We start from the raw sequence: 113,782 nt of genomic DNA on the forward strand, positions 1-113,782 counted from the left end.
CGCGATCCTGCCCTTGACCTTGTCCCAGGCCCCGAGCTTTTCCAGCGCGGCCTTGCCGTATTTGCCGGCCGGGACCGATTGGACATTGCCCATCGCCAGGCGGCCCGCGCCGAGCGCGGCCGCCAGATCGACGCCCGGCTTGAGCTCGATGGTCTTGGGCGGATCCTTCGGCGCGATCAGGACGATGCGGTTGGCGAGCAGGCTGACGCGCGTCGCGGGCCGGATCAGGTCCTTGCTGGCCGCATAGTCCATCCAGTCGAGATCGGCGGAGATGAACAGATCCGCCGGAGCCCCGCTTTCGATCTGCCTGGCGAGGGCGTTGCTGGCCGCGTAGGAGATTTTCGGTGCAGGCTTGCCGGTGTCCCTGGCCCAGGCCGCCGCGATCTCGTCGAGCGCGGTCTTCATGCTCGCGGCCGCGAAAATGACCATATCCTTGCCGGCGGCCTGAGCGGATCCGGCCGCCCGGCCGAAGCTCAGAGCTCCGGCGACACCCCCCGCAAGCAGCATACGACGATCCATGCCAGCCTCCGGCGCTCGTTGTATCCGATTGGATACAACGAGCGTGGCAGCGCGGAGGCGAGGGAGTCAATATCGATGCGTTGCCCTCGCCCTCGCGCCCGCCGATCGCATTTCCCAGGCAGACCCTTGCCAATCCCGTTCAGGCTGGGCATTGAACGCGAGCCGGAAGGGTGGCCGAGTGGTTTAAGGCAGCGGTCTTGAAAACCGCCGTGGGTGCAAGCCCACCGTGGGTTCGAATCCCACCCCTTCCGCCACTAACGCCTCTAAAACCCCTACAGACATTCGTTGATCGGCCTGCCGATCATTCTGGCGCCTCGACTCTCACCCCAGAGCTGAGCCCTATAGGGGGCTTAGCGTTGCGGCGCAGCATCGGTTCCTCGATCCAGGTCCGCATCGCGGAAGCAGACATTACGGTCGTGTCCCGTAACGCGGTGTAGCTGAGGGTGGGCATCGCGATTGCCGGTTGGGTTCGGGTTGCGAACGCCACCCCCTGAACCGAGCCAACCCCGATGACCGACGAGCTGATGAACTGCGCGGTCTGCTGGAGAAGAGCCCCGATGCCGATCTTCTGCGCGAGATGATCGGCTTTGCCGCGCAGCGCCTGATGAAGCTGGAGATCGGCGGCCTGACCGGCACCGGTTTTGGCGAGTGGAGCACGGAGCGCCTGGCGCAGCGCAACGGTTGTCGCAAGCGCGACAGGGAGGCGCGCGCGGGCACCGTCGAACTGCGCATCCCCAAGCCGAGGAAGGGCAGCTGCTTTCCGGGCTTCCTCGCGCCCCGCCGCATGGCCGAGAAGGTGCTGGCGGCGGTGATTCAGGAAGCCTACATCCAAGGCGCCTTAACCCGCTCGGTCGACGATCTGGTCAAGGCGATGGGGATGAGCGGCATCTCGAAGAGCCAGGTCAGCCGGCTCTGCGAGGAGATCGACGAGCGGGTCCGGGCCTTCCTCGACCTGCGGAGAGAGACCTACATTGCGTGAGAGGGTGCATAGTGGGCGGACAAGTAAGAACCATACCTCGTGTCGAGTCGGGGAATACGTCGCTCCGCGCTCACATGGGGTATGAAACGGGCGCCCGCCGGGCTGGACGACGCTTCCTGTAATGCCGAGGATTTGATGGACCAGACCGTCATCAAGAACCGGACCTTCGACGAGTTGGCGATCGGCGAGAGCGCTTCGCTCGTGCGCATCGTCGGGCGCGACGACATCAACCTGTTTGCGGCAGTCTCCGGCGACGAGAACCCGGCCCATCTCGACGCCGTCTTCGCCGCGACGGATCTCTTCGGCCATATCGTCGCCCATGGCATGTGGACCGCGGCGCTCGTCTCGGCTGTGCTGGGCACCCGGCTGCCCGGGCCTGGCACGATCTATCTCGGCCAGGATCTGCGCTTCCGCAAGCCGGTCGCGCCCGGCGACACCATCACAGCCACCGTGAGCGTGCAGGAGAAGCGGCCGGAGAAGCGCATCGTCCTGCTCGACACACGCTGCACCAACCAGCGCGGCGAGGAGGTCCTGACCGGCACGGCGACGGTGATCGCGCCCGCTCACGCGATCGAATGGCCCCGCATGAAGCTGCCCGAAGTCTCGCTGCGGCGGCACGACCGTTATGAGAGCTTCGTCCAGGATGCGCGCGCCCTGCCGATGATCCAGGCCGCCATCGTCCATCCCTGTTCGCCGGAATCGATCCTGGCGGCCGTCGAAATCCGAGACGAGGGCTTGCTGGAGCCCTTGCTGATCGGGCCCGAGGCGAGGATTCGTGCCGCCGCCGAGGCAGCGCAGGTCTCGCTGGACGGCATCACCATCGAGTCGGTCGAGCACAGCCATGCAGCCGCGGCGCGGGCCGTCGAGCTTGCGGCGTCCGGCAGGGTCACGGTTCTGATGAAGGGCAGCCTGCACAGCGATGAACTGCTTGCCGCCGTGGTTGCATCGGGCTCGGGCCTGCGCACCGAACGGCGCATCAGCCATGTCTACGCTATGAGCGTGCCTGCCTATCCCAAGCCGCTGATCGTGACCGACGCGGCGATCAACATTCAGCCGACGCTGGAGCAGAAGCGCGACATCTGCCAGAACGCGATCGACCTCCTGCACCTGCTTGGCATGGCGCAGCCGCTGGTCGCCGTGCTTGCCGCGGTGGAGACGGTCAACCCGCAGATGCCCTCCACGCTCGACGCCGCCGCGCTGACCGTGATGGCGGCGCGCGGCCAGATCACAGGCGCGCGCGTCGATGGCCCGCTCGCCTTCGACAACGCGATCAGCCCCGACGCCGCAAGGACCAAGGGCATCGTGTCGCCTGTCGCCGGACAGGCCGACATCCTGCTCGTGCCGGATCTCGAAGCGGGCAATATGCTGGCCAAGCAGCTGATTTATTTCGCCGGGGCGGATGCGGCAGGCCTGGTGCTCGGCGCGCGGGTGCCGATCATCCTGACCAGCCGCTCGGACTCGCTGAAGACCCGCATTGCCTCGGCGGCGCTGGCCAAGCTCGTCGCCGCAAGGCGCGGACCGAGAAAGGCTTCCACATGACCGGCAAGCTGCTGATCACCTTCAACGCCGGCTCCTCCACGGTGAAGATCGGTCTCTTCGCGCTGAGTCCCAAGGGCGCGCAGCGAGTCGGCAAGGGCATGATCGATTTTCGCCGCGCGCCGCTGCGCTTCACGCTCAGCGAGGGGCCCGACACCTTCGACATCGCGCTGGAGGCGGAAGCCGGCAACGAACTCCACGAGGTGGTGAGCGAGGCTTTCTCCCGCCTCTCCTGGCACTTCGATATTGGCAGCGTCGCCGCCATCGGCCACCGCGTCGTGCATGGTGGCGACGGCTTCGCCGGGCCTGTCCGGCTGGACGACGATGCGATCGCCGCCATTGATGCCCTGACCCCGCTGGCGCCGCTGCACCAGCCGCAGGGCCTGCGCCTGATCCGGGCGCTTCGGCATCTGCGTCCGCAACTGCCGCAGACAGTCTCCTTCGACACGGCCTTCCATCGCGGCCATGCCGATGTCGTGCGCCGCTTCGCGATCCCGCGCGCGCTGCACGACGAGGGCATCAAGCGCTACGGCTTTCACGGCCTGTCCTACAAATTCATCGCGGCCGAACTCGCGCGGCGCGAGCCGACGCTTGCAGGGTCAAAAGTCGTCGTGGCCCATCTCGGCAGCGGCGCCAGCCTGTGCGGGCTCGACGGCGGCATCAGCCGCGACACCAGCATGGGGTTTTCCGCCCTCGATGGCGTGCCGATGGCGACACGCTGCGGCGCGATCGATCCCGGCGTGCTGCTGCATCTGATCGGGACGCAAGGACGCCGCGTCAAGGATGTCGAGGATATGCTCTACCGCCAGTCGGGCCTGCTCGGCGTCTCCGGCATCAGCGCCGACAGCCGCGAATTGCTGGAGAGCGAGCGCCCGGAGGCAAGTCAGGCTCTCGACCTCTTCACCTTCCGCATCGCCGGCGAGATCGCCAGGCTGGCGACGACCTTGGGTGGACTCGATGCGATTGTCTTCACCGCCGGCGTCGGCGAGAACCAGCCGCGGATTCGGGCCGATGTGAGCGCGCGCCTGGCCTGGCTCGGCCTGACGCTGGACGAGACCGCCAATGCGGCCAATGCCGGCACAATCAGCGGCGCATCCAGCCGGATCCGCGCTTTGACCATCCCGACCGACGAAGAGCAGGTGATCGCGGACGAAGCCCTGTCTGTTCTCGGCCGCGAAGGATCAAGCTCATGAGCCCCATCGTCGATCTTTCCGGCAAGCGCGGCCTCGTCGTCGGCATCGCCAACGAGCACAGCATCGCGGCCGGCTGCGCCACGGCCTTCCGGCAGGCAGGGGCCGAACTCGCCATCACCTATCTCAACGAGAAGGCTCTTCCCTTCGTGCAACCCGTGGCCGAGGCCCTGGAGGCTGCGATCGTCGTACCCTGCGACGTGCGCATTCAAGGCCAAGTCGAGGCGGTGTTCGCGCGCCTGCAACAGGATTGGGGCCGGCTCGACTTCCTGCTGCACTCGATCGCCTTCGCCCCGCGCGAGGATCTGCAGACCAGCCTCGTCAACTGTTCGGCGGAGGGTTTTGCCCTGGCGATGGACGTCTCCTGCCATTCCTTCATCCGCATGGCGAAGCTCGCCGCGCCGCTGATGGGCGAGGGCGGCGCTCTGCTGACGGTCAGCTTCTACGGCGCCGACCGCGTCGTCGAGAACTACAACCTGATGGGGCCGGTGAAGGCCGCGCTGGAATCGAGCGTGCGCTATCTCGCTGCCGATCTGGCCGGCCAGAGGATCCGCGCCAACACGATCTCGGCCGGCGCCATCAAGACCCGCGCCGCCTCGGGCATCGGCCGCTTCGACGAACTGCTCGACAAGGTGCGTGAGCGCACGCCGGCCCGGCGCCTGGTCGGCATCGAGGATGTCGGCCGCGTTGCGGCCTTCCTCGCCAGCGAAGCGGGCAGCTCGCTCACCGGCTCGGTCGTCTATGCCGATGGCGGGTTCCATACGATCGCCTGATGGAACCATCCGGCGCGACGCCGCTTCCGCCTTGACCGACCCCGGTTTGTTTGATCGACCAACACGCGGAGCAGCCTGATGTCCGGAGACCATGCCGAAGCCCTGGCGACACGATCGCCGGCTCTGACGCCGGCCACGCTTGACCTGATGGATGGGTGGTGGCGCGCCGCCAACTACCTCTCCGTCGCGCAGATCTATCTGCTCGACAACCCGCTGCTGCGCGAACCGCTCAGGATCGAGCACGTCAAGCCGCGCCTGCTCGGCCATTGGGGCACGACTCCGGGGTTGAACTTCATCTATCTCCACCTCAACCGCGTCATCAGGGCGCGGGATGTCGACGTCCTCTACATTGCCGGCCCCGGCCATGGCGCGCCGGGCGTGGTCGCGAGCACCTATCTCGAAGGCACCTATAGCGAGATCTATCCCGACATCTCGCAGGATGATGAGGGGCTGCGGCGCTTCGTGCGGCAGTTCTCGTTTCCCGGCGGCATTCCCAGCCATGCCGCGCCCGAGACCCCCGGCTCGATCCATGAGGGGGGCGAACTCGGCTACGCGCTGGCGCATGCCTTTGGGGCGGTGCTCGACAATCCCGATCTGATCGCGGCTTGCGTCATCGGCGACGGCGAGGCCGAAACCGGGCCGCTCGCGGCGTCCTGGCATTCCAACAAGTTCCTCAACCCGGCCACGGACGGCGCCGTCCTGCCGATCCTCCACCTCAACGGCTACAAGATCGCCAACCCGACCGTGCTGTCGCGCATTCCCGCCGACGAACTCGCGGCGCTGCTGCGCGGCTATGGCTACGCCCCGCTCTTCGTCGAGGGCGACGAGCCCGAGGCGATGCATCAGGCGATGGCGGCCGCCCTCGACGAGGCCTTCGCCGGGATCGCGGCGATTCAGAAGGCGGCGCGCGAGGACGGCGCCACCCTGCGGCCGCGCTGGCCGATGATCGTGCTGCGCAGCCCGAAGGGCTGGACCGGGCCCAAGACCGTCGACGGGCTGAAGAGCGAGGGCTTCTGGCGCTCGCATCAGGTGCCGTTCAGCGACATGTCCAAGCCGGAACACCTGCAACTGCTCGAAGACTGGCTGCGGAGCTATCGCCCCGAGGAGCTTTTCGACGAGACCGGCCGCCTGCAGCCCGAAATCGCGAGCCTGGCTCCTTCCGGCGACAAGCGCATGAGCGCCAACCGGCACGCCAATGGCGGGGCTTTGCGCAAGCCGCTGCGGATGCCGGACTTCACGGCCCATGCCGTGCCCGTCTCGCAGCCCGGCGAGAACACGGCCGCGGCGACGCTGGTGATGGGCGGGTTCCTGCGCGACGTCATGAAAGCCAACGAGGCCAGCGCCAACTTCCGGGTCTTCGGCCCCGACGAGACGGCCTCGAACCGCCTGCAGGCGCTGTTCGAGGTGACGGGCAGGGCCTGGAACGCCGAAACGCTTCCAGAAGATACGAATCTGGCCCTGGACGGCCGCGTCATGGAGGTCCTGAGCGAGCATCTCTGCCAGGGCTGGCTCGAAGGCTATCTCCTGACCGGGCGGCACGGCCTGTTCTCCTGCTACGAGGCCTTCATCCACATCGTCGATTCGATGTTCAACCAGCATGCGAAATGGCTGAAGACGGCCAAGGAGGTGCCGTGGCGCCGGCCGATCGCCTCGCTGAACTACCTTCTGACCTCCCATGTCTGGCAGCAGGACCATAACGGCTTCAGCCATCAGGACCCCGGCTTCATCGACCATGTCGTCAACAAGAAGGCGGATATCGTGCGGGTCTATCTCCCGCCCGACGCCAACACCCTGCTCCACGTCACCGACCATTGCCTGAGGAGCTGGGACCGGATCAACGTCATCGTCGCCGGCAAGGCGCCGGCGCCGCAATGGCTCGACATGGATGCGGCGATCAAGCACTGCAGCCAGGGCATCGGCATTTGGGAATGGGCGAGCAATGACCGTGGCGGCGAGCCGGACGTCGTCATGGCCTGCGCCGGCGATGTGCCGACCCTGGAAACCCTCGCGGCCGTCACCTTGCTGCGCGAGCATCTTCCCGATCTGAAAGTGCGCGTCGTCAACGTCGTCGACCTGATGACGCTACAGCCGCGATCGCAGCATCCGCACGGCCTCGCCGACGCCGATTTCGACGCGCTCTTCACCACCGACAAGCCAGTGATCTTCGCCTATCACGGCTATCCCTGGCTGATCCACCGCCTCGCCTACAAGCGAGCCAACCATGCCAACATGCATGTGCGCGGCTACGAAGAGGAGGGCTCGACGACGACGACCTTCGACATGGTCGTGCGCAACCGGCTGGATCGCTTCCACCTCGTCGCCGACGTCATCGACCGCGTGCCGACGCTCGGCGCGGCCGCCGTCTACGTCAAGCAGGAGATCCGCGACAAGCTGATCGAGCATGGGCGCTATATCCGCGAGCACGGCGTCGACATGCCCGAGGTGCGGGAATGGCGCTGGGCGGAGCGTGCCTAAGCGCTCGTCCGGGTCACTCCCCGCAAGCGAAACCGAGGAACGTCGTTGCGTTGAACGAAGCGGCCGGGTTAAGGGGTCTGCATCGATCGGACCCGGTGAGAATCCGGGTGGCTCTTCCGGCCGCCGATCCGCCGGACAACGCAATGCACGGTAGCTTTTCACGGTCCGTATAAGGGCCTGCGCCGTTCTGCGAGCTCTGCCGACTGAGCAGGGCGAATGGAAGCCTGAACACACATGGACCTGGTACATTTGCGGAGCGAATGGGCTCCGAACGTCACGCGCGAACTTCTTGCCGGCACCGTCGTCGCGCTGGCACTCATTCCCGAAGCCATCGCCTTTTCCATCATCGCCGGCGTCGATCCAAAAGTCGGCCTCTACGCATCTTTCTGCATCGCGGTTGTCAGCGCCTTCGCCGGCGGGCGCCCAGCCATGATCTCCGCCGCGACCGGCGCGATGGCCCTGGTGATGACCACCCTGGTCAAAGAGCATGGCGTCGGATATCTCTTCGCCGCGACCATCCTGACCGGCATCTTCCAGATCGTGGCCAGCCTCCTGAAGCTTGGCGACCTAATGCGCTTCGTTTCGCGTTCGGTGGTGACCGGGTTCGTCAACGCATTGGCCATCCTCATCTTCATGGCCCAGATGCCGGAACTGATCGGGATGGGAACCACGGTCTATGTCATGACCGCCATCGGCCTCGGAATCATCTACGGTCTGCCGTATCTGACCAAGGCGGTGCCTTCGCCGCTGATCACGATCATCCTGCTGACCGCAGCGTCGATGTATTTCGGTTTCGGCGTTCGCACGGTCGGCGACATGGGCGCGCTGCCAAGCGAGTTGCCCTGGTTCGCCCTGCCGCAGGTCCCGTTCACGCTGGCGACGCTGAAGATCATCCTGCCCTACGCTCTGACGCTGACCATGGTCGGCCTGCTGGAGAGCCTGATGACGGCGGCCATCGTGGACGAGATGACGGACACGACGTCCGACAAGAATCGGGAATGCGCCGGCCAGGGCCTCTCGAACATCACCGCTGGCTTCTTTGGCGGCATGGCCGGCTGTGCCATGATCGGCCAATCCGTTATTAACGTGTCCTCGGGAGCGCGCGGCAGGCTCTCGACGCTCTGGGCTGGGGCGTTCCTGCTCTTCCTGATCGTCGTGCTCGGTCCCTACGTGGCGCAGATCCCCATGGCCGCCTTGGTCGCGGTGATGATCATGGTCTCGATCAACACGTTCCAATGGCGGTCGATCAAGACGCTTGTCACCCACCCGCGCAGTTCCAGCATCGTGATGCTGGGCACCGTCATCGTCGTCGTGTGGACGCATGACCTCGCCAAGGGCGTCCTTTTGGGCGTGATCCTCAGCGGGCTTTTCTTCGCTCACAAGGTCACTCAGTTCTTCGGGATGACATCGACCCGCGACGAGCAGACCGCGGTCCGTACCTATCGCGTATCGGGCCAGATTTTCTTCGCGACCGCCGAGGCATTTCACTCGGCCTTCGATTTCCGCGAGGAGGATCTGAAGGGCGTGCTGATCGATCTGACCGCTTCGCACTTCTGGGACATCACCAGCATCAACGCGCTGGATCGCGTCGTGCTCAAGTTCAGGCATCACGAAATCCCGGTCGAGATCATCGGCATCAACGAGGCCACCGCGACGATGATCGAAAAGCTTGCGATGCACGACAAGCCGGGCGCAGTGCTTTCGTCGGGTCACTGATAGTCTGGTGTCACCCGCTCCCGAAATCATGGTCCCCGCCGCATACGCCGCTGCGGGTGTCGTAGATCGTCTCCAGGGTTGCCGCCAGGTCGTGCGAAAAGCGAGATGAACAGGTCGATGTCGGTTCCGCTCTTTACCGCGGTGCCTTTCGCAACTGATCCGCCGGGAGAAACATCAGCAAGGCTGTTGCCGCCTCCACGCTGCCGGAAAGCGGAAGGCGCCAAGCTCGGGAAAGGGCCAAATTTCTGGTATTGTCAGTCAGGTCAGCAACGCAGGCTCTCCCAGCCTCGCAGATCAACATACGGTTTCGGGTAGCCGCGACAATTCCGGTGTGCCGAGGAACCCCATTGTGGTCCGCAGTTCCGATGACAGAAGCTCGATCACCCGGGAGGCTCCCTGACTGCCACCCATCGCAAGGCCGAACAGAGGTGCGCGGCCGATCATGACGCCGTTCGCGCCCAAGGCCAGAAACCGAGCGATGTCGGCCCCCCGCCGCACACCGCTGTCGGCCAGGATCTCGATGCGCTCTCCCACCGCCTCCGCGATCGCCGACAGAACCTTTGCGGGACCTATCGCGCAGTCCAGATTGCGGGCACCGTGATTGGATACGACGATGGCATCGCAGCCATGCTCGACTGCAGCTCGCGCATCATCGACGCGCAAAATGCCCTTGAGCACGAGCTTGCCGCGCCAATATCTCCGCAACACCGCAATATCCTGCCAGGTCACGTCGCGGGCGAGCGCGACCTCGTCCGACAATGCTTCGCGGCCGAGCCTTGAGCGGAAGGCTTCCGGATAATGCGCATAGCTCGGCACGCCGCCTGTCATCAGGGCCTTGAGCATCACGCCTGTCGCCCAGCCGGGATGCAGAGCGACGTCGAGCCCCGCCCGCCAGGACGCCTTCAGCGGAATCCCGAAGCCATTGCGGAGATTGTATTCGCGGTTGGGAGTGACGGCCGTATCGACTGTCAGCACGAGGGTCTCCGCGCCTGCCGCCCAGGCCCGGTCGAGCAGGCCGAGCATACGCTGCCGGTTCTTCCACACGTAGAGCTGGAACCAGAGCCGCGCGCCCGATTCCGCGATTCGCTCGATCGGCGTGATCGACTGCGTCGAGACGCAGAAGGGAATGCCGGCCTTGGCCGCCGCCTTAGCCAGCCCGATCTCGCCATCATGCCAGACCAGGCCCGCGACCGCCGTCGGCGCGATGACGAGCGGCAGCGTCTGCTCATGGCCCAGGATGGTGGAGCGGGTCGAGATATCCGATACGTCGACGAGGACCTTCGGCGCGAGCCTGACGGCATCGAGTTCTTCCCGGTTCAGCCTGATCCCAGTCTCGTCCTCGCTGCCGCGGTCGACATAGGCAAAGAGGCCCTTCGGCAGCCGGCGAGCCGCGGCTCGACGGGCATCGGCGACATTGAGGATGTGAGAAAAGGAGGCGGACGAGGTGCTCATCGCGGCAGAGAGATCCCGATTCCGCGCTCGGTCGCGCGGGTGACGACCAGATGGGCCAGGGCCAGATCCGCCAAGGCAAAGCCCCGGAAGCAGAAGAAGGAGCGACCTGCCGGGGCTGTCGAATGAGGGGTACCTGCCAGAGCAACGAGATCATGCCCGAAGGCGACCGAATCGACCGGATTGCCGTCGACATCGTAAGGGGCCTTCGACTGTTCGAGACTGTCCGTCGCCAGCACATCGAAGGCGGGCAGGCTCTCGGGTATCCAGCTGCGCCCGATATCGACCGCGCTGGCGAACGCCGTCGCCTTCATTCTGCGGGCGTCGAGAAAGGGCTTCAGCCCCGGCGCACCCGGCACCATCGAGATGACGATGTCGCTGCGCGCCAGCAGGTCGTCGACATCGCTCGCGATCTCAGCCGAAAGCCCGCTTGTCCGCGCCACCTGGGCAAGCTTCTCGGCCGAGGAGCGGCTGCGGCTGAACGCCAGCGCGGTCTTGAGACCGGGATACAGCGCGTTGAAGGCTGCGAGATGCGCTTGGGCCTGCAGGCCGCATCCCACAAAGCCGATGGTCCGTGGCGCGGCCGGCGCCAGCCTCGCGGCCGCGGCGGCAGAGAGCGCGGCGGTGCGGATCAGCGTGATCTCGTCGCCGTCGAGCACCGCGAGCGGGGCGCCGCTTTCGTAATCGCTGACGCAGATCAGCGCATTGATCCCAGGCACCGGGCTGTTCGGCCCGACCGGCGCCATTGAGACCCATTTCAGCGTAGCAATGCCGCTTGGCTGGGAGGCCGCTGTCATCGCTTGGAAGCCATGGCCGGGGCCGAGCCCGAGCGCGCTCTTGGGCAGGCTGCGGTTCAGGCCTGCCGCATGATCCCGGAACGCTGCGAGGACCGCTTCGCGCGCCTCGCCTGGATCGATGCCGAGGCCCTTCACATCATTGCGGGAGAGGTAGAGCAACCGCTCGCTCATCAGGCGAATCTCCGTGCTGAATAGGGGGCGGGGTCGAAGAGCGGTGCGCCTCCGTCGATCATCGCCGCAACGAGCCTAGCGGTTGCTGGCGCCTGCGTCAGGCCCGTATGGGCATGTCCAAATGCGTGGACGATGTCAGCGCATCCTGAGGCAGGCCCGACGCAGGGCAGACCGTCCGGCGTCGAGGGACGATTACCCATCCAGCGGTCGTGTGCGGCGGCATCGAAACGCGATGCATGAGCGGGAAACATCTTCCGGGCATAGCTCAGCAGGATGGCGGCGCGTCGCCAATCCGGCGGCGCGTCCGGGGCTGCGAGCTCGACCTGCCCGGCGAGCCGCAAGCCTTGCGGCGTCGAGACCACGCCCATTTGGCCATCAGACGGCATCAGTCCGGCCGACAGCGTCAATCCCGGCTCGGGAATGACGATATGGTAGCCGCGCTCGGAGATCAGCGGCACCCGGTCTCCCGCCTGGCGGGCCAGTGCGGTCGAGCCGATGCCGGCAGCCAAAACGGCTCGCTCGCAGTTCAACGGACCGTTGCTGGTCACGACAGAGCGAAGCCTGCCGTTCTCGATCGCGAAGCCCGTCGCTTTCGCAGCGATCAGCTGACCACCGCGCGCGACCAGCAATCGCGCGAGCGCGGCGCAATAAGCCCCCGGGTCGGCGATCTGCCCGGCTTCGTTGAGCCTCGCGCCGAAGCGATAGGCTGGGGACAGCTCCGGCAGCAGGCCGCGCAGCTCCGTTTCCCCGATTTCGGTGAAACGCACGCCGAGCTCGCGCCGAATCGTCCAGATCCGGTGCTCGGCGGCAAAGCCGCTGCGGTCCGGATAGACATAGATCAGTCCGCGCTGCTGGATCAGATGGCCAACGCCAGCCTCCTCGGCATAACGCTGGTGCGCGGTGACGGTGTCCCTGCAGAGCGGGTAGCGCTGCTTGGCGCAACGCTCGATAAGTCCCCAGCTCTTGCCGGCCGCCACGAAGCGGGCGAGCCAGCCCGCATGGCTGGCCAGATCGCGCCAGCGGACCGTAAACGGACCAGCCGGATCCAGCAGGAAGCCCGGCACCTTGCGCCACAGCCCCGGCAGCGAAATCGGGGCGATGGCGCCGGGGTTGAGCCAGCTGGCATTGCCATATGAGGCCGCCTGCCGGCCGCCGGGCTCGTTCGGCTCCACCAACAGCACCTGATGACCGGCGCGCTGAATCTCCAGTGCCGCGCATAGGCCAACGATGCCGGCGCCGATCACGGCGACGGTCAGAGGCGGGTTCTGCGCCATCGGCCTGCTTATCCGCGGTTGTGGAAGTGGCTGAGGAAGGCGCGGGTCGCCTCCTGCTGCGGCGCCCCGATCACATCGCGCGCCGGCCCCTCCTCGACGATCACGCCGTCGCGCATGAAGACGACGCGGTCGGCGACCTCGCGAGCGAACCCGATCTCGTGGGTGACGATGATCATCGTCATACCCTCGGCCGCGAGATCGCGCATCACACCGAGCACCTCGCCGACCAATTCGGGGTCAAGCGCCGAGGTCGCCTCGTCGAAGAGCATCACCTCCGGCTCCATCGCCAACGCACGCGCAATCGCGACGCGCTGCTTCTGTCCGCCCGAAAGCTTGTTCGGGAAGACGTCGACCTTGTCGCTCAGGCCGACCTTGGCGAGCAGCTTGCGGGCGAGCGCGTCGGCCTCCCGCTTCGGCATGCCCTTCACCGAAACCGGACCTTCCATGACGTTCTGGACGACCGTCATATGCGGGAACAGGTTGAAGTGCTGGAAGACCATGCCGGTGTTGGAGCGGAAGCGCGCCTGCTCCCTCGTCCCCGGCATCTTCGAGCCGTCGCCGAAGGTGAAGGCATCCTCGCCGATGCGCACCTTCCCGCCTTCCGGCATGACCAACAGGTTGAGGCAGCGCAGCAGGGTCGATTTGCCGGAGCCGGAGGGGCCGATCAGTGCCACGACCTGGCCGGACTCGACCTGGAGGTTGATGTCGCGCAGCACGGTCAGCGCGCCGAAGCTCTTGCGCAGGCCGGAGACCTCGATCTTGTAGCTCATCGCGGCCTCCTCAGTTGCTCTGCGCCAGGCGCTTTTCGGCGCGCTTGACGATGGCGGTGAGCGGCAGCAGCACGACCACATAGATCGCCGCAACGACCGTATAGACCTCGAGCGCGCGATAGGTGTCCATAGCCGCGACCTGGCCCTGGTAGAGCAGGTCCGGCACTGCCAGCACCGAGACGAGCGAGGTGTTCTTGAACTGGATGATGGACTGGTTCATCAGCGGCGGGATCATCCGCTTGATCGCCTGCGGCAGCACGATGCGGCGCATCACCCTGGCCGGCGTCATTCCCAGCGCCATGCCGGCCTCCGTCTGGCCGGGATCGATCGAGACGATGCCGCCGCGGATGATCTCGGCATAAAACGAGCCGCCATAGAGCGTCAGCGTCACAATAGAGGCCGTCAGCGCATCGAGTTTGATGCCGGTGACGATCGGCAGCGCGTAGTAGAACCACAGCAGCAGCACGAGCAGCGGCGTCAGCCGGAACATCTCGATATATGCCCAGGACACCCAGCGCAGCACGGGGGAGCGCGAGAGCTGGGCGATGCCCGCGACCAGCCCGACCGCAAGCCCGAGCACGATGACCGCGATGGTGAGCCCGATGGTCACCGCCGTCCCGTTCAGCAGGATCCAGCGATAGCCCCAGACGATGTCGAAATTCCAAGTGTAGGACATGCTGAATCCTGCCGCCGGACGTGCGGCGCTGCGGAGGAGGCGTGAAAGTCGATAGGGCCCCCGCGCGAGACGCGGGGGCCCTGCCTTCGCATCGTCAGAGCGTGATGCCGGCCGGAATATCTTCCGGCTTCACGCCGACCTGCTCCAGGCTCTCGACCACGGCGCTGCGCACCAAGCCGAGACCGCGGGCATAGCCGATCCAGGTGTTGACGAAGAACAGCCAGGTCTTGTCGGCCTCGCGGCGCACGGCGGCATTGGAGGTCGAGCCGAAGAAGGGCTGCGGCACGATGACCTTGCCCAGGCTGGGATCGGCCTTCACGGCGCGTACGCCGCCCATCCAGAAGATGCACTGCGCATCGACGCGGCCGGTCTTCAGCGCCAGCATCGCCTCGTTGATCGTCTTGAAGCGCGTGATCTGTGCCTTGGGGCAGAGCAGCGTTGCAATCTGATCGTGGGCAGAGCCGAGATCGACCGAGATCTTCACCTCGGGCTTGTTCATGTCGGCCCAGCTCTTGGGCTCGAATCCGGGCTTGCCGATGACGACGAGCGCGCTGTCATAGGCCGGGTTCGAGAAATCCACCGCCATGGCGCGCTTCGGCGTCGGGTTCAGGCCGAACATGATGTCGATCTTGTCGGACTGCAGATCGAGGACGGCATTGCCCCAGGTCGTCTCGACGAGTTCGAGCTCGACATCCATGTCCTTCGCCAGCGCGGAGCCGATCGTGTAGAAATGGCCGCCCCACTTGCCGGTCGCAGCGTCCTTGACGAACCACGGCGCGCTCGACGTCACAGCGCCGAGGCGCATCTTCTTGTTGGCGATGATGCGGTCGAAGGTGTTCTGCCCCGCGGCTTGTGCTTTCACACCGCCCGAGGCGAGAGTGAGCGCACCGGCCGCTGCCGCGCCGACGCCGATGAGGCCTGCCAGATCTCTGCGTGTCGTCATTGGTCTTCTCCCGTGATGCGGGGCGCACCCCGTCTTGATTGGTGAGGCAGGCATCCGCTTCCCCCGCGGATGTCCGTCACCGACCCCTCCTCACCGAAGGCGCCGGCTGGTTTCTTGGGGCGCTATCCCGCTTTGGCGAGAAGGACACCCGGGTTCATCAGATTCTGCGGGTCGAACAGCGCCTTGACCTTGGTCATCAGCTCGTAGCGCAGGGGATCGGCGAGGCGTTCCAGCTCCTCGGTGAGCTTGCGGCCCACGCCGTGCTCGGCGCTGAAGGTGCCACCGAAACGCGCCGCCACATCGTGGATCGCTCGCTCGACTTCGAGCGCGAAAGCCTCGGGCTCAGGCAGCGTCGCCCAATAGTCATGGCTGAACATGAGGATGTAATGGACGTTGCCGTCGCCGAGATGGCAGACCACCTCGCTATAGGCCTGCGGAAAGAGCTTCGCGGCGGCCTCGTCGGCGGCCTCGATGAAAGGCGCGACGTCGGAGGAGCGCACCGCGACGTCGTGTGTGATGCTCATCCCTTCCTTCTTGTTCGCTTCCGAAACCGAATGCCGGATATGCCAGAAATCGGCAGCCTGCTGCTCCGAGGACGCAATAACGGCATCGAGCAGTTCCCCTCGCTCCAGAGCCGCGCCGAGCACCTCCTCGAGGATGTCGCCGAGGGCCGTCGTTGCATCCTCACTGCCGAGCTCGATCAGCACTGACCAGGCGGGGATCTCGGCAAAGGGGAAGCGCGCGCGTTCCGCATGTTTCCGCACGAGCTCGAACTGCGAGCGGGAGACGAGTTCGAAGGCCTGGATGGCGGAGCCGGCGCGGTCCTGCATCGCGGCAAGAAGCGCGACAGCGTCGGCAGGCTTGGCCGCTGCGACCCAGGCATGGGCCGTGTTCGGCACCTGCGGATGGAGGCGAAGCGCAGCGCCGGTGACGATACCGAGCGAGCCCTCCGCACCGATGAAGAGATGGCGCAGCATGTAGCCGGTGTTGTCCTTGCGCAGCGCTGCGAGGTCGTTCAGCACGCGGCCATCGGCCAGCACGACTTCCAGCCCGGCGACGAGATCGCGCATCGGCCCGTAGCGCACCACGCCCGTGCCGCCGGCATTGGTCGCGATCAGCCCGCCGATCTGCGCGCTGCCTTCGCTGCCGAGATGCAGCGGGAACTGACGGCCCGCTTCCGCGGCGGCGGTGTGGAGATCGCCGAGCACGACGCCGGCATCCACCGTGGCGACGCCCGAGGCGCGGTCGATGCCGCGGATGCGGTTCATCCGCCGCAGCGAGAGCATGATGCCGGGTCTGCCGGGCCGATCGCTGAGCGGCACCGCACCGAAGCACAGGCCGGTATTGCCGCCGACCGGGAAGACCGGCTGGCCCTCGGCCGCGCAGAGCGCGACGACGGCGGATACCTCAGCGGTCGAGGCCGGCTGGACAACGGCGAGCGCCGTGCCGCGCAGCCTCTGGCGCCAATCGACCAGATACGGCTCCATCTCGGCCGGATCGGTGATCAGCCCCTTGTCGCCGACGATGCCGCGGAGTGCGTTGAGCACGGCAGGTTCCTCAGGCGAGGCTGATGGCTTTGGCCTGCGCTGCGGCAGCTTTGAGGCCGGCGAGCGTCTTCTCGCTCGGGCCCATCAGCGGCAGCCGCACGCCGCCGACCGGCATACCGGCCAGCGCCATGTATTCCTTCAGCGGGCCGGGATTGGTCTCGACATAGATCGAGTCGATCACCGGATCGACCTTGTCCTGCAGCTTCAGCGCTTCCTTGAGCTTGCCCTGGCGTGCGAGCCCGAAGATCTCGAGCCAGATCTTCGGATAGATCGTGGCCGAGGCCAGCACGCCACCGCGCGCGCCGAGTGCGATGTGGGTGGCAAAGAGCGGCTCCTCGCCCGACAGGATCGCGATCTTGTCGCCGGCATATTTCACGGTGCGGATGAAATCGGGCATGTCGTATGAGGAATACTTCATGCCGATGATCGAGCCGTCCTCGGCCATCGCCTGCACCGTATCGGCGAAGGCCGCGACCGTGGTGCGGCGCGGGATCTGGTAGAGCATTACCGGCAGGTCGAGCGCGTCCCGATAGCGCCGGAAATAGGCGCGCATGCCGTCCTGCGTCCCAGGGGCGTAATAGGGCGTGACCGTCATGACGGCGGCAGCACCGGCTGCCGCGAAATCCCGGCCCGCCTCGAGGGCATCTTCGAAGCCGGTCGAGAGCACACCCGGGATGACCGGCTTGCCGGCCGCAGCCTCGACGCAGGCCGCCACGATCGTCTTGCGCTCCTCGCGGGAGAACGCCGGATATTCGCCCGTGCCACCGATCGGCACGATGCCGGCCGCGCCCGCATCGAGCTGGAAGCGCACGAGCTTCTGAAGGCTGGCGACGTCGACCGCGCCATCGCCGGTCAGTGGCGTGACGATGGCCGTGTAGAGGCCGGCAAGCTGGTCGTGCGTGAGTGTCATGTCAACAATCCCCGGCGCCGCTGAGCCGCAACGCCCGGCCCCGTGCCGTGCGTGCACGGTCGATTGCCGGCGCATCGTTGGATATGAAACTTCTTTCACATCATCAGGGGTGTCAACATCAAACTACAGAAATGTCGTATCCGACAATTTTTCGCCTAAACTGGCCCCTGTCCTTTTCAATGCGCTCTGGCGGCGGTAGAAACGCGATCGCGAACGAGCGCGGCGGAGAAGCGGCATGCCGGAACTTTCATGGGCTGAGCACGGCGACACCGCCGAGCCACCCGAGCCGCAGCGGCTGGATGAGCCGCGCGGCGTCGATATCGGTGCCCGTCTGCTCAAGCTTCGAAAGAGCCGTCGCCTGACATTGCAGGACATCAGCGCTCTTACGGGGGTCTCCGCTTCCGCTTTCTCCAAGATCGAGCGCAACGAGCTGTCGCCGACGATCTCGACGATGCAACGCATTGCCCACGGCCTCGAGGTCGAGCTGGCGACACTGCTTTCGGCCGATGAGGAAGGCACCGGCTACGCGTTTTCCGGCCGTCGCAGCATCAGTCGGGCCGGCAGCGGCAGCAAGCACGCTACCGGGACCTGCAACAACGTCCTGCTCTGCGCCGACCTCAAGAACAAGCGCGCCACGCCGATCTTGACCACGGTTACGGCCCGCTCGCCGGAGGAATATCCAGCCTGGGCGAAATCTGAGGCCGAGATCTTCGTAATGGTGATGGAAGGCACACTCGTCGTCCATAGCCGGCTCTACGAGCCTCTCGAACTCAACAAGGGTGACTCGGTCTATTACGACGCCACCACCGAGCACACCTGGACCTCAAAGGGCCCGACAAACGCCGTCGTACTCTGGGTGCTCGTCGACCTTTAATTTGCATTATTCAAGCCGCTTTGCCGTTGTCCGAGTTCACGGACAACGACCACGCGGCTCCCGGCTTTCGCAACTGCTCTCAGGCAGACCTCTGCGACGGCAGGTCAGGGCGATCGACCCGTGGATTTCGCCGACGCCCTCACCGCCACATCCCGCGCATCCTGGCCCGGACATCGACCTTGGGCCCGCCGGATGGCGCGCGTGTGTCGCCCGGGGCCGCCATGGGCCAGGCGACGCGCTCGAACTGCCCGAGTAGGCCATTGGGGATGAAGCGAGTGCGGCTGGCGTAGACATGCCGATCGCCGGTCGCGGACTGACCATGGGTGAAGAAGCGCTGCGGCACGACCAGGTGGAGGTCATCCTTGGCCCGTGTCATCGCGACATAAAGCAGCCGCCGTTCCTCTTCGATCTCGTCCTTGGCGCCGGCGCCGAGGTCGCTCGGGATGCAGCCATCGACGGCGTTCATCACGAAGACGGAGGTCCATTCCTGGCCTTTGGCGGAATGGATCGTCGAGAGGATGAGATAGTCCTCGTCGAGCAGCGGGACGCCGGCCTGGTCGCTCGTGGCATCGGGCGGATCGAGCGTAAGCTCGGTCAGGAAGCGCTCGCGGGAGGGGTAGCCGCCGGCGATCTGTTCGAGCTGGACGAGATCGGCCTGGCGAGTCACTGCATCCTCATGGATGCGTTCCAGATGCGGCTCGTACCAGCGCCGCGCCCGCTCGATCTCGCCCGGCCAACCGGCCTTGCCGGACCGCACCTCGGCGATGGCGGCGACGAAGTCGGACCAATCCTCGCCGCATCGCGGCGGAGCAGGTGCGTCAGCCAGCGCCTCAAGCGGGGAGGCGTCCTGCGCGATATGGTCGAGCACGCGCTGCGCCGAGGTCGGGCCGACGCCGGGCATGAGCTGGAGGACGCGGAAGCCCGCGACCTTGTCGCGCGGGTTCTCGACGAAGCGCAGGAGCGCCAGCAGATCCTTGATATGCGCGCTGTCGAGGAACTTCAGCCCGCCGAACTTCACGAAAGGGATGTTGCGACGGGTCAGCTCGATTTCGAACGGGCCGCTGTGGTGCGACGCCCTGAACAGCACTGCCTGCTGCTTCAGCGTCGAGCCGCCCTCGCGGTTCCGCAGGACCGTCTCGGCGATGAAGCGGGCCTGGTCGGCCTCGTCGCGGACATGGACGAGCTGGGGCAGGGCGCCCGTGGCGCGCTCCGTCCAGAGGTTCTTGGTGAAACGCTCGGAGGCCAGATCGATGACCGCATTGGCCGCCGACAGGATCGCGCTGGTCGAGCGGTAGTTCTGGTCCAGCGTGATGATCTCGGCCGGAGGGGTGAAGGCGGCCGGGAAGTCGAGGATGTTGCGCACCGTCGCGGCGCGGAAGGAATAGATCGATTGGGCGTCGTCGCCGACCACCGTCAGGCCGCGCCCGTCCGGCTTCAGCGCCAGCAGGATCGAGGATTGAAGGCGATTGGTGTCCTGGTACTCGTCGACCATGACATGGTCGAAACGTGCGCCGATCTCCGCGGCGATGTCCGGATCGGTCATGGCCTGCGCCCAATAGAGCAGCAGGTCGTCGTAATCGAGCACGTTCTGGCTCTGCTTGGCCTCGACATAGGCCGCGAAGAGTTCCTTGAGCTCGGCCGCCCAGGCGACGCACCAGGGGTAGGACCGGCCCAGAACCTCCTCGATCGGCTGCTCGGCGTTCACGCAGCGGGAATAGATCGCCAGGCATGTGCCCTTGGTCGGGAAGCGGGCTTCCGTCTTCGAGAAGCCGAGCTGGTGCCGCACCAGGTTCATCTGGTCGGCCGAGTCCTCCCGGTCATGGATGGTGAAGGCCGGGTCGAGCCCGAGCTGGTCGGCGAAGTCGCGCAGGAGCCGCGCCCCGATGCCGTGGAAGGTGCCGGCCCAAGTCAGCGCGTCGGCGAGGACCCCGGCCCCGTCACCGAGCACCTTGCGTGCGATCCGCTCGACTCGCCTGGCCATCTCGGAAGCCGCCCGGCGCGAAAAGGTCATCAGGAGGATACGGCGTGGATCGGCCCCGCTGACCATCAGATGCGCGACGCGGTGCGCCAGCGTATTGGTCTTGCCCGAGCCGGCCCCCGCGATCACCAGCAGAGGCAAGGCTGCGACCGAGCCGACGCCATGGATCACGGCGCGGCGCTGCGCCGGGTTGAGCATGTCCAGATAGCTGATCGGGGCGATGGCATTCATGACGGGGTTCTGTTCGGCACGATTCGTCCTCGTTTGCCATGTCGGATGACAGGCCCGCATCAGCAGCCCAGCATGCCGATGGCTTGGCGGCGAGCTCCGCTTGACTCTGGTTCGGCATCGTTCTCATTCTGTTCTCATAACCGAGATCGAGCCCGATGTCAGCACAGCCAGCGAACCAACCTGCCGAGGATACCACGATCGACGCCGAGGTGACCGGCATGGTGGCGGACTTGCTGGAGGAGCATGGCTCGGAAACGGCGGCACTCCGTGCCCTCGCGCATGACTTCATCATCCTGCTGGCGGATGCCGATCGATCGGTCTCGCGGGGCTTTTTGCGGGGCTTGTTTTCGCAGGGCGCGCGGCCTGTCGCGGAGAAGGACCCATGAGCGCGGGCCCGCTCCAAATCTCGCCAGCGCTGCTGGGTTCGCCGATCGGCCTACCGGTCTATCTCAAAGCGGTCAGTGCCGGTCTCCGTCACCTGCCGACGACCATCCCGGCGCACCGACAGACCTGTCGCGGATGCTGATCCAGAACGCGCCGGCTACCTTCATCATGACGGTGGCGGGGCATAGCGCCGCCGATGTCCAAAGGCTCTGGGATGCAATGGGCGGGCGACGCGGTGGTTCCTGAGGAGCGATGACGTGCCGCAACCTGAAGAAGGGGCCCAAGACAGTGCCCAAGACAGTGAGCCGGCAGTGAATGCGTTCCGGTCGCTGAGACGCGCGGCCTCCGCTCCACGGTCGTCCTGCCGACGAGGAACGGAACGGCCGGCGTCGCGTTCCTCTCGATCCTGCTGGAGGATCGCATGGCGCCACGCTCGTTCTGGAAGGGCTATCTCAAGCTCTCGCTCGTGACCTGCCCGGTCGCGATGATGCCGGCGACCAGCGAGAACGAGAAGGTCCGCTTCCACACGCTGAACGCCAAGACCGGCAACCGCATCGTCAGCCGCTATATCGACTCCGTCACCGGCAAGCCGGTTGACGAGGACGACGAGGTCAAGGGTTACCCCCGCGGCGAGGACGACCACGTCCTGCTGGAAGACGAGGAACTGGAGGCGGTCGCGCTCGAAAGCACGCGCACGATCGACATCGAGACTTTCGTGCCGTCCGAGTCGATCGAATGGATCTGGTACGACAAGCCGCATTATCTCATCCCGAACGACCGGGTCGGTGAAGAAGCGTTTTCGGTCATTCGCGGCGCGATGGCGGCGACCGGCACCGTCGGCATCTCGCGGCTGGTGCTTTATCGCCGCGAGCGTGCCGTCATGCTCAAGCCCCGCGACAAGGGGATCGTGCTCTGGACCCTTCGCTATGGCGACGAGGTGCGGGACGAAGACGATTATTTCGCCAGCGCCGGAAAGGAGACGGTCGATGCCGGCTTGATGAAGCTGATCACCAAACTGGTCGAGGATCGCACCACCGCATGGACGCCGGACATGGTGGACGACCCGGTGCAGGCGAAGCTTCTCGACATCATCGCGGCCAAGAAGAAGGGCCGCAAACGCCGGCCGAAGCCCGCCGCCAAGGCCGAGGCGCCGGCGGGCAATGTCATCAGCATCATGGATGCGCTGAAAAAGAGCATCGCCTCGGAAGGGAAGGGCAAGCGAAGCTGAGCTCGGCGCGGCGGGCAGACCTGTCGGATAGCCGCATGGCGGCAAGCATCTGCCTCCGGCTCGTTTGGCGGTCGAGCGACCCTAGCCTGCCTTCTTCCTGCGCGGCCGGGGCCGTTCGAGCGAAGCCGCGGCGGCGCGGAAGCCGTCCCAGGGATCGGACGAGAAGGCTGCGATCCGCGTCGGCATCGTCGCCACCGTGAAATAGGCCGGGCCGATGCCGGGGCCAAGTTCGTCCCAGGTCAGGGGCGCGGAGACGGGCGCGCCGGCGCGCGCTCTTGTCGAATAGGCTGCGACCGCCGTGGAGCCGCGCTGGTTGCGCAGATAATCGACCAGGATCTTTCCGCGACGCTTCGACTTGGTGATCGTCGAGACGAAGCGCTCGGGAGTGTCGGCCGCCATCGCATCAGCAAGACCCTTGGTGAAGGCCTTCACCGCCGCCCAGTCCGCGCTCGGCTTCAGGGGCGAGACGATGTGGAGCCCCTTGCCGCCGGAGGTCTTCACGAAGGCGGCGAGGCCGGCATCGGTCAGGCGCTGGCGCACCTCCCGTGCCGCCTCGATCACGTCCTGCCAGGCAACGCCTTCGCCCGGGTCGAGATCCATGACGATCGTGTCGGGTTTCTCCCATTCGGCGACCGTCGTGCCCCAGGGGTGGATTTCGAGCACGGCCGCCTGGACCAGGCCGAGAAGCCCGTCGAGATCGTTGATGCTGATCAGCGGGGCATCCGATGGATCCTGCGGATCCTTCACCAGGACGATGTTCGGGTTGAGGCCCTTCCAGGCATGCTTCTGGAAGAAGGACTCGCCGTCGATCCCGTTCGGGCACCGCAGCAGCGCGAGCGGTCGTCCGACGATATGAGGCGCAATCTGGCGCCAGATTTCGGCGTAGTAATCCGCCAGCCCTTCCTTGGTGACCCCAGCATCCGGCCAATAGACGCGATCGGGATGCGTCAGCTTGACGGTGCGCCGCTGCGGGGCAGGCTGCTTCTTGGCCGACATGGGAACCTCGCGCACGATCTCGCGGGCGGATTTGTCCTCGCGCACCCCCCTGAAGGAAGCATGGCGCAGATGGCCGTCAGCGGTCCAGGCCCGGAACTCGATCTCGGCGACCAGTTCGGGCCGGACGAATTTGACCTTCCGGGCTTCGTCGGCGGTGAGCGGCCCGCCGAACGGGCTCGATGTCGCGCGAAGACGTTCGAGCTTGCGGAACAGCTCTTCGGCGACAGCGCCGCTGAAGCCGGTGCCGACACGCCCGACATGGCGAAGTTCGTCGCCTTCGTAAATGCCGAGCACCAGCGAGCCGATGGCCTTGCGCGAGACGCTGGAGGGCACATAACCCGCGATCACGAATTCCTGGCGGGCCGAGCACTTGGATTTCACCCAGCTCTTGCCGCGCCCCGACCGGTATGGGGCGTCACTGAGCTTCGAGACGATGCCTTCGAGGCTGAGGCGGCAGGCGTGCCTCAACACCATCGCGCCGCTCTCGTCGAAATGGCTGCTGTAGCGGATGATCCCGTCCGCGTTGGCGACGAGCGGCTCCAGAAGGCTCTTGCGCTTCGCCAAGGGCAGGGCGGTGAGATCGTAGCCGTCGAGATAGAGCAGATCGAAGACGTAGAAGGCGAACCGGTCCGACCGGCCCTCGCTCAGATCGGCCTGCAGGGCCGAGAAGTCGGACGCTCCGGCGTCAGTCTCGACCACGAGTTCGCCGTCGATGATCGCCGTCCCTGGCGGCAGCTGCTGTAGCGCGGTGACGACGGCCTTGCCGAACTTCTTCGTCCAGTCGAGTCCGCTGCGGGTCAGCAGCTTCACCCGCCCGGCCTCGATGCGGGCCTGCAGCCGGTAGCCGTCGAACTTGATCTCGTGCAGCCAGCGGTCGCCGGTCGGCGCCGCCGCGACCAGCGACGCGAGCATCGGCTCGACGAAGTCCGGCATCGCGGCTTTCCTCGCGCCCTTGATGGCCGCAGGATCGAGGGCGGCGGGACCGTCTTGTGCCGGCTCCGCCGCTGGCGCGGTCTTTTTCACCTTGCCGCTGCGGCGCGTAATCTTGCCGGTCCTGGAGGACCAGCCGGGCGCCTCGCCGGCGATGGCGGGAATATCTCGGCCCGTCTTCACCGATTGCGGCTGCTCATCCAGGATGTCGGGAGCGCCTTCGGGACGGGCGACCTCGTCCTCGCCCTTGATCAGCAGCCAGTTCTCGCGCCTCTCGCCCGGCTTTCCGTGCATGCGCACCAGATGCCAGCGGCCGGAGAGCTTTTCGCCCTGAAGTTCGAACTCGAGATGGCCCTTGGCGTAGCCCTTGTGGGCGTCGCCGATCGGCGTCCATGTCCCGCGGTCCCAGAGCAGGACAGTGCCGCCGCCATATTCGCCCTTGGGGATGGTGCCTTCGAAGCCGCCGTATTCGAGCGGGTGGTCCTCGACATGGACGGCCAGGCGCTTCTCGCCGGCGACCAGGCTCGGCCCCTTGGTGACGGCCCAGCTCTTGAGGACTCCGTCCAGCTCCAGCCGGAAATCGTAATGCAGGCGGGTCGCGTCGTGCTTCTGGATGACGAAGCTGTTGCCGGTCTTGCGCGCCCGGCCGCCCTTGGGCTCACTCGTCGCGGAGAAGTTCCGTTTCTTGCGATAGGCCTCGAGCGCCATTTCAGCTGGCCTTCTTGCGGGCGGCCGCCGGAGCCTTGGCTTTGGCCGCCTTCTTCGGCTTCTTGCCGGACATGCCGGCGCTTTCGCGCAGCGCGGCCATCAGGTCGACGACCTTGCTGCGATCGGGCTCCTTGGGCCGTTCGATCTTGCGGCCCTCGGCCTTCGCCTTCACCAGCTCGGCGAGCGCGCTTTCGTAGCGGTCGTCGAATGCGGCGGGATCGAAGCGTCCCTTCTTGGTCTTGATGATGTGTTCGGCGAGTTCGAGCATCTCGCCTTCGATCTTCATCTCGGGGATGTCGTGGAAGGCGTCCTTCGCCGAGCGGACCTCGTAGTCGTAGTTCAGCGTCGTGGCGATCAGCCCGGGACCGTGCGCGCGGATGAGAACGGTGCGAACCCGCCGGAACAGGACGGTCTGGGCGATGGCGGCGACCTTTTTCTTCCGCATGCCCTCGCGGATCAGCGCGAAGGCTTCCTTGGCCGCGCCATCGGCCGGTGCCAAATAGTAGGGCTTGTCGAAATAGACGTCGTCGATCTCCGAGCAGCTGATAAAGGCCGAGACCGCCAGCGTCTTGTCGCTTTCGGGAACGGCGGCCGTGACCTCCTCGGGGTCGAGCACGATATAGTCGCCCTGGCTGACCTCGTAGCCTTTGACCTGGTCGTCCCTCTCGACAGGCTTGCCGGTGTCGCTGTCCACGAACTGACGGCTGACGCGGTTTCCGGTCGCCCGGTTGATCGTATGGAAGGCGATGCGATCGGAGGTGGAGGCGGCGGTGAAGAGCGCGACGGGGCAACTCACCTCCGCGATCTTGAGAAAGCCTTTCCAGTTCGCCCTTGGTGCCAAGCGAGTGCCCCCCGTTCCATGGCCTTCGCAGGCCTGACAACCAGGGAGAACCGCCGGCGCGACAGATCGTTCCGGGCCGGTGCACCCGCGTCTTCGCCAGCGATCTGCCGATCGCCGAAGCGGGGGCGCTACGAGGACGAAGCTGACGTGGCCGGCTGCCGGACCCAGTGGCCGGGCCGGACCTCGACAAGCGCTGTCGGGACAGCCTGCCAGCCGAGCTTGCGGATCGGGCTCGGCAATTCGTCGACGGCGAGCTCGCGCCTCAGAGTGCGGCGGGCCGGATCGGGGACCGGCACGGCCGCCAGCAGCTTGCGGGTATAGGGATGCTGCGGATCCGCGAAGACCGCCTCGCGCGGGCCGATCTCGACGATCTCGCCGAGATACATCACGGCAACGCGGTGGCTGACGCGCTCGACCACGGCCATATCGTGCGAGATGAAGAGATAGGCGAGGCCGAGCTCGGCCTGCAGGTCGAGCATCAGGTTCAGCACCTGCGCCTTCACCGAGACGTCGAGCGCCGAGACCGCCTCGTCCGCGACGACGAGCTTGGGGGACAGCGCCAGCGCGCGGGCGATGGCGATGCGCTGACGCTGGCCGCCCGAAAATTCGTGCGGGAAGCGGACATGCATCTCCGGCGCGAGGCCGACCTTGCGCAGAAGCTCGGCAACGCGGTCCTGCGCGTCCGCGCCCCGGGCGAGACCGTGAACCAGGATCGGCTCGGCCAGCGCGCTGCCGATGCTCTTGCGCGGGTTCAGGCTTGCGAAGGGATCCTGGAAGATCATCTGCATGTCTCGGCGGACATCGCGGAGCTCGGCCTTGCCGAGGCTCGTCACCTCACGGCCATCGAAGCGCACCGTGCCGAAGGAGGGCTCGACCAGCCGCAGGATCGAGCGCCCGGTGGTCGATTTACCGCAGCCGGATTCGCCGACCAGCGCCAGCGTCTCGCCGCGCCGCAGGGTGAAGGAGATATCCTCGACCGCGTGGACTTGGCCGCGCAACCGGCCGAGCAGGCCGCCGCGAATGCCGAAGCGCGTCGTCAGGCCCGATACCTCCAGCAGGGGCGCCTCGCCGGCGGCGACCGTGTCGGGTTGTTCGACCGGTTCGCCCTCGACCTTGCCATTGTCCGGATCGATGCGCGGGAAGCGCAGCGGCCGGGCATGGCCCTCCATGTCGCCAAGCTTGGGCACCGCCGCGAGCAGGGCCTTGGTGTAGCCATGGACGGGGGCGCCGAAGACCTGGGTCGCCGGCGCGTCCTCCAGCTTGCGGCCCTTCCACATCACCACGACGCGATCGGCAATCTCGGCGACGACACCCATGTCGTGGGTGATGAAGAGGACGGACATGTCCTCTTCATCCTGCAACGTCTTGATCAGCTCGAGGATCTGCGCCTGGATCGTGACGTCAAGCGCGGTTGTGGGCTCATCGGCGATCAGGAGCTTCGGCTTGCAGGCCAGCGCCGTCGCGATCATGACACGCTGGCGCATGCCGCCCGAGAGCTGGTGCGGATGGTTGTCGAACCGGCTCTTCGCCGAGGGGATGCGCACCTTGTCGAGCATCCGCAGCGCCTCGGCCTTCGCGGCCGCTCCATCGAGGCCGCGATGGTAGCGCAACGCCTCCGCGATCTGGAAGCCGACCGTGAGCACCGGATTCAGGCTCGTCATCGGCTCCTGGAAGATCATCGCGATCTCGTTGCCGCGGACCTTGCGCATCTCCTCTTCTGTGAGCGTGAGCAGCTCGCGCCCTTCCAGCGCGATCCTGCCCTCGATGCGGCCATTGGCGGCCGAGATCAGCCGCATGACCGACAGCGCGGTGACGCTCTTGCCGGAGCCGGACTCGCCAACGATGGCCACGGTCTCGCCGGGCGCGACCTCGAAGCTCAGATCCTCGACGGCCCAGCGCCACTGCCCGCCGACGCGGAAGGCGGTCTGGAGGTTTTCGACGGAGAGGACGGGGCCGCTCATCGCTCGCCCTTCAGCTTGGGGTCGATGGCGTCGCGCAGGCCGTCGCCGAGCACGTTGAGGGCGAAGACGACGATCAGGATGGCGATCGACGGCGCCAGCACCAGCCAGTAGCTGTCGAGGATGTTCTCGAAGCCTTCGCGGATCATGCCGCCCCAGGTCGCGATCGGCGGCTTCACGCCAAGACCGATGAAGGCGAGCGAGGCCTCGGTGCGGATGGCGTTGGCGAGCCAGAGCGAGGCCATCACGAGGATCTCTGGGAAGATGTTGGGCAGGATGTGCCCTCCGAGGATGCGGGCGTCCGAGAAGGCCAGAGCGCGACCGGCGCCGATATAGTCGCGCTCCTTGACCGAGATCGTCGGCGCCCGCGCGATGCGGGCGAAGGAGGGGATGGAGGTCAGCGCGATGGCGATGGTGATGTTCTCCATCGACGGGCCGAGCATCGCCACGAGGATCAGGCCGAGGATCAGCGACGGGAAAGCGAGCAGGATATCCATCGCCTGCATCACGACGACGTCGAAGCGCCCCCCATAATAGCCGGCGAGCATGCCGATCAGGGAGCCCGCGACCATGGCGATCACGGTCGAGGCGACGCCGATCACCAGCGAGATGCGCGCGCCGTAGAGCAGGCGCGAGAGGATGTCGCGGCCGAAATAATCCGTGCCGAGGTAATAGTTCTCATGCGGCGGCTGGAGCCGCGACAGGATGTTCTGCTCCAGCGGATCGTGCGGCGCGACGACCGGGGCGAGCACCGCTGCAAGCACGACCGCGACGATGACGGCGAGGCCGACCCAGGATGTCTTGTTGGCGTTGAAGGCGCCGATGGTCGCCTTCAGCCAGCGCAGCCGGGGCGGGGCCGCGGGGGCGGCGTCATGGACGGAGGTGCTCATGGCAGCTTCACCCTCATGACAGCTTCACTCTCGGATCGACGAGGGCGTAGGTGATGTCGGTGGCGATGTTCACCAGCACGACGATCAGCGTGTAGATCACCATCATTCCCTGCAGCATGGTGTAGTCGCGCTGGTTGAGCGCGCCGACGATGAGCTTGCCCAGGCCCGGGCGGTTGAAGACAATCTCCGTCAGGACCGAATTGCCGATCAGGATGCCGAGATACAAACCCACGATCGTGATGATCGGGATCAGCGCGTTGCGCAGAGCATGCCGCCAGACGACGACCCGCCAGGGCACGCCCTTGGCGCGGGCGCTTCGGACGTAATCCTCCTGCATCACCTCCAGCATCGCCGAACGGGCGACGCGGGTGATGTAGGCCGCCATGATCAGCCCCAGATTGAGGGCAGGCAGCGCCATCGCCTGGAACCAGGCCGAGAACGAGCCGCGCCCGGCGCTGATCACCGGGAACCAGTGCAGCATGATCGAAAACACGATCAGCAGGATGATCGCCGAGACGAAGGGTGGAAAGGACAGGCCGAGCAGCGAGGCGATGCGTGTCACATAGTCCGGCATGCGGTTGCGGTTGACGGCGGCCCAGACACCGAGCGGCACGCCGATGGCGACGCCGATGGCCAGCGAGACCAGCGTCAGCTCGATCGTCCAGGGCAGGACAGCGAGCACCTCCTGGATGACCGGCCGACCGGTGACGAGCGAGACGCCCCAGTCGCCGCGGACGGCACCGGCGAGGAAGGAGGTGTATTGCTCGAACACGGGCGCATCGAGGCCGAGCCGCGTGCGCATCGCGGCGATGGCCGCGGCGTCGGCCTGGTCGCCGAGGATCACCTGGGCGGGGTCGCCGGGCACGATGCGCACCACGACGAAGACCAGCGACAGCACGGCCCACAGCGTGACGAGGGCGAAGCCGAGGCGTTTGACGAGAAAGGCGCTCATGATGCCGCCATGTCTGAGGAGAAGCGGCCGCAGCGGGCTGCCTGGGTCGGGCCGTCATGCCCGGGCTTGACCCGGGCATCTTTTGACGAGCTTCCGAGACTCATCGGGCACGAGATTCTCGGGGCAAGCCCGAGAATGACGCGCCCAGACCGCCACCTCACTTCGTGAAGCGCGTGGTCTCCAGCACCGGCGGGCCGAGATTGAGCGAGGCCTTGAGCTCGTAGCCGAGGTCGAGGTTGTCCTTGTAGGCCCAGAGCTGCATCATCTCGTTGACCGGAATGGCGCAGACATCGGCGATGATCTTCTCCTGCGCCGTCTTCCAGAGCGCGAGCTGCTTGGCCTTGTCCGTCTCGGAGCGGGCCGCGTCGATCTCGGCATCGGCCACCTTGCAGTGGGAGAAGTTCGTCACCGCGGTCGGCGTCTTCACGGTCGCCCGCGAGTGGAAGAACTGGGAGAGATAGACATCCGCCACCGGGAATCGCGCAGCCTGGAAATGCACGACCTGCGAGAGGTCCTGCCGGATTTGCTGGTGGAAGGTCGCATGCTCGACCGGCTGGATTTCCAGGGTGATGTTCGCCTTCTTCAGCAGCGCCTGCACGGCTTCGGTAAAGCTCAGCATCGAGGGCAGGGTGGTGTTGATCGCCTTGATGGTGATGCCGTTCGGGAAGCCCGCCTCGGCCAGCAGGGCCTTGGACTTGGCGAGGTCGTAAGGCAGGAGCGGGGCCTTCTCGTCCGTGCCGAGATAGCCGGACGGCACGACCGAGACGGCCGGGCGCGAGATGTTCTTGCCGCGGAACTGCCAGATCGCATTGCGGTCGATCGCGTAGGCGATCGCCTGGCGGACCTTGAGGTTGTCGAGCGGCGGCTGGCTCTGGTTCAGATGCAGCACCGACATCTCGGCCGGGCCCATCGCCACCACCTTGACGCCGGGGATAGCGTTCATGCGGTCGACCCAGGCCTGCTCCTGCCGGCCGAGCATCATGTCGAGCTCACCGGACTGGAAGGCGAGGTCGCGCGAGGAATCCGAGGGGATGAAGCGGTAGAGGATCTCGGTCAGCTTCGGCTTGCCGCGGAAGTAGTTCGGGTTGGCGACGAGCTTTGCGTATTGCTGCGGCACGTATTCGGAGAACATGAACGGGCCGGTGCCGACGGGCTTCTTGGCGAAGCCTTCCTTGCCCAGCTCCTCGGCGGCCTTCTTACAGACCATGTTGCCGCCATGGTAGTTCATGACGATACCGAGCAGGCTGGGGATGACCTGCTTCAGCGTGATCTTGACCGTGTATTTGTCGGGCGCCTCGATCTTGTCGACCGCTGCGTAGTCCGAGGAGAAGGCCGAGCTCTCCTTGCTGGCGGCGCGCTTCAGCGAATAGACCGCGTCCTCCGAGGTGAACTCGCCATAGCCGTGATGGCACTGCACGCCCTGGCGCAGCTTGAAGGTCCATTCCTTGCCGTCTGCCGAGCTCGTCCAGCTTTCGGCGAGGTCGGGCTCGATGAATTCGGGCGAGAGTTGGCCCGGCTTGATGCGCACCAGCCCGTTGAACATCCACTGCAGCATCGCCTTGCCGGGCGTGCCGGAATTGAGATGCGGGTCGAGCACGCCTGCGTCTGAACTCTGCATGCCGACCGTCAGCACCGTCTTCTGGGCCAGCGCCGGACTGCTGAGCAGCGCGCCGGCCACCAGCGCGGCGAAGAGCGAAACACGTCTTGTCATGATGATCCCCTGCTTTTGTCGTTGATTGGTGATCGCGTTCTCAAGCCATCGCGCGCAGGCCGGCGCCCGGTGGCGGTCGGAAACCTCTAGAGCGTGTCCTCCAGCCGGCAGTTGACGAGCAATTCGGCGACGGTCGCATTGTTGGGCAAGGCCAGCAGCGTGACAACCAATTCCGCAAGGTCAGCCGGCTGCGTCATCGCCTCGGGGGCGAGCGCGGTGCTCGACGCCGTCATGTCGGTGCGCACGAAGGAGGGGCACAGCGCCGTCGCCCGCACGCCCTTGCCCCAGGCGATGCGCCGGGCCGCATGGTTGAGCGCTATCATCGCGTGCTTGGTCATGTTGTAGGCGAGATGATCGTTGCGGACGCGCTTGCCCGACAGCGAGGCGACATTGACGATCCGCCCGCTGCCGCTGGCCTCCAGATGAGGCAAGGCGCAATGGATCAGGTTGAGCGGGCCCTTGCAGTTCGCCGCCCAGATCGCGTCGAGCACGGCCTCGTCGGGCGCGCGCAGGGTCATGGAGCTGTGCATGCCGGCATTGTTGACGAGCCCGTCGATCCGCCCGAAACGCCCCACCGCTGCATCGATCCAGGCGCGGTGGCTCGACCAGTCGGCCGCATCGTAGCGGGCGATGTGGAGGCGCTCGGCGTCCCAGCCGGCCGTCATCGTCTTCAGCGAGGTGAGGTCGCGGCCTCCCAGGCTGAGGTGATAGCCCGCGCGATGAAGCGCTTCTGCCGCAGCCCGGCCGATGCCGCGATTGGCGCCGGAGATCAGGATCACGCGTCCCCGAGGACTCAGCATCTCGAAAACTCCTCAGCCATGCAGGCTCAGCGGGGCGGCCGGTGCGGAGCGACCGGCGAATCGGCCAAGCTCGAACGGGGACAGGTCGAAGCGCGGCTGACGGCCCAGCGCCAGGTCGGCCACGATCTCTCCGGTGACCGGGCCGATGCCGAAGCCATGGCCGGAGAAGCCGGCGGCGAGCACCAGTCCTTCGATTCCCGTGCGGGCATCGATCGCGGGCAGCGCATCGGGCGTGAGGTCGATCAGCCCGCCCCAGACCCGCGCCAGCCCGGCTTCCGCGATGGCCGGCAGGATCGGCGAGACACGACCGATCAAGGTGGCGATGTCGACCGTGCGCGGGGCGAGGCTGTCGGCGTTCCAGCCGGCCGGCTCGTGCGGCCAGTCGCCGATGCCGGTGGTCACGCGCAGACGGCCATCGACCTCCTGCCGCCCGGCGGCGTCGGCATTGGCGACGCCGAACACCTGCTCGAAGACCGGCGGCAGCGGCACGGTCTGCAGGACGCAGACGCGCTTCACCGCGAGCGGGAGCGACAAGCCCAGCGGGGCGAGCAGCTCCGGCGCATGGATGCCCGTCGCGAGCACGACCCTGTCCGCCTCGATGCGCTCGCCGGAGGCGGTTTCGATGCCCGTGACGCGCTCGCCCTGCCGCAGAAGAGCCCGCACTGGCGTGCCTTCGCGGATGACGGCGCCGTGACGCACCGCTGCCGCGGCGAAAGCGCGCGTGGACGGTACCGGGTCGGCATGGCCGTCGCCCGGGCAGAAGGAAGCTGCCAGGATGCTCGGGCCGATCGCTGGCGCCACGGCGTGGATAGCTTCCTGACCGGCGAGGTATTCGATCTCGAGGCCGAGAGCCCGTTGATCCGAGACGAGGTTGCGGATGATCTCCGCCTCAGCCTCGGTGCGGGCCAGACGCAGATTGCCCTTGCGGCGATAGCCGGTGGCGGCGCCGAGTTCCTCGTCGAGCCCGCTCCAGCGCTCCACGGCGGCGCGGGCCAGCGGCAGCTCTGCGGGATCGCGGCCGGACTGGCGCACCCCGCCGAGGGTCCAGCCGGAGGCCATCGCCGCGAGCTCGCGCGCCTCGAACAGCGTGACCGAATGACCGGCTCGGGCGATCTCATAGGCGGCAGCGGCGCCGCTGATGCCGCCTCCGACGATGACGACCTCCGGCATCGTCTGCCGTCTCAGGAGAGGTCGACGGTCAGGCGCGTCTCGGCTTCTTCGGGCCGGCGGCGCTTATAGGCGGTCATCTCGAACTCAACCTTGAGTTCGGGCTGGCCAAGCGGGGTGCAGGTGGTGGTGTTGGCCGGGTCGATGCCCCTGAACTTACGGCCGACGACCTCGTTGACCTCGTCCATGTCGGCGATGTCGGGGACGAAGACCTTGACCGCCACGACATCCTTCAACGAGGCGCCGACCGCCGCCAGCGCGCCCTCGACATTGCTGAAGGCCTGTTCCGCCTGGCCCTTGGCGTCGGGCGCAATGGCGCGGGTCTTGTAGTTCCGGCCGGCCGTGTTCGACACGAAGATCATGTCGCCGGCGACGACGACGCGCGAGTAGCTGTTCAGCGTCTCGTATTTGCTGCCGGATTTGACTTTGACGATCTCGTTCATGACGGCCTCGACAGACGATGAGCGATGCCCCGCACGGTGTTTCCGCCGGGCGCATCCGGTACCTGACTGGTGTATACCATTTGACGCAATCCGGGCTGTCAAGCAGCCCGTTGCCGTGCTCCGCCTCTTTTTTCGGCCGCGCTGCAGCGAAAAAACGCGCTGCAGCGCGAGATGCTTTGCGTCCTTCGGCCCGGTGCATCGTCCTGCTCCTGCGGCAACCTGCGCGACGTTGACAAGCTGGTATACACCAAATCATTCTGCCCCTGCGGTCGCCAGACCGACCATAAAAAGAGGGGTATCCGATGGTGTCGATCTCTCGTCGCGGTCTGCTCGCCGCAGGCGCCGCTCTGCCGCTTCTGGGCCTGAAGGCGCGGGCTCAAGCGCCCGGCAAGGTCCTGCGCTTCGCCCTCTCCAGCTTCCCGCCCAGCATGCAGCCCTGGATGCACACAGGCACCGCTGCATTGACGGTCAAGCTGCTGATCTTCCGGGGCCTTACGGGCTTCGACGAGAAGGGCGAGGTTCGTCCGGAACTCGCCGAGAGCTGGACGCAGGATGGGCCGACCGGCTGGGTCTTCAAGCTGCGGGAGGCGACCTTCCACAACGGCAAGCCGGTGACGGCTGAGGATGTGAAGTGGACGCTGGAGCAGGTGGCGGCGCCGAATTCCACCGCCTTCATGAAGGCCGAGTTCGGCGGCGTGGACAGGATCGAGACGCCCGATCCGCGCACGGTGCGGATCGTGATGAAGGAGCCGACGGTCACGCTCCCGATCTGGCTGGCGAGCCCGCATATGCCGATCATCGCAAAGGATTCGATCGAAGGCCGGGCCGGCCTCGGCATCGGCGCCGGCCCGTTCACGCTGAAGGGGCAGGAGCGCGGGGTCTCGATCGAGGTCGCAAAGTTCGACAAGTACTACAAGCCCGGCCTGCCGAAGCTCGCAGGCGTGAAGCTCACCGCCTATGCCGACGAGAATCTGCGTGTGGCGGCGCTTCAGGCCGGCGATGTCGACCTGATCGAATACGTGCCCTGGCAGCATATGAACGCGATCGAGAAGGATCCGCGCCTGTCGCTGGTGGCGACGGACGGCCCTTTCATGGGCCTCAATTTCAATGGCGGCAGCGGGCCGTTCAAGGATGTGCGCCTGAGGCAGGCCGTGGCCCATGCGGTCAGGCGCGAGGAAATCGTCCAGGCGGCCTTCTTCGGCCGGGGCAGCAAGCTCGAGGGCATCCCGATCGCACCCGGCAGCCTCTGGTTCGACGAGGCGCGGTCGAAATACTGGGCCTATGACAAGGACAAGGCGAAGAAGCTGATGGCGGAGGCGGGCGTCGCCAACGGCTTCTCCTGCACGCTGCTCTCGACCGCCCAATACGGCATGCACAAATCGACGGCGGAGATCGTGCAGGCGCATCTCTCCGAGATCGGGATCGAGGTGAAGCTCAACCTGCCCGACTGGGCCGGGCGCGTGGATGCCGCCGGCAAGGGCCGCTACGAATTCATGGTGCAGGGCACCACCGCCGACAACAACGATCCGGACGGGCTCGCCCCCCTGATCGACGGCGACCTGCCGCCCAACATGGCCCGCAGCTGGCAGATCCCGACCCCGGAGATGCACATGCTCTTCGCCAAGGGCCGCGCCGAGTTCGATCCGGCCAAACGCAAGGCGATCTATGCGGAGCTCGAAACCGTCGCGCTGAAGCAGGCGCCGCTGGTCGGCCTCGCCTGGCGCTCGCAGGGTTACGGCATGGCCAAGGGCGTAACCGGCTTCAAGAGCTATCCCGGCAGCACGAACTTCTTTTCCGCCTACTCGATGGAGGAGACCTCGCTGGCCTGAGCCGGCACGCGCCGGAGCCTGCCGGATCCACACGAAGCCACCGTCATCCCGGTCGAGCCCGGGATGACGCAGTGTTCCCGCGTGACCGGCGAGCGCTAAGCCGCTTGCGTCGTCCGCTTCAGCCGTTCGAACCGGTCGAGACGGAAGGGCTGCGGGTCGATCACCGGCGTCTTGCCGGAGACCAGATCGGCGATGAGCCGGCCTGCGCCCGGGCCGATGCCGAAGCCATGGCCGGAGAAGCCGCAGGCGAGCACAAGGCCTGGAAGGCGCGGCACCTCGCCGATCACCGGCACGGCGTCCGGCGTCGCATCGATCAGCCCGCCCCAGGCCTGCGCGATCTTCATTCCGGCGAAGGCCGGAAAGGCCGCGACGAGATTGGCCTGCGCCTCCTTCAGGATTGCCTGCGACGGTTCCGGGTCGAGGATGCGCTCGCGCTCGAACGGGGTCGTCTCGTCGAGGCTCCAGCGCTTCGCGGTCGCCGCTTCGGTGAGGAAGCGGCGGCCCAGCTTCAGTCTCAGCTCGTGACGCTGCCGCATCAGCGAGGGCAGGAAATCGCGCATCAGCCGGAAGCTGTCGGGCACGATCTCCGCCACGCTCGCGCCGCGATGGGCGATGGTGTAGCCGCCGTCCTGACGCTTGCGGAAGGCGAAGTCTGATGCACCCACGGCGTGGACCGGCGGGCCCTCCATCGGCGCGGTCCGCAGCACCGAGCCCAGCACCTTCAACGAAGGCAGGTCGATCCCGAGATTGCCGAGGAAGAGCCGCGACCAGGCTCCTCCTGCCAGCACGACTCGCTGGCAGGCGATGCGGCCGCGCTCGGTCACCACGGCGCTGACGCGGCCGGCCGCGGTCTCGATCCCGCGTACGGCGCAGCGCGTCAGCACCGTGCCGCCATGGCGGCGCAGCGCGCGGGCCATCGCCGGCACCGCCTTCTGAGGCTCGGCACGGGCATCGCTCGGTGTGAAGAGGGCGCCCGCGAAGGCCCGCTTTCCGCCGGGCACGACACTGTCGATCTCGCGCGCGCTCAGCAGGCGGGAGTCGAGCTGGTATTGCTTCGCATGCTCCAGCCAGGCCTCATGCTCGGCGAGCTTGGCCGGCGTGTCGGCGACGTAGACGATGCCGGAGCGGGTGAAGCCGGTGTCGCCTCCGACCAGCCGGTCCATATCCTCCCAGAGCCGCATGCTTTCGAGGCCGAGCGGAATTTCGCCGGGGTCGCGGCCCATGACGCGGACCCAGCCCCAGTTGCGGCCGGATTGCTCGTGACCGACCTCGCCTTTTTCGCAGACGGTCACGGAGATGCCCTCTCGCGCCAGGAAGAGGGCCGTGGCGATGCCGATGATGCCACCGCCGATGACCACGACATCGCTTGCCGCAGGCAAGCTGTCGTCACGCTCGATTGTCTCGATGGTGATCCCCATCAGTCCGTCCCCCGCTCAGTGCCCGCCTCGGCCGTCCGCCCGTCTCCGCCCCCGCTGCTGCGGAAGACGACGTGATGCGGATGATTGACCGACTTCATGTATTCGATCGGCCTGCCATCGGCGTCATGCGCGACGAGCCTCAACACCAGGGTCGGTGCGCCGGTCTTCAATGCGAGCTGGCGCGCTTCGAGCTCTGTCGCGGTGCCGACCGAAATCTCGCGCTGGTCGGCTGTGACCGTCAGCCTGTAGCGCTCGCGCAGCAGGTCGTAGAGCGATTGCCCGGCGATCAGGTCCTCGGCGACGAGGCTGGGGACACGCTCGGCCGGCAGCCAGCTCGTCTCGATGCAGAAGGGCTCGTCATTGACGCTGCGCAGGCGCCGGAACATCACGAGGGCCGTGCCGGGCGCGACGCACAGCCGCTGCGCCACGCTCGGGCTCGCGGGCTCCTCGGCGAAGTGGAGGAGGCGGGTGCCCGGATTGCCGCCGGCATTGCGGATCAGGCGGGTAATGCCCAGCGTCGAGCGGACCTCGATCGGCCGCGTCACCTGGACGAGCGGCACGCGCGTGCCGCTGGTGCCGTTGCGCTCGAGCACATTGCGCTCGACCAGCCGGTCGATGGCCTTGCGGACCGTCATACGGTTGAAGCCGAGCGTGTCGGCGAGCGCGCGCTCCGAGGGAATGCGGTCACCCGGCCCGTAATCCGGTCCGTTGATCAGGTCGAGCACATAGTCCTGCACCTCGACATAGATCGGTTTGCGGGCTTTCGCGGCTTCGGGCATCTCGCGCGGCTCGATCAGGGATGGAACTTCATCTTGTTAGCGTCCGCGCGGCGCCGCCGAAAGAGGCGGCCGGGCATTGGTTGACAGCAATTGGTATAGGTGATTGGTGTATACCAATTCAAGCCCAAGCCGAGAAGCCGCTCATGTCCATCGCTTTCGATCGTGCCGCCGTCGAGCCGAGCTTCGGTCCTGCCCGCGCCGCTCTGCCCGAGGCGTTCGAACTGGGGCGTTCGCTGGCCGGCGAGATCGACCGCGTCTATTTCGTTGCCGCCGGCTCGGCCAACCGCGCCATGCTCGGCATCAAGTACTGGCTGGAGCACTATTCGCCCGCCATCGAGGTGCGGCGTTATTTCCCGGCCGAGTTCATGGCAATCGATCCGCCGCGGCTGGATGGGCGGACGCTGGTGGTGCTCGCCTCGAAGTCCGGGACGACGCCCGAGACCGTCGCTGCGGCGCATTTCCTGAAGGGCAGGCCCTGCAAGGTCGTCGCCTTCAGCCAGTATGGCGACAGGCCGCTGGCGCAGGCCGTGCCGCGGCATTTCCTCGTCGGCGACACCAGCGAATCCTTCGCGGCGATGTTCATGGTGATGCAGGCCCTGATCGGTGGGCTGATGGCCGGCAAGGACGACTGGCCACTGGCCGACAAGCTGATGGCCTCGCTCGACGCGCTGCCGGCGGCGCTCTGCGATGCGGCTGAGCAGAACGAGGCGCGGGCGGCCGCCGACGCGCGCGAATTCGCGCAGGACCGGCACTTCTACCATGTCGCCGCCGGCCCCTGCTTCACCACCGCCTATGTCTTCGGCGTCTGCATCCTGATGGAGATGCTCTGGCTGCATTCCTACCCGATCGAGGCGGCCGAGTTCTTCCACGGCCCCTTCGAGATCGTCGACAAGCAGACCCCGCTGATCCTCATCACGGGCGAGGACCGCAGCCGCCCGCTGATGGAGCGCGTCGCAACCTTCTGCGACAGCCATGCCGGCCGGGTGATGAAATACGATTCCCGCGATTTCGCGATGGCCGGCATCGACCCCGCAATCCGCCCGATCGTCGCGCCCTACATCCTCCAGGCGGCGTTGAAGCGCATGGCCGCGCATCTCTCGGTGCTGCACAACCAGCCGCTCTCGACGCGCCGCTATATGTGGAAGGTGGCTTACTGAAGGGTGACCTGATGCCTGTGCGCCTGCTCGGCCTCGGCGACAATACGGTCGACACCTATGTCGATCGCGGCCTGCAGTTTCCGGGCGGCAACGCCGTCAACGTCGCAGTGCTCGCGCGGCGGCTGGGCGCGGAGACGGGCTATCTCGGCTGCCTCGGCGCGGACGAGGCCGGCATGCTGCTCTGCGGCGCGCTGCGGGCGGAGAAGGTCGATACGACGCGCTGCCGGGTCCGGCCGGGAGCCAATGCCCGGGCCTTTATCGGCCATGACGGGCAGGACCGGCGCTTCCTGCGGTCCGAGCGCGGAGTGCGCGGCGAATGGGGACCGTTCGACGCGGAGGATCGCGCCTACATAGCCGGCTATGATCTCGTTCATTCGAGCGTCTACAGCGAGTTGGGCGAGGCGCTTGCCATCGTGCGCGATGCGGCGCGGCGCCTGTCCTATGACTTCTCCGAACGCTGGACGGACGAAAACCTCGCCGCGACGCTTCCAGCCGTCGATATCGCGTTCCTGTCCTATCCGGCGGCGTCCGACGAGGAGTGCCGTGGCCTGCTGGGCCGCTGCGTGACGCTCGGCGCCGGCATGGCTGTGGTCACGCGCGGCGCACGCGGCTCGATGGCGCTGAGCGCAGGGCGCTTCCATGGCCATGGCATCAGCCCTGCGCCTGTCGTCGACACCCTCGGCGCGGGCGACGGTTTCATCGCCGCCTTCCTGATGGCCATATTGGCCGGCGCCCCGATGGACGCAGCGCTGGCGGCGGGCGCCGATCATGCGGCGCAGGTTTGCGGATATCAGGGCGGTTTCGGCCATGGTGCGACGTGGTCGCCGGCCGAAGCCGCCGTTTCTTGAGGGAGGACATCGTCAATGGCCTGGCGGATCGGGATCGACTCGGGCGGCACCTTCACCGATGTCTGCCTGTTCGACGACGCCAGCGGCGAGGTCGCCGTCTGGAAGGTTCCCTCGACGCCTGACGACCCGTCCCGCGCCATTGCGCGCGGCACGCAGGAGGGGACCGAGCGCGTCGGCGCCTCTGCATCCGAGGTGACCTATTTCGGCCACGGCACCACCGTCGGCACCAATGCGCTGATCCAGCACCGCGGCGTCAAGGCGGGGCTCATCACCACCGACGGCTTCCGCGACCTGCTCGAAATCGGCCGGCAGAAGCGGCCCGACCTCTACGATCTCCAGGCCGACAAGGCCCCGCCGCTGGTGACGCGCGACCTGCGCTTCGGCGTAAAGGAGCGGGTGCGCCATGACGGCTCGGTCGAGATCCCGCTCGACGAGGATGGCGTGCGCGAGGCGGCGCGTGCTCTCAAGGCCGCGGGCGTCAAGGCGATCGCAATCGGCTTCCTCTACGGCTTCGTGCGGCCCGACCACGAGCAGATCGCCAAGCGCATCGTCGAGAAGGAATTTCCCGAGGTCTTCGTCTGCTGCTCGCACGAGGTGGCGCCGGAATTCCGAGAATACGAGCGGATCTCGACCGCGGCGGTGAACGCCTATCTCGGGCCGGTGATGCAGGGCTATATCCGCCGCCTCGCCGAAAGGCTGAAGGAGCTCGGGCTCAAGGCGACGCCGCATCTGACGCAGTCCAATGGCGGCGTCATCGGCTTCGACATGGCCGCGCGCCTGCCCGTCCGCACCGTGCTGTCCGGACCCTCCACCGGCGTCGTCGCGGCGCAGGCCATCGGCGCCATGACCGGCATCGAGAACCTCATCACCTTCGACATGGGCGGGACCTCCTCGGATGTGGCGCTGCTCCGCGGCGGCGAGGCGAAATCGGCCAGCGACGCGATCGTCCATGGCTATCCGATCAAGGCGCCGATGCTCGACATCCACACGGTGGGCGCCGGCGGCGGTTCGCTGGCGGCGATCGATTCCGGCGGGTTGCTCAAGGTCGGGCCGCGCTCGGCCGGCGCCGATCCGGGGCCAGTCTGCTATGGCCGCGGCGCGACCGAGCCTGCCGTCACCGACGCGAATGTCGTGCTCCAGACGCTCAATCCGACGCATCTGCTCGGCGGGCGGATGCCGATCGATCAGGCTCTGTCCAGGCAGGCGATCGGCAGGCTCGCCGATCAGCTCGGGCTCGACCTGATGGCGACGGCGCAGGGCATCATTTCCGTCGTCACCGCGAACATGGCCAAGGCGATCCGCGTCATCAGCGTCCAGCGCGGGCATGATCCGCGCGATTACGCCCTTGTCGCCTTCGGCGGGGCGGGGCCGCTGCATGCGGCGAGGCTGGCGCGCGAGCTGGAGATGAAGCGCATCATCGTGCCGCGCAATCCTGGCATCGGTTGTGCGCTGGGCCTGTTGCTGACCGATCTGCGCGCCAATTTCGCGACGACGCGGCTCGCGCCGCTGTCGGAGGATCTCGTGCCCGCGATGACCGAGGCCTTCGCCGCGCTGGAGGAGAAGGCGGAGCACTGGTTCGCCGAGGAGAGCGTCGCGCCTGCCGACAGGCGCCTGCGCCGCACCGCCGATCTGCGCTACCAGGGCCAGAATTACGAGCTTGCGATCGACGTGCCGGACGGGCCGATCGGTCCCGCCACCATCACGGCTCTTGGCGAAGGCTTCGCCGAGGCGCATCAGCGGCTCTACGGCTTCGTCGCCGAGGGCGAGACGGTCCAGCTCGTTACCTACCGCGTCGAGGCGATCGGCCTCGTGCCCAAGGCGCAGTTCCGGCCGCAGCCCGATGCCGGCCCGGCTTCGGAGCACGCGATCATCGGCAGCCGCGAGGTCTGGTTTCCCGAGGCAGGCGGCTTCGTCGACTGCACCATCTACGACCGCGACAAGCTCAAGGCGGGCAATCGCATCGCCGGCCCCGCCATCATCGAGCAGATGGATTCGACCACCGTGCTCCTGCCGGGCATGACCGCCACGGTCGAGCCCTATCTGAACCTGATCCTGGAGACGCCGTGATGAACGCGACCGCTCCCGTCGCCGTCGATCCGATCACCGTCGAGGTCATCGGCTCCTCCTTCGCCTCGATCACCGAGGAGATGGGCGAGGCGCTCGTCAAGGCGAGCTATTCGACCAACATCAAGGAGCGCCGCGACTGCTCGACGGCACTGTTCGATGTCGAAGGCCAGACGCTCTGCCAGGCCGAGCACATCCCGATGCATCTCGGCTCCTTCATCGGCATCATTCCGCATATCCTGAAGCGGCACAGCATCGAAGCGATGAAGCCGGGCGACGTCTTCATCGGCAACGACGCCTATGAGGGCGGTGGCACGCATCTGCCCGACATCGTGCTGGCGGAGCCGGTCTTCCACGACGGGACAATGGTCGCCTGGGCGGTCAACACCGCGCACCATTCCGACTTCGCCGATCGCGGTCACGCCCATATCTACCAGGAGGGCCTGCGCATCCCGCCGATCCGCCTCTATGATGGCGGCGTGCTGATGAAGGACGTGCAGGAGCTGATCCTGCTCAACTGCCAGGTCCCGCGCGAGCGCCTCTCCGATCTGCGCGCGCAGATGGCGGCCAACCGCCTCGGCGTCGAGCGGGTGAAGGCGCTCTGCGACAAATACGGGCAGGCGACCGTGCTGGCGGCCGGCAGGGCGCTCCAGGACTATGCCGAGCGCAAGATGCGCGCCGGCATCGCCTCGATCCCGGACGGCACCTATCGCTTCTCCGATTCCTTCGACAATCCCGAGATCGACGCTCCGCTGACCTTCTCGGTCGAGATCACCGTCGCTGGCGAGGAGATGAAGCTCGCCTTCGACTCGCCGGCGCAGATGCGCACCGGCTTCAACATGGTCTACACGGCGCTGCTCTCGACGGTATATTACGCCGTCAAGACGGTGGCAGACCCGACGATCCCGCCCAATGCGGGCCTTGCGCGGCCTCTGACGGTCGAGGCGAAGGAGGGCACGGTGCTGAACTGCGTCCACCCGGCCGCCGTCAACGGACGCATCGCCTCCTGCCAGCGCGTGGTCGACCTGATCCATGGCGCGCTCGCACAGGCGGTTCCGGAGCGCGTCATCGCAGCGTGCTCGGGCGCGGTCGCTAGCGCGACCTTCGCCGGCACGCAGCCCGGCACCGGGGAGCTCTGGGTCTATCTGGAGACGATCGGCGGCGGCTCCGGTGCGCGCGCGAACAAGGACGGGCTCGACGGCGTCCATGTCCACATGACCAATACCTCCAACCTGCCTGTCGAAGCGCTGGAACTCGAATATCCCTTGACGCTGCTGCGCTACGAACTCGTCGACGGGTCGGGCGGCGAGGGGCGCCAACGGGGCGGGATGGGCCTGCGCCGCGTCTACCGCGCGGAAGCACCGTGCCGGCTCAACATCGATAATTCGCGCCTCCAGTCCCGGCCGTGGGGCATCGCCGGCGGCGGCGAAGGGCAGGGCGGGTCCTTCGTCTTCAGCGAGGGCGTCGAGCCCTTCATCAAGGGGGACGGTTCGCTCGAGCCCGGCCAGATCGTCGAGATCATCACGCCCGGCGCGGGTGGCTACGGCCCGGTCGCAGAACGCACGGCGGAGGCGCGCGCGCGCGATTCGGCGGAGAAGCGCTTCTGAGACGCACAGGCGTCCAGAGGCGCAGTTCCCGCGCGAAGGCGTCAAGCCACCTCCGCCAGCGACGCTGGCCGTTGACCCGTTAGGACACTTGACCTATTCGTTATTGGGTCAGGTGTCCTACAAGCGATGGGCGGGCGTGCAGCCGGCCCATCGGCAAGGAGGTCGGCGATGGGAGCGAGCGCGACCCGCCAGCAGATCGTGGATGTCGCCGACAGACTGTTCCGCGAGCGCGGATACGAGGCGACCTCCTTCGCCGACATCGCCAGCGACGTCGGCCTGTCTCGAGGCAATTTCTACTATCATTTCAAGACCAAGGACGCGATTCTCGCTGCCGTGATCGAGCGGCGCCTCGAGGCCACGGCGGTGCTGCTGGCTGTCTGGGAGCAGGAAAGCGGCTCCCCGGCCGAACGCATCCGCAGCTTCGTGAACATTCTCGTCTCGAACCGCACGGCGATCATGGCGCATGGTTGCCCGGTCGGAACGCTCTGCTCCGAGCTTGCCAAGCTGGAGCATGTCGCCAGGGACGATGCGGCGCGCCTGTTTTCCCTGTTTCGCGACTGGCTGGCGCAGCAATTCATCGCGCTCGGCCGCCCGGCCGATGCGGAGGCGCTGGCGCTTCACCTCCTGATGCGCAGCCAGGGCGTCGCGACGCTGGCGACCGCCTTCAGGGATGAAGGCTTCATTCGCCGCGAGGTCGCGGAAATGAACGCGTGGCTCGACGCCCAGTGTCCGAGCGCCTCGTCATCCTGCCGCACCTCGTGACGGAGAGATCATGTTCGTCATTACCCTTCGCTTCCTCGACAAGGCCAAGGCGCCGCCGCTGATGGACGGGCACAATGCCTGGATCAGGCGTGGCTTCGAGGATGGAATCTTCCTTCTCGTCGGCAGTCTCCAGCCGAATGCGGGCGGAGCGATTCTCGCCCATGGCGCCTCCCTCACGGCGATCGAGGCGCGTGTGCAGGACGATCCGTTCGTGGCAGAGGGCGTGGTCCGCGCCGAGATCCTTGAGGTCGTGCCCGGGCGGACCGATGAACGGCTGGCCTTCCTGAAAGCCTGAGGCGCCGCGCGGTTCTGCCCCGGCCATGCTGTGACCACCTCGCCACGCCCCTCGGGAAAAATGGCGGCCGTCCATAGATCGGGTTGACATGTGGCGGCTTTCCGACACTTCTGTGCCGGCTCTGAGGCGCGGGGATATGCGTTTCGGTCGGCGCGCAGCGCCGGGCGCTTAACGATCCCTTAATGGAATTGGCCGAAAACTCGGCGTTGCCGTCCATGCGGCGATGTCGATGCGATCGTTTTTGGCGCGAAAGAGACGGACTGACAGAATGACTCGAGGCGCAGACTTTTCGGCCGCGGATACGCCTTCCGACGTGACGATGCCGATGCTGCAGTCCTCCCGTGCCGTTTCTGCCGCCCGAATGAGCTGCGTCGTCCTCGTCGGCCTTCTCGCGGCGAACTGCGCCGGCAATCAGGTGGCCGGGCGCAAATCCAAGGAAATCGGGGCGTTCCCGCAGTCCAAATACGGCGCGGCCAGCCCGCGCGTCGTCGCCGACGGCGAGCCTGTTCCCAAGGGCGGGGGACGCCTGCTGATCGGCAAGGCCTATTCGGTCGCGGGCAAGCGCTACGTGCCTTACGACAAGCCGGTCGGCTACAGCGCGGTCGGGACCGCCTCCTGGTATGGCGAGGCTTTCCATGGCCGCCGGACCTCGAATGGCGAGGTCTATGACCGCAACAGCATTTCCGCCGCGCACCCGACCATGCCGCTGCCGGCCTATGCGCGGGTTACGAACCTGCTGAACAACCGCTCGATCATCGTGCGCGTCAATGATCGCGGGCCGTTCCACGGCAACCGCCTGATGGACGTGTCGCAGAAGACCGCCGAGGCGCTGGCCTTCCGCCATCTCGGCACCGCCCGCATCAAGATGGAATATCTCGGCCAGGCCTCGCTTGCCGGCTCCGACGACAACCTGCTGCTCGCCTCGCTGCGCACCGACGGGACGCCGGCTGCGATCCCGGGCACGAGCGCGCGCACCATGGTGGCCTCGAACGAGGGCACTTCGCTCAGCCGCACGCCGAGCCCCGATATCGAGACCGCCGAGGCGGAGCTGCCGGCAAGCCAGCAGGCGGCTCAGAGCCAGCCTGTCGTTCAGGCCTATGCGGCGCCGCAGCCGCGCACGGTCCAGCCCTCGGCGCCTGTGATGGCGACGCTCGCCTCCGCGGGCGCAACGCCGGTTTCGCTTTCGGGCATGCCGACGAAGGCCGCGCCGCTGCCGCCGAGCCGTCCGTTCGATCTCGACACCATCGCCAATGCCGGCCGGCCGGTCTCGCTGGCTGTTCCCGCCACGCTGCGCACGACGCTGCCGCCGGTGCGCGGCTCCGTCGCCAGCCTGTTCGCGGCGCCTGAGAAGGGCGCGCTCGACAAGCTGCCGGCGCGGCATCCCTTGAAGAAGGTGTCGGCGCAGCAGCTCGAGACGCTGGCGCGCGATTGACCGCCCGCCGGCTTGACCGGAGCCGCCGGCCCCTGCTTCAGAGCGGGGCATGAGCGCGGCGAGCCGTTCTTGCGTTCAGACTTCTTCGAGCGCGGCTTCCCGCAAGCCGCGCTTTCCGGCGCTTTGGTCGCTGGCTACGCTGTTTCTGCTGGCCGCCCAGCCTGTCCTGGCCCAGGCCTTCCAGTCGCAGGCGCCGATCGCCTTTTTGTACGATTCGCAGAGCGGCGCCGTGCTCTACGAGAAGGCGCCGGACGAGCCGGTCGCGCCGGCCAGCATGGCCAAGATCGCGACGGCGCTGGTCGTCTTTCAGGAGATCGCGGCGGGCCGGCTGACGCTCGACAGCGAAATCGGCATCTCCGAGAATGCCTGGCGCAAGGGCGGTGCGCCCGCGCGCGGCACCACGATGTTCGCCGCGGTACGCAGCCGCATCAAGCTCTCCGACATCCTGCAGGGGTTGATCGTCCAGGCCGGCAACGATGCGGCCATCGCGCTCGCGGAGGCGATCGCCGGCGACGAGCCGACCTTCGCCCGCATCATGAACGAGCGGGTGAGAGCGCTCGGCTTGACGAAGTCGGTCTTCCGCAATGCCACAGGCATGCCCGATCCGGAGCAGAAGGTCACGGCGCGCGAGCTGGCGATGCTCGCCGACCATGTCGTCAAGACCTATCCGGACCTCTACCGGCTCTTCGGCCAGCGCGAATTCACCTGGAACAAGATCCGGCAGGTCAACCGCAACCCGCTGCTGACGATGGATCTCGGCGCCGACGGCCTGCAGACGGGCGACCTCGACGGGGTCGGCTTCGGGCTGACCGGGTCGGCGGTCGAGAACGGCCAGCGGCTGATCGTCGTGGTCCATGGGCTGAAGACGGCGCGCGATCGCGCGACCGAGGCACAGAAGCTGCTGGAATGGGGCTTTCGCGCCTTCGAGCGCCGTCAGCTCTTCACCGATGGCGAGATCGTCGGCGACGCCAGCGTCTATGGCGGAGAGAAGGGGCGGGTTCCGCTCAGGACCAAGGGTGCAGTGGCCCTGCTGATGCCACGGGGCACCTCCGACAAGCTGTCCGCGCGGATCGTCTATCACGGTCCGCTCGCCGTGCCGGTCTCGGAAGGCGATCCGGTGGCGCAACTCGTCATCATGCGCGGCGACGTCAAGACGCTCCAACTGCCGCTCTATGCCGCCGAGACGGTGAAGCCCGGCTCGCTGCAGAGCCGCGCGCTGGACGCCGTCATCGAGCTCTCGACCGGCTGGGTGCGCCAGGCGCTCGCGCGCATCACGCGGAGCTGACGTGGCGGGCCGCTTCATCACGCTGGAAGGCGGGGAGGGCGCCGGCAAATCGACGCTCGCGCGCGCTTTGGCGCACCGCCTCGAAGGCGCAGGCCACCGGGTGGTGGTCACGCGGGAGCCCGGCGGCTCTCCCAAGGCCGAAGCCATCCGCACGGCCATCCTCTCCGGCCGCTTCAAGGAGCAGGGCGCCTTCGCCGAGGCGCTGATGTTCTCGGCCGCGCGCATCGACCATATCGACAGCCTGATCCGGCCGGCGCTCCAGCGGGGCGACTGGGTGATCTGCGACCGCTTCATCGATTCGACGCGGGTCTATCAGGGCGTGCTCGGCGCGGTCGCGGCCGCCACCCTGCAGGAACTGGAGCAGGTCGCCATCGACGGCGTGATGCCGGACCTGACGTTGATCCTCGATCTCGATCCGAGCATCGGTCTGGCACGCGCCGCGAAACGCCGGGCGCCGGACGAAGCCGTCGATCGTTTCGAGGGCGAGACGCTCGGCTTCCACCAGCGCCTGCGCGAAGCCTATCTGGCGATTGCGGTGGCCGAGCCGGCGCGGTGCGCCGTGCTCGATGCCGGCCTGCCGCCCGAGAGACTGGCGGAAGCCGCGTGGAGTGTCGTAAGCGAGCGCCTGACCCACACTCAGGAACGCTGATGCGCGAGACGACCGACGAACCGGACCGCCTGCCGATCGCGCCGCATCCGCGCGAGACGCTGGCGCTCGTCGGGCACGAGGTGCAGGAGCGGGCCTTCCTCGATGCCCTGCGCTCGGGCCGGACGCACCATGCCTGGCTGCTGGGCGGGCCGGAGGGCACCGGCAAGGCGAGCTTCGCCTATCGCGTCGCCCGCTTCATGCTCGCGGCGGGCGACCCCGCCACGCGGGCGCAAACCGCACAGAGCCTCGCCATGCCGGAGAACGATCCGGCGACGCGCCGCGTGATGGCGCGCTCCCACCCGGACCTGCATCTGCTGCGGCGCAGCCTGAAGCCCGACGGCAAGAGCTACACCAGCAACATCCCGGTCGATGCTGCGCGGCGCGTGATCGACCGCTTCGGCTCGAGCGCGGCCGAAGGCGGCTGGCGCATCTGCATCGTCGATTCCGCCGAGGACATGGACCGGCCGGCCGCCAACGCGTTGCTGAAGCTCTTGGAAGAGCCGCCGCCCCGTGCGCTGTTCCTGATCGTCGCCCATGCGCCCGGCCGGCTGCTGCCGACGATCCGCTCGCGCTGCCGGCTGCTGGGCTTCGAGCCGCTGTCGCCGGAGCAGGTGGCGGAGGCCGGCCGCATCGCGCTCCAGCGCATGGAGACGCCGTTCGACGACTCGGCATTGCTGCGCGCGGCGAGCCTTTCGGAAGGCTCCGTGAAGCGGGCGCTCACCTATGTCGATCCGGAGACGCTGGCTCTGGTCGAGGCGGTCCGGGCCCGGCTCGACGCATTGCCGCAGATCGACCTTTCGGCGCTGCTGGCGCTGGCCGAGGATGTCGCCGGCAAGGCGGGCGAGCGCGATTTCGGCGTGATGATCGAGACGGTGCAGGGCTGGCTCTCGGACCATCTGCACGCGCATGCTGCGGCGCAACCGGCGCGCCTTGCACCGCTGGCGGAGGTATGGGAGAAACTGCAGAAGGCGGCCCGCGAGGTCGAGACCTACAATCTCGACCGCCGTCCGCTGGTGATTTCAATGTTTCATGATCTGTCGTCTGCGGTTGCCCGCTCGCGCGCAGCGTGAAGCGTAAGCGCTCGGATCGACGATGGCCACGGCCCCGAAATTCTACCTGACGACCGCGATCCACTACACCAACGGGCCGCCGCATATCGGCCACGCCTACGAGATGGTGGCTGCCGACGCGATCGCCCGCTTCAAGCGGCTGGACGGCTATGACGTCTATGCCCAGACCGGCACCGACGAGCACGGTCAGAAAGTGCAGCGCACGGCCGAGCAGAACGGCCTCTCCCCGAAGGCCTTCGTCGACCAGATCGCCGCGCGCTTCGCCGAGATGGAGAAGGCGCTGGGCTGCTCCTTCGACCGTTTCATCCGCACCACCGATGCCGACCACAAGGTCTCGACGGACGAGCTCTGGCGACGGATGGAGGCCAATGGCGACATCTATCTCGCCAAGTATTCGGGCTGGTATTCGGTCCGCGACGAGGCCTTCTACGGAGAGGAAGAAACGACCCTTCAGCCCGGCGGAACGCGCCTTGGAGGGCAGGGGACCCCGGTCGAGTGGGTGGAGGAGGAGAGCTACTTCTTCCGCCTCGCCAAATACCAGGACGCGCTGCTGAAGCTCTACGAGGACGTGCCAAACTTCGTCTCCCCCGAAACGCGCAGGAACGAGGTCGTCTCCTTCGTGAAGTCCGGCCTCGAGGACCTCTCGATCAGCCGCACCACCTTCGACTGGGGGCTGCCGGTCCCGGGCAACCCGAAGCATGTGATGTATGTCTGGGTCGATGCACTCAACAACTACCTGACCGGAACGGGCTTTCCCGATCCGGAAAGCCCGCGCGCGCATTACTGGCCGGCGGATGTCCACATCATCGGCAAGGACATCGTGCGCTTCCACACGGTCTATTGGCCGGCTTTCCTGATGTCGGCCGGGCTGCCGCTGCCCAAGCGCGTCTTCGGCCACGGCTTCCTGCTCAACAAGGGCACGAAGATGTCGAAGTCGCTCGGCAATGTCGTCGACCCCTTCGCGCTCGCCGAGACCTATGGCGTCGACCCGCTGCGCTATTTCTTCCTGCGTGAGGTCTCCTTCGGGCAGGACGGCAATTACAGCCACGAGGCCATCGTCGGCCGCATCAACGCCGACCTCGCCAATGATCTCGGCAATCTGGCGCAGCGCTCGCTGTCGATGATCGCCAAGAACTGCGAGGGCAGGGTGCCTTCATGCGGCGCCCTCACCCCCGCCGACGAGGCGATGCTCGCCATGGCCGACGGCGCTCTTGCCAAGGCGCGCGAGGCGATGACCGACTTCGCCCTGCATACGCTGCTGGCAGAGATCTGGGCGGTGGTGGCCGAGGCCAATCGCTACTTCGCCGCCAACGAACCCTGGCGCCTGTCCAAGAGCGACCCGGCGCGGCGCGACACCGTGCTCTATGTCACGATCGAGGTGATCCGGCAGGTTGCGATCCTGGTCCAACCGGTGATGCCGGCCTCGGCCGGCAAGCTGCTCGATCTGCTGGCGGTTTCGGCAGAGGGACGCAACTTCGCCGCGCTCGGCGCAGGCCACCGTCTGGTGACCGGCACGGAGCTGCCGGCGCCGAGCGGCGTCTTCCCGCGCTATGTCGAACCCGAGGACGGCAAGGCGGCCTGATGCTGATCGATACGCACTGCCATCTCGACTTCCCGGATTTCGCCGCGGAGCTGCCGGCTTATGTGGCGCGTGCCGAGGCGGCGGGCGTGGAGCGGATGGTGACGATCTCGACGCGGGTCGCGCGCTACGACGCCTACAGGGGCATCGCCGAGCGCTTCCCGTCGGTCTGGTTCTCGGTCGGCACCCATCCGCACCAGGCGCATGAGGAACTCGACGTCACGGCGGAGCGGCTGGTCGAGCTGTCGCGCCATCCGCGCTGCGTCGCGATCGGCGAAGCGGGGCTGGACTACCACTATGATTCCAGCCCGCGCGAGGCGCAGGCGCAAGGGCTGCGGACCCATATAGCCGCTGCGCGGACGACGCAGCTCCCGCTCGTCATCCATGCGCGCGAGGCCGACGAGGACATGGCCGCGATCCTGCGCGAGGAGATGGGGAAGGGCGCCTTCCCCGCCATCCTGCACTGCTTCACCGCCGGCGAGGCGCTGGCGATGACGGGCGTCGAGCTCGGGCTCTACATCTCCTTTTCCGGCATCCTGACCTTCAAGACCTCGGAGAACCTGCGCCGCATCGCCCGGATGGTGCCGCGCGAGCGGCTGCTGGTTGAGACCGACGCTCCCTATCTCGCCCCGGTTCCGTTCAGGGGCAAGCGCAACGAGCCGTCCTATGTGGTTGAAACAGCGAAGGTTCTCGCCGAGACGCTCGGTCTGGATGTCGATGCCGCCGCCCAGCTGACGAGCGAGAACGCACGGCGCTGCTACTGGAAGATGGATCATACGGCGCCCATCGCCCAAGCGGCCGGTCAGGTCGCCTGACCCGCGGATGAGCCTCACCGTCACCATCCTCGGCTGCGGCTCATCCGGTGGCGTTCCGCGTCCGGGCTCCGGATGGGGCGCCTGCGATCCCGGCGAGCCGAAGAACCGGCGCCGACGTTGCTCGATCCTGGCCGAGCGTCATGGCGATGGTGGCACGACTCGCGTGCTGGTCGATACCGGGCCGGATCTGCGCGAGCAGCTCATCGCGGCCGGGGTGCCGGCGCTGGACGGCGTGCTGATGACGCACGACCATGCCGACCACACCCATGGCATCGACGATTTGCGCGCGCTGGTGCTCCATATGGGCCGGCGCATTCGCGTCCATGCAGACCAGCGCACGCAGGATTCGCTACGGTCGCGCTTCGGCTATCTCTTCGAGACGCCGCCCGGCAGCTATTATCCGCCGATCCTCGACCTCGACGCGATCCATGCCGGCCGCAGCCAGACGATCGAAGGCGCGGGCGGGCCGATCGAGGCTCTGCCGTTTCGCGTCGAGCACGGCCCGAACTACGAGGCCTTGGGCTTCCGCTTCGGCGATCTGGCCTATCTGCCGGATGTCAGCCTGATCCCGCCGGCGGCGCTCGACGTTCTGGCGGATCTCAACGTCCTGATCCTCGACTGCCTGCGCGAGAAGCCGCATGTCAGCCACTTCCATCTCGCGCAGTCGCTGGACACGATCGCCGCGCTGAAGCCGAAGCGCGCGATCCTGACCAACCTCCATGTCGATCTCGATTATGCGAGCCTTTCGAGCCGCTTGCCGAAGGATGTCGACATGGCGTTCGACGGGATGAGGATCGCGGCGGCAGGCTGAGACGGCGCCATCAGGCCGTTCTCCGTAGCAGTATAAGTTCCATAATATGTCTTATGCGAATCGAGGATGGCTGGGAACGGCGCTGACGTCCCCGAGCCAGGCAGCGATGGGCCTTCCCTGTTCGATCGCTGCAGCAACGGCAAGTGTCGCTCGCCGCATCCGGTCCTTGCAGGGAAACTCCCCTGTGGCGGGCCTGGCCACCCCGAGGCGGACCTGGATCAAGACGCGGCGGTCCAAGGCCGTGCTCGCTCGCAACGCTCAGCCCGCGCCGGGCAGCGTCGCCGATTGCGCCGACGAGAAGAAGAAGATCGCCAGGGCAAACAGGAAGAAGAAGCTGACGTAGCGGATTTGCATGGAGCCCCCCACAGGCTGCTTGGCTGCGGGCATGCTGCTACACCTCGGTCCTTCAAACCTGCTTCAATCCCTTCGCTAAAATTGCGCGGAACGGCCCTTTTTCCCGTGGCCGTTCCGCCCGTTGAATCAGGCGGCCTTCTTCCGCTCGGCGATGCGCACAAGATCAGTCAGCAGCCGCCTGGTGCCCTTGAGCCTCTGCTCGGCGGTCTCGAAATCGTCGATGAAGACGAGCCGCATGTCGGGGCGGACCTTCGCCAGCGTGCCGATCTTCGCGACATAGGAGACCAGCCCCTCGGGATTGGCGAACTCGTTGCCGCGGAACGCGACGATGATGCCCTTCGGCCCGGCCTCGACCTTCTCGACATTGGCGCGCTTGCACAAAGCCTTGATCGCGACGATCTCGAGCAGCTGGTTCACCTCCTCCGGCAGCGGACCGAAGCGGTCGACCAGCTCGGCTCCGAAGGATTGCAGCTCGTCGTCGTCGTCCATGGTCGAAAGGCGCTTGTACAGCGAGAGGCGCAGGGAAAGATCGCCGATATAGCCTTCCGGGATCGTGACGGGCGCGCCGATCTGGATCGCCGGCGACCACTGGGTCTCGGTTTCGAACTCGATGCCGGCCTTGAGCGCCGCGACCGCCTCCTCCAGCATCTGCTGATAGAGCTCGTAGCCGACCTCCTTGATATGGCCGGACTGTTCGTCGCCGAGCAGATTTCCGGCGCCCCGGATATCCAGGTCGTGGCTGGCGAGCTGGAAGCCGGCGCCGAGCGTATCGAGCGACTGCAGCACCTTGAGGCGCTTCTCGGCGTGGTCGGTCAGCTTGCGGCTGGCCGGCACGGTGAAGAGCGCATAGGCGCGCGTCTTCGAGCGGCCGACACGTCCGCGCAGCTGGTAGAGCTGGGCGAGGCCGAACATGTCGGCGCGGTGGATGACCAGCGTGTTGGCGTTCGGGATGTCGAGGCCGGATTCGACGATCGTGGTCGAGAGCAGGATGTCGTACTGCCCGTCATAGAAGGCGGTCATCACGTCTTCGAGCGTGCCCGCCGCCATCTGGCCATGGGCGATGCCGACCTTGCACTCCGGCACCTGCTTGTCGAGGAAGTCCTTGACCTCGGCGATGTCCTCGATCCGGGGCACGACATAGAAGGACCGCCCTCCCCGATAGCGTTCGCGCAGCAGCGCCTCGCGCACGATCAGCGGGTCGAAGGGGGTGACGAAGGTGCGTGTCGCCAGTCGGTCGACCGGCGGCGTCGCGATGATCGAGAGCTCGCGCACGCCGGTCATGGCGAGCTGGAGCGTGCGCGGGATCGGCGTTGCCGTCAGCGTGAGCATGTGCACCTCGGCGCGCAGCTCCTTCAGCTTCTCCTTGTGGGCGACGCCGAAATGCTGCTCCTCGTCGACGATGACGAGGCCGAGGTCCTTGAACTCGACGCCCTTGCCGAGCAGCGCATGGGTGCCGACGACGATGTCGAGCGTGCCGTCCTTGGCGCCCTGCTTCACCGCCTTCAGATCGGCGCTGCCGACGAAGCGCGAGGCCTGGCCGACATGGACCGGCAACCCGGAAAAGCGCTCGGCGAAGTTGCGGTAGTGCTGGCGCGCGAGCAGCGTCGTCGGGACCACGACCGCGACCTGCTTGCCGTTGAGCGCGCAGGCGAAGGCGGCACGCAGCGCCACCTCCGTCTTGCCGAAGCCAACATCGCCGCAGACGAGGCGGTCCATCGGCCGCCCGGCCGCCATGTCGTCGAGCACCGCGTCGATCGTGTTCTGCTGGTCCTCCGTCTCCTCATAGGGGAAGCGGGCGCAGAACTCGTCATAGATGCCGTGCGGCGGGATCAGCCGTGGCGCCTCCTTGAGCATGCGCGCGGCGGCGATCTGGATCAGCTTGCCCGCCATCTCCCGGATGCGCTGCTTCAGCTTGGCCTTGCGCGCCTGCCAGCCCCCTCCTCCCAGCCTGTCGAGCTGGACCTCGGTGTCCTCCGAGCCATAGCGGGAGAGAAGCTCGATGTTCTCGACCGGCAGGAACAGCTTGGAATCGCCGGCGTAGTGGATCTCAAGGCAGTCATGCGGCGCGCCCACCGCGGTGATCGACTTCAGGCCGATGAAGCGGCCGATGCCGTGATCGACATGGACAACGATGTCGTTGGGCGAGAGCGAGGAGAGCTCGGCGATGAAATCCTGCGGGCGCTTGCTCTTGCGCCGCGGGCGAACCAGCCGGTCGCCCAGGATGTCCTGCTCGCCGATGACGGCGAGTTTTCCGGCCTCGAAGCCGCTTTCGAACCCCCAGACCGCGAGGCCGATCGTGCCGGGCTTGAGGTCGAAGGCCGCCCTGAGCGAGCCCACCTTCTGCACGGACTTGAGCCCATGGTCCTCGAGCACATGGGCGAGCCGCTCGCGGGAGCCGTCCGACCAGGCGGCGAGGATGACTCGCCGTCCGTCCTTCTCCAGCGCCCGGACATGGCCGACCGCCGCCTCGAACACGCTGCCGGATTCGCCCGCGCGCTCGGCGGCGAAGCTGCGGCCATGCCTGCCGCCGAGATCGAGGATCAGCTTGCCTTCGCTGTCAGGAAGCTGGAACGGGGTGAGGCTCGCCACACCGGCGGCGTCGACGATGCCGCGCCAGTCGGCCGGCGACAGATAAAGCGCATCGGGCGGCAGCGGCTTGTAGGGAATGCCCCCCGCCCCGCCCTGCTCCAGGGCCGCCTTGCGGGCGTCGTAATAGTCCTTGATCAGGCTGATGCGCTCGCCGACCGCATCCTCGGCCTGATGGTCGAGGATGAGCGGGACATCGGGCAGATAGGTGAAGAGCGTGTCGAGCCTGTCGGCCAGCAGCGGCAGCCAGTGCTCCAGACCGGCCGGGCGGCGGCCCTCGCTGACCGCCTCATAGAGCGTATCGTCGCGGCCGGGCGTGCCGAAGGTCGAGATATAGGACTGGCGGAAGCGGCGGATGCTCTCGCTGGTCATCTGCGCTTCGGACATCGGCACGAGGTCGAGCCCGCGCAATTGCCCGGTGGTCCGCTGCGTCTCCGGATCGAAGGTGCGGATCGATTCCAACGTATCGCCGAAGAAATCGAGCCGGATCGGCGCCGGCATGCCGGGCGGAAAGAGATCGACAATACCGCCGCGCACGGCGAATTCGCCGGTCTCGCGAACGGTGGAGGTCCGCAGATAACCGTTGATGTCGAGCCAGCGGGCCAGCTCCTCGGTATCGACCATGTTGCCCGGCGCGGCAGAGAAGCTCTCCGACGCGATTTTCCCAAAAGCGGGGACGCGCTGGAGCGCGGCGTTGACGGTCGTCAGCAGCAGGCGCGGCCGCTCGCCCGACTTGGTCTTGGCGAGGCGTGACAGCGTCGTCATGCGATGGGCGACGACCGCCGGCGCCGGCGAGACGCGGTCATAGGGCTGGCAGTCCCAGGCCGGGAAGCTCATCACCTCGAGATCAGGCGCGACGAATTGCAGCGCGTTCTCGAGCACCTGCAGCCGCTGGCCGTCGCGGGCGACGAAGACGAGCAGGGCCGCCCCTTCCGCCTTCTTGGCGCGGGCGCGGGTCAGGTCGGCCAGCACCACCGCATCGAAACCGTCCGGCACGCCGGCAAGCGTCGGCTTGTCGCCGCGGTTCAGCGCGTCGAGCAGCCGGTCGATGAGCGGCTTGGGCGTCTGGGAGGGAGGCGGGATGCTCATGTCGTCGTCTTCTCGAATATGTGAGGTCATCCCGGACAAGCCGCGAAGCGGCGCAGATCCGGGATCGATGCCTGACGCTCGATCGGCTGCGCTCCGGAATGGATCCCGGGTCTACGCTTCGCTACGCCCGGGATGACAGCGCGCGCTCTTCAACAGTGCTCACACATGAATCGGCTTGTCGTGCCGGTGGAAAGCCTTGAGCCTGCGGAACAGTTCCGTGTCGTAATTCGCGGGCACGGGAGCCTCTCCGGTCACCCAGCTCAGCAAGTCCCGATCCAGGACCTCGATCAGCCGCTCGAACTCGTCGAGTTCCATGTCGGTGAAGCCGGCAATGGCGTCGTCGGCGAAGCGGCCCATGATCAGGTCCATCTCGCGCATGCCGCGATGCCAGGCGCGGAACAGCACCTTGCGGCGGCGGGGATCGAGATCGGCGCTGGAGCGGGTCGAGCCGGACATGCAGAACCTCGGGGCAGGAAAACCATGGGGGGACGGTTCAATGGCAGCAGGGCCGGCCCCGTCGCGGAACCCGCCTCTGCCGGCTATATAGCGATGCAACCTCGCGGAGTCAGCGGCCAACGGCCGGCGACCTTCGCGCTCCTGACAGCAGCGAGTCGCCTTGCGCCCCTCGATCCTCGATCCTCTCTTCGCCCCGGCCACGACGCTCGCCGGTGTCGGGCCCAAGCTCGGCAAGGTGCTCGACCGGTTCCTCGGCAGCGAGGCGCAGGGCGCGCGCGCCATCGATCTGATCTTCCATCTGCCGACCGGCGCGATCGACCGCCGGCCAAGCCCCTCGATCGCGGAAGCCCCGATCGGCGACATCGCGACCTTCACCGCCCGGGTCACCGAGCACCGCCCTGCCCCGGCCGGCAAGAAGGCGCCCTACCGCATCCTCGTGGAGGACGAGAGCGGCGACGTGACGCTCGTCTTCTTCCATGCCGATTCCCGCCATCTCGGTTTGAGCCTCCCGGTCGGCGCCGTCCGCCTCTTCTCCGGCAAGCTCGAATTGTGGGACGGGATGCGGCAGATGGTGCATCCCGAGCGCATCCTCGATCCCAAGCTCGCCGGCACGCTGCCCGCCTTCGAGCCGGTCTATCCCCTGACGGAGGGAATCGGCCCCAGGGTGATGGCGCGCATCGTCCAGGCCGCCGCCGAGCGATGCCCCGAGATGCCGGAGTGGCAGGATCCGGCCTTCCTCGCGAAGAACGACTTTCCAGCTTTCAGGCAGGCGATCGAGGCGCTGCACCACCCGGCCGACCGCAAGGCGGCCGAGGGCGACACCGTCGCGCGCCGCCGTGTCGGCTACGACGAATTGCTGGCGAGCCAGATCGCGCTCGCGCTCGTGCGCCGCCAGCAGAAGAAGGTCGCGGGCCGCGCGACGAGCGGGGACGGCGGCGTGCGCTACCGCATCCAATCCGCCCTGCCCTTCGAATTGACCGAGGGCCAGCGCAAGGCCATCGCCGACATCCACGCCGACATGGCGAAGCCGGAGCGCATGCTGCGCCTGCTCCAGGGCGATGTCGGCTCCGGCAAGACGGTGGTCGCGCTGATGGCGATGGCGGCCGCGGCCGAAGCCGGCCGGCAATCCGTGCTGATGGCGCCGACGGAAATCCTTGCTCGCCAGCATGCAGAGCGTCTGGCCCCCCTTGCCCAGCAAGCCGGCCTCAAGCTCGCTTTGCTGACCGGCCGCGAGAAGGGCGCCGGGCGCCGGCAGGTGCTGGAGGGCCTCGCCGACGGCTCGATCGACATCGCGGTCGGCACCCATGCGCTGTTCCAGGAGGGCGTCGCCTTCCGTGACCTCGCGCTCGCCGTCGTCGACGAGCAGCACCGCTTCGGCGTGCATCAGCGCCTTCTGCTCGGCTCCAAGGGCGAGGCCGTCGACGTGCTGGTGATGACGGCGACGCCGATCCCGCGCACACTCTCGCTGACCTGGTTCGGCGACATGGACATCTCGATCCTCTCCGAGAAGCCGGCCGGGCGGAAGCCGATCGTCACCCGCGCCGTCTCCTCCGAGCGCTACGACGAGGTCGTCGGCGCGATCGGCCGCGCGATCGAGGGCGGGGCGCAGGCCTACTGGGTCTGCCCGTTGGTGCAGGAATCCGACACGCTCGACGTCGCTGCGGCGCAGGAGCGCTATGAGGCCCTGCGCGAGATCTTCGGCGACAAGGTCGGCCTGTTGCACGGGCAGATGCCCGGGCGCGACAAGGACGCCGCCATGGCCGCCTTCGTCGCGGGTCAGACGCGCATTCTCGTCTCGACCACGGTGATCGAGGTCGGTGTCGACGTGCCCAATGCCAGCGTCATGGTGATCGAGCATGCGGAGCGCTTCGGCCTCGCCCAACTCCATCAGCTGCGGGGGCGTATCGGTCGTGGCCAGGCCGCCTCGACCTGCCTGCTGCTCTACAAGGGTCCGCTGGGGCCGGTGGCCGAGGCGCGCCTCACCATCATGCGCGAGACCGAGGACGGCTTCCGCATCGCCGAGGAGGATCTGCGCCTGCGCGGCGAAGGCGAGGTGCTCGGCACCAAGCAATCCGGCTCTCCGGACTGGCGCATCGCCCGTCCGGAAATCGACGGCGACCTGCTGGTCGCCGCGCGCGACGATGCGCGTCTGATGATCGAGCGCGATCCGCATCTGGAGACCCCGCGCGGTCAGGCCGTGCGCGCGCTGCTCTATCTCTTCGAGCGGGATGTCGCGATCAGGCTGCTGCGGGCAGGGTAAAGCTCAATTGAGCTTGACGGCCGCCGGCGCCAGCTTGGCCGCCCCCTCGCCGGGCTGGATCAGCCCGGCGGACATGATCAGCTTGGCGCCCTCCTCGATCGAAATCGAGAGTTCGATGACCTCGCGCCTGGGCAGGTAAAAGAAGAAGCCCGTCGTGGGGTTCGGCGTGCAGGGCAGAAAGACGCCGATCTGCTCGTCGCCCGGCGCTGGCCCGTCTCCGTTCTGGCCGCCCGGCAGGCGCGCTGCGATGTCGGGTGCCGCCTCCTGCGCGATGAAGACGACAGACCACATGCCCGGCTGGGGAAACTGCACCATGCCGACCTTCCGGAACGAGGTGCCCGACTGGGAGAAGATCGTTTCGAAGACCTGCTTCACCCCCTTGTAGATGCCGCGCACGAACGGCATGCGGTCGAGCATCGCCTCGCCGGCGCGGATCAGCGAACGGCCGACGAGATTGGCGGTGAGAAAGCCGAGCAGCGTCAGCGCGACAAGCGCGATGACGAGGCCGATTCCGGGAACGGGATAAGGCAGATAGGCGTCGGGCAGATAGGCGCTCGGGATCAGAGGCTTGACCAGCCCGTCGATGAGGGTGACGAACCACCATGTCACCCAGGCGGTGATGGCCAGGGGCGCGGCGATCACCAGCCCGGTCAGGAAATAGCGCCGCAGCCGCGCGCCGAAGGTGGGGCCCGCGGGCTCGGACGGGAGCATGAGACGTGGATCGAATGGTGGTGCTGTCATCGCCTCATGCCGCCGGTTCCTCCAGCGCGACGGTCGCGGCTGGCCGAGAATCGCGCCTGGAGTCGCGCCGGGCCAGAATAGGCGAGCCGGCGCCTGCTGCCATCCCCCGCAAGCCAAGCCCAGCAAGGATGATGCCGTGACGGAGCGCCGGCGCTGGACGAAGCCCCTCTATTTCGCCGCGGGATGGGCCTTCACGGGCCTGGGTGTCATCGGACTGGTGCTGCCGCTGATGCCGGGCACGGTCTTCCTGATCCTGGCGGCCTTCTGCTTCTCACGCTCGTCGCCGCGCTTCGAAGCCTGGCTGATCGGCCATCCTCGGCTCGGTCCCCATGTGCGGCGCTGGCGGGAAAGGGGTACGATCTCACGCCGCGTGAAGATCATCGCCTGCAGCTCGATGGCGGCGAGCTTCGTCCTGGTGACGCTGACGAGTGCGCCACCGATCGCGCTGGTCGCGACGGCGCTCTGCCTGCTGGCCTCCGGGGCTTATGTGGCGAGCCGGCCGGAGGGATGATGCCTGCACTCCGTCATTGCGAGCCCAGCGAAGCAATCCACGGGGCGTCGAGCCCTGCCGCTCTGGATTGCCTCGTCGCTTCGCTCCTCGCAATGACGCGAAGCCTCACTCCACCGTGACCGATTTCGCCAGGTTGCGCGGCTGGTCCACGTCCTTGCCCATGAAGACGGCGGTCTGGTAGGCGATCATCTGGATCGGCAGGGCGTAGACGATCGGCGCGAAGGTCGGGTCCATGTCCGGCATGACGATCGTCGCCTCGGGCTCGATGCCGCATTCGGCCGCGCCCTTGGCATCGGTGACGAGGATGATGCGGCCGCCGCGGGCCGCGACCTCCTGCATGTTTGACGCCGTCTTCTCGAAGAGCGCGTCATGCGGCGCGACGACGATGACCGGCATGTCGGAATCGATCAGCGCGATCGGCCCGTGCTTCAGCTCGCCGGCCGCATAACCTTCCGCGTGGATGTAGCTGATTTCCTTGAGCTTCAACGCCCCTTCCAGCGCCAACGGGAAGCTGGTGCCACGGCCGAGATAAAGCACGTCCCGCGCCTTCGACAATTCGCGCGCCAGATGCTCGATCTGCGGCTCGAGCTCGAGCGCGCGCGCCATCAGGCCCGGCAGCGCGATCAGATGCTGGACATGGCTGGCCTCGTCCTCCGCCGAGAGCACGCCGCGTGCCCGCGCCGCGGCGAGCGCCAGCGAGGCGAAGACGGCAAGCTGGCAGACGAAGGCCTTGGTCGAGGCCACGCCGATCTCGGGGCCGGCGAGCGTCTGCGCGACCGCGTCGCTCTCGCGGGCGATCGTGGAGGTCGGCACATTGACGACGGAGAGAATGCCCTGCCCGTTCTGGCGGGCGTAGCGCAGGCCGGCCAGCGTGTCGGCCGTCTCGCCGGACTGGGAGATGAACAGCGCCAGGCCGTTTTCGGGCAACGGCGCCTCGCGGTAGCGGAACTCGGAGGCGACATCGATCTCGACCGGCAGGCGCGCGAGCTTCTCGAACCAGTATTTGGCGATGAGGCCGGCATAATAGGAGGTGCCGCAGGCGCTGATGGTCAGACGCGAGAGGCTCTTCCAGTCGATGGCGTCGCCGAAGGGCAGGCGCACCTTGCCGGCCGCCATGTCGAGATACTGCGTCAGGGTGTGGCCGACGACCTCGGGCTGCTCGTAGATCTCCTTCGCCATGAAATGGCGGTGATTGCCCTTCTCGACCAGGAAGGCGCCGGCCGCGACTCGCTGTGCCCGGCGCTCCACGATGGTGTTGGTCTTGTCGTAGAAGGTCGCGCCACGCCGGTGCAGGACGACCCAGTCGCCCTCCTCCAGATAGGCGATGAGATTGGTGAAGGGCGCGAGCGCCAGCGCGTCCGAGCCGAGATACATCTCGCCCTCGCCGATGCCGACGGCGAGCGGCGAGCCCTTGCGGGCGCCGATCAGAAGATCTTCCTCTCCCTGGAACAGGAAGGCGAGGGCGAAGGCGCCTTTCAGCCGCGGCAGGCAGGCGGCAACGGCGTCCACAGGGGTCTTGCCGCGGTCGAGCTCACGGGTGACGAGATGAGCGACGATCTCGGTGTCCGTTTCGGTCGCGAAGACGTAGCCATCCGCCTGCAGCTCGGTGCGAAGTTCGCGGAAATTCTCGATGATGCCGTTATGGACGACGGCGAGCTTCTCCGTCGCATGCGGATGGGCGTTGGTCTCGTTGGGCTTGCCATGCGTCGCCCAGCGGGTGTGGCCGATGCCGATCATGCCGTCGAGCGGCTCGTTCGACAGGCGCACTTCGAGGTTCTTCAGCTTGCCCTCGGCCCGGCGGCGCGTGAGCTGACCGGCTTCCAGCGTCGCGACACCGGCGGAATCGTAGCCACGGTATTCGAGCCGCCGCAGCGCCTCGACGACCTGGGTCGCGACCGCTTCCTTGCCGAGAATGCCGACGATGCCGCACATGAGCGAGCCCCTTGAAATCGTGACGATGGGGAAGCGCATAAGCGCGAAATGCGCCGCCGCCTAATCAATCTGCGTGACGAACTGTGAATGCAGGCCCAACGGCCGGCGGCTCAGGGCCCGGCCCGGCGCGCCTTCAGAGCCGCGGCGGCGCGGAACCGGCTGGCCCAGCCCGCCTTCTCGACCTGCCGCGCCCGGCCCACCGCCAACGCATCGGCCCCGACATCCTGGGTGATGACGGAGCCGGAACCGACATAGGCGCCGTCGCCGATCGTCACGGGCGCAACCAGCGCCGAGTTTGAGCCGACGAAGGCCCCTGCCCCGATCACCGTCCTGGCCTTGTTGAATCCGTCGTAGTTGCAGGTGATCGTCCCGGCACCGATATTCGCGCCCGCTCCGACCGAGGCATCGCCGATATAGGTGAGGTGGTTGACCTTGGCGCCGGCGCCGATCTCCGACGCCTTGATCTCCACGAAATTGCCGACCCGGGCCTTCTCCGCCAGTTTTGCGCCTGGCCGCAGGCGCCCATAGGGGCCGACGCTGGCCGAAGGGCCGACCTCGGCGCCTTCGAGATGCGAGAAGGCATGGATCACGGCGCCGTCGGCAACGCTCACCCCGGGCCCGAAGACGCAGTTCGGCTCGATCACCACATCGCGGCCGATCTGCGTGTCGAAGCTGAAGAACACGGTCTCGGGGGCCACCAGCGTCGCCCCCTCCGCCATGACCGCCAGGCGCTTGCGGGCCTGGAACTCGGCCTCCGCGGCGGCGAGCTGGATGCGGTCGTTGACGCCCATCACCTCGTTTGCCGGGGCGCGTGTCTCCGTCGCCTTCAGCCCGCGCGAGCGCGCGACCTCGACCGCATCGGGCAGGTAGAATTCGCGCTGGGCATTGTCGTCGCCGATCGCCTCGAGAATCGGCAGCGCGTCCGCGCCAGAAAGCGCCATCAGCCCGGCATTGCACAGCACGATCCGGCGCTGCTCCGGCGTCGCGTCCTTGTGCTCCACGATCGCGTCGAGCTGCCCGTCGGCGAAGACGAGCCGGCCATAGCCGGTCGGGTCCTCCGCAACGAAGGCGAGCACGGCGACCGCCGCTCCGGCGGCGAGCTCTGCGCGCAGCGCCCGGAAGGTCTCCGGCCGGACGAGCGGCGTGTCGGCGAAGGCGACGATCACGTCGTCATAGCCGGCTTGCAGTGCCTCGCGCGCGGCGAGCACGGCATGGGCCGTTCCGCGCCGCTCGTGCTGGTATGCGAGCGTCGCGGCCGGAAAATGGGAGAGCGCCTCGGCGCCCACCTCGGGCCGCTCGGGCGAGACGACGACGCACACGGCCGACGCGCCGGCCTCCGAGACAGCCGCCAGGGCATGACCCAGCAGGGAGCGGCCGGCAACGGCGTGCAGCACCTTCGGACGGGCCGATTTCATCCGCGTGCCCTCGCCTGCCGCCAGGATGATCGCGAGGCATGAGCGATCGGGCTGTATTTCCGTCATCTTTGTCGTGTCCCTTTGCCGGCGCGATCCGGATCGCCTTCGATTCCGCGCATGCGGGCATTGCAGGCAGGGTGGATAGCCGATCCGCGCGGCTTTTGCCAAAGTCGCCCGAGATCAAAAGGGGCAAAGCTGCGCCGGATGGTGCGCCGAGACATGTGCGGCGCCGTTTTCGCGCGTCGGCTTCTTCCAGCTCCATTTGAAATGTTCTAGAAGCGCCGGGGCCGAAGGGCGTCGTCCTGCGCAGTTTGGGTAAAATGTCGAAGTCCTTGAATCGCAGGCAGTTTATCGAGGCCGCGGCGAGCGGTGCGGCCCTGATGTCCGTCGCCCGGCCTGCCGCAGCCCAGACGCCGACCGGGGCTGCCGCCTTCAACATCCAGACGCTGACGGAGGGCCAGCGCTTCGATCCGGCGAAGGTCCTGGAAGCCGCCAGGATGCTGGCCCAGAAGCCGCTGATCCCGCTGACCGCGACTGATCTGCCGGAAGGCTATGCCAACCTGCCCTTCGACCAGTTCTCCGGCATTCGCCTTCACCCCTCGGCCGCGATCTGGGCCGGCGAGAATCGCGGCTTCACGATCGAGCCTCTGCATCGCGGCTACGTCTTCTCCAATCCGGTCAGCCTCTTCACGGTCGAGGACGATGCTATCCGGAGGGTCGGATACGACCGGTCGAAGTTCGACTATGGCAAGGTTCCGCCTCCCCCCGGCAATGGTGACCTGCAGTTCTCGGGAATGCGCATCTCGACCGGGCTGGAACGGCCCTTCGAGGTGGCGAGCTTCCAGGGCGCGACCTTCTTCAAGGCGATCGCACGGGGGCAGAATTTCGGGTCGGTCGCCCGGGCGCTGATCGTGCGGCCGGGCGAGCAGCGCGGCGAGGAAATCCCGTTCTTCCGCGCCTTCTGGATCGAGCGGCCGAACCCCGCCACGGCTGCGCTCGTGATCCACGGCCTGCTCGATTCCGAGAGCGTCACCGGCGCGGTGCGCATGACGCTGAGGCCCGGCGACGTCACCTTCATCGATGTCGAGACGACACTGTTCGCGCGCCAGGCGCTCGACCATGTCGGCTTCGGCTGCGCGATGGGCACGTTCTTCTCCGGCCCGCAGAGCCGGCGCTCCTTCGACGATATCCGCCCCTCGATCTACGAGGTCTCCGGCGTGCAGATGCGGGCCGGCAGCGGCGAGTGGATCTACCGCCCGGTCTCCAACCCGGCTGCGCTGCAGGTCTCGTCCTTCGTCGACGACAATCCGAAGGGCTTCGGCCTCGTCCAGCGCGAGCGCGACCCGGGAGCATTCCTCGACGACGACCAGCGCTTCGAAACGCGGCCGAGTGTCTGGATGGAGACGCTGGGCGATTGGGGCGCGGGCTCGGTCCAGCTCATCGAGATTCCCAGCGATTCCGAGCAGAACGACAACATCATCATGTACTGGCGGCCAAAGCAGCCGCTGGCGGCCGGCAGCGAGACGACGTTCAATTATCGCCAGGCCTGGTGCTGGCAGCCGCCGGAGCGGCCTGACCTCGCCATCGCCACGCGCATGCGCCAGGGCAAGGGTACGCAGGGGCGCAGGCGCCGCTTCGTCGTCGAGTTCGCCGGCGAGAAGCTCGCCGATGCCGCGCTCGTCGCCTCGGCCAAGGCGATGATCACCACCCAGCCCGGCACCGTCCAGAACATCCGGATCTGGCCCTATCCGGAGCGCAAGCTGATGCGGGTCGGCTTCGAAATTGACCCCGGCACCGAACCCTTGTGCGAGCTGCGGCTCGTCCTGCAGTCCGGCAATCAGCCCATCTCGGAAACCTGGTTGAACCGATGGACGTGGTGAGCGACCTCCGCCCCGGAGCGGCGGCTTCCGAGATGCGCTACAACCCGGCCCACGAACCCGCGACGCCGCCTGAAAGCCGGCTCGTCATGCCGGTGCAGTCCTTCCGGGCCTGGAACAAGTCGGAGCGCCGGCGCCCCGCTGCGCCGGGGAACTGGACGACGCCCTGGCTGAAGCGCCTCTTCGTCTTCGGCGGGGGGCTGGCCCTGACCGCCTATGGCGCCTGGGAAATGTATCATGTCGTCTCGGTCAGCCGGACGACGTCGCTGCAGTATGTCCTGCTCGCGCTGTTCACGATCAATTTCTCCTGGATCGCGCTTGCCTTCACCAGCGCCGTCCTCGGCTTCTTCGGCGTGCTGCTGGGGGCCGGAAAGGCCGCCCATGCCGACACGCTGCGGCACCGCACGGTCGTGGTCATGCCGGTCTACAACGAGACGACCGCCCGGACTTTCGCGGCGCTGGCCGCGATCCGCGAATCCGTCGAGGCGACGGGGCTGGGTGCGCATTTCGACTATTTCATCGTCTCGGACACGACCAATCCGGACATCTGGATTGCCGAGGAGCGGGCCTTCCTCGCCCTGCGCGGACGCCTCGGCCCCGATTCGCGGGTCTATTACCGGCACCGGCCCAAGAACCATCACCGCAAGGCCGGCAACATCGCCGACTTCGTCACACGCTGGGGCGGGCACTACGAGCATATGGTGGTGCTGGACGCCGACAGCCTGATGACCGGCACCTGCATCGTGCGCCTTGCCGCCGCGATGGAGGCGGACCCGGATGCCGGCATCATCCAGTCGCTGCCGCTGATCATCAACCGCAACACCTTCTTCGCCCGGCTCCAGCAATTCGCCGCCCGGGTCTACGGTCCGGTGATCGCCACCGGGCTCGCCATGTGGTCCGGCCGCGACGGCAATTACTGGGGCCACAATGCGATCATCCGGACGAAGGCCTTCGCCGACCATTGCGGCCTGCCCGATCTCAAGGGCAAGCCGCCCTTCGGCGGCCATGTGCTCAGCCACGACTTCGTCGAGGCGGCGCTGATCCGCCGGGCGGGCTGGTCGGTCTACATGCTGCCGGACCTGACGGGTTCCTTTGAGGAAAGCCCGCCTTCGCTGATCGACGTCTCGGTGCGCGACCGGCGCTGGGCGCAAGGCAATCTCCAGCATTCCCGGATCATCGGAGCCAAGGGCTTCGTGCTGCCGACGCGCCAGCATTTCGCCACCGGCATCATGGGGTATCTCGCGTCGCCCTTCTGGCTGATGCAGCTCGTGGTCGGCATCCTGATCGTGCTGCAGGTCAATTACGCCCGGCCGGAGTACTTCACCCAGGAGTTCACCCTCTTCCCGGTCTGGCCGCGCTTCGATCCCGAGCGCGCGCTGCGGCTCTTTGCCCTGACGATGGCGATCCTGCTCGCACCGAAGCTGTTCGGCCTCGTGCTGACGCTGTTCCGGACACGGCTGCGGCGGGCCGGTGGCGGCGCGATCCGGTTGATCGTGTCGGCGCTGATCGAGGTGCTGTTCTCGGCCTTCTTCGCGCCGATCATGATGCTGATCCAGTCCGGCTCGGTCTTCCAGATCCTGCTCGGGCGCGACACCGGCTGGAACCCGCAGCGGCGCGACGATGGCTCCATCCCGTTCAGGGACATCGTGCGCCGGCACCGCACCCATACGGTGCTCGGCGTGGTCACCGGTGTCTCCGCCTTCATGATCGCGACCTCGCTCTTCGCCTGGATGTCGCCCACCATCATCGGCCTGGTGCTGGCGATCCCGCTCTCCTGGGCCTCCGGCCAGCTCGCGATCGGCCTGTGGCTGAAGCGGCACAAGCTGCTGCTGACCCCGGAGGAAGGCGAGCCGCCGCAGATCGTGCTGCGCGCCAACGCGCTGCAGGCCGAGTTCGCAGCGGCCGGCTATGACGATGCCGACGGCCTCACCGCGCTCCACGCCGATGCGGAGCTGCGCCATGCGCACGAGCTGATGCTGCCGGATGCGCAGCCGCGGCGCAGGGGCGAGATCGAGCCCGACCGGGCGGTGGCCCAGGCCAAGCTGGTCGATGCCGAGGCGATCGAGGATGCGGCGATCTGGCTGAAGCCGAAGGAGCGCATGGTCGTGCTGCACGACCGGGCTCTCATCGGCCTGCTCGCCTCCCTGCCGGCGGAGCGGGCCAGCGCCGCGGCCTGACAAGGGCCGCGATCGTTCACGAGCCCTCATCCCGGGGGAGCCGTCTCGGCGGCGCCTCGAAGGATGCTCAGGGGCACCGGATACCGCTGCACCAACCGTCGAGGCACGAGCTTGCGGCTCGCGCCTCTGCATGAGGACTGCGAAAGCCCCGTCGGGCTTGCTCAGGCCGCCTCGAAGGCGATCAGGCAGCCCATCGCGTCCTGCGCCTCGACGAAGAGCCGTTCGTCGTTGCGGATGAACGGGACGCTTGCCGCCTCGAGCCTGCTTGCGACGGCGTCGAGATCGGGGACCGAGACGCAGAAGCCGAGGAAGCGGGCCGGCGTCGTCTCCGGCTCGACCTGATAGGCGCCCTGTGCGGCCTCGGGATCGAGCACGTCGAGCCGGCCGCGCGGCAGGGCGAGTACATAATCCTCATTGCCTTCCAGCACCTCCGCGCCGCCGCTGAAGGCGGTCAGGAAGGCGCGATGCAGGGCGGGCTCCTCGGCCAGCAGGACCGCGGCCGCAAGGGCCGTCGCGCCGTTGGGGTGCTGCTGGAAATCCGGGTTCCAGAAGTTCTGCGGCTCCAGCTGCTGACAGGTGAAGAAGCCGCACTCCGGCGCCCTGGGGTCCGCCGCGAAGGCCAGCTCGAAGGCAACACGCGCGGCCGAGCCGTCAGGGCGCTTGCCCTGTCGCTCGAAAAAGAAGGGCTCGAAATCGCCGATCCCCGCAGCCCGGAAGGCCGCGGCATCCGCCTTGGCGTCGAGGCTTTCGAGTACGAGCATCGCCGGGCCCTCGCCCTGCCCCGCGAGCGCGTCGCGCATGAAGGCGCCGAAGGAGAAGCTCCGCTCGCCATGAGGCGGGATCGCGCTGGCATCGCCGATGCTCACCAGCTCCAGGAAAGAGCCGGGGAACTGGACGATCCGGTTCTCCGTGCCCCAAGGGTGACGGTTGCGGCTGCCGACCTTGAAGCCGAGCGTCTCGTAGAGCGCACCCGCCGCGTCGAGATCGCGGACGCCGATAACGAGATGGTCGAGGCCGCGGGGGGCCGAAGCGGGAGAAGGCATGGCAGGCTCCGTCGAAACAAGGCCTGCCAGCCTAGAAGCGTCGCGGGCCTTGCGCCAGCCCGCTCGATGGCCTGCGACGACTCAGACCAGCCGGCTCTGGGCCTTTGCCGCCTCGATGAAGCTCGCGAAGAGCGGGTGGGGCTCGAAGGGGCGCGACTTCAGCTCGGGGTGGTACTGCACGCCGATGAACCAGGGATGGTCGGGGTATTCGACCGTCTCGGGCAGGAGGCCGTCCGGCGACAGGCCGGCGAAGCGCATGCCTTTCGCCTCGAGCCGCTCGCGATAGCCCATATTGACCTCGTAGCGGTGGCGATGCCGCTCGGAGATTTCCGTGGATCCGTAGATCTGCGCGATCCTGGAGCCCTCGGCGAGGGTCGAGGCATAGGCGCCGAGGCGCATCGTGCCGCCGAGCTCCCCGCCGGCCGCGCGCTGCTCCAGCTCGTTGCCGCGCATCCATTCGGTCATCAGGCCGACGACCGGCTCCTCGGTGGGTCCGAACTCGCTCGAATTCGCCTTCTCGATGCCGGCGAGCGAGCGCGCCGCCTCGATCACCGCCATCTGCATGCCGAAGCAGATTCCGAAATAGGGCACCTGGCGCTGCCGGGCGAAGGTCGCCGCCTTGATCTTGCCCTCCGCGCCGCGATGGCCGAAGCCGCCGGGGACCAGGATGCCGTGGACATGCTCCAGGAAGGGCGCTGGGTCCTCCTTCTCGAAGACCTCCGATTCGATCCAGTCCAGGTTTACCTTCACGTTGTTGGCGATGCCGCCATGGGTCAGCGCCTCGATGAGGGACTTATAGGCGTCCTTCATGCCGGTATACTTGCCGACGACGGCGATGGTGACCTCGCCCTCGGGATTCTTCACGCGCTCGGAAATCTTCGTCCAGTTGGAGACGTCGGGCTCGGCGGAGGCGTCGAGACCGAAGGCCGCCAGCACCTCGTTGTCGAGGCCCTCGGCGTGATAGGAGAGCGGCACGTCATAGATGGAGGCGACGTCGCGCGCCTCGATCACCGCCGTCTCGCGGACATTGCAGAACAAAGCGAGCTTGCGGCGCTCCTCGCGCGGAATCTCACGGTCGGTGCGGCAGAGCAGGATATCCGGCTGGATGCCGATCGAGCGCAGTTCGGCAACCGAATGCTGCGTCGGCTTGGTCTTCAGCTCGCCGGCGGTCGGGATGTAGGGCAGCAGCGTCAGGTGGATGAAGATGCACTGGCCGCGCGGCAGCTGCTGGTTGATCTGCCGGATCGCTTCCAGGAACGGCAGGCTCTCGATGTCGCCGACGGTGCCGCCGATCTCGATCAGCGTGAAGTCGTAATCCTCGTTGCCGTCCAGCGCGAACTCCTTGATCGCGTTGGTGACATGCGGAACGACCTGGATCGTCGCTCCGAGATAATCGCCGCGACGCTCCTTGGTCAGGATGTCCATGTAGATGCGGCCGGTAGTGATGTTGTCGCCCCGGTTGCAGGGCCGGCCGGTGAAGCGCTCGTAATGCCCGAGGTCGAGGTCGGTTTCCGCCCCGTCATCGGTCACGAAGACCTCACCGTGCTGATACGGGCTCATCGTGCCCGGATCGACGTTGAGATAGGGATCGAGCTTGCGCAGGCGGACCTTGTAGCCGCGTGCCTGAAGAAGGGCCGCGAGAGCCGCCGCCGCCAGGCCTTTGCCGAGCGAGGACACCACGCCGCCGGTGATGAAAACATACCGCGTCATGGGAGGTCACCTTTATCGCTACGGGTTCGATTCGCTAAGCGCCGGAAGAGCAGTCCCGCCTTGCCCTGAGCGCTTGTCCACAAAAGAGAGGGCCGGTCACCCGGCCCCGCTCCACATCAAAAGAGAAGGGCCGGTTTCCCGGCCCCCTGCCTCGGTTACTGCTGCGGCGCCGGGGCCGGCGCCGATGGCGTCGGCGGCTGGGCTCCGCCCTGGTTCTGATTCTGCATCTGCCGCAGCTGGTCGAGCACGCCGCCGGCATTGGGGGCGCTCGGCGCGGCGGGCTGGCCCGGAACGGCCGGCGCCGTGGTCGCGGGAGCGCCGTCGATGATCGAGCGCTGTACGCGGCCGCGATTGGCGACGATCGCCAGCACGATCGAGGTCAGGAAGAACAGGCCGGCGAGAATCGCCGTCGCCCGCGTCAGGGCATTGGCCTGGCCGCGGCCGGTCATGAAGCCGCCGACACCGCCGCCCCCGCCCGAGCCCATGCCGAGCCCACCGCCCTCGGAGCGCTGCAGCAGCACGACGCCGACGAGCGCGACGACGATGATCAGATGGATGACGATGAGAACGTTCTGCATGGTCTCACGAAATGGGCATGGCGCGGGCCGCCGCCAAGGGCTGCCCGCTCCTCCTCATGGTCGAGGCGAATTCGGCCGGGCAATAGCATGCGCGGTCCGCGCACGCCACCCCTCCCCGCTCGCTCAGGCGCAGGCCTTCGCGATCGCCAGGAAATCCGCCGCTTTCAGGCTCGCGCCGCCGACGAGGGCGCCATCGACATTCGCGACGTTCATCAGGTCGGCCGCGTTCGAGGGCTTGACCGAGCCGCCATAGAGCAGCCGGACCCCCGCCGCGGCCTGCTTGCCCATGATGCGGGCGAGGTCGGCCCGGATCGAGGCGTGCATCTCGGCGACGTCCGCCGCTGTCGGCGTCAGCCCGGTGCCGATCGCCCAGACGGGCTCATAGGCGACGACGAGGCTCGCGGCGTCCAGCCCCTCGGGCACCGAGCCCTTGAGCTGCTTGCGCACCACGGCGAGCGCCTTGCCGGCCTCCCGCTCACCTTGCGTCTCGCCGACGCAGACGATCGGCACGAGCAGCGCCTGGCGGGCGGCCATCGCCTTGGCCTGCACCGTCGCATTGCTTTCGCCATGCAGGGTGCGGCGCTCGGAATGGCCGACGATGCAGAAGGTCGCGCCCGCATCCGCCAGCATCTCTGCCGACACCTCTCCGGTGAAGGCGCCGGAGAGGTTGACGCTGCAATCCTGTCCACCGGTCGCGATGCGAGAGCCGATCAGCCCGGAAGTCGCGGTGAACAGCAGCGTGGCCGGAGGGCAGATGGCGAGGTCGACGGAGGCCTTGAGGCCCGCATCATAGCCCTTGGCCACCTCCGCCGCGATGGCGAGATCGGCCTTGAGCCCGTTCATCTTCCAGTTGCCCGCTACCAGCGGCCGGATGCTGCGCGTCACGTCGTTCCTCCAAAATCGTCCCATCGGCTGTAGCAATGCCCGCCCCATGCCGCAATCTCACGCAAGAACGCGCATGGGCGCCCACCGTTGCCAATGCACGGCGATTGCGGCTTTCGCCGCCGGTTCCTATAAGCAGCGCCGGAAAATGAGCGCGTCGTTCTATCGCGCGTCACGAGCAGGTTCAGGGAAGACCGTTTTCATGATGATGCAGGGCATCCGCAAGGCGAGCCAGGGACTTCTCGGCAAGCTCGTGATCAGCCTCCTGTTCGGCGTCCTGATCCTCGCCTTCGCGATCTGGGGAGTCGGCGACATCTTCCGCGGCTACGGCCGCAACGAGGTGGCCAAGGTCGGCAAGAGCGAGATCGGCATCGAGCAGATGCGGACCGCCTACCAGAACGAGATCCAGAACCTGATCCGCCAGCAGCGCCGCCAGATATCGCCCGAGACGGCGCGCGCGCTCGGCCTCGACCGCCAGGTGCTCTCGCGCCTGCTCGCCGACGCAACCCTCGACCAGACGGCGAAGGCGATGGGCCTTGCGGTCTCCGACGAGACGATCCGCAACCTGATCTTCGACGATCAGGTCTTCCGCGATGCCGCAGGCAAATTCTCTGCCGACCGCTTCAACGAGCTGCTGCGGACGAACGGCTATACCGAGCAGAGCTATGTCGCGATCCAGCGCCAGGCGGTGCTGCGCCAGGAACTGGCGGAGATGATCACCGGCGGCTTCACCGTTCCGGTCGCGCTGCAGGAGATCGGCTCGCGCCTGCGCAACGAGAAGCGGGCCGTCACCTTCGCCCGCATGCCCGCGAGCGCCGCAGGCGAGATCGCCGCGCCGACGGAAGAACAGCTCAAGACCTTCTACAACGATCGCAAGATCGCCTTCCGCGCGCCGGAATACCGGACAGCCTCGGTGCTGGCTCTGACCGCCGACACGCTGGCCGACCCGGCCAAGGTGACGGAGGTCGACGCCAAGGCGCGCTACGAGGCCGAGAAGGCCCGCTTTACCACCGCCGAGACGCGGACCGTGCAGCAGATCGCCTTCCCCAATGAGGAAGAGGCGAAGGCCGCCAGGGCGAAGATCGACGGCGGGGAGACTTTCGACGAGATCGCCACCGAACGGAACGTCGCCTTCGCCGACCTGACGCTCGGCACCTTCACCCGCGCCCAGATCTTCGATCCCGCGGTGCGCGACGCCGCCTTCGCGCTGGAGGAAAACGCGGTCAGCGCTCCGGTGAAGAGCGCCTTTGGCAGTGTGCTGCTGCGCGTGACCAAGGTCGAGCCGCAGCATGTCCGGCCCTTCGAGGAGGTTGCGGAGGAGGTGAAGGCCCAGGTCGCCGCGAGCCGTGCCTCCAGCCAGATCACCGACCTGCACGACAAGATCGAGGACGAGCGCGCCTCCGCCAAGCCGCTGGCGGAAATCGCCAAGCAATTCGGGATCGCGCTGCGCACCGCCGGGCCGATGAGCCAGGCCATGGCCAAGCCCGACGGTTCGAAGGAAGCCCCCCTGCCCGGCGGCGACGCGACGCTGCGGGGCATCTTCGCCTCCGATCTCGGCGTCGACAACGAGGCGATCCGGCTGCCGCAGAACGGCGGCTATGTCTGGTTCGACGTCAGCAAGATCGACCCGGCGCGGGATCGCCCGTTCGAGGAGGTCAAGGCCGAGGTCGAGCAGCAATGGCGGGCCGATGAGACCGCGTCGAAGCTCTCGGCCAAGGCCCGCGAGCTGGTCGAGCGGCTCGACAAGGGCGAGAGCTTCGATGCCGTCTCGGCCTCTGCCGGCCTCACCGTCGAGACCGCGGCCGATCTCGGCCGCCAGGACCAGCGCCCCGAGCTGCCCGGCAATGTCGTCAGCCAGATCTTCGGCACCTATGCCGGCAAGAGCGGCTCGGCCGGCGGAGTCGATGGCGGACGCATCCTGTTCAAGGTCGATTCGGCCACGACCGCGCCTTTCGTGCGCACCACGCAGGAGGCGGAGAACTTCGTGAAGGCGCTGTCGGGCAACATCGCCGACGACATGCTGCAGCAATATGTCTCGCGCCGGCAGGCGGAACTGGGCGTCAGCGTCAACGAGGCCGCCTTCCGCAACGCCACCGGGGGCGCGCAGAATTGACGGCGCAGCCCTTCCAGGAGTTCGAGCGCTTCTCGCAGGCCTATGACGCCGGCGCGCCGCAGCTCCTGCGGCGGGTGCTCGTCGGAGACTGCGAGACGCCGGTCGCCGCCTTCCTGAAGCTCCGCCACGCCACGACCGGCCCGGCCTTCCTGCTCGAATCGGTCGAGGGCGGCGCGGTGCGCGGCCGCTATTCGATGATCGGGCTGGAGCCGGACCTGATCTGGCGCTGCCATCGCGGCCAGGCCTCGGCCTGCCGCCCGGCGCTGGGCGAGGCCTTCCTCGACGATCCGCGGCCGGCCTTCGAAAGCCTGCGCGCGCTGCTGGCCGAGAGCGCGATCCCCGAGGCGGAGGACCTGCCGCCGATGGCGGCCGGGGTCTTCGGCTATCTCGGCTACGACATGGTGCGGCTGATGGAGCGCCTGCCGGAGCCGAAGGAGACCGGCACCGGCGTTCCGGACGCGATCCTGAGCAGGCCGACCCTGATGGTGGTGTTCGATTCCGTCCGTGACGAGATCCACCTCGTCACGCCGGTTCGCCACCAGCCGGGCGTCGCCGCCCGCCATGCCTATGAGCGGGCGCAGGAGCGGCTCGATGCGGTGGCGCGCGCCCTGGAAGGGGCGCTGCCGGCGGAAGCCGCGATCGACATCGCTAAGCTGCCCGAGCCGGTCACGACCTCGAACACGTCGCAGGACGAGTATCTCGCCATGGTGGCGCAGGCGAAGGAGTATATCCGCGCCGGCGACATCTTCCAGGTCGTGCTCTCGCAGCGCTTCGAGGCGCCCTTCGCGCTGCCGCCCTTCGCGCTCTACCGGGCGCTGCGGCGGGTCAATCCTGCGCCTTTCCTCTGCTATCTCGACTTCGCCGACTTCCAGATCGTCTGCTCGAGCCCGGAGATCCTGGTGCGGCTGCGCGACGACACCGTCACCATCCGCCCGATTGCCGGCACGCGCCGCCGCGGCGGAACGCCCGGCGAGGACGAGGCCCTTGCCGAGGAACTGCTGGCCGACCCGAAGGAGCGCGCCGAGCACCTCATGCTGCTCGATCTCGGCCGCAACGACGTCGGCCGGGTTGCGCAGATCGGCACGGTGAAGGTCACCGACTCCTTCTTCGTCGAGCGCTACAGCCAGGTGATGCACATCGTCTCGAACGTCGAGGGTCGGATCGACCCGCAGCACGATTCGCTGGCGGCACTGATCGCCGGCTTCCCGGCCGGCACCGTCTCCGGCGCCCCGAAGGTCCGGGCGATGGAGATCATCGACGAACTGGAGCGTGATGCGCGCGGAGCCTATGCCGGGTGCATCGGCTATTTCGGGGCCAATGGCGAGATGGATACCTGCATCGTGCTGCGCACGGCGGTGGTCAAGGACGGGACCATGCATGTCCAGGCCGGCGCCGGCATCGTCTACGATTCCGACCCCGTCTCCGAGCAGCAGGAATGCGTCAACAAGGCCAGCGCCCTCTTCCGTGCGGCCGAGGAGGCGATCCGCTTTGCCGCGCGCGGCGGGCGCGGGCAGTAGCCCTGCCAAGCGGCATGATCGGACTCGACCCAGGCGTCTCGGAAACCAGCGCCTTCACATGACCGATTTTCTCGGGGCCCGCTGCGCGGCGCCCTGAGAACGGCGCCTCAGCCGTCCCTCAATGGCCCTTGGCAGGATGCGTCGTCATCTTGTCGACCCAGGCGATGCCGATGGCCGAGAGAATGAAGACGACGTGGATCATCGTCTGCAGCAGGACGCCGGATTCGGTGTAGTTCGTGGTCCGGCCCAGCCCGCCGATGTTGCCGGCCTCAATGAAGGTTCGCAGCAGGTGGATCGACGAGATGCCGATGATGGCCATCGCCAGCTTGATCTTGAGGATGCTGGCATTGACGTGGCTCAGCCATTCCGGCTGGTCTGGATGGCCTTCCAGCCGCAGCCGCGAAACGAAGGTCTCGTAGCCGCCGACGATGACCATGATCAGCAGGTTGGAGATCATCACCACGTCGATCAGCCCGAGGACCACGAGCATGATCTGCTGCTCGCTGAACTCGAAGGCGTGGGTGACGAGGTGGTAGAGCTCCTTGAGGAACAGGAAGACGTAGACGCATTGCGCGACGATGAGGCCGATATAGAGCGGCAGCTGAAGCCAGCGGCTGCCGAAGATGAGCGCCGGCAGCGGCTTCATCGCGGCCCGGGCCAGAATGGGGTTGGGAGTGCCGCCGGGTTGGGCCATGATCGTCCAGATGTCCTTCGAACGGATGATGCGGAGCTTGTGCAGTGCAACGCTAGATGGCGGCAGAATCGGCATCGCGCAAGCCGCCCCGGAGCGTTGTCCCGATAGCCGAGCCATGGCGATGCGACAGCCCTATTACGCGCCCCTTTGCGCATGATCTTTCACGAAGGGCGCAGGATCGCTAAATTGGGTCGATCAGAGGGAACATGCGGAGTTCCTTCGCATTGAAGCGAAAAGGAGTTTCGTGATGATCAGGACGTTCGTCATTGCCGCCACGGTCGCGGGAGCTGCCGCCCTTTCCTCGCCCGCTTCGGCAGCTCCGCTCGCTCCGGCGATGGCCGTTGCCGGCCCCGGCACGGCGGCACCGCTCGTTCAGGACGTGCAGTGGCGGCGCCACGGCTATTACGGGCCGCGTTACTACGGGCCGCGCTATTATGGCGGCTATCGTCGCGGTCCGGCCATCGGCGCGGGCGTTGCAGCCGGCATCATCGGCGGCGCTCTGGCTGCGGGCGCGCTCGCTGCTCCGCGCCCGGTCTATACCGCCCCGGCGCCGGCCTATGGCTACAGCGACGAGGACGTTGATGCGGTCGCCTATTGCTCGCGCCGTTTCCGGACCTACAACCCCGAGACCGGGACCTATATCGCGTCCGGCGGGGTCGTTCGCGCCTGCCCCTGACGGATCGGGGTCGTCGTCCGGGCTATTCGGCCCTCCGCGTCGCCGCGGAGGGCTTTTTTGATGGCCAGGTCCCGGCCGGACTCGGTACGGTGCCTCGATCCCCGGCGCCGGACGGCGCGGGAACCAGCCCTTCCCGGCTCGGTCAATTGGAGCGGTTTCGTGCGTATCGCCACCTGGAACGTCAATTCGGTCCGCCAGCGCCTCGGCCACCTGCTCGACTTCCTGAAGGAGGCCGAGCCGGACGCGCTCTGCCTGCAGGAGATCAAATGCATCGACGCGGACTTTCCGCGCGCCGAGATCGAGGCGGCCGGGTGGCAGGTCGAGACGCATGGGCAGAAGACATTCAACGGTGTCGCGATTCTCAGCCGCAGCAAGCTGGAGGATGTGCGCCGCGGCCTGCCGGGCGACGAGGGCGACGAGCAGGCGCGGTATCTCGAAGGCGTTCTGCCGTTCGGCGACGGTGTCGTGCGCGTCGCCTCGATCTACCTGCCCAACGGCAATCCGCCGAACACCGAGAAATACCCGTACAAGCTCAACTGGATGAGACGGCTGACCGCCCATGCGGCGATGCTCCTCCAGCAGGAGGAGCCGCTGGTGCTCGCCGGCGACTACAATGTCATCCCGGACGCTCGCGATGCGCGCGATCCCGGCGCCTGGGTCAGCGACGCGCTGTTCCTGCCACAGACGCGGGACGCGTTTCGCGGCCTGATCAATCTCGGCCTGACCGAGGCGCTTCGCAGCACGACGGATGCGGCCGGGCTTTACACCTTCTGGGATTATCAGGCGGGGGCGTGGCAGCGGAACAACGGCATCCGCATCGATCATCTGCTGCTGTCTTCCCAGGCGGCCGACCGGCTCGCCGGCGTGCGGATCGCCAAACATGTCCGCAGCTGGGACAAGCCGTCGGACCATGTCCCGGTCCTGATCGAGCTCACCTGACAGGCGCCTCGCAGCGCCAGGGAACGCTCAGCGCTGTTCGACAGGCGCCTTCTGCTCGCCGGGCGAGCTTGCCAGCTGCTGCCGCTCGATCATGGCCAGGGCCGCGGCGCGGTCGGAGGACGAGGCCGCGGCGAAGGCGGCATCATGCCGCTCGATGATCCAGGTCTCGCGGACGGGGTCGGCCCCCTCGCGCGCCATCGCGAGCCACATCAGGCCGAGGACCGGCTGGCGCGGCACGCCCTCGCCGCCGCGGATCAGCATCTCGCCGAAGGCGGCCCGGGCCGGCGCATGGCCCTTCTCGGCTGCGAGCTTCATCCAGCGCGCCGCCTGGCGCGGGTCGCGATGGGTGCCCTGCCCCTTCATATAGAGCCGGGCGAGGTTGTACTGCCCGTCCGGGTCTCCGAAATACGAGGCCGCGTAGTGGAACATGTCGAAGGCGCGGTTGGCGTCGGGCTTCACATAGCTGCCCTTGATCCCGTCGCTGAAATAGCCGCCCAGCGCCACGAAGGCATTGCCGACCATCCGGCCCTGCGCCGTGCCGGGCACGGCGTCGGCATTCTCGTCCGCGATCTTCGAGAAATACTCGAACGCCTTGAGATCGTTCGCCGGAACGCCCTCGCCGCCGGCATACATCCGGCCAAGCTTGAACTGGGCCGCGACATGGCCCTGCGAGGCGGCATATTCGAGCGCCCGCACGGCGCCGACCTTATCTCCGGCGGTCGAATCCCTCACCCAGGCGCGCAGCGCATCCCGCGCGCTGGTGAAGGGCACCAGCGGCAAAGCGGTGTGGGCTGTCGGCGTGTTCAGTGACGGTGCGACGGTGGCGGCTCCCGGCAGCGGAGACGCAGGCGCCGGATCGCCCGGTTCCGGCAGGGCGATGCCCGGAATCGGACGCGGCGGCAGCAGGGGCTGCCCGGTTGCGACGTCCTGAGCCCGGCTGGCCTGAAGCCCGCCGAAGGTCAGCAACACGCATGCTATGGTGACGTCAGTGATCCGCATAGCAATGGGTTTCGACCGCCCCTCCTGGGAATATCACGGCACCGCCCCTGGCGATGCCACCTGCCGGCGCGCCAGCCAATGGCGCAGCCTGATCTTCATTGGCAGTTCGAGCTACCAAGCCCGCAGAACGCGCTTCAAGTTCGGCATCAGAAAGGCGGACTGCGAGCATTCCTGTGGTGGAGTGCCGAGGCGGATGTCGAAGCGCATTGGAATCGACATTGCGGCCGGTGATCCGGCCGGGGCGATCCCTGTACTCGAACGCGCCTCGTAGCATTCACCTGCCTGCCGCCTGACGACCCGGAACCGTTCCGAGCCGTGCGCGTTAAACTCCAATCCGCTTATATCTCGGGAGCTTAACAGGCGCCTGTGCTGAGGCCCGTTTGTGGCGGCTTCGCGGCGGGGCCGACCGTCCGCAAGAGATGACACGGCGGTGTTGCCACGGAGCCACATCGCGAAAGCCGCGCCTTCAGAGAACCATCGGCAGGACGAAGAAGCCGCCAACCACGACGATGAGCAGCGCCAGCGCTGTCATCGGCAGGTGCTTCTCGATGAAAATGCGAATGTCGTCGCCATAGAAGCGCAGCGCCAGCGCGATCATCAGGAAGAAGCTCGTGCGCGACACGATCATGCCGATCGTGAACTTCCACAGGTCGAAATGCAGGAAGCCGGACATGATCGTGACGATCTTGAACGGGATCGGCGTCAGCCCCTTGGTGACGAGCACCCAGAACCAGTAATCCTGCGAGGTCGAGATCAGCTGCGCCGCCTTGTCCTGCAGTCCGTAGATGCCGATCAGCCAGGCGCCGAGCGAGTCGTAGAGCAGAAAGCCGATACCGTAGCCGACATAGCCTCCGAGGATGGCTCCGAGCGAACAGACACCGGCATAGAACCAGGCGCGGTCGGGCCTGGCGATGCACATGGGCAGAAGCAGCGGGATCGGCGGGAGCGGGCTGACCGAGCTTTCCACGAAGGTCAGCGCGAAGAGCAACCAGGGGGCGGCGGGGTGGGACGCGTAAGAGACGCACCAGTCGTAAGCGCGCTTGAGCATGGGTCTTGGTCAGCCGATCCTGTTTTGCGCTTCACCCACCGCCGCCCGTTCCTCGCGGGTTCAGAACAGCGAAGCTGCCCTCACCCAGAGGATCGAATGGCAGCCTCGATCTTCCGGCCCAGCGCATGGCAGCGCTGCGTCACGCGCATATAACCTGCCGCAGCGGGAGATGGCGAGTCCTCTCTCGCGCCGGCGTCGATTTGACGACGGCGGCATGGCGGGATTGCGATGGCGCGTCAGCTCAGCCGCGCCAGCGCCTCCGCGACCTTCTGCTTGCGAGCCTCCGCGGCTGCCTTCCGCTCGCGGTTCTCCTCGACGATCTCCTCAGGCGCCCGGGCCATGAAGTCGGGATTGCCGAGCTTCTTCTCGACCACAAGGATGTCCTGATCGAGCTTGGCGAGCTCCTTGGCCAGGCGCGCCCGCTCGGCATCGAGATCGATCAGCCCCGCGAGCGGGAGCGCGGCCACCTCGCCGCGCACGATGATCTGCGCCGACTGGGCCGGCGCCGCGTTCTCGAAGGCGATCTGCGAGACGCGCGCCAGCCGCTCGATCATCGGCCGCCAGCTGCCGATCGTCGTCCGGGTCGCTTCGGCGGCGTTGACGAGGACCAGCGGCGCCTGCGTGCCGGCCGGCACGTTGACCTCCGAGCGGACCGAGCGGATGTCGGAGATCAGGTCGACGACAAAGCCGATCTCGGCCTCGGCCGCCTCGTCCTTGAGCGCGGCGAGATCCGGCCAGCGCGTCAGGCAGACCAGCGCATCGTCTCCGGCGGGCAGCTTGCGCGGCGCGCCGACGCCGGCCTTCTGCGCCCAAAGCTCCTCCGTGAGGAACGGCATGAAGGGATGCAGGAGCTGGCAGATCAGGTCGATCACATAGGCGACGGTCGCCTGCGTCTCGGCCTTCCCGGCCGGATCGACGCCCTCGCCCTGCAGCACCGGCTTGGCGAGCTCGAGATACCAGTCGCAGAACTGGTTCCAGACGAAGCGATAGGCCGCGCCGGCCGCCTCGTTGAACCTGAAGCTCGGGATACCGGCGGCGATCTCCTCGGCCGCTCGCGCCGCCTCGCTCAGGATCCAGCGGTTGAGCGGCTGCTTCACCGCGGCCGGATCGAAGCCTTCCGCCCGCGCGCAGCCATTGATCTCGGCGAAGCGGGCCGCGTTCCAGATCTTGGTCGCGAAGTTGCGATAGCCCTCGACGCGCGAGGTGGCGAGCTTGATGTCGCGCCCCTGTGCCGCCATCGCGGCCAGCGTGAAGCGCAGCGCATCGGCGCCGTACTGGTCGACGAGCACCAGCGGATCGATGACGTTGCCTTTCGACTTCGACATCTTCGCGCCCTTCTCGTCGCGAACGATGGCGTGGATGTAGACGTCCCTGAACGGCACCTCATCCATGACGTTGAGGCCCATCATCATCATCCGGGCCACCCAGAAGAAGATGATGTCGAAGGCCGTGACCAGCGTCGCCGTCGGATAGTAGCGCTTCAGCTCCGGCGTCGCCTCCGGCCAGCCCAGCGTCGAGAACGGCCACAGCGCCGACGAGAACCAGGTGTCGAGGACGTCCTCGTCGCGCGTCAGCGCAACAGGTCCGCCATAATGGCCGACCGCGAGCGCCTGGGCTCCCGCTTCCGACTCGGCGACGAAGACCTCGCCGTCCGGGCCGAACCAGGCCGGGATCTGGTGGCCCCACCAGAGCTGGCGCGAGACGCACCAGGGCTCGATGTTCTCCAGCCAGTCATAGAAGACCTTGGTCCAGTTTTCGGGGGTGAACCTGGTCCGTCCGTCCTGCACCGCCTTGATCGCGCGCTGCGCCAGCGGCTTCACGTCGACATACCACTGGTCGGTGAGCCAGGGCTCGATCACGACATCGGAGCGGTCGCCATGCGGCACGGTGTGGGTGTTGGGCTCGACCTTGGCGAGCAGGCCGCGCTCGGCCATCATCGCCACGACGCGCCGGCGGGCGGCGAAGCGGTCGAGGCCGTCCAACGCCAGCGTCCCGGCGTCCGGCCTGGCACCGGCCAGGAAATCCTCGTTTCCGTCCAGCGTGATGTGCGCCTCGCCGTCGAGGATGTTGATGACGTCGAGCTGGTGGCGCTTGCCGACCTCGAAATCGTTGAAGTCATGCGCCGGGGTGATCTTGACCGCACCGGTGCCCTTTTCCGGATCGGCATAGTCGTCGCCGAAGATCGGGATGACGCGGCCGACCAGCGGCAGCACGACCTTCCTGCCGATCAGGTGCCCCAGCTTCTCGTTCTCCGGGTGCACCGCGACGCCGGTGTCGCCCAGCATCGTTTCCGGCCGCGTCGTGGCGACCGTGATGTAGGTCGAGGCATCGTCGGCGTCGTAGGTCGCGCCGTCGAGCGGGTAGTCGAAATAGTAGAGGTGGCCGTTGGGGTCGCGGGCCAGCGCCTTGTCGAGCTTGGCCGCGTCGAACGCGTCCTCCCCACCGCGCTGCCACTTGAACGAGCCGGTCTTCTCGACCTGCAACACCTCGATGTCGGAGATCGCCGTCTGGAACTTCGGGTCCCAGTTGACCAGCCGCTTGGCGCGGTAGATCAGCCCCTGCTTGTGCAGGCCGACGAAGACCTTGACGACGGCGGCCGAGAGGCCCTCGTCCATGGTAAAGCGTTCGCGCGACCAGTCGCAGGAGGCGCCGAGCCGGCGGAGCTGGTTGACGATGGTCCCGCCGGACTCCTCCTTCCACTTCCACACCTCGGCAAGGAAGGCCTCGCGGCCCATGGTCCGGCGGTCGCTCTTGTTCTCGGCGGCAAGCTTGCGCTCGACCACCATCTGCGTCGCGATACCGGCATGGTCGGTGCCGGGCTGCCAGAGCACGTCCTTGCCGCGCATGCGCTCGAAGCGGCAGAGCACGTCCTGCAGCGTGTTGTTGAGCGCGTGGCCCATATGCAGCGAGCCGGTGACGTTCGGCGGCGGGATCACGATGCAGTAGGGCTCGGCCCCGGGCTCCGCCCCCCGGCCCGCCTTGAAGGCCTGCGCCTCTTCCCACGCCTTGCTGATCCGGGCCTCGACGGCAGCCGGCTCGAAAGTCTTGTCCATCATCGCTTCGCTCGAACGCAGAACGGCCGGGGACCTGCCCCGGCCGTTGAAAACAGGCCAAAAGCTCTTCAGCGTTCTAAGAGCCCATGCGCGCCCTGCCCGTCAACGTTTTCGATGGCGCCCGGCTCGCTTCAGCCAATGTTCGACTGGATGAACCAGAGCGACTTGTCGAGCATGTGGGAATAGGCGGTCAGCAGATCGGCGGTGCCGGCATCGCCGGCCTCGTCGCAGGCGTCGATCGCCTCGCGCACCTTGTTGCCGGCATCGGCATAGCGCTCGACCAGCGCTTGCAGATGGTCCTGAACCGAGACGATGTCGGTCGGGTAGGGTCCCAGCGAGCTCGCCTGCGCCGTGGTCTGGCTGGTGCCGAGCGCGATCCCGCCGAGCTGGGCGATGCGCTCGGCCACCGTATCGACATGAACGTCCAGCTCGCCGCGGAAGCCATCGAGCATGAGGTGGATGCCGATGAAGCCGGGGCCCTTGAGATTCCAGTGGGCCTGCTTGGTCAGCAGAGCCAGGTCGATCCCATCCGCCAGTCGCTCGTTCAGGATGCCGATCACCTTGGTCTTCGTGTTCGAGGCGAGGTCGATGCCGCTCGACTTCACAACCTTGTCGGAGCCTGCGGACCTGGCGGCGGCAGCGCGCGTTTTGTTCACAGTCGTGTTGCTCATGGATTTGGCCATCGCGGATATCCCCCGGAGCGAGTGATGGGCGGGCCGCCTTCAATCATCCTGCGCGCGACCCCGGCGGACGACCTCTTCTGGCCCCGCCGATCACGACTACGCGCCTGCGCTCGCGATGTTCCGATCGGATGCTGACTGCGGGGAACCTGTCAGGCCCGGTGCCGTTGACATCCGACACCTTTCAGAAAGCATCCCGAGGAGGGCTTCATGACTCATCACAGCGACCAGGACCGCGTCTGGGAACTCGTCGACTCGATCAAATTCGCCATGCTCGTGACCCATGACGGCCTGGGCGACGAGCTGCGCGCCCGCCCGATGCACGCCCATGCCGAGCGCGACGAGGACACGATCTACTTCCTGACCGACCGGCGCCATCACAAGGACGACGAGATCCAGGTCAACGACAATGTCTGCCTGGCTTTCGCCGATACCAGCGGGCACCAATATCTTTCGGTGACCGGCACCGCGAGTGTTTTCGACGACCGCGCGAAGGTCCATGATCTCTGGGACGCCAGCAACAAGGCGTTCTGGGACAGCGCGGACGATCCGAACATCCGCATCCTGCGCGTGCGCCCCAGCATGGCCGAATTCTGGGACAGCCCGGGCAAGATCGTCACCAGCGTCAAGATGGCGGCGGCGGCGCTGACGGGCGCCAAGCCCGACCTTGGCGAGAACCGCAAGGTCGCATTGTAAGGGGCTGAAACGATGAGACTTCTTGTAAATGCGCTCGGCGCTTATGTCGCCGTCCGTGCCGCCGAGGGGCAGTATTCCCGGCCGGTTGCCGTCGGTCTCGCGATGCTCGTCGCCCGCATGGGTCCGGGCGCAGTGGCGCTCACCCTCGCCGGTTATGGGCTGAAGCGGCTCGATGAGGCTGGCGCCTTCGACGAGTTCAAGCAGTCGCGGCGCCTCTCGCGCGGCAGCGCTCGCCTCGACGATAGCCGTGAGCCCGATTCGGCGGGGTCTGACGGTCCGGCGCCTGGCGCGCGGCGCGCGGCTGCCACGCAGAGCTGACCAAGGTTGACGATACAAAAGGCCGGCTCGAAGCCGGCCTTTGCTATTTTCGGGACCGCCTCGTTCAGCCGCGTCCGCCGCGCGCCACGCGCTCGATCTCGGCGCGCACGAGCCGCTCGACCATGCCCGGCAGGTTGTCGTCGAGCCAGCCCTTCAGCATCGGCTTCAGCATGTCTTTGACCAGGTCCTCGAGCGTGCGCGCATTGTTGCTCAGGACCGTGTTGGCGAGCTGACCGAACGCGCTGGTCACCGCCGAGCTGGTCTGATCCGACAGCAGCGAGGCCATGTCGATCGCCTGCGGGTTCGACGCGAAGACCGGGGCCGGGTCGGGCTCCGGGGCAGGCGGCGGGGGCGCCGGCATCGCGACGACGGGCGACGGAGCCGGATCGGCGAAATCGACATCGGATTCAAATTGCGGCTGCGGGGCCGGCTCAGGCTCGGGCATGACGGGCGGGGCCACGAACGCGGCCTCCGTGCCGAGGTCGAGCACATCATCGTCGATGGGCGCGGGCTCGGCAGCCGCCGCGGCAGCGGGCTCGGGCTCCGGCTCGGCAGCCGGAGCTGCCTCCTCGGGCTTGGCCTCGTCGTCGGATATGATCCGGCGGATGGAGGCGAGAATCTCCTCCATCGACGGTTCGTTGGGTTTCGCCTGCGCGTTCATGTCAGCCCGGACCGTTGGATCAGACGCGCGTCGATGGAATCAACGCCACTCCAAAGCGCAGTATTCCATGAGACTCGGGGCGCACAAGCAGCGCGAGAGGTCCCCCACAGGAGAAATCCGCGCTGTTGCAGGCTTGCCGCCGCGCGGGTCAGCGCCCGTCCGGCGTTTGCGTACCCCAGAGCAGGCCCTTGACCTGGTCGTAATGCTGGCGGGCATCGTAGGCCGCCGCCTTCAGTTTCAGCGTCTGCGCGGAGAGCCTGCCCATCGCCGACAGCACCGCATAGGAGGCGACGACGCGGTCGCGCTGCGCGCTGACCAGCGTAGAGCGCGCGCTCACCAGCGACTGCTGGGCGTTCAGCACGTCGAGCGTCGTCCGCTGGCCGACCTTGGCCTCCTCGCGCACGCCGGCCAGCGCCGTGGTCGCGGCCTCGACCTGGGCTTGCGCCGCGGTGATCTGCGCCTTGGCCGCTTCGAGACCGCCCCAGGCGGAGACCAGTGCCGCCCGCACCGTATCGCGCTGGGTATCGACCTCGATGCGCCGCTGGCCGGCCGTCTCCTTGGCCTGCCGCGTCGCGGCATAGACCTGGCCGCCTTCGTAGATCGGGATCGTCAGCGTGCCGACGATGCTCGCCGAAAGCCGGTTGTCGCCGTAGTACTGGCTGTCGTAACGCTGCTGCACCGAGCCGGTGACCCCCAGAACCGGGTAGAGGCTCGCCTCGGTCACCTTCACCTGCAGTTCGGCCGCATCGACGCCGTGGAGCGAGGCCACGATGGCGGGATGATTGACCAGTGCCTGTCCCAGCGCCGCCGGAAGCGACTTCGGCAACAGGTTCTCGACGGGCTTGGCCGGAGCGAGCTGGCGCGGCTCGGCGCCGATATTCTGCCGGTAGCGGGCGATGGACGTCTTCAGGTTGGATTCGGCGAGAATCGCCTGCGACTGCGAGGCCGCAAGGCTGGCCTCGGCCTGCGCCACGTCGGTGCGCGTCACTTCACCGACCTGGAAGCGGTCGCGCGTCTGGCGCAGCTGTTCCTCGAGCACCTCGACGTTGTTCCGGTTCAGCGTCAGGATCGCGGTGTCGCGCAGCACGTTCATATAGGAGGTGGCGGCGTCGAGCAGGACGTTCTGCTCGGTGTTGCGCAAAGTCGCCCTTGCGCCGAGCACCTGCGATTCGGACTGGCTCACCTGGGCCCGCGTCTTGCCCGAATCGAAGATGTTCTGGGTGATCTGGACACCGGCGCCGCGCGGGCCGAGCCGGGACGTCGCACTGGCATGATAGGGGGAGGACGCCGCACCGCCGGGGATCTCCGACTGGGTGATGCTGGCGCCGATATCGGCGGACGCCGTGATGCGGGGCCGGTAGCCGGACAGCGCCTGCGGCACGTTCTCGTCAATCGCGCGCACCGAGGCGCGCTGCGCGTTCAGGGTGGGATTGGCGCCATAGGCCCGCGCCAGCGCGGCATCCATGGTCTGCGCGCTCACGGCGCTCGACAATCCGGCCGCCATGACGATGGCGAGCACCGCCGTCACGCCAGATCCGAGCTTCTTCATATCGCTTCGTGTTTCCACTGGACGCCTCTCGTGCGCACTCAAAGTCGCGCCCAGGCATCGCCCCAGCCTCGGCAGAAGAAACAAACTCATACTCCGACCCGGCCCCACAGCCAACGCGCCGAGGGAAGCGGATCGGTTTCAGCCGGAGGGTGCCGCAAAAATGCGACACCTGCCGCGGCTCAGAAGGTGAAGGCCGCGGGCCGCCGAAACTCGGCGAGCTCGGGCGCGAACGCGTCGAACACGGTGCGGCCGGACACCGCGCCCATCGACTTCTGATAAAGCTTCACGCGCGCGGCGCGGCCGGCGCCCTCGATCACGATCAGGCGGCCCTCCTCCCGCAGCAGCGGGAACAGGGTCGACGGCTGAACTTCGCAGGCGCCGCTCACGAGAATCGCATCGCAGGAGGCTGGTGCGGGCGCCTTGTCGAGAATCGCGACCTCGCCCGCTCCGGCCGCGGCCAGCGCCGGCCCGGCGAGCTTGCGCGCCTCGGCATCCGGTTCCCAGAGCGACACCTTCGCGCCCATGCGCTGCATCAGGGCCGCGCCGTAGCCAGAACCGCCGCCATATTCCAGGACGTCCTCGCCCGGTTCCGGGTCGAGCGTCTGGATCATCCGCGCCACCACCATCGGCGCCATCAGCCCGCGGCTGGTGCCGGGCAGCGCGATCGGCTGGTCGAGATAGGCCAGGTGCGAGGCATTCCCGGGAACGAAGGCCTCGCGCGGGACCGAATCGGCCGCGGCGAGCACATCGCGATCCGTCACGTCATAGGTCCGCAACTGGCAATCGACCATGTTGCGGCGCAGCTCGATGAAAGCTTCCATGCCCGAATTCTCCGTCCACGGCGCGCGGGCCGGCGGTCCTGCCGCAGCAGCCCGGCCGGCGCCGTTCATGGCAGCTTTCTGTTCGAGTGCAGCGCAAAAGGCAAGCGCGCCTTCGCTCCGCACGCCGGATGCAGATCGGCAGCGATCGAGTGGCTGCAGCGATGCCGGAATTCGTCGGGTATTCGGGGTTTGTTTGGAGGCCTCGCCCGGAATCGAACCGGGGTGCAAGGATTTGCAGTCCTCTGCGTAACCACTCCGCCACGAGGCCTTCCGCGAGCGGCTCGGCCGTCTCGCGAGGACGCAATAACCACAAGCGGCAGCACGCCGCAAGACAGAAGCTGTGATTTGCGGCAGTGCACAGGCCGTCGCGAATTTGCCGGCGAAAGGGGGTTGCGCGGTCGGGCCTGCGCCGCTATTACCCCGCCACCGTTCCCGGATAGCTCAGCGGTAGAGCAATCGACTGTTAATCGATTGGTCGCAGGTTCGAATCCTGCTCCGGGAGCCAGCTCTTCAGAGCCATCGGCCCCCAGCGGCCTCGCCACTCAAATCATCGCAACCTGTCTTCCGAAGCCGCCGGGTCGCGCAGCGTGCCGCGCCGTTTTCATGGTGATCCGAAGCCCCTGCCGAAGGGTAGATCATCCTGAGCGTGCCCGGTTGGATGCGCGACGATCCGACGAGGCTCCATGACGCGCGCTCTGCACTGGTTCCGGGACGATCTGCGTCTCGCCGACAATCCTGCCCTGCTTGCGGCCGCGGGGGACGGGCCGGTGCTCTGCCTCTATATTCTGGACGAAGGTGGGAATCGCCGTTCGCTTGGCGGCGCGTCGCGCTGGTGGCTGTCGCGGTCGCTGAAGGCGCTCGCGGCGGCGCTGGAGGAGAAGGGCGGCGCGCTTATCCTGATGCGCGGCGACCCGCTGACGATCCTGCCGGCTTTGGTCGAATCGGCGCGAATCGCGCGCGTCACCTGGACCAGGCGCTACGACGCCGCCTCGGTGGCGCTCGACAAGGCCCTCAAGGAGACGCTGACCCGTGCGGGAATCGAGGTCCAGAGCTTCAACGGCAGCCTGCTCAACGAGCCCTGGGAGGTCACGAGCAAGGCCGGGCAGCCCATGAAGGTCTTCACGCCCTATTGGCGCGCCGCCCGCGAGCGCGGCGAGCCGGCGCGTCCCCTGCCCGCCCCTCGGACGATCGAGCGGCTCGCGCTGCCCGATTCTGCCGCGGGCGAAACGCTGGCGCTGGCAGACCTCCGGCTGGAGCCGCGCAGGCCGGACTGGGCCGGCGGCCTGCGCGAGGCGTGGACGCCCGGGGAGGCGGGCGCGGGCGCGCGGCTGGAAAGCTTCATCGGCAGCGGCCTCTCCGGCTATGCCGAGGATCGCAACCGCCCCGACCGCGAAAGCACCTCGCGCCTCTCCCCCCATCTGCGCTTCGGGGAGATCGGCCCCCGCCAGATCTGGCATGCGCTCGCCATGGCGCGGCAGGGCGGCGAGGCCGCGGGTTCGGACACTGACGCCGAGAAGTTCCTGTCGGAGCTGGGCTGGCGCGAATTCTCCTATCATCTCCTGTTCCACAACCCGGATCTCGCAAGCCGGAACTACGATTCCCGCTTCGACGCCTTCCCCTGGCATGACGATCCGGAGGCCCAGCGGCGCTGGCAGCGCGGGCAGACCGGCATTCCCCTGGTCGATGCCGGATTGCGGGAGCTCTGGACGACCGGATGGATGCACAACCGCGTGCGCATGGTGGTAGCCTCCTTCCTGATCAAGCATCTGCTGCAGGACTGGCGCGCGGGCGAGGCGTGGTTCTGGGACACGCTGGTCGATGCCGACCCCGCCAACAATGCCGCGAGCTGGCAGTGGGTCGCGGGGTCCGGCGCGGACGCAGCGCCCTATTTCCGGATCTTCAACCCGGTAACGCAGGGCGAGACCTGGGACCCGAAGGGCGCGTATGTCCGCCGCTGGGTGCCCGAGCTGGCGAAGCTCCCGCCGGGGCTGATTCACCAGCCCTGGAAGGCCAGCGCCGCGATGTTGCGGGAGGCAGGGATCGATCCGGGCAAAAGCTATCCGCAGCCGATGGTCGATCTCGGTCTCGGCCGGCAGCGAGCCCTCGACGCCTTCGCCGCGATCAAGGGCTCCTGACGACGAAAGCTGCGTCAGAGCCGCTTCGCCACCTGCCGCATCAGCGCGAAATAGATCGGATAGGGCAGAATGCGCAGGGCCTTGAGCAGCCAGGCCAGCCGGCGCGGGAAGGTGATCTCGAACCCGCCCCTGGCGAAGCCGTCGGCGATGCGGGTCGCGGCAGCGTCGACCTGCATCAGGAACGGCATCGAGAAGCCGTTGCGTTCGGTCATCGGCGTCTCGACGAAGCCGGGATTGACCACCTGCAGCACGATGCCCGCGCGCGCGCAGTCCTCGCGCAGCGATTCGCACAGATGGATCATCGCCGCCTTCGAGGCGCCATAGGCCGCCGATAGCGGCAGGCCGCGATAGCCGACGAGCGAGGCGGTGACGGCGATCTGCCCCCTGCCCCGCTTGCTCATGCGCGCCATGACGGGCGCCAGCGCGCGCACCACGCCGAAGATGTTGACCGTGAGCGTGGTTTCCGCCGCCGCGAGATCGAAGCCGGGCTTGCGCTCGCCCGCGCCCGACGCCACGCCGGCATTGAGGAAGGCCAGCGCGACGGGTCCGTGCACGGCCTCGATCGTCTCGACCAGTGCCGCCATGGCCACCGCGTCGGTGACGTCGCCGGCATGGGCCACGATCCGGCCCGGAAGGCCTTCCGAGGCCCGCGCCAGTTCCTCGAGCCGGTCGAGCCGCCGGGCGGTGGCGGCGACGGTCCAGCCGCGCCGCGCCAGCTCCAGCGCGACGGCGGCGCCGATCCCGGAGCTTGCGCCCGTGATCCAGGCGACGCCGTCCTGCGGCGTCATGCGTGGCTGCGCCATGTCGAACCCCCAGCCTCCTGCACTGCCCCATATAGAGAGCGCAGAGCTTGCGAAAAGATGTGCGGGACGCGGAGGCTGCCCTGCCCTGCGCATGGTAGCGCGGGCAGCGGCGTTCGGGCAGTCTCATCGCGAGATTCACCCGCTGACGAGACCGCGAGACGATGCCGACAGAGCTGCTCTTCCGCCAGGATGCCTATCTGCGGGAAACCGCCGCCACCGTGGAAGCGGTGAACGAGCGCGGCGGCATCATCCTCGACAGGACGGTATTCTACGCCACCGGCGGCGGCCAGCCCGGCGATGCCGGGACGTTGCGGCGCTCCGACGGCAGCGCGATCGCCATCGGGACCGCGGTCTACGATCCCGGGGACAAGAGCCGCATCCTGCATGTCCCGCTCGAGGGCCAGACTGCTCCGCAGCCGGGCGAGACCGTCACGGCCGTGCTCGATTGGGAGCGGCGGCTGAAGCGGATGAAGGTCCACACCGCCCTGCATCTGCTGAGCGTCGTCCTGCCCTACCCGGTCACCGGCGGCGCGATCGGCGACGGCGACGGGCGGCTCGACTTCGACATTCCCGAGGGCGGGCTCGACAAGGTCGAGCTGACGGAGAAGCTCAACGCGCTGGTGGCGCGCAACGCCGAGGTCTCCTGTCGCTGGATCAGCGACGAGGAGCTCGACGCCAATCCCGGCCTCGTCAAGACGATGTCGGTCAAGCCGCCGCGCGGCTCCGGGCGCATCCGCCTCGTCGCCATCGGCGACATCGACCTGCAGCCCTGCGGCGGCACCCATGTCGCGAACACCGCGGAGATCGGCCTTGTGGCGGTCACCGATATCGAGAAAAAGGGCAAGCAGAACCGGCGCGTGCGCATCGCGCTGGCCTGACGGGTTCGAGGACATCATGGCTCACGACGACGTTTTCGTTTCGACGGACTGGCTGGCGGCACGCCTCGACGCGCCCGATATCGTCGTGCTCGACGGCTCCTGGTACCTGCCGGCGCAGAACCGAGACGCGGCGGCCGAATATGCGGAGCGGCGTATTCCCGGCGCGGCGCGGTTCGACATCGACACGGTGAAGGACACCGCCTCCGACCTGCCCCACATGCTGCCGCGCCCGGAGGCCTTTGCCGCCGCAGTCGGCGCCATGGGGATCGGCGACGGCATGCGCATCGTCGTCTATGACGGGCCGGGCCTGTTCTCGGCGCCGCGCGTCCGCTGGACCTTCCGCACTTTCGGCGCCCGCGATGTCGTGATCCTGGACGGCGGTTTCGCCAAGTGGGAGGCTGAAGGGCGCCTGGTCGAACAGGGTTCGCCGCGCGCCCGTGCCGCCCGCAGCTTCACCGCCCGGCTAGACCATTCCGCCGTCGCCAGTGCCGATGACGTGTCGCGCGCGCTCGCCTCGGGCGGGGCGCAAATCGTCGATGCCCGCCCGGCCGACCGCTTTCGCGGAGAGGCGCCGGAACCACGTGCCGGCGTCCGCTCCGGCCATATGCCGGGCGCGCTCAACGTGCCGGCGACGGCGCTGGTCGAGAACGGGCGGCTGAAGGACCCGCAGGCGATCGCCGCTGCCTTCGCGGAGGCCGGCACCGATCTCGACCGGCCGGTGATCACGAGTTGCGGCTCGGGCGTCACCGCCGCGATCCTGGCGACGGCACTGGAATCGATCGGCAAGCCGGTGCGGGCGCTCTATGACGGATCGTGGAGCGAATGGGGCGCCAGCGACCGCCCGATCGTCACGGGGCCTGCGAAGGCGGGGTGACCGGCCGGCCTCAGGCGGCCGGCTTCGCCCGGTAGGCGAAATATCGCCCGTCGGGCACGCCGTCCGGCAGCGGGACGCCGCTCAGGACGGGATGAGCCAGCGCCCAGCCGCTGACCACGAGCGCATTCGGCCGCGCAAGCGCGACGATCTGCTCCGGCAACCACGCGAACAGCACCGCGTCCCGCTCGGGCACTCCGGTCGTAACGTCGGCGTGGATCAGCGCCGCCTCCGCCGGGTGGCGCGCGGCGAAGGCCGGCAGCGTCTGCGCCATGTCGCCGATGACCAGCCTGTCCACCGGCGGCATGGATTTCGGGTTGGGGCTCGGGTTCTTCTCGAAGACATGGATGTCCCGTCCGGGCAGCTTTTCGCGCAGATGGTCGTAGGTGCGCCCGTTGCCGAGGCCCAGTTCGAGCACGATGCCCTCGACGTCGCGCAGGCTCGACGCGGCCCAGTCGAGTACGAGGCGCTGGGCTTCCAGGCGGCGAATGAAGCTGTCGAGACGGCTCACGGAACGCTCCTTGGACATGGCGTGGCGGGGGGCTGCCGCGTCTGACCATGCCTCGCCCCCCGAGGCAATGCGACCGGCTGGTCGCCGGTGCGACGTCTTTGCCTAAAGTCGTAGGAATTCCAGGTTGCTCGCGGTGCGTGCGTGATGGCGCAATGACAGCTTACACAATCGACGCGCCAGCGGCCGAGAGAGCCGCAAAGCGCGCGCAAGGGAGAGCGCCCATGACGACGACACGCCGCGCGGCGATTGCCGCGATCGCCGGCCTTGCGACCCTCGCCTGCGGGCCGGTGCTGGCCCAATCCTGGCCGCAGCGCCCGGTCACCTTCATCGTCCCCTTCCCGGGCGGGGGCGGGACGGACGCCTTCGCCCGTCCGCTCGCGGCGGCGCTCGACCCGCTGCTGGGACAGCGCGTGATCATCGAGAATCGCGGCGGCGCCGGCGGGACGGTGGGCGCCACGGCTGCCTCCAAGGCGGCCCCGGACGGGTACACCTTCTTCGTCGGAGCCGCGCATCACGCGATCGCGCCGGCGCTCTATCCGAAGCTCGAATACAATATCGAGACCGACTTCATCCCGATCGCGCTCGTCGCCGTGCCGCCGCAGGTCGTGGTGGTCAATCCCAAGGTGCCCGCCAACAGCCTCGCGGAGCTGATCGACTATGCCCGCAAGAATCCGGACAAGCTGAACTACGCCTCGGCCGGTGCCGGGACGACGCATCATCTCGCCGGCGAGCTCTTCCAGCTTCAGACGAAGACCAAGCTGACCCATGTGCCCTATCGCGGGGCGGGCCCGGCGCTGCAGGACGTCGTCGCCGGGCAGGTCGACCTGCTGTTCGACGGGCTCGGCTCCTCGGCGCCGCAGATCCAGACCGAAAGACTGCGCGGGCTCGCGGTGGCCGCCGCGACCCGCTCCGACGCGATCCCCAATGTGCCGACCGCGAAGGAGGCGGGGCTCGACCAGTTCGAGGTCGCGACCTGGTATGCGCTCTTCGCCGTGAAGGGCACGCCGCCTGATGTCGTGGCGCGGATGCGCAGCGAGGTGGGCAAGGCCCTGAAGACGCAGATGATCGTCGACGCCTGGAAGAAGAACGGGTCCCCGATCCCCGACATGGCCGGGGAGCAGCTCGGCCAGTTCGTCAAGGCCGAGGTCGTGCGCTGGGGGACCGTGGTGAAGGACGCACAGGTGAAGCTGGACTGACGCCGGCGGCACCGCGCGTCAGGCTTCGAGCCCGTCCGGCTCCGCCTCGCCGTCGATGACGGCGCGTGCCAGGGCCGGAGCGAAGCCGGCCCTGGCAAGTGCCGCGATCTCCTTCTGCCGGTCGAAAGGCCGGTCGGGGCGGCGCCAGGGGCCGAGGCGCTTGCGCCGGGCTGCGATGCGGGCGGCGGCCAGTTCCACATCCTCCCCGCCTTCCGCGGATCGGGCCGCGAGATCGCGTGCGATCCCCTTGGCAGCGAGCTTGGCGGCTACCGCCCTGCCCGACTGGCCCTTGCGCCGCAGGCTCGCCGCGCGTGCCTCGGCAAAGCGCGTATCGTCGACAAGGCCTGAAGCGACGCAGCGCGCGACCACCGTGTCCCGCATGCCGGCGAAGGCGGCGGGGTCCTGCTCGTGATGCCGGCAGCTCGCGACGATCTTGCGCTGCAGGACGCGGCGCAATTGTTCGGCCGGGGCGGAATAGCGCTCGAGATAGTACATCGCTGCGCGCCGCAGGTAGTCGGCGCTGACGCGCCGCGGCACCCGGCGCGGCTTGGCTGCTGCGTCCATCAATCCGACACCGGCCGCGCACGGCCCGCCTTGACGCCGGAGCGCTTCTCCTTGGAGGCGAGCCTGCGTTCCTTCGAGGCCTTGGTCGGCTTCGTCGCGCGGCGTATTTCCGGCCGCACCGCCGCTTGCCGGATGAGCTCCACCAGCCGCTCCACCGCCTCCTCGCGGTTGCGCTTCTGGCTGCGATGCGCCTGCGCCACGATGACGATCACGCCGTCCTGCGTCAGGCGGCTGCCGGCGATCTTCATCAGGCGGATCGCGACATCGTTGGGCAGCGATCTCGAGCGGCGCGCGTCGAAGCGGATCTGCACGGCGCTCGACACCTTGTTGACGTGCTGCCCTCCGGGACCGGAGGCGCGCACGAAGCTCTCCTCGATCTCGCTCTCGTCGATCGCAATGGACGGGGTGGCTTGAATCATGGGAGGGAGGTTACCGCAGTTCACGGAGTTTCGCAGCGTTGCAGCCCTCTCGCGACATCGCCCGTCTGATCGAGATCATGGCGGCCCTGCGGACGCCCGGCACGGGCTGCCCCTGGGATCTGGAGCAGGATTTCGCCTCCGTCGCGCCCTATACGATCGAGGAGGCCTATGAGGTCGCCGATGCGATCGCCCGCGGGGATTTGCTCGACCTGAAGGACGAGCTCGGCGATCTGCTGCTGCAGGTGGTGTTCCATGCCCGGATGGCGGAGGAGGAAGGCGCCTTCGCCTTCCCGGACGTTGTCGAGGCCATCACGTCCAAGCTGGTGCGCCGCCATCCGCATGTCTTTGGCAACACGCGCGATTTGACGCCGGCCGAGGTCAAGACGCTCTGGCACCGGATCAAGCTCGACGAGAAAGCCGCCAAGGCCGCCATGCGCGCCGAGGCCGGCCTGCCGCCAAAGGACGAGGACAGGAGCGTCCTCTCCGGCGTGCCCTTCACCCTGCCGGCGCTGACCCGCGCCTGGAAGCTCCAGACGCGCGCCTCCAGCGTCGGGTTCGACTGGAACGATGCAAGGCTGGTGCTCGACAAGATCAAGGAGGAGGTCGCCGAGGTCGATGAGGCTCTGGCGAGCGGCGACAAGGCCGCGATGCGGGAGGAGGTCGGCGACCTGCTCTTCGCCGTCGCCAACCTCGCGCGACACCTCGACGCCGATCCGGAAGGCGCTTTGTCGGCCGCGAATACGAAATTCGAGCGGCGCTTCAAGGGGGTCGAAGCGGCGCTGGAAGCCGAGGGCCGGACGGCGAAGGAGGCCAGCCTCGACGAGATGGAAGCGCTCTGGCGGGCGGTGAAGAAGGCCGAGAAAGCGGGCGGCTGAATCATCGGCGTCATGGTCGGGCTTGACCCGACCCTCTCGGAAACGGCCAGGAGCCTCGCCTGCCGGAGATTCTCGGGTCTGCGCTTCGCTTGCCCGAGAATGACGGCACCTGAATCAGCCCTGCCGCTGAGCCCCTTCGAAACGCGCGCCGAACGCCCCTTCCCGCTCCGGCGGCAGGCGCACCAGCAGGCTCAGCCGGCCATCCGCCGCATCTTGCCGCTCGAGGATTTCGCCATTGGCGTGCAGCCAGGCGAGGGACTTGCCGTCGCCGGCTTCCAGCTCCAGCCGGTAGACCGGGCGGCTCCTGGCGATCCGATGCTCGATGCCTCGCGTCAGCCGCTCCATGCCCTCGCCCGTCAGGGCGGAGACGAGAACGGGGCGCGTTTCGGCGGGGCGATGCGCGGCGACTTCGAGCTGGCGCTCGCGCTCCGCGGGGTCGAGCAGATCCGCCTTGTTCCAGACCTCGATCACGCGCTGGCCGTCATCGGGGTTGATGCCGAGATCGCGCAGGATCGCCTGCACATCGGCGGCCTGGGCCTGCGTATCCTCATGCGAGACGTCGCGGACATGCAGCAGCACGTCGGCCTCGATCGCATCCTCCAACGTGGCGCGGAAGGCGGCGACGAGCTGGGTCGGCAGGTCCGAGATGAAGCCGACCGTGTCGGAAAGCATGATGCGGGCGCCATGCGGCAGCTTGATCGCGCGCGCCGTCGGGTCGAGCGTCGCGAAGAGCATGTCCTGAGCCAGCACCTCGGCCGAGGTCAGGCGGTTGAACAGCGTCGACTTGCCGGCGTTGGTGTAGCCGACCAGCGCGACGATCGGATAGGGCACGCGCTTGCGGCTGGCGCGATGCAGCGAGCGGGTGCGCTTCACCTGCTCCAGATCGCGCTCGATCTTGGTCATCCGCTCCTGGATGATGCGGCGGTCCGCCTCGATCTGGGTTTCGCCCGGGCCGCCGAGGAAGCCGAAGCCGCCGCGCTGGCGCTCCAGATGGGTCCATGAGCGGACGAGCCGGCTCTTCTGGTAGTTCAGATGGGCGAGCTCGACCTGCAGCGCGCCTTCCTTGGTGCGCGCCCGCCGGCCGAAGATTTCGAGGATCAGGCCGGTGCGGTCGATGACCTTGCAGCCGAAAGCCTTTTCGAGATTGCGCTGCTGCACCGGCGAAAGCGCGCAGTCCATCACGACGAGGCCGATCTCCTCGATGTTGATGCGCTCGGCCAGCTCCTCGACCTTGCCCTTGCCGAGATAGGTCGCGGGGCGCAGCGCGGTCAGCAGCACCTGCACCGGCTCGACCACGGTGAGGTCGATCGCGGCGGCAAGGCCGACAGCCTCGTCCAGACGCGCTGCGAAGGAGCGCTGGTTGCTGTCGGCCGCGACGCCGCGTTTCTGGAGATAGGGGCCGACGACATAGGCGCGGGTGTTCGCCGCGATATCGCGTTCGATCTCGTCGAGCGGCTTGGGGCCTGAGACCCGCGTCGCCGCCCGATCCTGGTCGTCCTTGTGGCTTTTCGCCAAAATCAGGTCTTGTCCGTTTCCTCGGGCTCGAACAGCTGCACCGGATGGCCGGGCATGATGGTCGAGATGGCATGCTTGTAGACGAGCTGGGAGTGCCCGTCACGCCGCAGCAGCACACAGAAATTGTCGAACCAGGTGACGACGCCCTGCAGCTTCACGCCGTTGACGAGGAAGATCGTGAGCGGAATCTTTTGCTTGCGGACGTGGTTGAGGAACGTGTCCTGGAGGTTTTGAGCCCGTTCGGCAGCCATGGGTAGTCCCTTTTGTTGGGATCGCCGATCGGATTGAAACCCGCGATCCAGTTCGTTCCGTTCGCGCATCGCGGGTCATCCCGCCAGCCTCGGAACACCGACGCTCCATTAGATCGTCGAGTCCGCGCATTACGCAAGTGCAGCAATGGTGCGTTATCGGCCAATTCTTCTGCATGCGGCGCAGAAGGGCATGCGCCGCGCGCCTAGCGGACTAGCCAACGCCCAGGGACTTCAGCTTCCGGTGCAGGGCCGAGCGCTCCATCCCGATGAATTCGGCGGTGCGGGAGATATTGCCGGAGAAGCGTGCGATCTGCGCGATCAGGTATTCGCGCTCGAAGATCTCGCGCGCATCGCGCAGCGGCAGGCTCATCAGCCGCTCGCCGCCGCTGCCGGACGGCGTCGTCGGCACCATCGCGCCGACCTCGGCGGGCAGCATCTCGACGGTGATCTCGGCGTTGGGATCGCCCTTGGTCAGGATCATCAGCCGCTCGACATTGTTGCGCAGCTCGCGGACGTTGCCGGGCCATTCATGCGACTGCAGCACGGCCATGGCGTCGGAGCCGATGCGGCGCTTGGGCAGGCCGCTGGCGACGGAGATCTGGTCCATGAAGAACTCGATCAGCTCCGGCACGTCCTCGCGGCGCTCGGAGAGCGGCGGCACCTTGATCGGAACCACGCCGAGCCGGTGGTACAGGTCCTCGCGGAACTGCCCGTCGGCGATCAGCCGGGCAAGATCGCGGCTCGACGAGGAGATGATGCGCACATCGACATGGACGCGCGTCGCCCCGCCGACACGCTGGAAGTTCTGGTCGACCAGCACGCGCAGGATGCGGTTCTGCGTCTCGCGCGGCATGTCGCCGATCTCGTCGATATAGAGCGAGCCGCCATGGGCCTCCTCGAGCGCGCCGACGCGGCGCGAGCGCCCGTTCCCGCCCTCGATGCCGAACAGCTCCTCCTCCATCGTTTCGGGCGTGATCGTCGCCGCGTTGATGACGACGAACGGCCCGGAGGAGCGCGTCGAGGCCTCGTGCAGCGTGCGCGCCGCCAGTTCCTTGCCGCAGCCCGGCTCGCCCGTGATGAGCACGCGGGCATTGGTCGGCGCGACGCGCTCGACGGTCTGCCGCAGCTGGTTGATCGTGGTCGAGCGGCCGACGATGCGGCTCGCCTGGACGGAGCGGGTCTTCAGGTCGCGCACCTCGCGCCTCAGGCGGGACGCCTCCAGCGCACGTTCGGCCACCAGCACCAGCCGGTCGGCCTTGAACGGCTTCTCGATGAAGTCGTAGGCACCGCTCTTGATCGCCGAGACGGCGGTCTCGATGTTGCCGTGGCCGGAGATCATCACGACCGCGAGGTCGGGGTTGCTCTCCTTGATCAGTTCCAGCACCTGCAACCCGTCGAGCCGGCTGCCCTGCAGCCAGATGTCGAGGAAGACGAGGTTCGGCCGCCGCGCGGCGATGGCGGCCAGCGCCTCGTCGGCGGAGCCCGCCTTGCGGGTGCGGTAGCCCTCGTCTTCCAAAAGGCCGGCGACCAGATCGCGGATATCGACCTCGTCGTCCACCACCAGGATGTCAGCACTCATAGGCTTGTCCTATTCTTGTTGTTGTCGCGGTCTGAGCCCAAGGAGCCGTTGCGGGCGCCCTCCGCGCCGCTTTCGGCCTCCTGTACCGGGCCAGTTTCGGGGAACCAGAGCCGGATGCGCGCCCCGCGCGCGCCGTCGGGACGGTCGAGCAGCTCGATGCCGCCGCCATGGTCTTCGAGAATCTTGCCGACGATGGCGAGGCCGAGCCCGGTGCCGCCCTCCCGGGTCGTCATATAGGGTTCGAGCAGCTTCTGGCGCTGCTCCTGCGGCAGGCCCTTGCCCGTGTCGGTCACGTCGATGACGATGCGGCCGTCCTCGCGGCGCTCGAAGCGCACATCGATGCGCGCCTGCCCTTCCCGCTCCTCGGCCGGTACGGCCTCGATCGCCTCCGTCGCATTCTTGATCACGTTGGTCAGCGCCTGCGAGATCAGCCGGCGGTCGAAGCGCGCCTGCACGGCGTCATGCGGCAACTGCTCCTCGATCGTCGTCTCGGGATTGCCGACGCGCCAGAGGAAGACGACCTGCCGGACGGTCTCGACGATGTCCTCCCGCTGCAGCGACGGCTTCGGCATCCGCGCGAAGGAGGAAAACTCGTCGACCATCCGGCGGATGTCCTCGACCTGCCGCACGATCGTATCGGTGCACTGGTCGAAGACGTCCTTGCCTTCGACGATCACCTTGCCGAAGCGCCGCTTGATGCGCTCGGCCGAAAGCTGGATCGGCGTCAGCGGATTCTTGATCTCGTGGGCGATGCGCCGCGCCACGTCCGCCCAGGCCGCGGTGCGCTGCGCGGAGACGAGGTCGGTGATGTCGTCGAGCGTGACGACGAGGCCGGCGCCGAGACTCTCGCCCTCCCGCGTCGCGCGGACATTGACCATGCGGTCCTGCCCGCCGCGGGAGATGACGACCTGGCCCGCGCTCTGGCGCATCCGGCCATGCAGCGCCTCGGCGACGAAGCTGGCGAGCTCGGGAGCGATCTCGACGATCGGCTTGCCGAGCAGTCGCCCTCCAGTGCCGAGCAGGGCCTCGGCGGAGCGGTTGATGATGGTGATGTGGCCTTCGCTGTCGAGGCTCAGCACGCCCGACGAGACGCCCGAGAGAACGGTCTCGGTGAAGCGACGGCGGCGGTCGATGACGCCGCTCGCGGTGACGAGCCCGTCATGCTGGCGGCGCAGCTCGGCGGTCATCTTGTTGAAGGTCTCGCCCAGATGGGCCAGGTCGCCCTCGGAGCGCTTGATCGGCACCTGGACGTAGAAATTGCCGCTCGAAACCTGATCGGTCGCGTGGATCATCCGGCGGATGGGCGCGACGAGCCGGTTGGCGAAGCTCAAGCCGAACCAGATCGCCGAGAGCAGCAGGATCAGGGCGATCAGCGCGTACATCGAGGCGAAGGCGACCTGCACACCCTTTCGCCGCGCGTCGATGGCGAGGTACTCGACCGCCGCGCCGCGCGCCACCGCCGGGAATTCGACGGCGAGCGGGTCGACCTCGCGGGCGGTGTAGAGATAGCTGCCCTCATAAGTCGGCAGCTTCATCAGCGTGCCGAAGACGCGGCTGTTGCGGGGAATGACGCAGATCGGATCGGGCGCCGCCTGGGCATCCTCGAATGCCGCCTTGTCGGGCATCGGCGGATTGCGCAGCACGTCGATATTGGCGCGCGCGATCACCTTTTCCGGAGGCTGCATGACCATCGCGACGGGGACGCCGAGCGAGGTCGCGCGGGCCGTCAGGAAGCTGTCGAACCAGCGTCGGTCGGCGTCGAAGGCCGGCTTGGCGCGCGTCAGGTCGTCGGCAAGGATGCGGATCTCGCGGCCGAGCGACTTGCACTGGCTTGCCGCATAGGCGTCCGCGACCTCGACCGACTTGAAGACGGCGTCGCGCATCCGGTCCGAGAACCACGGCTCCAGCCCGCGCTCGATCGTCACCGTGGCGATGATCGCGACCAGAATCGCCGGCAGCGCCGCGATGAAGCTGAACAGCCCGACGATTCGGACATGGAGCCCGGCTGCGGCGGCGCCGGCCTTGCGCGCGCGGATGACGACGGCGGCCTCGAAGATCACGATCACCAGCAGCGCGATGATCAGCAGCGCGTTCAGCACGAAGACGCCGATCACCACCTCATGCACGGGCGCGACCGGCGTCGAGCCGGACAGCACGAGGAAGGTGAGCAGCGCCGAAACCAGCGCCAGGACGACGATGCTGCCGCCGATCCAGCCTGAGACGTGGCGCTGCTTCTCCTCGGCGCGCGGCACGATCCTGGCGTCACTCACGGAAACCGACACGATCTCTGACAACCTCGCTGGCGGCGCGGCACCCCTTTGCCACGCGGGAGCGCTCACTGATGCGCCGCCGCAACGGTGTTGTCAAAATATGACATGGGCAAGGCGCGGGAGGAGAAACCGAGCCACGCGTCTGCGAATGAGGCTCAGGGTCCGTCCTCACGAGCGCAGCGAAGCAATCCAGCGGACGGGGCGACCGCCGATCCCGGTCCCCGCTGGGTTGCTTCGTCGCTGCCCCCTCGCAATGACGCCGCCCGGCTGATCCCCGGCCTCAGCGCGGGGTGCGGACGACCTGCATGTCGAGCTCGCGGATCTTCTTGCGGAGCGTGTTGCGGTTGAGGCCCAGCAGCTCCGCCGCGCGGATCTGGTTGCCGCGCGTGGCCGCCAGCGCCGCCGCGATCAGCGGCGGCTCGATCTCGCGCAGGATGCGGTGGTAGAGCCCCGGCGGCGGGATGTTGTCGCCGAAGCCGCCGAAATACTGGCCGAGATGCCGCTCGACGGAGCCGGACAGTGTCTCCGCGCGCTCAGGCGCCGCCGTGCTCGAGCCCCCGAAGCTCTGCGTCGCATTGGCCGGCTGCAATTCCGCCTCGACGATGGGGGCGGTGATCGTCTCCTGCGGGTAGAGCGCCGCCAGGCGACGCACCAGGTTCTCCAGCTCGCGGACGTTGCCGGGCCAGCGATAGCGCCGCATCACGTCCATCGCTTCCGAATCGACCTGCTTGCGCGGCAGCCCCTCCTTCTCGACCAGCGAGAAGAAGTGCCGGACGAGATCCGGAATGTCCTCGACCCGCTCGCGCAGGGGCGGCAGACGGATCGGCACGACGTTCAGCCGGAAGAACAGGTCCTCGCGGAACAGCCCCTGCGCGATCGAGATGCGCAGGTCCTTGTTGGTGGCGGCCACGATGCGGACATTGGTCTTGATCGGCGTGCGCCCACCGACCGTCGTGTATTCACCCTGCTGGAGCACGCGCAGCAGGCGCGTCTGCGCCTCCATCGGCATGTCCCCGATCTCGTCGAGGAAGAGCGTGCCGCCCTCGGCCTGCTCGAAGCGGCCCGAGGACCGTGTCAGCGCGCCGGTGAAGGCGCCCTTCTCATGGCCGAACAGCTCGGATTCGATCAGGTCCTTCGGGATCGCAGCCATGTTGATCGCGACGAAGGGACCGTTCTTGCGCTTGCCGTAGTCGTGAAGCGCGCGGGCCACCAGTTCCTTGCCGGTCCCGGATTCGCCGTTGATCATCACGGTGAGGTCGATCGGCATCAGCCGGGCGAGCGCGCGATAGACGTCCTGCATCGCCGGAGAGCGGCCGACCAGCGGGATGTCCTCCGGCTCGGCCGGATGGGCGCGGGCGGCGTCACCGCGCGGGCGCGACAGGGCCCGGCCGACGATCGCCACGAGCTCCTTCAGGTCGAAGGGCTTGGGCAGGTATTCGTAGGCGCCGCGCTCCGAGGCCTTGATCGCCGTCATGAACGTGTTCTGCGCGCTCATCACGATGATCGGGATGTCCGGCCGCACGCGCTTGATGCGCGGCAGCAGGTCGAAGGCGTTGCCGTCCGGCATCACCACGTCGGTGATGATGAGGTCGCCCAGCCCCTGCGCGGCCCAGGTCCAGAGCGTCGCGGCCTGGCCGGTGGTCCTGACCTCGTAGCCGGCCCGCGCCAGCGCCTGGTTGAGCACGGTGCGGATCGCGGCATCGTCGTCGGCGACGAGTATGTTTCCGGTCGGCATGATCTGCTGTCGGCCTTACGTTGCCTGCCCCGGCCGCTGGTGCAGGGGCAGGAGAATCCTGAAATTCGTCCGGCGAGGGGCGGACTCGCATTCGACGATGCCGCCGTGATCGCCGATCACCTTGGCGACAAGTGCAAGTCCAAGGCCACTCCCCTGCGCCTTCGTCGTGACGAACGGATCGAACAGGTGCTGCAGCAGATCGGACGGCACGCCGGGACCGTTGTCGCGCACGCCGATCTCGAGCGGCAGCGCGATCCGGTCATGCGAGCCGGGCACCTGCATGCGGATGCCGGGACGATAGGCGGTGGTGAGCGTGATCTCGCCGTCGATCGCCTGCTCGCCGATGGCTTCCGCCGCGTTCTTCACCAGGTTGAGCAGCACCTGGACGAGCTGGTCGCGATTGCCGGCGACCGGCGGCAGGGAGGGGTCGTAGACCTCGCTGAAGCGGATGTGGCGGGCAAAGCCCGACTGTGCCAGCCGCTTCACATGGTCCAGCACGTCGTGGACGTTGACCGCGTCGCGCTCGCTCGGGCGCTCGTCGCCGAAGAGCTCGACGCGCTCGACCAGCTTCACGATCCGGTCGGTCTCGTCGCAGATCAGCTGGGTGAGCATCCGATCCTCGTCGGACAGCGCGCCTTCCAGCAGCTGCGCCGCCCCGCGAATGCCGGAGAGCGGATTCTTGATCTCGTGGGCGAGCATCGCGCCGAGCGCCGTGATCGACCGCGCTGCCCCCCGATGCGTCAATTGCCTGTCCATTTTTTCGGCAATTGTCCGTTCTTGCAGCATAACGACCACCGCCTCGCCGTCGCTGGGCAAAGGAGAGGCAAAAACATCGACGATGCGCTCGAGGCCGAGGCGAGGCGAGCCGAGATCGAGCCGGTATTCGCTGACGCTTGCACCGCGCCGTTGCACCTCCTCGATCAGGGCCAGAACCGGAGAGCCGAAGGCGATCAGGTCCACGATGCGCTGGCGCTTCAGCAAGGCCGCGCTGGACTGGAAGAAGTCCTCCGCCGCGGTGTTGGCATAGAGGATCGCCTGCCCCTCGCCGACGACGAGCACCGGCATGGGCAGCACATTGAGCGCCTGCAGCTCGATCGGCCCCAGCAGATAGGGCGCGCCGTGCCCGGCATCCTTTTCGGAGAATATCACCGTCATCCTATCGACTCCGGTTCAGGCCGCTCGGCGGCCGCGATCGGTGGAGAACAGCCCCGCCAGCGCCTCGATGACGCGGCGTGGCTCGTCGCTGGTCAGCAGCACGCGCCGTCGTTCGGCATCGGGCTCGCAGCCTTCGGCCAGAGCCTCGTCGGCATAGGCGGCGAGATGCTTGCGGGCATGGCGCACGCCATGGGCGATGCCCATCAGCGCCAGCAGTCCCTCGTAATGCTCGCTCGCGACCGCGAGCTTTTCAGACAGGCTCGGCCGGGCGAAGGGCAGCCCGTCCAGCGCCGCGCCGATCTCGCCCGCCAGCCAGGGGCGTCCCAGCGCGGCCCGCCCGACCATGACGAAATCCGCCCCGGACTGGTCGAGGCAGGTCCGCGCATCGGCCGCGTCGGCGATGTCGCCATTGGCGACCAGCGGAAAATCGCCGGCGGCGCGCACGGCGGCGATCGCGCGCCAATCGGCCGTGCCCTTGTAGAATTGCTGCCGGGTGCGGCCGTGTACCGTGATCATCCGCGCCCCTGCCGCGACGGCCCGGGAGGCCAGCTCAGGCGCGTTGCGCGAAGCGTCGTCCCAACCCAGCCGCATCTTGACGGTGACGGGAATGGTCACGGCCGTGACGGCCGCCTCGACCAGCCTGACGGCGTGATCGAGATCGCGCATCAGCGCCGAGCCCGCCCAGCCGCCCGTCACCTTCTTGGCCGGGCAGCCCATGTTGATGTCGACGATCGCCGCGCCGTTCGCCTCGGCCAGCCGCGCGGCCTCTCCCAGCCAGTGCGGATCGCAGCCGGCGAGCTGGACCACATGCGGCGACACGCCCTGCCCCTCGGCCCGGATGCGCGCTTCCTCGCTGCCGCGCACGAACTCGTCCGACGCGACCATCTCCGACACCACGATGCCGGCATCGTAGCGCGCGGCGAGCCGGCGCATGACGATGTCGGTCACGCCCGACATGGGCGCGAGGAAGGCGCGGGACTGGATGGGGATGCCTGCGATCTGCAACGCTAGAAGCCCGCTTTTCAGGCAGTTCATGACCTGGCTATTTATTGGACAATGCTGCACCTGCGCAAGCGCCTTGATGCCGACGCTGCACTGCATCGCATGTGAGGCCTCTGCACGATGCCGCGAGACCTGCTATGGCAGCGCCGATTGAAGCCTCAACCTTGCCGAGCGTCCGTGCCTGCCATCGCCCAAGCCACCCCTTCCGTCGCTGCCCTGATCGTCGCGGCCGGCCGCGGCCTGCGGGCAGGCTCAGGGGAGCCCAAGCAGTATCGGCGGCTCGGCGGCCGCCCGGTGCTTGCGCAGGCGCTGGCGCCATTTCTGGCAGAGCTGGCGATCGCCCGCATCGCGGTCGTCATCGGCGAAGGCGACGAGGAGCGCTATGCGCAAGCCGTCGAGGGACTCGATGCTGCCCGCCTGACGCATCCCGTCATCGGCGGCGCAACGCGGCAGATTTCCGTCCGCCTCGGCCTGCAGGCGCTGTCGCGCGACGGTTTCGAAGGGACCGTCCTGGTCCATGACGCCGCCCGCCCCTTCGTCTCGGCCGCTCTCATCCGCGATGCCCTCGCGGCGCTGGCCGGCGAAGACGTCGCCGCGATCCCTGCCCTGGCCGTCACCGATACGATCAAGCGCCTGGACGATTCCGGCCGCATCGCCGAGACGCCGCCACGCGACCGGCTCGTCAGCGTGCAAACGCCGCAGGCCTTCAGACTGGCGCCGCTCCTGGCCGCGCATGAGGCGGCAGCCGGCCAGGGGCTCCACGGCTTCACGGACGACGCCGCGCTGATGGAATGGGCCGGCCATCCCGTGACGACGTTCGCCGGCGACCCGGCCAACATCAAGCTCACCCATCCGCAGGATTTCAGGGAGCGTGACCGCATGGACAGCCGCCCGCTCGTGACCCGCGTCGGTACAGGCTACGACGTCCATGCCTTCGGGCCAGGCGACCATGTCTGGCTCGGCGGCGTGAAGATCGATCATGACCGCGGTGTCGTCGCCCATTCCGATGGGGACGTCGCCCTCCACGCCCTGACCGACGCGCTGCTCGGCGCGCTCGCCGAGGGCGATATCGGCACGCATTTTCCACCGAGCGATCCGCAATGGCGCGGCGCGGCCTCGTGGCGCTTCCTTGCCTTCGCGGCCGAGCGGGTCCGGGCCCGCGGCGGGCGGATCGACCATCTCGACCTGACGATTATCTGCGAGGCCCCGAAAGTGGGCCCACATCGCGACGCGATCCGGGCGGCCATCGCCGCCGCGACCGGCGTGACGCCCGGCAAGGTTGCGATCAAAGCCACGACCTCCGAGCAGATGGGCTTCACCGGCCGCCGCGAAGGGCTCGCCGCGCTCGCCACCGCGACCATCCGCCTGCCCGAGGAGGATTGAGCATGTTCGATGAGGAGATCACCGCACGCGCCGGCGAATTGCTCGCTTTGGGGCTGAAGCACGGCGTCACCGTCGCGACGGTCGAATCCTGTACCGGCGGATTGGTCGGCGGCGCGCTGACGGCCATCGCCGGTTCCTCGGCGCTGGTGATGGGCGGGCTCATCACCTATGCGAACGAGGCGAAAATCGCGCTGGCGGGGGTCCCGGCCGATCTGCTCGCGGCCCACGGGGCCGTCAGCGAGCCGGTGGCGCGGGCGATGGCGGAGGGCGGACGTGCACGCCTCGCCAGCAGCTTCGCGGTCGCGATCACCGGTGTCGCAGGCCCCGGTGGCGGCAGCGCCGGGAAGCCGGTCGGCTTGGTCCACTTCGCTTGTGCCGGTCCCCGGGGGACGCGCCATCGCGAGCGCCGCTTCGGGCCGCTGAGCCGGGACGAGATCCGCCGCCTCAGCGTGATCGAGGCGCTCGACCTGCTGCGCGAGACGATGCCGGGGGAGGACGCCTAAGCCGTTGAGCCGTCATTGGGAGGCGCAAGGCGACGAAGCAATCCAGGAGGACCGGGTCGGCGCGATTGCCAAGCCCCCTGGATTGCTTCGCTCCGCCCGCAATGACGGGTCAGCCGCCTCTGGCCGGGACCGCCCCTCGCCCATAGACCTCGTCGGCCCGGCGCTCGAAGGCCTCGGAAAACTTGCGGAAGGCCTTGTCGAACATCGCGCCCATCAGCAGGCCGAGCATGCGGCTGGCGAACTCGTAGGAAATGAAGAACCCGACGTCGCAGCCCGTGTCGTTCGGCTTGAAGGTCCAGCGGTTCTCCAGATGCCGGAACGGCCCGTCGACATATTCGACGAGAATCTTGAGGTTTTCCGGATCGAGCGTGACGCGGCTGGTGAAGGTCTCGCGGATCGCCTTGTAGCCGACGCTCATATCGGCGACGAGCACCTCCCCGCCGCCTTCGCGCGGCGTGCGACGACGCACCACCAGCCCCTCGCAGAGCGGCAGGAACTGCGGGTACTTCTCGACATCCGCCACGAGCGCGAACATCTGCTCGGGCGAATGCTTCACCCTGCGGGTGCTGTTGAACATCGGCATGGCGAAGGCCTTCTCAGCCGCGGCTGTTGTGGCCGATCCCGACCTGGGCGTCGCGCGCGGCCCGCAGCCGGGCGAAATCCTCGCCGGCATGGTGCGAGGAGCGGGTGAGCGGCGTCGAGGAGACCATCAGGAAGCCCTTGGCGTAGGCGATGGTCTCGAAGCTCTTGAACTCGTCGGGCGTGACGAAGCGCATCACCGCGTGATGCTTGCGCGAGGGTGCGAGATACTGGCCGATGGTCATGAAATCGACCTCCGCCGAGCGCAGGTCGTCCATCAGTTGCAGAACCTCGTTCCGCTCCTCGCCGAGGCCGACCATGATGCCGGATTTGGTGAAGATGGTCGGGTCGAGTTCCTTCACCCGCTGCAGCAGCCGCAGGGAGTGGAAGTAGCGGGCACCGGGGCGAACCTTGAGATACCGGCCCGGCACGGTCTCGAGATTGTGGTTGAAGACGTCGGGCTTGGCCGCCACGACGACCTCGAGCGCCCCCGGCTTGCGCAGGAAGTCCGGCGTCAGGATCTCGATGGTGGTGCCCGGCGAGGCCTGGCGGATCGCCTGAATGACCTCGGCGAAGTGCTGCGCCCCGCCATCCTTGAGATCGTCGCGGTCGACCGAGGTGATGACGACATGCTCCAGCCCGAGCTTGGCGACGGCCTCCGCAACCTTGCGCGGCTCCTCTGCATCGAGCGGCAGCGGCACGCCGGTCTTGACGTTGCAGAAGGCGCAGGCCCGCGTGCAGGTGTCGCCCATGATCATGAAGGTGGCGTGCTTCTTTTCCCAGCACTCGCCGATATTGGGGCAGCCGGCCTCCTCGCAGACCGTAACCAGCTTCTCGGCCTTCACGATCGCCTTGGTCTCGGCCCATTTCGGCGAGCCCGGCGCCTTGACGCGGATCCAGTCCGGCTTGCGCAGGACCGGGTTTTCCGGCCGCTTCTGCTTCTCCGGATGGCGGATCTCGGCGGCCGGCTGCGGCGCAGCGGCTTTCGGATTGCCGGCATTGGGCCGCGGATCGCGGTTCAGCAGGTCGAGGACGAGCGCCATATCGGGTCCAGACTTGGAAACAATCTGCCGGCAGGCCGGCAGGGACTAGCTAATCCCCCCGGCCTCGCATCGCAACTGCCGGGCCTTGCGTCACTCTAGCGCCGTGCCGCGTTCCAGATCGCGATGACGATGACGGCGCCGGCCACCGCGGCGGCGAGCGTGCGCCAGAAGCCGAAGATCGGGACCTGGAGCAGCTCCGCCAGCTTGGTGCCGACGAAGGAGCCGGCCACGCCCACCAGCATGTTGGTCAGGAGGCCGTGATTGGCGGAGGCGATCCGCTCGGCGATCCAGCCCGCGAGGATGCCGATCAGCAGCGTCATGAAGAAGCCGTAGCCCGGCTGGGCCATGGTGGCGGCGAAGTTTTCCATCGGTAGTCCCCCGAGATGCGGCCGCCCGCAGGCGCCTGCGCGACGATACCGCTTAGGCGATGAAGCGCGCCAGAAGAATGACGAGGATGGCTCCGAACACGGCCATTCCCGCATCGTCGAGAAAGCCGTAGCCGGTGTTCAGCCGCCAGCCGGTGAGCCTGACGATGCCCTGCCCGACCAGCATGCCGAGCACGCCGACGACGGCGTGGCGGATCAGGCCGCCGCCCCGACCACGAGGCTGGCGGCGAAGCCGATCACCATCCCGGCCGCGACCGTCGGGACGATCACGCTCCAGTCGAGCGGCAGGGTCGTGCGCGGCGGCAAGATTTCGACCTCCTCGTCGCGGACGATGCGGTCGGGCTTGGGAGAGCGGCGGGTTCTCGGTGCCATTGCGGCATTATGGGGATGAGCGGCGGGAAAATCGAGTGTGCTGCCGCGCTGCTTCGGCACCCCGGAACGGAGACCGTTGCGTGTCGCATCATGCATGACGGGAGCGCTCCTCACCGTCTTGTCGAACCGCGTGAGATGTCCGAAGGGCATGCGCGCGATTCATCCCGCAACCGATGCACCCCGCACGCGATTCATGCCGCAGAGGATTTCCTGATGACCCTGGCGAATGGCCGGCCGCTTCTGGCGATGCCGGGACCGACCAACATGCCCGACCGGGTGCTGCAGGCGATGATGCGGCCCGCCGAGGAACTGGCCTCGCCCTCGATCACCGGCATGACGGATTCGATCCTCGCCGATCTGAAGCGCGTCTTCCGCACCAGCGGCGAGACCTTCATCTACGCCGCCAACGGCCATGGCGGCTGGGAAGCGGCTTTCACCAACGTGCTCTCGCGCGGCGACAAGGTTCTGGTGCTGGCGAGCGGGCGCTTCGCCATCGGCTGGGGCGAGATGGCCGGCATGATGGGCGCCGATGTCGAGATCCTGCCCGGCAGCTGGCGGGAGGCGGTCGATCCGGCGGCGCTGGAGCAGCGCCTTCGGGCCGATGCCGGCCATGCGATCAAGGCGGTGATGACCGTGCAGATCGACACCGCGTCCGGCGTCGTCAACGACATCCCGGCCATCCGCCGCGCGATCGACGCCGCCGGCCACCCGGCTCTGCTGATGGTCGACGGCGTCGCCTCGATCGGCTGCATGCAGTTCGAGATGGATTCCTGGGGCGTCGATGTCGCGATGGGCGCCTCGCAGAAGGGGCTGATGGGCTCGCCGGGCCTTGCCTTCGTCGCGGCCAACGCAAGGGCGCTGGAGGCCCATCAGAGTGCCGACATGCGCAGCGGCTACTGGGACTGGACCGGGCGCCTCACCGGCCTCGGCTACATGAAGCATTGCGGCACGGCGCCGGAGCATCTGCTCTTCGGCCAGCGCGCCGCGCTCGACATGCTGTTTGAGGAGGGGCTGGAGGCGATCTGGGCCCGCCATGCCACGCTTGCCGCCGCGACCCATGCGGCCGTGGAAGCCTGGTCGGCCGGCGGCGTGCTCGGCTTCGGCGTGCCCGAGGCGGCGCAGCGCGCGCCTTCGGTGACGGCCGTGCTGACGCAGGGCGTCGATCCCGCCATCATCACCGATTTCGCCCGCGACGTCTGCGGCGTCTCGCTGGGGCTGGGCATCGGCGACTATGCCGACCGCGCCTTCCGCATCGCGCATATGGGCCATCTCAGCGCGGGAGCCCTTCTGGGGGTGCTCGGCGCGGTCGAGCTGGCGCTGCAGGCGAAGGGCATCCCGCATGGGGCGGGCGGCGTGACGGCGGCGATCGCCAGCCTCGCCAAGGCGGTCTGAGCGACCTCGTCGACCGCGGGGTTTGCGTCAGGTCAAAGCGCGGGCCTTCGATATCTGATTGAGGCGGCATCCAGGACTGCCGCCAAGCCCGAGACGAGGTCGCCCCGCCCATGACGCGAATTGCCAATACCGCCCTGCGAGCCAAGGTCACGACGGCGGAGGCCGCCGCCGCGCTGATTCCCTCCGGCACGACGCTCGGGCTCAGCGGCTTCACCGGCTCGGGCTATCCCAAGGCGGTGCCGCTGGCGCTGGCGGCGCGGATCGAGGCGGCGCATGCCGCCGGCCAGCCCTTCCGCGTCAAGGTCTGGACCGGCGCCTCCACCGGGCCGGAGCTCGACGGGGCGCTGGCGAAGGCGGACGGCATCGAGTTCCGCCTGCCCTACAATTCCGACCCCATCGCCCGCGCCAAGATCAACAGCGGGCAGATGGAGTATATCGACATGCACCTGTCGCAGGTCGCGCCGATGGCCTGGCAGGGCTTCCTCGGCCGCCTCGACGTCGCGGTGATCGAGGTCACCGGCATCAGGGCGGACGGCGCGCTCATCCCCTCCTCCTCGATCGGCAACAACAAGACCTGGCTCGACCGGGCCGACAAGGTGATCCTCGAGGTCAATCGCCGGCAGAACCCGCTGCTCGAAGGCATGCACGACATCTATTACGGCACCGCCTTGCCGCCGAACCGCGTGCCGATCCCGCTGCTGCGGCCGCAGGACCGCATCGGCGTGCCGACGCTGCGCTGCGACCCGGAGAAGATCATCGCTATCGTCGAGACCGAGGCGCCCGACCGCAACCTGCCCTATGCCGCGCCCGACGACACCGCCGCCGCCATTGCCGGCCACCTGATCGAGTTCCTGCGCCACGAGGTGGCGAAGGGCCGGCTGCCGGCCTCGCTGCTGCCGCTGCAATCGGGCGTCGGCAACATCACCAATGCCGTGCTCGCCGGCCTGCTCGACGCGCCCTTCGAGGGCATGACCTCCTATACCGAGGTCATCCAGGACGGGATGATCGACCTCCTCGACGCCGGCAAGCTCGTCTTCGCCTCGGCCACCGCCTTCTCGGTCAGCCCGCAGGCGGCGGAGAAGCTCGACCGCGACATGGCACGCTACCGCGACCGGATGCTGCTGCGGCCGCAGGAGATCAGCAACCACCCCGAGCTGGTGCGCCGCCTCGGCTGCATCGCCATGAACGGGCTGATCGAGGCCGACATCTACGGCAACGTCAACTCGACCCATGTCATGGGCTCGGCCATCCAGAACGGCATCGGCGGCTCCGGCGACTTCGCCCGCAACGCCTTCGTCTCGATCTTCATGACTCCCTCGACGGCGAAGAAAGGCACGATCTCGGCCATCGTCCCGCAGGCCAGCCATGTCGATCACGTCACGCAGGACGTGCAGGTCCTCATCACCGAACAGGGCCTGGCCGATCTGCGGGGCCTCAGCCCAAAGCAGCGCGCCAAGGTGATCATCGCCAACTGCTCGCACCCCGCCTACCGGCCGATGCTGGAGGACTATCACCGCCGCGCGCTGGCCGGCTCCTACGGCCAGCAATCACCCTGCCTGCCGGGCGAGGCGCTGTCCTGGCACCAGCGCTTCATCGAGACGGGGTCGATGTTGGGGTGAACGGGGGGGTGGGCGGTGGCTCGGCAGCGCTGCGGAGCCACCGCTAAGCCCCAGGGCGATCTGATTCCAGCCTCGACAAAGGCGAACCATATCTCTACGTCAGCCGGCGTCGCCAAAATCGGCGACAATGGAGCTGTTCATGTTTCGAACCCTCGTTGTTTCGGCTGCGTTCTTCGCAGCGCGGGTGGTCACCAGCGCGCATGCTCAGAGCGACTACCCTTTTAAGCTTCACAATCGTTCCCAAGGCTGGACCATTACTGGCTTTCAGACGTTTATGAATGGGACTTGGAGCACCAATTGGCTGACCGCTCCGGTACCCTCGGGCCAAGCTGTCGGCATGGACTGGAAGAGTAACGCCGGGCCCTGCACAGTGCGTTTCCGGGTCCAGTGGGCCGATTACGAACCGACCGAGCATCGGGCCGATTTCTGCAAGCTCAAGAACCTTTACATGCTGAACGAAGGCATCCGGACAGACTGATCTTCCGGGTCGGGTTACTGCATTCATCTCACCCCCACCGCTCGCCCGGTGGGGTCTTCATTCAGGCAGTGCGCCGACCTAACCTGGAACGGCTGTCTAACTCGCTGGCAAGCGAGCGCTATGCCAGATCATCTCCCAGCGTTGCGGGCTCGCAATCAGCCATAACCGAGGTCAGGGATTCGGGTGCTCCACCGGGCGCCCCAGCACCGCCTGCGCCATCCGGTCGAGCAGGATCGCCAGCAGCACGATGGCGAGTCCGCCGACGAAGCCGAGGCCGGGGTCGGCGCGCTGGAGGCCGAGCAGGACGGTCTCTCCCAGCCCCTTGGCGCCGATCATCGAGGCAACGACGACCATCGCCAGCGCCATCATGATCGTCTGGTTGAGCCCTTGCAGGATCGAGGGACGCGCCAGCGGCAGCTCGACCAGCCACAGCGTCTGCCAGCGCCCGAGGCCGAGCGCGCGGGCCGCCTGCACCAGTTCGCGGTCGACGCCGCGCAGGCCGAGTTCGGTCAGGCGGGCGAAGGGCGGCAGCGCGTAGATCAGCGTCGCGACCAGCGCCGGCGCCCGGCCCAGCCCCAGCACCATCGCCACGGGGATGAGGTAGACGAAGCTCGGGATCGTCTGCATCAGATCGTAGAGCGGCGCCAGAACGCGGCTCAGCCGCGGCAGCCGCGCCG

99 protein-coding genes, 3 tRNA genes, 1 pseudogene and 1 other annotated feature (2 of these 104 running past the window's edge) are annotated in these 113,782 nt (G+C 67.6%); of the genes and pseudogenes, 46 read left to right on the plus strand and 57 right to left on the minus strand.

The window, feature by feature from the left end; genetic code table 11:
- Positions 1 to 519 carry the 5' portion of a molybdate ABC transporter substrate-binding protein gene (modA, locus tag BW981_RS08075; protein ID WP_076437978.1) on the minus strand. The gene continues 282 nt to the left of window position 1, outside the view, so only the first 519 of its 801 coding nucleotides appear in the window; its start codon is at positions 517 to 519; the stop codon falls past the left edge of the window.
- Positions 520 to 683: 164 nt separating this feature from the next.
- On the opposite strand from modA, the gene BW981_RS08080 reads away from it, so the two are divergent.
- The 7 genes and pseudogenes from BW981_RS08080 to BW981_RS08110 all read left to right on the plus strand — a co-directional run bounded on the left by BW981_RS08080 (position 684) and on the right by BW981_RS08110 (position 9,188).
- Positions 684 to 773 (plus strand) — tRNA-Ser (locus BW981_RS08080).
- Positions 774 to 1,096: 323 nt separating this feature from the next.
- Positions 1,097 to 1,468 (plus strand): annotated as a pseudogene (locus BW981_RS08085) (transposase); the annotation flags it as partial.
- 165 nt (positions 1,469 to 1,633) lie between these two features.
- On the plus strand, positions 1,634 to 3,037 hold the full coding sequence (locus BW981_RS08090; protein WP_076437980.1) for a bifunctional enoyl-CoA hydratase/phosphate acetyltransferase: 1,404 nt from the start codon (positions 1,634 to 1,636) through the stop codon (positions 3,035 to 3,037).
- Complete coding sequence (locus tag BW981_RS08095) at positions 3,034 to 4,227, plus strand: acetate/propionate family kinase (protein ID WP_076437982.1); 1,194 nt, start codon at positions 3,034 to 3,036, stop codon at positions 4,225 to 4,227. Before BW981_RS08090 ends, BW981_RS08095 begins: the two co-directional genes overlap by 4 nt.
- The gene (gene fabI / locus BW981_RS08100) at positions 4,224 to 4,997 is read left to right on the plus strand and encodes an enoyl-ACP reductase FabI (protein ID WP_076437984.1); all 774 of its coding nucleotides are present in this window, start codon (positions 4,224 to 4,226) and stop codon (positions 4,995 to 4,997) included. The genes BW981_RS08095 and fabI overlap by 4 nt, the downstream gene beginning before the upstream one ends.
- A 78-nt stretch (positions 4,998 to 5,075) precedes the next feature.
- On the plus strand, positions 5,076 to 7,472 hold the full coding sequence (locus BW981_RS08105; protein WP_076437985.1) for a phosphoketolase family protein: 2,397 nt from the start codon (positions 5,076 to 5,078) through the stop codon (positions 7,470 to 7,472).
- A gap of 85 nt (positions 7,473 to 7,557) precedes the next feature.
- Positions 7,558 to 7,613, plus strand: a sequence feature (sul1 is cis-regulatory element that is thought to sense ions involved in sulfur or methionine metabolism; They are found in Alphaproteobacteria).
- A gap of 93 nt (positions 7,614 to 7,706) precedes the next feature.
- Complete coding sequence (locus BW981_RS08110; protein WP_076437987.1) at positions 7,707 to 9,188, plus strand: SulP family inorganic anion transporter; 1,482 nt, start codon at positions 7,707 to 7,709, stop codon at positions 9,186 to 9,188.
- A 294-nt stretch (positions 9,189 to 9,482) separates the two neighbouring features.
- Here BW981_RS08110 and BW981_RS08115 read toward each other — a convergent pair whose 3' ends face one another.
- The 8 genes from BW981_RS08115 to dapA all read right to left on the minus strand — a co-directional run bounded on the left by BW981_RS08115 (position 9,483) and on the right by dapA (position 17,725).
- A complete protein-coding gene (locus BW981_RS08115; protein WP_076437988.1) occupies positions 9,483 to 10,640 on the minus strand; it encodes an alpha-hydroxy acid oxidase in 1,158 nt (385 codons plus the stop codon).
- Complete coding sequence (locus BW981_RS08120; RefSeq protein ID WP_076437990.1) at positions 10,637 to 11,605, minus strand: hypothetical protein; 969 nt, start codon at positions 11,603 to 11,605, stop codon at positions 10,637 to 10,639. Before BW981_RS08120 ends, BW981_RS08115 begins: the two co-directional genes overlap by 4 nt.
- Positions 11,605 to 12,849 (minus strand): NAD(P)/FAD-dependent oxidoreductase, encoded by a 1,245-nt coding sequence (locus BW981_RS08125; protein ID WP_244560268.1) that lies wholly within the window; start codon positions 12,847 to 12,849, stop codon positions 11,605 to 11,607. Before BW981_RS08125 ends, BW981_RS08120 begins: the two co-directional genes overlap by 1 nt.
- 38 nt (positions 12,850 to 12,887) lie before the next feature.
- Positions 12,888 to 13,649 carry an amino acid ABC transporter ATP-binding protein gene (locus BW981_RS08130; RefSeq protein WP_076437993.1) on the minus strand — a complete coding sequence of 254 codons (762 nt, stop codon included), beginning with the start codon at positions 13,647 to 13,649 and terminating at the stop codon, positions 12,888 to 12,890.
- Between the two features lie 10 nt (positions 13,650 to 13,659).
- Complete coding sequence (locus tag BW981_RS08135) at positions 13,660 to 14,325, minus strand: amino acid ABC transporter permease (RefSeq protein WP_076437995.1); 666 nt, start codon at positions 14,323 to 14,325, stop codon at positions 13,660 to 13,662.
- Between the two features lie 94 nt (positions 14,326 to 14,419).
- A complete protein-coding gene (locus BW981_RS08140) occupies positions 14,420 to 15,268 on the minus strand; it encodes a transporter substrate-binding domain-containing protein (protein WP_076437997.1) in 849 nt (282 codons plus the stop codon).
- Between the two features lie 122 nt (positions 15,269 to 15,390).
- A complete protein-coding gene (locus tag BW981_RS08145) occupies positions 15,391 to 16,815 on the minus strand; it encodes an FAD-binding oxidoreductase (protein WP_076437999.1) in 1,425 nt (474 codons plus the stop codon).
- Positions 16,816 to 16,825: 10 nt separating this feature from the next.
- Positions 16,826 to 17,725 carry a 4-hydroxy-tetrahydrodipicolinate synthase gene (dapA, locus tag BW981_RS08150; RefSeq protein WP_076438001.1) on the minus strand — a complete coding sequence of 300 codons (900 nt, stop codon included), beginning with the start codon at positions 17,723 to 17,725 and terminating at the stop codon, positions 16,826 to 16,828.
- A gap of 235 nt (positions 17,726 to 17,960) precedes the next feature.
- Here dapA and BW981_RS08155 point away from each other — a divergent pair, with 235 nt between their 5' ends.
- Entirely contained in the window at positions 17,961 to 18,599 is a 639-nt protein-coding gene (locus BW981_RS08155) for a helix-turn-helix domain-containing protein (RefSeq protein ID WP_076438003.1), read from the plus strand.
- 139 nt (positions 18,600 to 18,738) lie between these two features.
- On the opposite strand, the gene BW981_RS08160 is transcribed toward BW981_RS08155, so the two are convergent.
- Positions 18,739 to 20,808: an ATP-dependent helicase gene (locus tag BW981_RS08160; RefSeq protein WP_076438005.1), complete on the minus strand. Its 2,070-nt coding sequence runs from the start codon at positions 20,806 to 20,808 to the stop codon at positions 18,739 to 18,741.
- A 155-nt stretch (positions 20,809 to 20,963) separates the two neighbouring features.
- On the opposite strand from BW981_RS08160, the gene BW981_RS08165 reads away from it, so the two are divergent.
- A complete protein-coding gene (locus tag BW981_RS08165) occupies positions 20,964 to 21,194 on the plus strand; it encodes a hypothetical protein (RefSeq protein WP_076438007.1) in 231 nt (76 codons plus the stop codon).
- A 419-nt stretch (positions 21,195 to 21,613) separates the two neighbouring features.
- Complete coding sequence (locus BW981_RS08170) at positions 21,614 to 22,420, plus strand: non-homologous end joining protein Ku (RefSeq protein ID WP_076438009.1); 807 nt, start codon at positions 21,614 to 21,616, stop codon at positions 22,418 to 22,420.
- An 81-nt stretch (positions 22,421 to 22,501) separates the two neighbouring features.
- Here BW981_RS08170 and ligD read toward each other — a convergent pair whose 3' ends face one another.
- The 9 genes from ligD to BW981_RS08215 all read right to left on the minus strand — a co-directional run bounded on the left by ligD (position 22,502) and on the right by BW981_RS08215 (position 33,816).
- A complete protein-coding gene (gene ligD / locus BW981_RS08175; RefSeq protein ID WP_076438010.1) occupies positions 22,502 to 25,054 on the minus strand; it encodes a DNA ligase D in 2,553 nt (850 codons plus the stop codon).
- 1 nt (position 25,055) lies between these two features.
- Positions 25,056 to 25,895 (minus strand): non-homologous end joining protein Ku, encoded by an 840-nt coding sequence (locus tag BW981_RS08180; protein WP_076438012.1) that lies wholly within the window; start codon positions 25,893 to 25,895, stop codon positions 25,056 to 25,058.
- 128 nt (positions 25,896 to 26,023) lie between these two features.
- Positions 26,024 to 27,856: an ABC transporter ATP-binding protein gene (locus BW981_RS08185; protein ID WP_076438014.1), complete on the minus strand. Its 1,833-nt coding sequence runs from the start codon at positions 27,854 to 27,856 to the stop codon at positions 26,024 to 26,026.
- A complete protein-coding gene (locus tag BW981_RS08190) occupies positions 27,853 to 28,743 on the minus strand; it encodes an ABC transporter permease (RefSeq protein WP_076438016.1) in 891 nt (296 codons plus the stop codon). The genes BW981_RS08185 and BW981_RS08190 overlap by 4 nt, the downstream gene beginning before the upstream one ends.
- A 13-nt stretch (positions 28,744 to 28,756) precedes the next feature.
- Positions 28,757 to 29,695, minus strand: coding sequence for an ABC transporter permease (locus BW981_RS08195; protein ID WP_076438017.1), 939 nt, complete (start codon positions 29,693 to 29,695; stop codon positions 28,757 to 28,759).
- A 157-nt stretch (positions 29,696 to 29,852) separates the two neighbouring features.
- A complete protein-coding gene (locus BW981_RS08200) occupies positions 29,853 to 31,406 on the minus strand; it encodes an ABC transporter substrate-binding protein (RefSeq protein ID WP_076438019.1) in 1,554 nt (517 codons plus the stop codon).
- An 86-nt stretch (positions 31,407 to 31,492) separates the two neighbouring features.
- Positions 31,493 to 32,206 carry an SDR family NAD(P)-dependent oxidoreductase gene (locus BW981_RS08205; RefSeq protein WP_076438021.1) on the minus strand — a complete coding sequence of 238 codons (714 nt, stop codon included), beginning with the start codon at positions 32,204 to 32,206 and terminating at the stop codon, positions 31,493 to 31,495.
- 12 nt (positions 32,207 to 32,218) lie between these two features.
- On the minus strand, positions 32,219 to 33,376 hold the full coding sequence (locus tag BW981_RS08210) for an NAD(P)/FAD-dependent oxidoreductase (protein ID WP_076438023.1): 1,158 nt from the start codon (positions 33,374 to 33,376) through the stop codon (positions 32,219 to 32,221).
- An 11-nt stretch (positions 33,377 to 33,387) separates the two neighbouring features.
- Complete coding sequence (locus BW981_RS08215) at positions 33,388 to 33,816, minus strand: Rid family hydrolase (RefSeq protein WP_076438024.1); 429 nt, start codon at positions 33,814 to 33,816, stop codon at positions 33,388 to 33,390.
- 302 nt (positions 33,817 to 34,118) lie between these two features.
- Here BW981_RS08215 and BW981_RS08220 point away from each other — a divergent pair, with 302 nt between their 5' ends.
- The gene (locus tag BW981_RS08220) at positions 34,119 to 35,645 is read left to right on the plus strand and encodes an ABC transporter substrate-binding protein (protein WP_076438026.1); all 1,527 of its coding nucleotides are present in this window, start codon (positions 34,119 to 34,121) and stop codon (positions 35,643 to 35,645) included.
- Positions 35,646 to 35,740: 95 nt separating this feature from the next.
- Here BW981_RS08220 and BW981_RS08225 read toward each other — a convergent pair whose 3' ends face one another.
- Together BW981_RS08225 and BW981_RS08230 are read right to left on the minus strand one after the other, a co-directional pair.
- Positions 35,741 to 37,063: an NAD(P)/FAD-dependent oxidoreductase gene (locus BW981_RS08225; RefSeq protein ID WP_076438027.1), complete on the minus strand. Its 1,323-nt coding sequence runs from the start codon at positions 37,061 to 37,063 to the stop codon at positions 35,741 to 35,743.
- Positions 37,063 to 37,842 carry a GntR family transcriptional regulator gene (locus BW981_RS08230; RefSeq protein ID WP_076438029.1) on the minus strand — a complete coding sequence of 260 codons (780 nt, stop codon included), beginning with the start codon at positions 37,840 to 37,842 and terminating at the stop codon, positions 37,063 to 37,065. The genes BW981_RS08225 and BW981_RS08230 overlap by 1 nt, the downstream gene beginning before the upstream one ends.
- A gap of 143 nt (positions 37,843 to 37,985) precedes the next feature.
- Between BW981_RS08230 and BW981_RS08235 the strand changes: the two genes are divergently transcribed.
- The 13 genes from BW981_RS08235 to BW981_RS08295 all read left to right on the plus strand — a co-directional run bounded on the left by BW981_RS08235 (position 37,986) and on the right by BW981_RS08295 (position 52,216).
- Positions 37,986 to 38,999: an SIS domain-containing protein gene (locus BW981_RS08235; RefSeq protein WP_076438031.1), complete on the plus strand. Its 1,014-nt coding sequence runs from the start codon at positions 37,986 to 37,988 to the stop codon at positions 38,997 to 38,999.
- Between the two features lie 11 nt (positions 39,000 to 39,010).
- On the plus strand, positions 39,011 to 39,847 hold the full coding sequence (locus tag BW981_RS08240) for a PfkB family carbohydrate kinase (protein WP_076438032.1): 837 nt from the start codon (positions 39,011 to 39,013) through the stop codon (positions 39,845 to 39,847).
- Positions 39,848 to 39,862: 15 nt separating this feature from the next.
- Positions 39,863 to 41,914, plus strand: a complete 2,052-nt coding sequence (locus tag BW981_RS08245; RefSeq protein WP_076438034.1) for a hydantoinase/oxoprolinase family protein — start codon at positions 39,863 to 39,865, stop codon at positions 41,912 to 41,914.
- The gene (locus BW981_RS08250; protein WP_076438036.1) at positions 41,914 to 43,518 is read left to right on the plus strand and encodes a hydantoinase B/oxoprolinase family protein; all 1,605 of its coding nucleotides are present in this window, start codon (positions 41,914 to 41,916) and stop codon (positions 43,516 to 43,518) included. Before BW981_RS08245 ends, BW981_RS08250 begins: the two co-directional genes overlap by 1 nt.
- Before the next feature lie 168 nt (positions 43,519 to 43,686).
- Positions 43,687 to 44,280, plus strand: coding sequence for a TetR/AcrR family transcriptional regulator (locus BW981_RS08255; protein ID WP_076438037.1), 594 nt, complete (start codon positions 43,687 to 43,689; stop codon positions 44,278 to 44,280).
- Positions 44,281 to 44,290: 10 nt separating this feature from the next.
- Positions 44,291 to 44,575: a YciI family protein gene (locus tag BW981_RS08260; RefSeq protein WP_076438039.1), complete on the plus strand. Its 285-nt coding sequence runs from the start codon at positions 44,291 to 44,293 to the stop codon at positions 44,573 to 44,575.
- Positions 44,576 to 44,843: 268 nt separating this feature from the next.
- The gene (locus BW981_RS08265) at positions 44,844 to 46,007 is read left to right on the plus strand and encodes a septal ring lytic transglycosylase RlpA family protein (RefSeq protein ID WP_244560269.1); all 1,164 of its coding nucleotides are present in this window, start codon (positions 44,844 to 44,846) and stop codon (positions 46,005 to 46,007) included.
- Positions 46,008 to 46,056: 49 nt separating this feature from the next.
- Positions 46,057 to 47,292, plus strand: a complete 1,236-nt coding sequence (locus BW981_RS08270) for a D-alanyl-D-alanine carboxypeptidase family protein (protein ID WP_083712235.1) — start codon at positions 46,057 to 46,059, stop codon at positions 47,290 to 47,292.
- Between the two features lies 1 nt (position 47,293).
- A complete protein-coding gene (tmk, locus tag BW981_RS08275; RefSeq protein WP_076438042.1) occupies positions 47,294 to 47,941 on the plus strand; it encodes a dTMP kinase in 648 nt (215 codons plus the stop codon).
- Entirely contained in the window at positions 47,941 to 49,011 is a 1,071-nt protein-coding gene (locus tag BW981_RS08280; protein WP_076438043.1) for a DNA polymerase III subunit delta', read from the plus strand. Before tmk ends, BW981_RS08280 begins: the two co-directional genes overlap by 1 nt.
- 22 nt (positions 49,012 to 49,033) lie before the next feature.
- Positions 49,034 to 50,593 (plus strand): methionine--tRNA ligase, encoded by a 1,560-nt coding sequence (gene metG / locus BW981_RS08285; protein ID WP_076438045.1) that lies wholly within the window; start codon positions 49,034 to 49,036, stop codon positions 50,591 to 50,593.
- Positions 50,593 to 51,405 carry a TatD family hydrolase gene (locus tag BW981_RS08290; RefSeq protein ID WP_076438046.1) on the plus strand — a complete coding sequence of 271 codons (813 nt, stop codon included), beginning with the start codon at positions 50,593 to 50,595 and terminating at the stop codon, positions 51,403 to 51,405. Before metG ends, BW981_RS08290 begins: the two co-directional genes overlap by 1 nt.
- 7 nt (positions 51,406 to 51,412) lie before the next feature.
- Entirely contained in the window at positions 51,413 to 52,216 is an 804-nt protein-coding gene (locus BW981_RS08295) for an MBL fold metallo-hydrolase (protein WP_076438048.1), read from the plus strand.
- Positions 52,217 to 52,474: 258 nt separating this feature from the next.
- Here the strand turns inward: BW981_RS08295 and BW981_RS23610 are convergent, their stop codons facing one another.
- From BW981_RS23610 to BW981_RS08305, 3 genes are all read right to left on the minus strand, one after another.
- Entirely contained in the window at positions 52,475 to 52,603 is a 129-nt protein-coding gene (locus tag BW981_RS23610) for a hypothetical protein (protein ID WP_280174190.1), read from the minus strand.
- Positions 52,604 to 52,696: 93 nt separating this feature from the next.
- On the minus strand, positions 52,697 to 56,245 hold the full coding sequence (gene mfd, locus BW981_RS08300; RefSeq protein ID WP_076438049.1) for a transcription-repair coupling factor: 3,549 nt from the start codon (positions 56,243 to 56,245) through the stop codon (positions 52,697 to 52,699).
- A 159-nt stretch (positions 56,246 to 56,404) separates the two neighbouring features.
- Complete coding sequence (locus BW981_RS08305) at positions 56,405 to 56,701, minus strand: FAD assembly factor SdhE (RefSeq protein ID WP_076438051.1); 297 nt, start codon at positions 56,699 to 56,701, stop codon at positions 56,405 to 56,407.
- Between the two features lie 160 nt (positions 56,702 to 56,861).
- Between BW981_RS08305 and recG the strand changes: the two genes are divergently transcribed.
- Positions 56,862 to 58,961 carry an ATP-dependent DNA helicase RecG gene (gene recG, locus BW981_RS08310; RefSeq protein ID WP_076438053.1) on the plus strand — a complete coding sequence of 700 codons (2,100 nt, stop codon included), beginning with the start codon at positions 56,862 to 56,864 and terminating at the stop codon, positions 58,959 to 58,961.
- Between the two features lie 3 nt (positions 58,962 to 58,964).
- On the opposite strand, the gene BW981_RS08315 is transcribed toward recG, so the two are convergent.
- Positions 58,965 to 59,672 carry a DUF502 domain-containing protein gene (locus BW981_RS08315; RefSeq protein WP_076438054.1) on the minus strand — a complete coding sequence of 236 codons (708 nt, stop codon included), beginning with the start codon at positions 59,670 to 59,672 and terminating at the stop codon, positions 58,965 to 58,967.
- 166 nt (positions 59,673 to 59,838) lie between these two features.
- On the opposite strand from BW981_RS08315, the gene BW981_RS08320 reads away from it, so the two are divergent.
- Positions 59,839 to 60,213 (plus strand): YbaN family protein, encoded by a 375-nt coding sequence (locus tag BW981_RS08320; protein ID WP_076438056.1) that lies wholly within the window; start codon positions 59,839 to 59,841, stop codon positions 60,211 to 60,213.
- A gap of 105 nt (positions 60,214 to 60,318) precedes the next feature.
- On the opposite strand, the gene glmS is transcribed toward BW981_RS08320, so the two are convergent.
- Together glmS and glmU are read right to left on the minus strand one after the other, a co-directional pair.
- Positions 60,319 to 62,145, minus strand: a complete 1,827-nt coding sequence (gene glmS / locus BW981_RS08325; RefSeq protein ID WP_076438365.1) for a glutamine--fructose-6-phosphate transaminase (isomerizing) — start codon at positions 62,143 to 62,145, stop codon at positions 60,319 to 60,321.
- Between the two features lie 110 nt (positions 62,146 to 62,255).
- Positions 62,256 to 63,626, minus strand: coding sequence for a bifunctional UDP-N-acetylglucosamine diphosphorylase/glucosamine-1-phosphate N-acetyltransferase GlmU (gene glmU, locus BW981_RS08330; RefSeq protein ID WP_076438057.1), 1,371 nt, complete (start codon positions 63,624 to 63,626; stop codon positions 62,256 to 62,258).
- Between the two features lie 314 nt (positions 63,627 to 63,940).
- Between glmU and BW981_RS08335 the strand changes: the two genes are divergently transcribed.
- A complete protein-coding gene (locus tag BW981_RS08335) occupies positions 63,941 to 65,440 on the plus strand; it encodes an OpgD/OpgG family glucan biosynthesis protein (protein WP_139333682.1) in 1,500 nt (499 codons plus the stop codon).
- A gap of 32 nt (positions 65,441 to 65,472) precedes the next feature.
- The gene (gene mdoH / locus BW981_RS08340; RefSeq protein WP_139333700.1) at positions 65,473 to 67,614 is read left to right on the plus strand and encodes a glucans biosynthesis glucosyltransferase MdoH; all 2,142 of its coding nucleotides are present in this window, start codon (positions 65,473 to 65,475) and stop codon (positions 67,612 to 67,614) included.
- A 161-nt stretch (positions 67,615 to 67,775) separates the two neighbouring features.
- On the opposite strand, the gene BW981_RS08345 is transcribed toward mdoH, so the two are convergent.
- The 4 genes from BW981_RS08345 to tpiA all read right to left on the minus strand — a co-directional run bounded on the left by BW981_RS08345 (position 67,776) and on the right by tpiA (position 71,830).
- On the minus strand, positions 67,776 to 68,657 hold the full coding sequence (locus tag BW981_RS08345; RefSeq protein ID WP_076438061.1) for a VOC family protein: 882 nt from the start codon (positions 68,655 to 68,657) through the stop codon (positions 67,776 to 67,778).
- A gap of 81 nt (positions 68,658 to 68,738) precedes the next feature.
- Positions 68,739 to 70,367: a CTP synthase gene (locus tag BW981_RS08350; RefSeq protein ID WP_076438063.1), complete on the minus strand. Its 1,629-nt coding sequence runs from the start codon at positions 70,365 to 70,367 to the stop codon at positions 68,739 to 68,741.
- Positions 70,368 to 70,522: 155 nt separating this feature from the next.
- On the minus strand, positions 70,523 to 70,945 hold the full coding sequence (secG, locus tag BW981_RS08355; protein ID WP_076438065.1) for a preprotein translocase subunit SecG: 423 nt from the start codon (positions 70,943 to 70,945) through the stop codon (positions 70,523 to 70,525).
- Between the two features lie 123 nt (positions 70,946 to 71,068).
- A complete protein-coding gene (tpiA, locus tag BW981_RS08360; RefSeq protein ID WP_076438067.1) occupies positions 71,069 to 71,830 on the minus strand; it encodes a triose-phosphate isomerase in 762 nt (253 codons plus the stop codon).
- Between the two features lie 199 nt (positions 71,831 to 72,029).
- Here tpiA and BW981_RS08365 point away from each other — a divergent pair, with 199 nt between their 5' ends.
- Together BW981_RS08365 and trpE are read left to right on the plus strand one after the other, a co-directional pair.
- Positions 72,030 to 73,940 (plus strand): SurA N-terminal domain-containing protein, encoded by a 1,911-nt coding sequence (locus BW981_RS08365; protein WP_175624082.1) that lies wholly within the window; start codon positions 72,030 to 72,032, stop codon positions 73,938 to 73,940.
- Positions 73,937 to 75,457 carry an anthranilate synthase component I gene (gene trpE, locus BW981_RS08370; RefSeq protein ID WP_076438069.1) on the plus strand — a complete coding sequence of 507 codons (1,521 nt, stop codon included), beginning with the start codon at positions 73,937 to 73,939 and terminating at the stop codon, positions 75,455 to 75,457. Before BW981_RS08365 ends, trpE begins: the two co-directional genes overlap by 4 nt.
- 118 nt (positions 75,458 to 75,575) lie before the next feature.
- Here the strand turns inward: trpE and BW981_RS08375 are convergent, their stop codons facing one another.
- Positions 75,576 to 76,151, minus strand: a complete 576-nt coding sequence (locus BW981_RS08375; protein WP_076438369.1) for a TIGR00645 family protein — start codon at positions 76,149 to 76,151, stop codon at positions 75,576 to 75,578.
- Positions 76,152 to 76,398: 247 nt separating this feature from the next.
- Between BW981_RS08375 and BW981_RS08380 the strand changes: the two genes are divergently transcribed.
- A complete protein-coding gene (locus tag BW981_RS08380) occupies positions 76,399 to 76,827 on the plus strand; it encodes a BA14K family protein (protein ID WP_076438070.1) in 429 nt (142 codons plus the stop codon).
- Between the two features lie 159 nt (positions 76,828 to 76,986).
- On the plus strand, positions 76,987 to 77,766 hold the full coding sequence (xth, locus tag BW981_RS08385; RefSeq protein WP_076438072.1) for an exodeoxyribonuclease III: 780 nt from the start codon (positions 76,987 to 76,989) through the stop codon (positions 77,764 to 77,766).
- Between the two features lie 27 nt (positions 77,767 to 77,793).
- Here the strand turns inward: xth and BW981_RS08390 are convergent, their stop codons facing one another.
- Complete coding sequence (locus tag BW981_RS08390) at positions 77,794 to 78,765, minus strand: tetratricopeptide repeat protein (protein WP_083712240.1); 972 nt, start codon at positions 78,763 to 78,765, stop codon at positions 77,794 to 77,796.
- Between the two features lie 4 nt (positions 78,766 to 78,769).
- Here BW981_RS08390 and BW981_RS08395 point away from each other — a divergent pair, with 4 nt between their 5' ends.
- The gene (locus tag BW981_RS08395) at positions 78,770 to 79,036 is read left to right on the plus strand and encodes a hypothetical protein (protein WP_076438075.1); all 267 of its coding nucleotides are present in this window, start codon (positions 78,770 to 78,772) and stop codon (positions 79,034 to 79,036) included.
- A gap of 195 nt (positions 79,037 to 79,231) precedes the next feature.
- Here the strand turns inward: BW981_RS08395 and BW981_RS08400 are convergent, their stop codons facing one another.
- The 3 genes from BW981_RS08400 to dps form a co-directional block, all read right to left on the minus strand.
- Complete coding sequence (locus tag BW981_RS08400; protein WP_076438077.1) at positions 79,232 to 79,813, minus strand: YqaA family protein; 582 nt, start codon at positions 79,811 to 79,813, stop codon at positions 79,232 to 79,234.
- 236 nt (positions 79,814 to 80,049) lie between these two features.
- Positions 80,050 to 82,869 carry a valine--tRNA ligase gene (locus BW981_RS08405; protein WP_076438078.1) on the minus strand — a complete coding sequence of 940 codons (2,820 nt, stop codon included), beginning with the start codon at positions 82,867 to 82,869 and terminating at the stop codon, positions 80,050 to 80,052.
- A 128-nt stretch (positions 82,870 to 82,997) separates the two neighbouring features.
- The gene (dps, locus tag BW981_RS08410) at positions 82,998 to 83,537 is read right to left on the minus strand and encodes a DNA starvation/stationary phase protection protein Dps (protein ID WP_076438371.1); all 540 of its coding nucleotides are present in this window, start codon (positions 83,535 to 83,537) and stop codon (positions 82,998 to 83,000) included.
- Positions 83,538 to 83,756: 219 nt separating this feature from the next.
- Between dps and BW981_RS08415 the strand changes: the two genes are divergently transcribed.
- Both BW981_RS08415 and BW981_RS08420 read left to right on the plus strand, forming a co-directional pair.
- The gene (locus BW981_RS08415; RefSeq protein WP_076438080.1) at positions 83,757 to 84,242 is read left to right on the plus strand and encodes a pyridoxamine 5'-phosphate oxidase family protein; all 486 of its coding nucleotides are present in this window, start codon (positions 83,757 to 83,759) and stop codon (positions 84,240 to 84,242) included.
- Between the two features lie 12 nt (positions 84,243 to 84,254).
- On the plus strand, positions 84,255 to 84,560 hold the full coding sequence (locus tag BW981_RS08420) for a hypothetical protein (protein ID WP_076438081.1): 306 nt from the start codon (positions 84,255 to 84,257) through the stop codon (positions 84,558 to 84,560).
- Between the two features lie 64 nt (positions 84,561 to 84,624).
- On the opposite strand, the gene BW981_RS23615 is transcribed toward BW981_RS08420, so the two are convergent.
- The 4 genes from BW981_RS23615 to BW981_RS08440 all read right to left on the minus strand — a co-directional run bounded on the left by BW981_RS23615 (position 84,625) and on the right by BW981_RS08440 (position 87,859).
- Entirely contained in the window at positions 84,625 to 85,221 is a 597-nt protein-coding gene (locus BW981_RS23615) for a PopZ family protein (protein WP_076438083.1), read from the minus strand.
- Positions 85,222 to 85,369: 148 nt separating this feature from the next.
- The gene (locus tag BW981_RS08430; RefSeq protein WP_076438084.1) at positions 85,370 to 86,770 is read right to left on the minus strand and encodes a TolC family outer membrane protein; all 1,401 of its coding nucleotides are present in this window, start codon (positions 86,768 to 86,770) and stop codon (positions 85,370 to 85,372) included.
- Positions 86,771 to 86,949: 179 nt separating this feature from the next.
- A complete protein-coding gene (locus BW981_RS08435; protein WP_139333684.1) occupies positions 86,950 to 87,819 on the minus strand; it encodes a protein-L-isoaspartate O-methyltransferase family protein in 870 nt (289 codons plus the stop codon).
- A tRNA-Cys gene (locus BW981_RS08440) sits at positions 87,786 to 87,859 on the minus strand. The genes BW981_RS08435 and BW981_RS08440 overlap by 34 nt, the downstream gene beginning before the upstream one ends.
- A gap of 162 nt (positions 87,860 to 88,021) precedes the next feature.
- On the opposite strand from BW981_RS08440, the gene BW981_RS08445 reads away from it, so the two are divergent.
- Positions 88,022 to 88,096 (plus strand) — tRNA-Asn (locus BW981_RS08445).
- A 178-nt stretch (positions 88,097 to 88,274) separates the two neighbouring features.
- Positions 88,275 to 89,726, plus strand: a complete 1,452-nt coding sequence (locus BW981_RS08450; protein ID WP_076438086.1) for a cryptochrome/photolyase family protein — start codon at positions 88,275 to 88,277, stop codon at positions 89,724 to 89,726.
- A 14-nt stretch (positions 89,727 to 89,740) separates the two neighbouring features.
- On the opposite strand, the gene BW981_RS08455 is transcribed toward BW981_RS08450, so the two are convergent.
- On the minus strand, positions 89,741 to 90,529 hold the full coding sequence (locus BW981_RS08455) for an SDR family NAD(P)-dependent oxidoreductase (RefSeq protein ID WP_076438088.1): 789 nt from the start codon (positions 90,527 to 90,529) through the stop codon (positions 89,741 to 89,743).
- A gap of 161 nt (positions 90,530 to 90,690) precedes the next feature.
- Between BW981_RS08455 and BW981_RS08460 the strand changes: the two genes are divergently transcribed.
- Together BW981_RS08460 and sseA are read left to right on the plus strand one after the other, a co-directional pair.
- Positions 90,691 to 91,407: an alanyl-tRNA editing protein gene (locus BW981_RS08460; protein WP_076438090.1), complete on the plus strand. Its 717-nt coding sequence runs from the start codon at positions 90,691 to 90,693 to the stop codon at positions 91,405 to 91,407.
- A gap of 16 nt (positions 91,408 to 91,423) precedes the next feature.
- A complete protein-coding gene (gene sseA, locus BW981_RS08465; protein WP_076438092.1) occupies positions 91,424 to 92,281 on the plus strand; it encodes a 3-mercaptopyruvate sulfurtransferase in 858 nt (285 codons plus the stop codon).
- A 10-nt stretch (positions 92,282 to 92,291) separates the two neighbouring features.
- Here sseA and BW981_RS08470 read toward each other — a convergent pair whose 3' ends face one another.
- Positions 92,292 to 92,789 carry a class I SAM-dependent methyltransferase gene (locus BW981_RS08470; RefSeq protein ID WP_076438374.1) on the minus strand — a complete coding sequence of 166 codons (498 nt, stop codon included), beginning with the start codon at positions 92,787 to 92,789 and terminating at the stop codon, positions 92,292 to 92,294.
- Between the two features lie 221 nt (positions 92,790 to 93,010).
- On the opposite strand from BW981_RS08470, the gene BW981_RS08475 reads away from it, so the two are divergent.
- Positions 93,011 to 93,985, plus strand: a complete 975-nt coding sequence (locus BW981_RS08475) for a Bug family tripartite tricarboxylate transporter substrate binding protein (protein WP_076438095.1) — start codon at positions 93,011 to 93,013, stop codon at positions 93,983 to 93,985.
- Positions 93,986 to 94,003: 18 nt separating this feature from the next.
- On the opposite strand, the gene BW981_RS08480 is transcribed toward BW981_RS08475, so the two are convergent.
- The gene (locus BW981_RS08480) at positions 94,004 to 94,549 is read right to left on the minus strand and encodes a regulatory protein RecX (RefSeq protein ID WP_076438097.1); all 546 of its coding nucleotides are present in this window, start codon (positions 94,547 to 94,549) and stop codon (positions 94,004 to 94,006) included.
- A complete protein-coding gene (arfB, locus tag BW981_RS08485) occupies positions 94,549 to 94,968 on the minus strand; it encodes an alternative ribosome rescue aminoacyl-tRNA hydrolase ArfB (RefSeq protein ID WP_076438098.1) in 420 nt (139 codons plus the stop codon). Before arfB ends, BW981_RS08480 begins: the two co-directional genes overlap by 1 nt.
- Positions 94,969 to 95,006: 38 nt before the next feature.
- On the opposite strand from arfB, the gene mazG reads away from it, so the two are divergent.
- Complete coding sequence (mazG, locus tag BW981_RS08490; RefSeq protein WP_076438100.1) at positions 95,007 to 95,843, plus strand: nucleoside triphosphate pyrophosphohydrolase; 837 nt, start codon at positions 95,007 to 95,009, stop codon at positions 95,841 to 95,843.
- A 114-nt stretch (positions 95,844 to 95,957) separates the two neighbouring features.
- Here mazG and hflX read toward each other — a convergent pair whose 3' ends face one another.
- The 7 genes from hflX to dusB form a co-directional block, all read right to left on the minus strand.
- Positions 95,958 to 97,286, minus strand: coding sequence for a GTPase HflX (gene hflX / locus BW981_RS08495; RefSeq protein WP_076438376.1), 1,329 nt, complete (start codon positions 97,284 to 97,286; stop codon positions 95,958 to 95,960).
- A 74-nt stretch (positions 97,287 to 97,360) separates the two neighbouring features.
- Positions 97,361 to 97,609, minus strand: a complete 249-nt coding sequence (gene hfq, locus BW981_RS08500; RefSeq protein ID WP_076438102.1) for an RNA chaperone Hfq — start codon at positions 97,607 to 97,609, stop codon at positions 97,361 to 97,363.
- 211 nt (positions 97,610 to 97,820) lie between these two features.
- Complete coding sequence (locus BW981_RS08505) at positions 97,821 to 99,188, minus strand: nitrogen assimilation response regulator NtrX (protein ID WP_076438104.1); 1,368 nt, start codon at positions 99,186 to 99,188, stop codon at positions 97,821 to 97,823.
- Positions 99,185 to 101,458, minus strand: a complete 2,274-nt coding sequence (locus BW981_RS08510; RefSeq protein ID WP_076438106.1) for a sensor histidine kinase NtrY-like — start codon at positions 101,456 to 101,458, stop codon at positions 99,185 to 99,187. The genes BW981_RS08505 and BW981_RS08510 overlap by 4 nt, the downstream gene beginning before the upstream one ends.
- Before the next feature lie 280 nt (positions 101,459 to 101,738).
- Positions 101,739 to 103,193 (minus strand): nitrogen regulation protein NR(I), encoded by a 1,455-nt coding sequence (gene ntrC, locus BW981_RS08515; protein ID WP_076438108.1) that lies wholly within the window; start codon positions 103,191 to 103,193, stop codon positions 101,739 to 101,741.
- A gap of 15 nt (positions 103,194 to 103,208) precedes the next feature.
- Positions 103,209 to 104,348, minus strand: coding sequence for a two-component system sensor histidine kinase NtrB (locus BW981_RS08520; protein ID WP_139333685.1), 1,140 nt, complete (start codon positions 104,346 to 104,348; stop codon positions 103,209 to 103,211).
- 15 nt (positions 104,349 to 104,363) lie between these two features.
- On the minus strand, positions 104,364 to 105,449 hold the full coding sequence (gene dusB, locus BW981_RS08525; RefSeq protein WP_244560270.1) for a tRNA dihydrouridine synthase DusB: 1,086 nt from the start codon (positions 105,447 to 105,449) through the stop codon (positions 104,364 to 104,366).
- A 78-nt stretch (positions 105,450 to 105,527) separates the two neighbouring features.
- Here dusB and BW981_RS08530 point away from each other — a divergent pair, with 78 nt between their 5' ends.
- Together BW981_RS08530 and BW981_RS08535 are read left to right on the plus strand one after the other, a co-directional pair.
- Positions 105,528 to 106,733: a bifunctional 2-C-methyl-D-erythritol 4-phosphate cytidylyltransferase/2-C-methyl-D-erythritol 2,4-cyclodiphosphate synthase gene (locus tag BW981_RS08530; protein WP_076438112.1), complete on the plus strand. Its 1,206-nt coding sequence runs from the start codon at positions 105,528 to 105,530 to the stop codon at positions 106,731 to 106,733.
- Between the two features lie 2 nt (positions 106,734 to 106,735).
- A complete protein-coding gene (locus BW981_RS08535) occupies positions 106,736 to 107,236 on the plus strand; it encodes a CinA family protein (protein ID WP_076438114.1) in 501 nt (166 codons plus the stop codon).
- 109 nt (positions 107,237 to 107,345) lie between these two features.
- Here the strand turns inward: BW981_RS08535 and BW981_RS08540 are convergent, their stop codons facing one another.
- From BW981_RS08540 to BW981_RS08555, 5 genes are all read right to left on the minus strand, one after another.
- A complete protein-coding gene (locus BW981_RS08540) occupies positions 107,346 to 107,819 on the minus strand; it encodes a type II toxin-antitoxin system RatA family toxin (RefSeq protein WP_076438116.1) in 474 nt (157 codons plus the stop codon).
- A 13-nt stretch (positions 107,820 to 107,832) separates the two neighbouring features.
- The gene (lipA, locus tag BW981_RS08545) at positions 107,833 to 108,858 is read right to left on the minus strand and encodes a lipoyl synthase (RefSeq protein ID WP_076438117.1); all 1,026 of its coding nucleotides are present in this window, start codon (positions 108,856 to 108,858) and stop codon (positions 107,833 to 107,835) included.
- 95 nt (positions 108,859 to 108,953) lie between these two features.
- Positions 108,954 to 109,226, minus strand: coding sequence for a GlsB/YeaQ/YmgE family stress response membrane protein (locus BW981_RS08550; RefSeq protein WP_076438119.1), 273 nt, complete (start codon positions 109,224 to 109,226; stop codon positions 108,954 to 108,956).
- A 52-nt stretch (positions 109,227 to 109,278) separates the two neighbouring features.
- The gene (locus BW981_RS23620; protein ID WP_280174193.1) at positions 109,279 to 109,410 is read right to left on the minus strand and encodes a hypothetical protein; all 132 of its coding nucleotides are present in this window, start codon (positions 109,408 to 109,410) and stop codon (positions 109,279 to 109,281) included.
- A gap of 29 nt (positions 109,411 to 109,439) precedes the next feature.
- Complete coding sequence (locus BW981_RS08555) at positions 109,440 to 109,766, minus strand: hypothetical protein (RefSeq protein WP_076438121.1); 327 nt, start codon at positions 109,764 to 109,766, stop codon at positions 109,440 to 109,442.
- Positions 109,767 to 109,829: 63 nt separating this feature from the next.
- Between BW981_RS08555 and BW981_RS08560 the strand changes: the two genes are divergently transcribed.
- From BW981_RS08560 to BW981_RS08570, 3 genes are all read left to right on the plus strand, one after another.
- Positions 109,830 to 111,008, plus strand: coding sequence for a pyridoxal-phosphate-dependent aminotransferase family protein (locus BW981_RS08560; RefSeq protein ID WP_076438123.1), 1,179 nt, complete (start codon positions 109,830 to 109,832; stop codon positions 111,006 to 111,008).
- A gap of 110 nt (positions 111,009 to 111,118) precedes the next feature.
- Entirely contained in the window at positions 111,119 to 112,627 is a 1,509-nt protein-coding gene (locus tag BW981_RS08565) for an acetyl-CoA hydrolase/transferase family protein (RefSeq protein ID WP_076438125.1), read from the plus strand.
- Between the two features lie 139 nt (positions 112,628 to 112,766).
- Positions 112,767 to 113,105 (plus strand): hypothetical protein, encoded by a 339-nt coding sequence (locus BW981_RS08570; protein ID WP_076438379.1) that lies wholly within the window; start codon positions 112,767 to 112,769, stop codon positions 113,103 to 113,105.
- Positions 113,106 to 113,276: 171 nt separating this feature from the next.
- Here BW981_RS08570 and BW981_RS08575 read toward each other — a convergent pair whose 3' ends face one another.
- Positions 113,277 to 113,782, minus strand: partial view of an ABC transporter permease gene (locus tag BW981_RS08575; protein WP_076438127.1) — the 3' portion only. It continues 358 nt past the right edge of the window; 506 of the gene's 864 nt are visible here — the last part of the coding sequence; its start codon lies beyond the right edge, outside the window; it ends in the stop codon at positions 113,277 to 113,279.

The organism is Allobosea sp. TND4EK4 (genome assembly GCF_900156025.1).
Lineage (GTDB): Bacteria > Pseudomonadota > Alphaproteobacteria > Rhizobiales > Beijerinckiaceae > Allobosea.

Bases quoted from the DNA above. Each gene is read 5' to 3' on its own strand.
- BW981_RS08090 (WP_076437980.1), top strand. From the start codon at position 1,634: ATGGACCAGACCGTCATCAAGAACCGGACCTTCGACGAGTTGGCGATC.
- BW981_RS08095 (WP_076437982.1), top strand. From the start codon at position 3,034: ATGACCGGCAAGCTGCTGATCACCTTCAACGCCGGCTCCTCCACGGTG.
- fabI (WP_076437984.1), top strand. From the start codon at position 4,224: ATGAGCCCCATCGTCGATCTTTCCGGCAAGCGCGGCCTCGTCGTCGGC.
- BW981_RS08105 (WP_076437985.1), top strand. From the start codon at position 5,076: ATGTCCGGAGACCATGCCGAAGCCCTGGCGACACGATCGCCGGCTCTG.
- BW981_RS08110 (WP_076437987.1), top strand. From the start codon at position 7,707: ATGGACCTGGTACATTTGCGGAGCGAATGGGCTCCGAACGTCACGCGC.
- BW981_RS08115 (WP_076437988.1), bottom strand. From the start codon at position 10,640: ATGAGCACCTCGTCCGCCTCCTTTTCTCACATCCTCAATGTCGCCGAT.
- BW981_RS08120 (WP_076437990.1), bottom strand. From the start codon at position 11,605: ATGAGCGAGCGGTTGCTCTACCTCTCCCGCAATGATGTGAAGGGCCTC.
- BW981_RS08130 (WP_076437993.1), bottom strand. From the start codon at position 13,649: ATGAGCTACAAGATCGAGGTCTCCGGCCTGCGCAAGAGCTTCGGCGCG.
- BW981_RS08135 (WP_076437995.1), bottom strand. From the start codon at position 14,325: ATGTCCTACACTTGGAATTTCGACATCGTCTGGGGCTATCGCTGGATC.
- BW981_RS08140 (WP_076437997.1), bottom strand. From the start codon at position 15,268: ATGACGACACGCAGAGATCTGGCAGGCCTCATCGGCGTCGGCGCGGCA.
- dapA (WP_076438001.1), bottom strand. From the start codon at position 17,725: ATGACACTCACGCACGACCAGCTTGCCGGCCTCTACACGGCCATCGTC.
- BW981_RS08155 (WP_076438003.1), top strand. From the start codon at position 17,961: ATGCCGGAACTTTCATGGGCTGAGCACGGCGACACCGCCGAGCCACCC.
- BW981_RS08160 (WP_076438005.1), bottom strand. From the start codon at position 20,808: ATGAATGCCATCGCCCCGATCAGCTATCTGGACATGCTCAACCCGGCG.
- BW981_RS08165 (WP_076438007.1), top strand. From the start codon at position 20,964: ATGTCAGCACAGCCAGCGAACCAACCTGCCGAGGATACCACGATCGAC.
- BW981_RS08170 (WP_076438009.1), top strand. From the start codon at position 21,614: ATGGCGCCACGCTCGTTCTGGAAGGGCTATCTCAAGCTCTCGCTCGTG.
- ligD (WP_076438010.1), bottom strand. From the start codon at position 25,054: ATGGCGCTCGAGGCCTATCGCAAGAAACGGAACTTCTCCGCGACGAGT.
- BW981_RS08185 (WP_076438014.1), bottom strand. From the start codon at position 27,856: ATGAGCGGCCCCGTCCTCTCCGTCGAAAACCTCCAGACCGCCTTCCGC.
- BW981_RS08190 (WP_076438016.1), bottom strand. From the start codon at position 28,743: ATGAGCACCTCCGTCCATGACGCCGCCCCCGCGGCCCCGCCCCGGCTG.
- BW981_RS08195 (WP_076438017.1), bottom strand. From the start codon at position 29,695: ATGAGCGCCTTTCTCGTCAAACGCCTCGGCTTCGCCCTCGTCACGCTG.
- BW981_RS08200 (WP_076438019.1), bottom strand. From the start codon at position 31,406: ATGACAAGACGTGTTTCGCTCTTCGCCGCGCTGGTGGCCGGCGCGCTG.
- BW981_RS08205 (WP_076438021.1), bottom strand. From the start codon at position 32,206: ATGCTGAGTCCTCGGGGACGCGTGATCCTGATCTCCGGCGCCAATCGC.
- BW981_RS08210 (WP_076438023.1), bottom strand. From the start codon at position 33,376: ATGCCGGAGGTCGTCATCGTCGGAGGCGGCATCAGCGGCGCCGCTGCC.
- BW981_RS08215 (WP_076438024.1), bottom strand. From the start codon at position 33,816: ATGAACGAGATCGTCAAAGTCAAATCCGGCAGCAAATACGAGACGCTG.
- BW981_RS08220 (WP_076438026.1), top strand. From the start codon at position 34,119: ATGGTGTCGATCTCTCGTCGCGGTCTGCTCGCCGCAGGCGCCGCTCTG.
- BW981_RS08225 (WP_076438027.1), bottom strand. From the start codon at position 37,063: ATGGGGATCACCATCGAGACAATCGAGCGTGACGACAGCTTGCCTGCG.
- BW981_RS08230 (WP_076438029.1), bottom strand. From the start codon at position 37,842: ATGCCCGAAGCCGCGAAAGCCCGCAAACCGATCTATGTCGAGGTGCAG.
- BW981_RS08235 (WP_076438031.1), top strand. From the start codon at position 37,986: ATGTCCATCGCTTTCGATCGTGCCGCCGTCGAGCCGAGCTTCGGTCCT.
- BW981_RS08240 (WP_076438032.1), top strand. From the start codon at position 39,011: ATGCCTGTGCGCCTGCTCGGCCTCGGCGACAATACGGTCGACACCTAT.
- BW981_RS08245 (WP_076438034.1), top strand. From the start codon at position 39,863: ATGGCCTGGCGGATCGGGATCGACTCGGGCGGCACCTTCACCGATGTC.
- BW981_RS08250 (WP_076438036.1), top strand. From the start codon at position 41,914: ATGAACGCGACCGCTCCCGTCGCCGTCGATCCGATCACCGTCGAGGTC.
- BW981_RS08255 (WP_076438037.1), top strand. From the start codon at position 43,687: ATGGGAGCGAGCGCGACCCGCCAGCAGATCGTGGATGTCGCCGACAGA.
- BW981_RS08260 (WP_076438039.1), top strand. From the start codon at position 44,291: ATGTTCGTCATTACCCTTCGCTTCCTCGACAAGGCCAAGGCGCCGCCG.
- BW981_RS08265 (WP_244560269.1), top strand. From the start codon at position 44,844: ATGACTCGAGGCGCAGACTTTTCGGCCGCGGATACGCCTTCCGACGTG.
- BW981_RS08270 (WP_083712235.1), top strand. From the start codon at position 46,057: ATGAGCGCGGCGAGCCGTTCTTGCGTTCAGACTTCTTCGAGCGCGGCT.
- BW981_RS08280 (WP_076438043.1), top strand. From the start codon at position 47,941: ATGCGCGAGACGACCGACGAACCGGACCGCCTGCCGATCGCGCCGCAT.
- metG (WP_076438045.1), top strand. From the start codon at position 49,034: ATGGCCACGGCCCCGAAATTCTACCTGACGACCGCGATCCACTACACC.
- BW981_RS08290 (WP_076438046.1), top strand. From the start codon at position 50,593: ATGCTGATCGATACGCACTGCCATCTCGACTTCCCGGATTTCGCCGCG.
- BW981_RS08295 (WP_076438048.1), top strand. From the start codon at position 51,413: ATGAGCCTCACCGTCACCATCCTCGGCTGCGGCTCATCCGGTGGCGTT.
- BW981_RS23610 (WP_280174190.1), bottom strand. From the start codon at position 52,603: ATGCCCGCAGCCAAGCAGCCTGTGGGGGGCTCCATGCAAATCCGCTAC.
- mfd (WP_076438049.1), bottom strand. From the start codon at position 56,245: ATGAGCATCCCGCCTCCCTCCCAGACGCCCAAGCCGCTCATCGACCGG.
- BW981_RS08305 (WP_076438051.1), bottom strand. From the start codon at position 56,701: ATGTCCGGCTCGACCCGCTCCAGCGCCGATCTCGATCCCCGCCGCCGC.
- BW981_RS08315 (WP_076438054.1), bottom strand. From the start codon at position 59,672: ATGCTCCCGTCCGAGCCCGCGGGCCCCACCTTCGGCGCGCGGCTGCGG.
- glmS (WP_076438365.1), bottom strand. From the start codon at position 62,145: ATGTGCGGCATCGTCGGCATTCTCGGCAAGGAAGCGGTCGCGACCCAG.
- glmU (WP_076438057.1), bottom strand. From the start codon at position 63,626: ATGACGGAAATACAGCCCGATCGCTCATGCCTCGCGATCATCCTGGCG.
- BW981_RS08335 (WP_139333682.1), top strand. From the start codon at position 63,941: ATGTCCGTCGCCCGGCCTGCCGCAGCCCAGACGCCGACCGGGGCTGCC.
- mdoH (WP_139333700.1), top strand. From the start codon at position 65,473: ATGCGCTACAACCCGGCCCACGAACCCGCGACGCCGCCTGAAAGCCGG.
- BW981_RS08345 (WP_076438061.1), bottom strand. From the start codon at position 68,657: ATGCCTTCTCCCGCTTCGGCCCCCCGCGGCCTCGACCATCTCGTTATC.
- BW981_RS08350 (WP_076438063.1), bottom strand. From the start codon at position 70,367: ATGACGCGGTATGTTTTCATCACCGGCGGCGTGGTGTCCTCGCTCGGC.
- secG (WP_076438065.1), bottom strand. From the start codon at position 70,945: ATGCAGAACGTTCTCATCGTCATCCATCTGATCATCGTCGTCGCGCTC.
- BW981_RS08365 (WP_175624082.1), top strand. From the start codon at position 72,030: ATGATGATGCAGGGCATCCGCAAGGCGAGCCAGGGACTTCTCGGCAAG.
- BW981_RS08375 (WP_076438369.1), bottom strand. From the start codon at position 76,151: ATGGCCCAACCCGGCGGCACTCCCAACCCCATTCTGGCCCGGGCCGCG.
- BW981_RS08380 (WP_076438070.1), top strand. From the start codon at position 76,399: ATGATCAGGACGTTCGTCATTGCCGCCACGGTCGCGGGAGCTGCCGCC.
- BW981_RS08390 (WP_083712240.1), bottom strand. From the start codon at position 78,765: ATGCGGATCACTGACGTCACCATAGCATGCGTGTTGCTGACCTTCGGC.
- BW981_RS08395 (WP_076438075.1), top strand. From the start codon at position 78,770: ATGGGTTTCGACCGCCCCTCCTGGGAATATCACGGCACCGCCCCTGGC.
- BW981_RS08400 (WP_076438077.1), bottom strand. From the start codon at position 79,813: ATGCTCAAGCGCGCTTACGACTGGTGCGTCTCTTACGCGTCCCACCCC.
- BW981_RS08405 (WP_076438078.1), bottom strand. From the start codon at position 82,869: ATGATGGACAAGACTTTCGAGCCGGCTGCCGTCGAGGCCCGGATCAGC.
- dps (WP_076438371.1), bottom strand. From the start codon at position 83,537: ATGAGCAACACGACTGTGAACAAAACGCGCGCTGCCGCCGCCAGGTCC.
- BW981_RS08415 (WP_076438080.1), top strand. From the start codon at position 83,757: ATGACTCATCACAGCGACCAGGACCGCGTCTGGGAACTCGTCGACTCG.
- BW981_RS08420 (WP_076438081.1), top strand. From the start codon at position 84,255: ATGAGACTTCTTGTAAATGCGCTCGGCGCTTATGTCGCCGTCCGTGCC.
- BW981_RS23615 (WP_076438083.1), bottom strand. From the start codon at position 85,221: ATGAACGCGCAGGCGAAACCCAACGAACCGTCGATGGAGGAGATTCTC.
- BW981_RS08430 (WP_076438084.1), bottom strand. From the start codon at position 86,770: ATGAAGAAGCTCGGATCTGGCGTGACGGCGGTGCTCGCCATCGTCATG.
- BW981_RS08450 (WP_076438086.1), top strand. From the start codon at position 88,275: ATGACGCGCGCTCTGCACTGGTTCCGGGACGATCTGCGTCTCGCCGAC.
- BW981_RS08455 (WP_076438088.1), bottom strand. From the start codon at position 90,529: ATGGCGCAGCCACGCATGACGCCGCAGGACGGCGTCGCCTGGATCACG.
- BW981_RS08460 (WP_076438090.1), top strand. From the start codon at position 90,691: ATGCCGACAGAGCTGCTCTTCCGCCAGGATGCCTATCTGCGGGAAACC.
- sseA (WP_076438092.1), top strand. From the start codon at position 91,424: ATGGCTCACGACGACGTTTTCGTTTCGACGGACTGGCTGGCGGCACGC.
- BW981_RS08475 (WP_076438095.1), top strand. From the start codon at position 93,011: ATGACGACGACACGCCGCGCGGCGATTGCCGCGATCGCCGGCCTTGCG.
- BW981_RS08480 (WP_076438097.1), bottom strand. From the start codon at position 94,549: ATGGACGCAGCAGCCAAGCCGCGCCGGGTGCCGCGGCGCGTCAGCGCC.
- arfB (WP_076438098.1), bottom strand. From the start codon at position 94,968: ATGATTCAAGCCACCCCGTCCATTGCGATCGACGAGAGCGAGATCGAG.
- hfq (WP_076438102.1), bottom strand. From the start codon at position 97,609: ATGGCTGCCGAACGGGCTCAAAACCTCCAGGACACGTTCCTCAACCAC.
- BW981_RS08505 (WP_076438104.1), bottom strand. From the start codon at position 99,188: ATGAGTGCTGACATCCTGGTGGTGGACGACGAGGTCGATATCCGCGAT.
- ntrC (WP_076438108.1), bottom strand. From the start codon at position 103,193: ATGCCGACCGGAAACATACTCGTCGCCGACGACGATGCCGCGATCCGC.
- BW981_RS08520 (WP_139333685.1), bottom strand. From the start codon at position 104,348: ATGACGGTGATATTCTCCGAAAAGGATGCCGGGCACGGCGCGCCCTAT.
- dusB (WP_244560270.1), bottom strand. From the start codon at position 105,449: ATGCAGTGCAGCGTCGGCATCAAGGCGCTTGCGCAGGTGCAGCATTGT.
- BW981_RS08535 (WP_076438114.1), top strand. From the start codon at position 106,736: ATGTTCGATGAGGAGATCACCGCACGCGCCGGCGAATTGCTCGCTTTG.
- BW981_RS08540 (WP_076438116.1), bottom strand. From the start codon at position 107,819: ATGCCGATGTTCAACAGCACCCGCAGGGTGAAGCATTCGCCCGAGCAG.
- lipA (WP_076438117.1), bottom strand. From the start codon at position 108,858: ATGGCGCTCGTCCTCGACCTGCTGAACCGCGATCCGCGGCCCAATGCC.
- BW981_RS08550 (WP_076438119.1), bottom strand. From the start codon at position 109,226: ATGGAAAACTTCGCCGCCACCATGGCCCAGCCGGGCTACGGCTTCTTC.
- BW981_RS23620 (WP_280174193.1), bottom strand. From the start codon at position 109,410: ATGCTGGTCGGGCAGGGCATCGTCAGGCTCACCGGCTGGCGGCTGAAC.
- BW981_RS08555 (WP_076438121.1), bottom strand. From the start codon at position 109,766: ATGCCCTTCGGACATCTCACGCGGTTCGACAAGACGGTGAGGAGCGCT.
- BW981_RS08560 (WP_076438123.1), top strand. From the start codon at position 109,830: ATGACCCTGGCGAATGGCCGGCCGCTTCTGGCGATGCCGGGACCGACC.
- BW981_RS08565 (WP_076438125.1), top strand. From the start codon at position 111,119: ATGACGCGAATTGCCAATACCGCCCTGCGAGCCAAGGTCACGACGGCG.
- BW981_RS08570 (WP_076438379.1), top strand. From the start codon at position 112,767: ATGTTTCGAACCCTCGTTGTTTCGGCTGCGTTCTTCGCAGCGCGGGTG.